The sequence below is a fragment of the Tenacibaculum aiptasiae genome (assembly GCF_008806755.1).
Classification (GTDB): Bacteria; Bacteroidota; Bacteroidia; order Flavobacteriales; family Flavobacteriaceae; genus Polaribacter; species Polaribacter aiptasiae.
In genome coordinates this window covers 151,400-266,742 of sequence record NZ_WAAU01000024.1, presented here as the reverse complement: position 1 = coordinate 266,742, position 115,343 = coordinate 151,400, and the positions used below count along the sequence as shown (strand labels likewise).

At 30.7% G+C, this 115,343-nt stretch carries 111 protein-coding genes and 1 tRNA gene (1 of these 112 cut by a window edge); 69 read left to right on the top strand and 43 right to left on the bottom strand.

Annotated elements, in window-relative coordinates; genetic code table 11:
• Positions 1–1,477, bottom strand: partial view of a DNA topoisomerase (ATP-hydrolyzing) subunit B gene (gyrB, locus tag F7018_RS12920; protein ID WP_150900478.1) — the 5' portion only. It extends 461 nt beyond the left edge of the window; only the first 1,477 of its 1,938 coding nucleotides appear in the window; the start codon lies at positions 1,475–1,477; the stop codon falls past the left edge of the window.
• Between the two features lie 519 nt (positions 1,478–1,996).
• On the opposite strand from gyrB, the gene F7018_RS12915 reads away from it, so the two are divergent.
• A complete protein-coding gene (locus tag F7018_RS12915) occupies positions 1,997–3,163 on the top strand; it encodes a DUF3103 family protein (RefSeq protein ID WP_150900477.1) in 1,167 nt (388 codons plus the stop codon).
• A 144-nt stretch (positions 3,164–3,307) separates the two neighbouring features.
• Here the strand turns inward: F7018_RS12915 and F7018_RS12910 are convergent, their stop codons facing one another.
• A complete protein-coding gene (locus F7018_RS12910; RefSeq protein WP_150900476.1) occupies positions 3,308–3,973 on the bottom strand; it encodes a hypothetical protein in 666 nt (221 codons plus the stop codon).
• A gap of 115 nt (positions 3,974–4,088) precedes the next feature.
• Between F7018_RS12910 and F7018_RS12905 the strand changes: the two genes are divergently transcribed.
• Positions 4,089–5,057 (top strand): helix-turn-helix domain-containing protein, encoded by a 969-nt coding sequence (locus F7018_RS12905; protein ID WP_150900475.1) that lies wholly within the window; start codon positions 4,089–4,091, stop codon positions 5,055–5,057.
• Between the two features lie 52 nt (positions 5,058–5,109).
• On the opposite strand, the gene asnB is transcribed toward F7018_RS12905, so the two are convergent.
• The gene (asnB, locus tag F7018_RS12900) at positions 5,110–6,771 is read right to left on the bottom strand and encodes an asparagine synthase B (protein ID WP_150900474.1); all 1,662 of its coding nucleotides are present in this window, start codon (positions 6,769–6,771) and stop codon (positions 5,110–5,112) included.
• A 409-nt stretch (positions 6,772–7,180) separates the two neighbouring features.
• Here asnB and F7018_RS12895 point away from each other — a divergent pair, with 409 nt between their 5' ends.
• The 11 genes from F7018_RS12895 (at position 7,181) to F7018_RS12845 (ending at position 20,022) form a co-directional block, all read left to right on the top strand.
• Positions 7,181–8,572, top strand: a complete 1,392-nt coding sequence (locus F7018_RS12895) for an anthranilate synthase component I family protein (RefSeq protein ID WP_150900473.1) — start codon at positions 7,181–7,183, stop codon at positions 8,570–8,572.
• Position 8,573: 1 nt separating this feature from the next.
• Positions 8,574–8,870: a barstar family protein gene (locus F7018_RS12890; protein ID WP_150900472.1), complete on the top strand. Its 297-nt coding sequence runs from the start codon at positions 8,574–8,576 to the stop codon at positions 8,868–8,870.
• Positions 8,871–8,926: 56 nt separating this feature from the next.
• On the top strand, positions 8,927–9,520 hold the full coding sequence (locus tag F7018_RS12885) for an anthranilate synthase component II (protein WP_150900471.1): 594 nt from the start codon (positions 8,927–8,929) through the stop codon (positions 9,518–9,520).
• A 10-nt stretch (positions 9,521–9,530) separates the two neighbouring features.
• On the top strand, positions 9,531–10,517 hold the full coding sequence (gene trpD, locus F7018_RS12880) for an anthranilate phosphoribosyltransferase (protein WP_150900470.1): 987 nt from the start codon (positions 9,531–9,533) through the stop codon (positions 10,515–10,517).
• Position 10,518: 1 nt separating this feature from the next.
• A complete protein-coding gene (gene trpC / locus F7018_RS12875; RefSeq protein WP_150900469.1) occupies positions 10,519–11,307 on the top strand; it encodes an indole-3-glycerol phosphate synthase TrpC in 789 nt (262 codons plus the stop codon).
• Between the two features lie 3 nt (positions 11,308–11,310).
• The gene (locus F7018_RS12870; RefSeq protein WP_246175176.1) at positions 11,311–11,934 is read left to right on the top strand and encodes a phosphoribosylanthranilate isomerase; all 624 of its coding nucleotides are present in this window, start codon (positions 11,311–11,313) and stop codon (positions 11,932–11,934) included.
• On the top strand, positions 11,915–13,093 hold the full coding sequence (gene trpB / locus F7018_RS12865; protein ID WP_150900468.1) for a tryptophan synthase subunit beta: 1,179 nt from the start codon (positions 11,915–11,917) through the stop codon (positions 13,091–13,093). Before F7018_RS12870 ends, trpB begins: the two co-directional genes overlap by 20 nt.
• Before the next feature lie 2 nt (positions 13,094–13,095).
• Complete coding sequence (trpA, locus tag F7018_RS12860) at positions 13,096–13,863, top strand: tryptophan synthase subunit alpha (RefSeq protein WP_150900467.1); 768 nt, start codon at positions 13,096–13,098, stop codon at positions 13,861–13,863.
• A 74-nt stretch (positions 13,864–13,937) separates the two neighbouring features.
• Positions 13,938–17,108: a S41 family peptidase gene (locus tag F7018_RS12855; protein WP_150900466.1), complete on the top strand. Its 3,171-nt coding sequence runs from the start codon at positions 13,938–13,940 to the stop codon at positions 17,106–17,108.
• A 76-nt stretch (positions 17,109–17,184) separates the two neighbouring features.
• Positions 17,185–19,296 carry a DNA helicase RecQ gene (gene recQ / locus F7018_RS12850; RefSeq protein WP_394350033.1) on the top strand — a complete coding sequence of 704 codons (2,112 nt, stop codon included), beginning with the start codon at positions 17,185–17,187 and terminating at the stop codon, positions 19,294–19,296.
• A 12-nt stretch (positions 19,297–19,308) separates the two neighbouring features.
• Positions 19,309–20,022 carry a hypothetical protein gene (locus F7018_RS12845; RefSeq protein WP_150900465.1) on the top strand — a complete coding sequence of 238 codons (714 nt, stop codon included), beginning with the start codon at positions 19,309–19,311 and terminating at the stop codon, positions 20,020–20,022.
• 39 nt (positions 20,023–20,061) lie between these two features.
• On the opposite strand, the gene F7018_RS12840 is transcribed toward F7018_RS12845, so the two are convergent.
• Both F7018_RS12840 and F7018_RS12835 read right to left on the bottom strand, forming a co-directional pair.
• Positions 20,062–20,682 (bottom strand): hypothetical protein, encoded by a 621-nt coding sequence (locus F7018_RS12840; RefSeq protein WP_150900464.1) that lies wholly within the window; start codon positions 20,680–20,682, stop codon positions 20,062–20,064.
• On the bottom strand, positions 20,666–21,148 hold the full coding sequence (locus F7018_RS12835; protein WP_150900463.1) for an RNA polymerase sigma factor: 483 nt from the start codon (positions 21,146–21,148) through the stop codon (positions 20,666–20,668). The genes F7018_RS12840 and F7018_RS12835 overlap by 17 nt, the downstream gene beginning before the upstream one ends.
• 121 nt (positions 21,149–21,269) lie before the next feature.
• Here F7018_RS12835 and F7018_RS12830 point away from each other — a divergent pair, with 121 nt between their 5' ends.
• Genes F7018_RS12830 through F7018_RS12795 form a run of 8 tightly spaced genes read left to right on the top strand, consistent with a single transcriptional unit; the run spans position 21,270 to position 25,468 of the window.
• A complete protein-coding gene (locus tag F7018_RS12830; RefSeq protein WP_150900462.1) occupies positions 21,270–21,776 on the top strand; it encodes a GbsR/MarR family transcriptional regulator in 507 nt (168 codons plus the stop codon).
• Between the two features lie 38 nt (positions 21,777–21,814).
• On the top strand, positions 21,815–22,156 hold the full coding sequence (locus F7018_RS12825; RefSeq protein WP_150900461.1) for a hypothetical protein: 342 nt from the start codon (positions 21,815–21,817) through the stop codon (positions 22,154–22,156).
• On the top strand, positions 22,153–22,497 hold the full coding sequence (locus F7018_RS12820; protein ID WP_150900460.1) for a hypothetical protein: 345 nt from the start codon (positions 22,153–22,155) through the stop codon (positions 22,495–22,497). Before F7018_RS12825 ends, F7018_RS12820 begins: the two co-directional genes overlap by 4 nt.
• Position 22,498: 1 nt before the next feature.
• The gene (locus F7018_RS12815; protein WP_150900459.1) at positions 22,499–22,990 is read left to right on the top strand and encodes a pyridoxamine 5'-phosphate oxidase family protein; all 492 of its coding nucleotides are present in this window, start codon (positions 22,499–22,501) and stop codon (positions 22,988–22,990) included.
• A gap of 18 nt (positions 22,991–23,008) precedes the next feature.
• Positions 23,009–23,389 (top strand): hypothetical protein, encoded by a 381-nt coding sequence (locus tag F7018_RS12810; protein ID WP_150900458.1) that lies wholly within the window; start codon positions 23,009–23,011, stop codon positions 23,387–23,389.
• Positions 23,386–24,279, top strand: coding sequence for a TIGR01777 family oxidoreductase (locus F7018_RS12805; RefSeq protein WP_150900457.1), 894 nt, complete (start codon positions 23,386–23,388; stop codon positions 24,277–24,279). Before F7018_RS12810 ends, F7018_RS12805 begins: the two co-directional genes overlap by 4 nt.
• Positions 24,280–24,282: 3 nt before the next feature.
• Complete coding sequence (locus tag F7018_RS12800) at positions 24,283–24,759, top strand: SRPBCC family protein (RefSeq protein WP_150900456.1); 477 nt, start codon at positions 24,283–24,285, stop codon at positions 24,757–24,759.
• Positions 24,760–24,763: 4 nt separating this feature from the next.
• Positions 24,764–25,468 carry a YqjF family protein gene (locus F7018_RS12795; protein ID WP_150900455.1) on the top strand — a complete coding sequence of 235 codons (705 nt, stop codon included), beginning with the start codon at positions 24,764–24,766 and terminating at the stop codon, positions 25,466–25,468.
• 52 nt (positions 25,469–25,520) lie between these two features.
• On the opposite strand, the gene F7018_RS12790 is transcribed toward F7018_RS12795, so the two are convergent.
• From F7018_RS12790 to F7018_RS12775, 4 genes are all read right to left on the bottom strand, one after another.
• Positions 25,521–25,775 carry a hypothetical protein gene (locus tag F7018_RS12790; protein WP_150900454.1) on the bottom strand — a complete coding sequence of 85 codons (255 nt, stop codon included), beginning with the start codon at positions 25,773–25,775 and terminating at the stop codon, positions 25,521–25,523.
• A gap of 3 nt (positions 25,776–25,778) precedes the next feature.
• Positions 25,779–26,189, bottom strand: a complete 411-nt coding sequence (locus F7018_RS12785; RefSeq protein ID WP_150900453.1) for a hypothetical protein — start codon at positions 26,187–26,189, stop codon at positions 25,779–25,781.
• Positions 26,186–26,728: an RNA polymerase sigma factor gene (locus tag F7018_RS12780; protein WP_150900452.1), complete on the bottom strand. Its 543-nt coding sequence runs from the start codon at positions 26,726–26,728 to the stop codon at positions 26,186–26,188. The genes F7018_RS12785 and F7018_RS12780 overlap by 4 nt, the downstream gene beginning before the upstream one ends.
• 209 nt (positions 26,729–26,937) lie before the next feature.
• Positions 26,938–30,369: a methylmalonyl-CoA mutase family protein gene (locus tag F7018_RS12775; protein WP_150900451.1), complete on the bottom strand. Its 3,432-nt coding sequence runs from the start codon at positions 30,367–30,369 to the stop codon at positions 26,938–26,940.
• Positions 30,370–30,602: 233 nt separating this feature from the next.
• On the opposite strand from F7018_RS12775, the gene F7018_RS12770 reads away from it, so the two are divergent.
• The 6 genes from F7018_RS12770 (at position 30,603) to F7018_RS12745 (ending at position 37,659) form a co-directional block, all read left to right on the top strand.
• A complete protein-coding gene (locus F7018_RS12770; RefSeq protein WP_150900450.1) occupies positions 30,603–31,712 on the top strand; it encodes a helix-turn-helix domain-containing protein in 1,110 nt (369 codons plus the stop codon).
• Positions 31,713–31,892: 180 nt separating this feature from the next.
• Entirely contained in the window at positions 31,893–33,020 is a 1,128-nt protein-coding gene (locus F7018_RS12765) for a helix-turn-helix domain-containing protein (RefSeq protein WP_150900449.1), read from the top strand.
• 116 nt (positions 33,021–33,136) lie between these two features.
• Positions 33,137–33,511, top strand: a complete 375-nt coding sequence (locus F7018_RS12760) for a hypothetical protein (protein WP_150900448.1) — start codon at positions 33,137–33,139, stop codon at positions 33,509–33,511.
• A gap of 163 nt (positions 33,512–33,674) precedes the next feature.
• Positions 33,675–34,523 carry a sterol desaturase family protein gene (locus F7018_RS12755; RefSeq protein ID WP_150900447.1) on the top strand — a complete coding sequence of 283 codons (849 nt, stop codon included), beginning with the start codon at positions 33,675–33,677 and terminating at the stop codon, positions 34,521–34,523.
• 7 nt (positions 34,524–34,530) lie between these two features.
• Positions 34,531–37,038: a DUF5686 and carboxypeptidase-like regulatory domain-containing protein gene (locus tag F7018_RS12750; protein ID WP_150900446.1), complete on the top strand. Its 2,508-nt coding sequence runs from the start codon at positions 34,531–34,533 to the stop codon at positions 37,036–37,038.
• A gap of 3 nt (positions 37,039–37,041) precedes the next feature.
• Complete coding sequence (locus F7018_RS12745; protein ID WP_150900445.1) at positions 37,042–37,659, top strand: DUF6134 family protein; 618 nt, start codon at positions 37,042–37,044, stop codon at positions 37,657–37,659.
• Here the strand turns inward: F7018_RS12745 and F7018_RS12740 are convergent.
• Complete coding sequence (locus tag F7018_RS12740; protein ID WP_317132389.1) at positions 37,654–37,908, bottom strand: hypothetical protein; 255 nt, start codon at positions 37,906–37,908, stop codon at positions 37,654–37,656. The genes F7018_RS12745 and F7018_RS12740 overlap by 6 nt on opposite strands.
• Before the next feature lie 128 nt (positions 37,909–38,036).
• On the bottom strand, positions 38,037–38,921 hold the full coding sequence (locus F7018_RS12735) for a LysR family transcriptional regulator (protein ID WP_150900443.1): 885 nt from the start codon (positions 38,919–38,921) through the stop codon (positions 38,037–38,039).
• Between the two features lie 78 nt (positions 38,922–38,999).
• On the opposite strand from F7018_RS12735, the gene hutH reads away from it, so the two are divergent.
• From hutH to F7018_RS12710, 5 genes are all read left to right on the top strand, one after another.
• Positions 39,000–40,487 carry a histidine ammonia-lyase gene (gene hutH / locus F7018_RS12730; protein WP_150900549.1) on the top strand — a complete coding sequence of 496 codons (1,488 nt, stop codon included), beginning with the start codon at positions 39,000–39,002 and terminating at the stop codon, positions 40,485–40,487.
• A gap of 12 nt (positions 40,488–40,499) precedes the next feature.
• Positions 40,500–42,494, top strand: a complete 1,995-nt coding sequence (locus tag F7018_RS12725) for a urocanate hydratase (protein ID WP_150900442.1) — start codon at positions 40,500–40,502, stop codon at positions 42,492–42,494.
• Between the two features lie 11 nt (positions 42,495–42,505).
• The gene (locus F7018_RS12720; protein WP_150900441.1) at positions 42,506–43,054 is read left to right on the top strand and encodes a DUF4136 domain-containing protein; all 549 of its coding nucleotides are present in this window, start codon (positions 42,506–42,508) and stop codon (positions 43,052–43,054) included.
• Positions 43,055–43,193: 139 nt separating this feature from the next.
• Complete coding sequence (locus F7018_RS12715; protein ID WP_150900440.1) at positions 43,194–44,081, top strand: ABC transporter ATP-binding protein; 888 nt, start codon at positions 43,194–43,196, stop codon at positions 44,079–44,081.
• Positions 44,082–44,103: 22 nt separating this feature from the next.
• Positions 44,104–47,757, top strand: a complete 3,654-nt coding sequence (locus F7018_RS12710) for an ABC transporter permease/M1 family aminopeptidase (RefSeq protein WP_150900439.1) — start codon at positions 44,104–44,106, stop codon at positions 47,755–47,757.
• Positions 47,758–47,833: 76 nt separating this feature from the next.
• Here F7018_RS12710 and F7018_RS12705 read toward each other — a convergent pair whose 3' ends face one another.
• A complete protein-coding gene (locus F7018_RS12705) occupies positions 47,834–48,460 on the bottom strand; it encodes a hypothetical protein (RefSeq protein WP_150900438.1) in 627 nt (208 codons plus the stop codon).
• A gap of 103 nt (positions 48,461–48,563) precedes the next feature.
• Here F7018_RS12705 and F7018_RS18520 point away from each other — a divergent pair, with 103 nt between their 5' ends.
• Together F7018_RS18520 and F7018_RS12700 are read left to right on the top strand one after the other, a co-directional pair.
• On the top strand, positions 48,564–48,728 hold the full coding sequence (locus F7018_RS18520; RefSeq protein ID WP_175578729.1) for a DUF5522 domain-containing protein: 165 nt from the start codon (positions 48,564–48,566) through the stop codon (positions 48,726–48,728).
• A 49-nt stretch (positions 48,729–48,777) separates the two neighbouring features.
• A complete protein-coding gene (locus F7018_RS12700) occupies positions 48,778–49,485 on the top strand; it encodes a DUF4197 domain-containing protein (protein WP_150900437.1) in 708 nt (235 codons plus the stop codon).
• Positions 49,486–49,847: 362 nt separating this feature from the next.
• Here the strand turns inward: F7018_RS12700 and F7018_RS12690 are convergent, their stop codons facing one another.
• Positions 49,848–50,639 carry an ABC transporter substrate-binding protein gene (locus F7018_RS12690; RefSeq protein ID WP_150900435.1) on the bottom strand — a complete coding sequence of 264 codons (792 nt, stop codon included), beginning with the start codon at positions 50,637–50,639 and terminating at the stop codon, positions 49,848–49,850.
• Between the two features lie 3 nt (positions 50,640–50,642).
• Positions 50,643–51,455, bottom strand: a complete 813-nt coding sequence (gene pyrF, locus F7018_RS12685; RefSeq protein WP_150900434.1) for an orotidine-5'-phosphate decarboxylase — start codon at positions 51,453–51,455, stop codon at positions 50,643–50,645.
• Positions 51,456–51,518: 63 nt separating this feature from the next.
• On the opposite strand from pyrF, the gene F7018_RS12680 reads away from it, so the two are divergent.
• The 7 genes from F7018_RS12680 (at position 51,519) to F7018_RS12650 (ending at position 55,893) form a co-directional block, all read left to right on the top strand.
• Positions 51,519–52,595, top strand: a complete 1,077-nt coding sequence (locus F7018_RS12680) for an ABC transporter permease (protein WP_150900433.1) — start codon at positions 51,519–51,521, stop codon at positions 52,593–52,595.
• 2 nt (positions 52,596–52,597) lie between these two features.
• Complete coding sequence (locus F7018_RS12675; RefSeq protein ID WP_150900432.1) at positions 52,598–53,080, top strand: TlpA family protein disulfide reductase; 483 nt, start codon at positions 52,598–52,600, stop codon at positions 53,078–53,080.
• A 3-nt stretch (positions 53,081–53,083) separates the two neighbouring features.
• Positions 53,084–53,572: a TlpA family protein disulfide reductase gene (locus tag F7018_RS12670; RefSeq protein WP_150900431.1), complete on the top strand. Its 489-nt coding sequence runs from the start codon at positions 53,084–53,086 to the stop codon at positions 53,570–53,572.
• A 177-nt stretch (positions 53,573–53,749) separates the two neighbouring features.
• Positions 53,750–54,505, top strand: coding sequence for a triose-phosphate isomerase (gene tpiA, locus F7018_RS12665; protein ID WP_150900430.1), 756 nt, complete (start codon positions 53,750–53,752; stop codon positions 54,503–54,505).
• Positions 54,505–55,338: a 50S ribosomal protein L11 methyltransferase gene (gene prmA / locus F7018_RS12660; protein ID WP_150900429.1), complete on the top strand. Its 834-nt coding sequence runs from the start codon at positions 54,505–54,507 to the stop codon at positions 55,336–55,338. The genes tpiA and prmA overlap by 1 nt, the downstream gene beginning before the upstream one ends.
• Before the next feature lie 5 nt (positions 55,339–55,343).
• Positions 55,344–55,619, top strand: a complete 276-nt coding sequence (locus tag F7018_RS12655; protein WP_150900428.1) for an ATP-dependent Clp protease adaptor ClpS — start codon at positions 55,344–55,346, stop codon at positions 55,617–55,619.
• Between the two features lies 1 nt (position 55,620).
• Entirely contained in the window at positions 55,621–55,893 is a 273-nt protein-coding gene (locus F7018_RS12650) for a hypothetical protein (RefSeq protein ID WP_150900427.1), read from the top strand.
• A 349-nt stretch (positions 55,894–56,242) separates the two neighbouring features.
• On the opposite strand, the gene F7018_RS12645 is transcribed toward F7018_RS12650, so the two are convergent.
• The 3 genes from F7018_RS12645 to F7018_RS12635 are packed head-to-tail and all read right to left on the bottom strand — an operon-like array spanning position 56,243 to position 59,774.
• Positions 56,243–57,652 carry a DUF3526 domain-containing protein gene (locus tag F7018_RS12645; protein ID WP_150900426.1) on the bottom strand — a complete coding sequence of 470 codons (1,410 nt, stop codon included), beginning with the start codon at positions 57,650–57,652 and terminating at the stop codon, positions 56,243–56,245.
• A gap of 3 nt (positions 57,653–57,655) precedes the next feature.
• The gene (locus tag F7018_RS12640) at positions 57,656–59,059 is read right to left on the bottom strand and encodes a DUF3526 domain-containing protein (RefSeq protein ID WP_150900425.1); all 1,404 of its coding nucleotides are present in this window, start codon (positions 59,057–59,059) and stop codon (positions 57,656–57,658) included.
• A 1-nt stretch (position 59,060) separates the two neighbouring features.
• Positions 59,061–59,774: an ABC transporter ATP-binding protein gene (locus tag F7018_RS12635; RefSeq protein WP_150900424.1), complete on the bottom strand. Its 714-nt coding sequence runs from the start codon at positions 59,772–59,774 to the stop codon at positions 59,061–59,063.
• 106 nt (positions 59,775–59,880) lie between these two features.
• Between F7018_RS12635 and F7018_RS12630 the strand changes: the two genes are divergently transcribed.
• Positions 59,881–60,258 carry a Fur family transcriptional regulator gene (locus F7018_RS12630; RefSeq protein WP_150900423.1) on the top strand — a complete coding sequence of 126 codons (378 nt, stop codon included), beginning with the start codon at positions 59,881–59,883 and terminating at the stop codon, positions 60,256–60,258.
• 202 nt (positions 60,259–60,460) lie between these two features.
• Here F7018_RS12630 and F7018_RS12625 read toward each other — a convergent pair whose 3' ends face one another.
• Positions 60,461–60,826, bottom strand: a complete 366-nt coding sequence (locus F7018_RS12625; protein ID WP_150900422.1) for a DUF983 domain-containing protein — start codon at positions 60,824–60,826, stop codon at positions 60,461–60,463.
• Positions 60,827–60,912: 86 nt separating this feature from the next.
• Between F7018_RS12625 and F7018_RS12620 the strand changes: the two genes are divergently transcribed.
• The gene (locus F7018_RS12620) at positions 60,913–61,785 is read left to right on the top strand and encodes an AraC family transcriptional regulator (protein ID WP_150900421.1); all 873 of its coding nucleotides are present in this window, start codon (positions 60,913–60,915) and stop codon (positions 61,783–61,785) included.
• 9 nt (positions 61,786–61,794) lie between these two features.
• Here F7018_RS12620 and F7018_RS12615 read toward each other — a convergent pair whose 3' ends face one another.
• From F7018_RS12615 to F7018_RS12590, 6 genes are all read right to left on the bottom strand, one after another.
• Entirely contained in the window at positions 61,795–62,637 is an 843-nt protein-coding gene (locus F7018_RS12615; protein WP_150900420.1) for a YitT family protein, read from the bottom strand.
• A gap of 185 nt (positions 62,638–62,822) precedes the next feature.
• Complete coding sequence (locus F7018_RS12610; protein WP_150900419.1) at positions 62,823–63,308, bottom strand: hypothetical protein; 486 nt, start codon at positions 63,306–63,308, stop codon at positions 62,823–62,825.
• A gap of 874 nt (positions 63,309–64,182) precedes the next feature.
• Entirely contained in the window at positions 64,183–66,342 is a 2,160-nt protein-coding gene (locus tag F7018_RS12605; RefSeq protein WP_150900418.1) for a DNA/RNA non-specific endonuclease, read from the bottom strand.
• 127 nt (positions 66,343–66,469) lie between these two features.
• Positions 66,470–67,261 (bottom strand): hypothetical protein, encoded by a 792-nt coding sequence (locus F7018_RS12600; RefSeq protein WP_150900417.1) that lies wholly within the window; start codon positions 67,259–67,261, stop codon positions 66,470–66,472.
• Positions 67,262–67,484: 223 nt separating this feature from the next.
• Positions 67,485–67,865, bottom strand: coding sequence for a hypothetical protein (locus F7018_RS12595; RefSeq protein WP_150900416.1), 381 nt, complete (start codon positions 67,863–67,865; stop codon positions 67,485–67,487).
• Between the two features lie 711 nt (positions 67,866–68,576).
• The gene (locus F7018_RS12590; RefSeq protein WP_246175175.1) at positions 68,577–68,762 is read right to left on the bottom strand and encodes a SymE family type I addiction module toxin; all 186 of its coding nucleotides are present in this window, start codon (positions 68,760–68,762) and stop codon (positions 68,577–68,579) included.
• Between the two features lie 113 nt (positions 68,763–68,875).
• On the opposite strand from F7018_RS12590, the gene F7018_RS12585 reads away from it, so the two are divergent.
• Together F7018_RS12585 and F7018_RS12580 are read left to right on the top strand one after the other, a co-directional pair.
• A complete protein-coding gene (locus tag F7018_RS12585) occupies positions 68,876–69,094 on the top strand; it encodes a helix-turn-helix domain-containing protein (protein WP_150900414.1) in 219 nt (72 codons plus the stop codon).
• Positions 69,095–69,144: 50 nt separating this feature from the next.
• Entirely contained in the window at positions 69,145–69,369 is a 225-nt protein-coding gene (locus tag F7018_RS12580; RefSeq protein ID WP_150900413.1) for a helix-turn-helix domain-containing protein, read from the top strand.
• Between the two features lie 104 nt (positions 69,370–69,473).
• Here the strand turns inward: F7018_RS12580 and F7018_RS12575 are convergent, their stop codons facing one another.
• The 10 genes from F7018_RS12575 to F7018_RS12530 form a co-directional block, all read right to left on the bottom strand.
• A complete protein-coding gene (locus F7018_RS12575; RefSeq protein ID WP_150900412.1) occupies positions 69,474–70,229 on the bottom strand; it encodes a hypothetical protein in 756 nt (251 codons plus the stop codon).
• A 187-nt stretch (positions 70,230–70,416) separates the two neighbouring features.
• On the bottom strand, positions 70,417–73,710 hold the full coding sequence (locus F7018_RS12570; protein ID WP_150900411.1) for a type I restriction endonuclease subunit R: 3,294 nt from the start codon (positions 73,708–73,710) through the stop codon (positions 70,417–70,419).
• An 88-nt stretch (positions 73,711–73,798) separates the two neighbouring features.
• Complete coding sequence (locus tag F7018_RS12565; protein WP_150900410.1) at positions 73,799–77,134, bottom strand: sacsin N-terminal ATP-binding-like domain-containing protein; 3,336 nt, start codon at positions 77,132–77,134, stop codon at positions 73,799–73,801.
• Positions 77,135–77,138: 4 nt separating this feature from the next.
• Complete coding sequence (locus F7018_RS12560) at positions 77,139–78,275, bottom strand: restriction endonuclease subunit S (protein ID WP_150900409.1); 1,137 nt, start codon at positions 78,273–78,275, stop codon at positions 77,139–77,141.
• Positions 78,262–79,857 (bottom strand): class I SAM-dependent DNA methyltransferase, encoded by a 1,596-nt coding sequence (locus F7018_RS12555; protein WP_150900408.1) that lies wholly within the window; start codon positions 79,855–79,857, stop codon positions 78,262–78,264. Before F7018_RS12555 ends, F7018_RS12560 begins: the two co-directional genes overlap by 14 nt.
• A 4-nt stretch (positions 79,858–79,861) precedes the next feature.
• Entirely contained in the window at positions 79,862–80,062 is a 201-nt protein-coding gene (locus F7018_RS12550) for a helix-turn-helix domain-containing protein (protein WP_150900407.1), read from the bottom strand.
• A 907-nt stretch (positions 80,063–80,969) separates the two neighbouring features.
• On the bottom strand, positions 80,970–82,235 hold the full coding sequence (locus F7018_RS12545; protein ID WP_150900406.1) for a site-specific integrase: 1,266 nt from the start codon (positions 82,233–82,235) through the stop codon (positions 80,970–80,972).
• 225 nt (positions 82,236–82,460) lie between these two features.
• Positions 82,461–82,534: transfer RNA gene (locus tag F7018_RS12540), tRNA-Arg, on the bottom strand.
• Positions 82,535–82,612: 78 nt separating this feature from the next.
• Positions 82,613–82,840: a putative signal transducing protein gene (locus F7018_RS12535; RefSeq protein WP_150900405.1), complete on the bottom strand. Its 228-nt coding sequence runs from the start codon at positions 82,838–82,840 to the stop codon at positions 82,613–82,615.
• 13 nt (positions 82,841–82,853) lie between these two features.
• A complete protein-coding gene (locus F7018_RS12530; protein ID WP_150900404.1) occupies positions 82,854–83,006 on the bottom strand; it encodes an SsrA-binding protein in 153 nt (50 codons plus the stop codon).
• 950 nt (positions 83,007–83,956) lie between these two features.
• Between F7018_RS12530 and F7018_RS12525 the strand changes: the two genes are divergently transcribed.
• Entirely contained in the window at positions 83,957–84,898 is a 942-nt protein-coding gene (locus tag F7018_RS12525) for a calcium/sodium antiporter (protein WP_150900403.1), read from the top strand.
• A gap of 55 nt (positions 84,899–84,953) precedes the next feature.
• Here F7018_RS12525 and F7018_RS12520 read toward each other — a convergent pair whose 3' ends face one another.
• The gene (locus tag F7018_RS12520; RefSeq protein ID WP_150900402.1) at positions 84,954–85,964 is read right to left on the bottom strand and encodes a glutamine synthetase beta-grasp domain-containing protein; all 1,011 of its coding nucleotides are present in this window, start codon (positions 85,962–85,964) and stop codon (positions 84,954–84,956) included.
• Positions 85,965–86,148: 184 nt separating this feature from the next.
• On the opposite strand from F7018_RS12520, the gene F7018_RS12515 reads away from it, so the two are divergent.
• From F7018_RS12515 to F7018_RS12480, 8 genes are all read left to right on the top strand, one after another.
• Complete coding sequence (locus F7018_RS12515) at positions 86,149–88,335, top strand: glutamine synthetase III family protein (RefSeq protein WP_150900401.1); 2,187 nt, start codon at positions 86,149–86,151, stop codon at positions 88,333–88,335.
• A 414-nt stretch (positions 88,336–88,749) separates the two neighbouring features.
• Positions 88,750–89,754, top strand: a complete 1,005-nt coding sequence (locus F7018_RS12510) for a hypothetical protein (protein WP_150900400.1) — start codon at positions 88,750–88,752, stop codon at positions 89,752–89,754.
• 65 nt (positions 89,755–89,819) lie between these two features.
• A complete protein-coding gene (locus F7018_RS12505; protein ID WP_150900399.1) occupies positions 89,820–90,260 on the top strand; it encodes a hypothetical protein in 441 nt (146 codons plus the stop codon).
• 25 nt (positions 90,261–90,285) lie between these two features.
• Entirely contained in the window at positions 90,286–91,014 is a 729-nt protein-coding gene (locus F7018_RS12500; protein WP_150900398.1) for a CsgE family curli-type amyloid fiber assembly protein, read from the top strand.
• 18 nt (positions 91,015–91,032) lie between these two features.
• Positions 91,033–91,440 (top strand): curli assembly protein CsgF, encoded by a 408-nt coding sequence (locus F7018_RS12495; protein ID WP_150900397.1) that lies wholly within the window; start codon positions 91,033–91,035, stop codon positions 91,438–91,440.
• Between the two features lie 35 nt (positions 91,441–91,475).
• The gene (locus F7018_RS12490; protein ID WP_246175174.1) at positions 91,476–92,789 is read left to right on the top strand and encodes a CsgG/HfaB family protein; all 1,314 of its coding nucleotides are present in this window, start codon (positions 91,476–91,478) and stop codon (positions 92,787–92,789) included.
• Between the two features lie 11 nt (positions 92,790–92,800).
• A complete protein-coding gene (locus F7018_RS12485; protein ID WP_150900395.1) occupies positions 92,801–94,312 on the top strand; it encodes a carboxypeptidase regulatory-like domain-containing protein in 1,512 nt (503 codons plus the stop codon).
• Between the two features lie 107 nt (positions 94,313–94,419).
• The gene (locus tag F7018_RS12480; protein WP_150900548.1) at positions 94,420–95,598 is read left to right on the top strand and encodes an AIR synthase related protein; all 1,179 of its coding nucleotides are present in this window, start codon (positions 94,420–94,422) and stop codon (positions 95,596–95,598) included.
• 95 nt (positions 95,599–95,693) lie between these two features.
• Here F7018_RS12480 and F7018_RS12475 read toward each other — a convergent pair whose 3' ends face one another.
• Positions 95,694–96,140, bottom strand: coding sequence for a hypothetical protein (locus tag F7018_RS12475; RefSeq protein ID WP_150900394.1), 447 nt, complete (start codon positions 96,138–96,140; stop codon positions 95,694–95,696).
• Positions 96,141–96,198: 58 nt separating this feature from the next.
• Here F7018_RS12475 and prfA point away from each other — a divergent pair, with 58 nt between their 5' ends.
• The 3 genes from prfA (at position 96,199) to F7018_RS12460 (ending at position 98,381) form a co-directional block, all read left to right on the top strand.
• The gene (prfA, locus tag F7018_RS12470) at positions 96,199–97,275 is read left to right on the top strand and encodes a peptide chain release factor 1 (protein ID WP_150900393.1); all 1,077 of its coding nucleotides are present in this window, start codon (positions 96,199–96,201) and stop codon (positions 97,273–97,275) included.
• A 276-nt stretch (positions 97,276–97,551) separates the two neighbouring features.
• Positions 97,552–97,740, top strand: a complete 189-nt coding sequence (rpsU, locus tag F7018_RS12465; protein ID WP_150900392.1) for a 30S ribosomal protein S21 — start codon at positions 97,552–97,554, stop codon at positions 97,738–97,740.
• Between the two features lie 80 nt (positions 97,741–97,820).
• Positions 97,821–98,381, top strand: a complete 561-nt coding sequence (locus F7018_RS12460) for a Crp/Fnr family transcriptional regulator (RefSeq protein WP_150900391.1) — start codon at positions 97,821–97,823, stop codon at positions 98,379–98,381.
• A 52-nt stretch (positions 98,382–98,433) separates the two neighbouring features.
• Here the strand turns inward: F7018_RS12460 and F7018_RS12455 are convergent, their stop codons facing one another.
• The 6 genes from F7018_RS12455 to F7018_RS12430 are packed head-to-tail and all read right to left on the bottom strand — an operon-like array spanning position 98,434 to position 102,116.
• Complete coding sequence (locus F7018_RS12455) at positions 98,434–99,306, bottom strand: DUF5777 family beta-barrel protein (RefSeq protein ID WP_150900390.1); 873 nt, start codon at positions 99,304–99,306, stop codon at positions 98,434–98,436.
• On the bottom strand, positions 99,291–99,674 hold the full coding sequence (locus F7018_RS12450) for a hypothetical protein (protein ID WP_150900389.1): 384 nt from the start codon (positions 99,672–99,674) through the stop codon (positions 99,291–99,293). The genes F7018_RS12455 and F7018_RS12450 overlap by 16 nt, the downstream gene beginning before the upstream one ends.
• The gene (locus F7018_RS12445) at positions 99,652–100,194 is read right to left on the bottom strand and encodes a YceI family protein (RefSeq protein WP_150900388.1); all 543 of its coding nucleotides are present in this window, start codon (positions 100,192–100,194) and stop codon (positions 99,652–99,654) included. Before F7018_RS12445 ends, F7018_RS12450 begins: the two co-directional genes overlap by 23 nt.
• A gap of 33 nt (positions 100,195–100,227) precedes the next feature.
• Positions 100,228–100,560 (bottom strand): hypothetical protein, encoded by a 333-nt coding sequence (locus tag F7018_RS12440; RefSeq protein WP_150900387.1) that lies wholly within the window; start codon positions 100,558–100,560, stop codon positions 100,228–100,230.
• A 4-nt stretch (positions 100,561–100,564) separates the two neighbouring features.
• Positions 100,565–101,722, bottom strand: a complete 1,158-nt coding sequence (locus F7018_RS12435; protein WP_150900386.1) for a hypothetical protein — start codon at positions 101,720–101,722, stop codon at positions 100,565–100,567.
• Between the two features lie 13 nt (positions 101,723–101,735).
• Entirely contained in the window at positions 101,736–102,116 is a 381-nt protein-coding gene (locus F7018_RS12430; RefSeq protein ID WP_150900385.1) for a DUF2147 domain-containing protein, read from the bottom strand.
• Positions 102,117–102,266: 150 nt separating this feature from the next.
• Between F7018_RS12430 and F7018_RS12425 the strand changes: the two genes are divergently transcribed.
• The 11 genes from F7018_RS12425 to F7018_RS12375 all read left to right on the top strand — a co-directional run bounded on the left by F7018_RS12425 (position 102,267) and on the right by F7018_RS12375 (position 109,380).
• On the top strand, positions 102,267–102,560 hold the full coding sequence (locus F7018_RS12425) for a DUF6787 family protein (protein WP_150900384.1): 294 nt from the start codon (positions 102,267–102,269) through the stop codon (positions 102,558–102,560).
• Between the two features lie 22 nt (positions 102,561–102,582).
• Positions 102,583–102,846 (top strand): hypothetical protein, encoded by a 264-nt coding sequence (locus tag F7018_RS12420; RefSeq protein WP_150900383.1) that lies wholly within the window; start codon positions 102,583–102,585, stop codon positions 102,844–102,846.
• 2 nt (positions 102,847–102,848) lie between these two features.
• Positions 102,849–103,694 (top strand): ABC transporter six-transmembrane domain-containing protein, encoded by an 846-nt coding sequence (locus F7018_RS12415; RefSeq protein ID WP_150900382.1) that lies wholly within the window; start codon positions 102,849–102,851, stop codon positions 103,692–103,694.
• A 3-nt stretch (positions 103,695–103,697) separates the two neighbouring features.
• Positions 103,698–104,777 (top strand): adenylate/guanylate cyclase domain-containing protein, encoded by a 1,080-nt coding sequence (locus F7018_RS12410; RefSeq protein ID WP_150900381.1) that lies wholly within the window; start codon positions 103,698–103,700, stop codon positions 104,775–104,777.
• On the top strand, positions 104,774–105,016 hold the full coding sequence (locus tag F7018_RS12405) for a hypothetical protein (RefSeq protein ID WP_150900380.1): 243 nt from the start codon (positions 104,774–104,776) through the stop codon (positions 105,014–105,016). The genes F7018_RS12410 and F7018_RS12405 overlap by 4 nt, the downstream gene beginning before the upstream one ends.
• Before the next feature lie 52 nt (positions 105,017–105,068).
• A complete protein-coding gene (locus F7018_RS12400) occupies positions 105,069–106,061 on the top strand; it encodes a sterol desaturase family protein (RefSeq protein ID WP_150900379.1) in 993 nt (330 codons plus the stop codon).
• Positions 106,062–106,073: 12 nt separating this feature from the next.
• Entirely contained in the window at positions 106,074–106,298 is a 225-nt protein-coding gene (locus F7018_RS12395) for a hypothetical protein (protein ID WP_150900378.1), read from the top strand.
• A gap of 11 nt (positions 106,299–106,309) precedes the next feature.
• Positions 106,310–106,699, top strand: coding sequence for a DUF2147 domain-containing protein (locus F7018_RS12390; RefSeq protein WP_150900377.1), 390 nt, complete (start codon positions 106,310–106,312; stop codon positions 106,697–106,699).
• Positions 106,700–106,770: 71 nt separating this feature from the next.
• Positions 106,771–107,997 (top strand): aromatic ring-hydroxylating oxygenase subunit alpha, encoded by a 1,227-nt coding sequence (locus F7018_RS12385; protein ID WP_217701378.1) that lies wholly within the window; start codon positions 106,771–106,773, stop codon positions 107,995–107,997.
• Between the two features lie 13 nt (positions 107,998–108,010).
• A complete protein-coding gene (locus F7018_RS12380) occupies positions 108,011–108,307 on the top strand; it encodes a hypothetical protein (RefSeq protein WP_150900376.1) in 297 nt (98 codons plus the stop codon).
• Positions 108,307–109,380, top strand: a complete 1,074-nt coding sequence (locus F7018_RS12375) for a ferredoxin--NADP reductase (protein ID WP_175578728.1) — start codon at positions 108,307–108,309, stop codon at positions 109,378–109,380. The genes F7018_RS12380 and F7018_RS12375 overlap by 1 nt, the downstream gene beginning before the upstream one ends.
• A 652-nt stretch (positions 109,381–110,032) precedes the next feature.
• Here the strand turns inward: F7018_RS12375 and F7018_RS12370 are convergent.
• A complete protein-coding gene (locus F7018_RS12370; RefSeq protein WP_150900374.1) occupies positions 110,033–111,616 on the bottom strand; it encodes a phage tail sheath family protein in 1,584 nt (527 codons plus the stop codon).
• A gap of 365 nt (positions 111,617–111,981) precedes the next feature.
• Between F7018_RS12370 and F7018_RS12365 the strand changes: the two genes are divergently transcribed.
• A partial coding sequence (locus F7018_RS12365) for a beta strand repeat-containing protein (protein WP_150900373.1) occupies positions 111,982–115,343 on the top strand: 3,362 nt, incomplete at its 3' end.

Here is a 115,343-nt window from a genome sequence, read left to right as displayed (position 1 = left end):
GGTCTTCTTCTGTTCCAATTGTAATACCCAGTGCAGTAAACATGTTTTTGATTTCTTCATTTTCAAAAACTTTATGTTGCATTGCTTTCTCAACATTTAAGATTTTACCTCTTAAAGGAAGAATTGCTTGGAAATTACGATCACGTCCTTGTTTTGCAGTACCACCTGCCGAATCTCCCTCGACAAGGAAAATTTCACATTGTGCAGGATCTGTTTCAGAACAGTCAGATAATTTACCAGGTAAACCACCAATACTCATTACAGTTTTACGTTGCACCATTTCACGAGCTTTTCTAGCTGCATGACGTGCTTGAGCTGCTAAAATTACTTTTTGAACAATAGTTTTAGCGTCGTTAGGATTTTCTTCTAAGTAGTCAGTTAGCATTTCTGAAACTGCTTGAGAAACAGCAGAAGTAACCTCCCTGTTTCCTAACTTAGTTTTAGTTTGTCCTTCGAATTGAGGTTCGCCTACTTTTACAGAAATAATAGCGGTAAGTCCTTCGCGAAAATCATCTCCCGAGATATCAAACTTTACATTTTTTAATAATCCAGATTCATCAGCATACTTTTTTAAAGTATGAGTTAATCCACGACGAAAACCAGATAAATGTGTTCCTCCTTCATGAGTGTTAATATTGTTTACATAAGAATGTAAGTTTTCAGAATAAGAAGTATTATATACCATAGCTACTTCAACAGGAATTCCGTTTTTCTCACCTTCCATTGCAATAACACTAGCTGTTAATTGCTCACGGGTAGAGTCTAAATATTTTACAAATTCAGATAAACCTTCTGTAGAGTGGAATGTTTCAGCTATGAAGTTTCCTTCATCGTCCTTGTTACGCTTATCAGTTAAGGTAATTGTTATTCCTTTATTTAAATAAGCTAGCTCACGCATACGAGTAGCTAATGTATCGTAATTGTACTCTGTAGTTTGCTGAAAAATAGATCTGTCTGGTAAGAAAGTAACAATAGTTCCAGTAAAATCAGTTTCACCAATAGTTTTTACTGGGTATAATGTTTTACCTCTTTCGTATTCTTGTTGCCAAATTTTTCCTTCTTTATGTACTGTGGCAGTTAAGTGGTCTGAAAGTGCGTTAACACAAGATACACCAACACCGTGTAAACCACCAGAAACTTTATATGAATCCTTGTCAAATTTACCACCAGCACCAATTTTAGTCATTACAACTTGTAGTGCAGAAACTCCTTCTTTTTTATGTATTCCTACAGGAATACCACGTCCATTATCACGAACGGTGATAGAATTATCTTCATTAATGTCTACTGAAATAGTATCACAATGACCAGCTAAAGCTTCATCAATAGAGTTATCAACTACCTCATAAACTAAATGATGTAAACCACGAACACCAACATCTCCAATATACATCGATGGACGCATTCTTACGTGCTCCATCCCCTCTAGTGCTTGAATACTATCGGCTGAATAATTATGCTTTTTTTCTTCGCTCATTTCTTAGAGTTAAAAATTAATTTGTTTTCTGAATGTTATTCTTTGAAATTCCTAACTGATTAAAATCGTATGAGAAACAATATTCAATAACATAAAAAATAACCGCGTTTTGCGATTATTTATCCTTACAAATCTACAGTTTTTAAACTTGATAATAAAGTTTTTAAGCTGTTTTGTTTGAGAAATTGTCAAAAATATATTTTATTAGAAAGTCTGTTAAATGGCTTAAAAACGTGCTTAAAATTGAAGGTTGTTTTTTTTATTTAATTCTGAAAATCGAAAACACGAAAAAACTCTTAAAAAGAAGGTTTTAGCTTAGTGAATACAGGTGAGGTAATTTAAAAATAGTCAAATTAAGAGAAATTAACTAAAATTCATTAAATAGTTGTGTTTTGGTAAAGATTAGTTAGTGTTTGTTGATTTAAGATTAATTAATTGTAAAAATTTAACATTTTTAACATAATATAATGTAATTTTTGTATGTTTGACCTCGATATTAATAAATTAAATTTTTAAAAAATGAGAATCCCCCGATTTTTAGTAAAAGCCTTCTTGGCTTCAATGTTATTAGTGAGTTGTACTAATTCAAATGAATTAGATACCCCAAATCAACAAACAGAGTTAGATGATGTGAATAAGAAAGAAGTAGCTTTCAAATTCATTGATTTAATGAAGAATCAAGATTTTATGAACAAAACAATTAGTATGTTGGAAGCTCAACAGCCTAGTGTTGCGTTATCTAAAATTTTAGATGAAACAAAAAGTATTGTAGGTACTGAAGAAGCTTATAAAAGTTTAGCTACTCAAACAACTACTTTAGAAGAGAGAGCAAGTGCTGATTTTGCTCCAGAAAAAATTGAAATTTTAGAAGTTTGGATGCATAATCCTAAGAAGAAACTTGATTTTTCAAAAGTGTTATTCTCTTTTGCGCCTGAAGGAGAAGAAAAAAACTGGTCGACAGTAGAAGCTTATACTATGGATAAGGAATTAGTCCTTTTAGATGCTAAAAAAGCTCCAGAGCAAGCAGTTATTGTAATTGAGACTAATGGTTTTGAGACTTTGAAAAAGGAAGTGGCTTATATGAATAAGTATCTTCAAGAAGAAGGTGTGCAAAATGAAAGACTAACTAAATCTAATATGGATTTTAGCCCAGTATCGCCAAGAAATTCAGGATTAGAGACTACGAAGTTAGACAAGATTAGATTGAATAACGATGAGGAGCCATGGATAAGTGGTGCTGCTGAAGTGTATGCTATTACTTCTGGAATTAAAGACGCTGCAAATAAACCAGAAATAAAAGTAATTCCAATGTACTATTTAGATCACGATGGTACCGATTATTATCCAAATCAAATATTATTATTCTGGGATGATTATAAGTATCAAGCTGCAAATATCCAGTTGTTTGAAAAAGATGATAATGTAAATTATAAAAGTTTAGTTTCTACTATTGTTAGTGGAGTTTTTCAAATAATAGGAACAGTAGCAACGCAGCCTTGGGTAAATGTTTTAGGGCAAGTTGCTGGAGCAATTATCCAAGCTATGCCAGATCAATGGTATACTAATAATGATGATTATGTTGATTCTTTCTACACTATTGAAAAAAATAAAAATTATAACAACCATTATGGTGCAAGAGGAAATGCAAAGGTGAATTTATCTCCTTTCTTTGTTGCATCTAATTAATTGTGTAATTATGCATAAAGAAGAGCATCCTATATTAGGATGCTTTTTTTGTTTTAAAAATAAAGAATAACTGGTTTTTTGAGTTCTAAATTAATGTAGTTGGTGGCGAATGATTGTATTTTTCTTATGGTTTTGCTAATGAGGTTAAAATGTGAATAAGATTTTTGGAATGATACCGAAAGTTCCTATGTCTTCTCTTAAGGCGCCTTCTACTTTATAAGGGGAGTATTGAAGGTTTAAACCAAAAGTGATTTTTGTTTTGGTGTTAAATTGATGATGCCAATTAATTCCAGGACTGATTAATAAGGAGGAAACCATTTCGTATTTTTCTTCATCTTTTCTTCCAGTGTATGAGGGGTTTCTGGCGTCAGTTCTTATTGTAGAACCACCAATTCCTAATGATATATCTATTGTAGAATTATGTTTACTATATAATTTCTTTTTTAGGTTGATAAAAAGATTAATCATCATTTTGCTTTTAACTTGCAGGGTGTCAATAGTTCTTAAGTACAAGAAGTTTTGTTTTTGATTAGGAATCACGAATTGAAGTGCTAGTTCTATAGATTTTTCTTCTTTAATAGGAAAATTTGCGTTTAATTCAATAAGAGGAGCTACCCCAAAATAAGTATTTAAATTTCCTTGTGGAATAAACAAACCACCACCTACTTTGAATACAATTCTTTCTAGGTAATTAGGAGAATCTTTATTTAATGATTTTGAATCTAATCTAGTTGTTAAAGAGTCTTTTTTCGATTGACTTATACATGAAATTGTAATAAGCAAGGATGTTATTAAAAGTATTTGTTTCATAGGTTCTGGGTTTTAGTATGTTTCAAAATTATTGTGATTAACACACTTTTAATTGTTTGTAAAACAAATTTTAGTATTTTTATTTGTGATTATCACAAATAAAAAATGTTGTTATATGTTTCAAGAAATATTATTACAGAAGATTAAAGAAGGGTTAGCGGAACGTGATTCTCTTAATAGTGAAATAGCTACAGCATTAGATATTAGTTACGATGCCGCGCATAGACGTACGAGCTTGAAGAGTAAGTTTACTTTAGAAGAAAGTGTTTTATTAGCTCGTTATTTTAATTTGTCGTTAGATAGTTTGTTTGGTATGTCAAAGAAAAATTTTGTCTCAGTACAAAAAACAAAACAAATAACTAATGAAAAAGAGTTGCAGTATTATTTTGAGAGTTCATATCAATCATTGTTACCTTTGTTGAATGTAGATAAAAGTGAAGTGTATTATTCGGCAAAAGATATACCCATTTTTTATACACTAACTTCTAGTGTGTTGAGTAGTTTTAAGTTTTATGTATGGTTAAAACTTCTCGATAAAAGTTTTAGAAATAAAAGTTTTGATAGCTATCATCCGAGTTTATCTACGTTACAATCGGCAAAAAGACTGGGGGATTTATATCGTGATTTATCTATTACAGAGATTTGGGATACAACTACAATAAATAGTACGTTAAAGCAAATCCATTTTTATTATAAAGCAGGTCAGCTTTCGGGAGAAACAGCAATTAAAATTTGTAAGGATTTAAAACAATTATTAAACGATATTTCATTAAAAGTTGTTTCAAAAAAGAAGTCTTTTAAGTTGTATTATAATGAGTTGTTATTAATGAATAACAATGTGTTAGTTACAACACCTAAACAGCAAAAGTTGTTTGTTCCTAGTTCAATGCTTTCCTATTTTTCAACAAGTGATAAACAAACCTGTTTAGAAGCAAAAAAATATTTTAATAAGCAATTGTATCATTCAAAATTATTAAATACAGCGGGGGAAAAAGAGCAAAATGTGTTTTATTATAAAATGATGGAGAAAGTAAATGCATTACAAAAGTTAATTGAAGCAGAAAATGTTTTAGATTTTGAATAAAAAAATCCCACCAGATGGTAGGATTTTTTCGATTGTAAATTTTAAAATATATTTAATAAGCATCTTCATGCACGGCTTTAATTGCACGGCCTGAAGGTTCGTTTATGTTTTGAAAACTGGCATCCCAAGCTAATGCAGTAGGTGTGCTACATGCTATTGATGGAACAGAAGGAACTGTTAAAGCTGCCGTTTCACTTGAAAAGTGCTCTTCAAATATTGAACGATAATAGTATTCTTCTTTAGCTCTAGGTGTTTGAGTAGGGAAACGATGTTGTGCATTTTTCATCATTTCATCAGTTACTGCGGTTTCAACTAATTCTTTTAAAGTGTCAATCCAGCTGTATCCAACTCCGTCAGAAAATTGTTCTTTTTGTCTCCAAGCAACTTCTTCAGGTAAATAACTTTCAAAGGCTTTACGTAATACCCATTTTTCCATACGTTCTCCGTTAATCATTTTATCTTCAGGGTTAATACGCATTGCTACATCCATAAATTCTTTATCTAAGAAAGGAACACGTCCTTCAATTCCCCAAGCCATTAAGCTTTTGTTAGCGCGAAGGCAATCATATTGATATAATTTATCAAGTTTGCGAACAGTTTCTTTGTGGAATTCTTCAGCATTAGGTGCTTTATGGAAATATAAATATCCTCCAAAAATTTCATCAGCTCCTTCGCCAGATAATACCATTTTAATTCCCATAGATTTTATAACACGAGCCATTAAATACATTGGAGTAGAGGCGCGGATGGTAGTAATATCGTAGGTTTCTAAGTTGTAAATTACATCACGAATAGCATCTAAACCTTCTTGAATAGTGAAGGTAATTTCATGGTGAATTGTACCAATATGATCAGATACTTTTTTTGCAGCAGCTAAATCTGGCGATCCTTCTAATCCAATAGAAAATGAGTGTAATTGAGGATACCAAGCGTCTTTAGTATCGCCACTTTCTATACGCTTAGCAGCATACTTTTTAGCAATGGCAGAAGTGATAGAAGAGTCTAATCCACCAGAAAGTAAAACTCCGTAAGGAACATCGCTCATTAATTGACGGTGAACAGCAGCTTCTAAAGCATCACGTAGTTCATCAATAGATGTTTGGTTGTCTTTAACAGCTTCGTACTCCATCCAGTCTCTAGAGTACCAACGTTGTAAACCGTCTTCACGAGTGTAGTAGTGACCCGGAGGAAATACTTCAATTTTGTTACAAACTCCTTCTAAAGCTTTTAGTTCAGAAGCTACATAAAAAGTTCCTTTTTTATCCCATCCCATGTATAATGGAATAATTCCCATATGGTCACGAGCAATTAAGTATTCGTCAGTAATAGAATCGTAGATTGCAAAACCAAAAATACCATTTAATTCATCTAAAAACTCAACACCTTTTTGTTTGTAAAGAGCAATAATAACCTCACAATCAGACTGTGTTAAAAATGTGTGTTTTCCGTTAAATTGTGGGCGTAACTCTTTGTGGTTGTATATTTCTCCATTAGCAGCTAAGACAAAACGACGATCTTCACTAAATAAAGGTTGTTGTCCAGAAGCAGGATCTACAATAGCCAAACGTTCATGAGCCATAATAGCTTTTTCGTCGCTATAAATACCGCTCCAGTCTGGACCTCGATGTCTAATTTTCTTTGACATTTCTAAGATTTGAGGTCTTAGTTGTTCAGTTTTTTCTTTTAAATCAAATGCACATACAATTCCACACATAGTTTTATATTTTTAATTAGTATCTCGAAATAGAATCAAGAAACATATTTTGTTTTTTCATTTATTATTTCGATACAAATAACCGAATGATGTTTTTTTTTGAAAACAATATTTGTTATTTGAGTTATAAATTAAAACTTATAATTTGTTATTTGTGTTAATGTGTAATCGTTTTTCAGTTGTTTTGCTTTTTAAACTTACTTTTTTTGATTTTTTAGAAATAAACTGAAATAAAAATTTGGATTTTTAAAAATCTGTTATACATTTGCTTCATAATGATGAAACAATTATTAAATAACTGGTGGTGGAGAACTCATAACTTACGTTAGTGAGACCATACCGTTATATCCATAATACAACGAAAAGGCTTATCTCATGATAAGCCTTTTTTTTTATAATAAAATTAAAAATGAATAAAATAAAGTTTACAACAATATCTAAACAACAATTAGCAGATACAATTACTCCTGTAAGTTTGTATTTAAAAACAAGAGATAAATATGCAAATAGTTTATTGTTAGAAAGTTCAGATTATCATAGTAAAGAGAATAGTTACTCATTTTTATGTATTGAGCCTTTAATAACAATTAAAGCAGAAGGAAATGATATTTCATTTTCATATCAAAAAAAGGAGTTAGAAAGAAAGGCTATAGACCGTAATTTTTATGATTATTTTGATAATTTTAGTGGTTTGATAGATGTTGATTGTACTGAAGAAGTCAAATCGTTTAATGGCTTATATGGATATACAACTTTTGATGCTGTTCAATATTTTGAAACTATAAAATTGAATTCAAAAAAAGCACCATCAGAAATACCTATGTTGCAGTATAGTTTCTTTCGATTTATAATTGCAATTAATCATTTTAAAAATGAAATGATTTTAATAGAGAATATTCCCGAAGGAGAAGAATCTCGATTATCAGAAATCTCGAATTTGGCTAATTCACAATCCTTTGCAAAGTATCAATTCAATTTTGAAGGAAGTGAAACTTCTAATATTACAGATGAAGACTTTAAAAATAGTGTAACCAAAGCCAAAGAGCATTGTAAAAGAGGAGATGTGTTTCAATTGGTATTATCACGTCAGTTTCAACAAAAATTTAAAGGAGATGAGTTCAATGTATATAGAGCACTGCGATCTATAAATCCATCACCGTATTTGTTTTATTTCGATTATGGAAGTTTTAAATTGATGGGTTCATCGCCTGAAGCTCAGATAAAGATTAATGCAAAAGAAGCTATTATAAATCCAATTGCAGGAACATTTAGAAGAACGGGAGATGATGCAAAAGATACTGAGTTGGCAAAAGAATTAGCAAACGATCCTAAGGAAAATGCAGAACATGTAATGTTGGTAGATTTAGCTAGAAACGATTTAAGTAAGCACGCTACAAATGTTACAGTAGAAACCTATAAAGAAGTACAGTATTTTAGTCATGTAATTCATTTGGTATCTACGGTTACTGGGAAAATTACTGGAAATCCAATAGAAATTGTAGGAGATACTTTTCCCGCTGGAACTCTAAGTGGTGCTCCAAAATACAAAGCAATGGAATTGATAGATACATATGAAAATCAAACACGTGGATTTTATGGAGGTTGTGTTGGATTTATTGGACTGAATGGAGATGTAAATCAGGCCATTGCAATACGTTCGTTTGTAAGTAAAAACAATACGTTGTTTTATCAAGCTGGAGCAGGAATAGTTATCAATTCAAAAGAAGAAAATGAGTTGCAGGAAGTAAATAATAAATTGGCGGCCTTAAAGAAGGCTTTGGTGTTAGCGGAAGAAATATAAAATGAAGAAAATAAATGTCAATTTAGCGGATGTGTTAGATAAAGAGAGTTTTCATAATGTTTTTGCATTAGCATTTAGTTTTCCAAATTATTATGGGAAAAACATGGATGCTTGGATAGATTCTGTTGATGATTATTGTAGTGAATACAAAATGGTTGTATTAGAATTAAAGAACAGTGAAATATTAAAAAAAACGAATAGAAAAATTTTAAACGATTTATTGGAGTGTTCGGCTTTTGTCAATTATAGAAGATTAAAAAGAGGAGATAATCCATCGTTAATCATTTCAATGAATTAATAAGTGAGTCTATCCAAAAATAACGATATGTACTCGTCATTCAATACTTAAAAAAAATGAAAATATTAATATTAGATAATTACGATTCGTTTACCTATAACTTGGTACACTATGTTGAAGATATAACTGGAGAATTACCTGACGTCTATCGTAATGATGAAATTTCAATTGATGAAATTAAAAATTACGATGCTATTATTTTATCGCCAGGTCCTGGAATTCCAGATGAGGCAGGTATTTTAAAAGAAACGATTAAAACTTACGCGGGAAAGATTCCAATTTTTGGAGTGTGTTTAGGTTTACAGGCAATCACAGAAGTTTTTGGTGGTGAATTAGAAAACTTAAATGATGTATTTCATGGAGTAGCTACAGAGATGAAAGTTTTAAAGGATGATTGTATTACTTTTAAAGATATTCCAGAAACATTTGAAGCAGCACGATACCATTCATGGATTGCTTCGCGTACAAATTTTCCAGAAGAATTAGAAATAACAGCTATTGATGATAATGAAAGTATAATGGCATTGCGTCACAAAATACATCATTTAGAAGCTGTGCAATTTCACCCAGAAAGTATCTTAACACCAGAAGGGAAAAAGATGATTCAAAATTTTATTAATTCAGTTGAAAGTCTAAAGCTTCAAGCTTAAAGCCATTGAAATGAAAAAAATATTAAATACGCTTTTCGAACAAAAACGATTGACTAAAGAACAATCGAAAGAAGTACTTATAAATATAGCTCAAGAAAAATATAATGCGTCTCAAATAGCTGCATTTATTACAGTATTTTTGATGCGTCCAGTTTCTGTAGATGAATTATCTGGGTTTAGAGAAGCTTTATTGGAATTAGCCATAAAAATTGATTTGTCAGATTTTAATACTATTGATTTATGTGGTACAGGAGGAGATGGGAAAAATACATTTAACATTTCAACTTTAACTTCATTTATTGTTGCAGGAACAGGAAACAAAGTGGCCAAGCATGGTAATTATGGAGTATCGTCTGCTTCTGGATCATCAAATATGTTGGAGTTTTTAGGATACCAATTTACTAATGATGAATCGGTATTAAAACGACAGTTAGAAGAAGCAAATATTTGCTTTTTACATGCTCCATTATTCCATCCGGCAATGAAGGTAGTAGCTCCAATACGAAGAGAGTTGGGAGTAAAAACGTTTTTTAATATGTTAGGTCCTTTAGTAAATCCGAGTGCGCCACAAAATCAATTAGTAGGGGTGTTCAATTTAGAGGTTGCTAGAGTATATAATTATATGTTGCAACAGTCTAGTGTAAATTACGGAGTGGTACATGCATTAGATGGTTATGATGAGATTTCGTTAACGGGTGATTTCAAATTGTTTACTAAAGAGGCAGAACAACAAATTTCGCCATCAGATTTAGGTCAAAAACAAATATTACAATCAGATATTTTTGGAGGAGACACAGTAGCAGAAGCAGCGAAAATATTTGTAGATATTATTAACGGAAAAGGAACAGAACAACAGAATAATGTAGTGCTAACAAATACGGCATTTGCATTAAAAACATTTGATAAAAATAAAAGTTTTGAAGTTGCTTTTGAAGAAGCAAAAGATTCATTGTTTGGATTAAAAGCAAAAAAATCATTAGAAAAACTAGTAAGTTAAAATGACAATTTTAGATAAAATAATAGCGTTTAAAAAAACAGAAGTAGCAAAAATAAAAGCTGAAGTTCCTGTTAAGAAGTTGGTAGAGAGTCCAAACTTTAAAAATTCATCATTTTCATTAAAAAAATCTTTATTACAAGTTGGTTCAACAGGAATCATTGCTGAGTTTAAACGTCAATCGCCGTCAAAAGGAATTATAAACGATAAGGCTACAGTTGTAGAAGTTACTGAAGGGTATTTAGATGCCAATGTAGCAGCGCAATCTATTTTAACTGACACTTCTTTTTTTGGAGGTTCTATGGCGGATTTATTAGAAGCTAGAACAGTAAATCAAGTAAAACCAATTTTAAGAAAAGATTTTATTGTAGATGGTTTTCAAATTGTAGAGGCTAAAGCTATTGGAGCAGATGTAGTATTGTTGATAGCTGCTTGTTTAACCAAACAAGAATTGAAAAACTATGGACAGTTAGCATCAGATTTAGGTTTGGAAGTTTTATATGAGGTGCATACACAAGAAGATTTAGATAAAATAAATGATTTAGATAATAAGATTATTGGTATTAACAATCGAAATCTTAAAACTTTCGAAGTTGATTTAGAACATTCGATAAAGTTAGCAGGTCAAATTCCAGATACAGCTCTAAAAGTTTCAGAAAGTGGAATTTCAGATCCAAGAATTATTACAGGATTAAAAGAGCATGGGTTTCAAGGTTTCTTAATAGGAGAAAACTTCATGAAAACAGAAAACCCAGGTGAGGCGTGTAAAGAGTTTATCAGCCAAATTAGATAAGGTATGAAACTGAAAGTATGTGGAATGAAATATGTAGAAAATATACAACAAGTAGCAGGTTTACAGCCAGACTATTTAGGATTCATTTTTTACGATAAATCAAAAAGAAATTTTGAAGGAATTATTCCACAATTACCTAAAGATATTAAGAAAACTGGGGTTTTTGTAAACGAGTATTTAGAAATAGTAATTTCTCTTGTTGAAGAATATAAGCTAGAAGCAGTTCAGTTACATGGAGATGAATCAGTAACTTATATTGAAAGTTTAAAAGAGCATTTACCTAAAGTTGAGCTTATTAAAGTTTTTGGAATTAAAGACGAATTTGACTTTGAAATACTTAAATCATACGAGGCAGTTGTTGATTATTTCTTGTTTGATACTAAAGGAAAAGAAAGAGGAGGTAATGGAGTTACATTTGATTGGTCGGTCTTAAAAAATTACAATTCAACAAAACCATTTTTTTTAAGTGGAGGTATTGGATTGGAAGAAATAAAAGAAGTACAAAACATTATTAAAACAGATTTACCAATTTATGCACTAGACGTAAATAGTAAGTTTGAAAAAGAAGCTGGTTTAAAATCGGTAAAAAAAATAAAGAAATTTAAAAATGAAATTTCAACCAACTAAAGAAGGATATTACGGACAGTTTGGAGGAGCATTTATTCCAGAATTATTACATCCAAACGTAAAAGAGTTAGAAGATAATTATTTGAAGATTCTTAGTTCAGAGGCTTTTCAAAAAGAATATAAAGATTTGTTACAACATTACGTTGGAAGACCAAGTCCATTATATTTAGCAAAACGATTGTCTGAAAAATATGGAGCTACTATTTATTTAAAACGCGAAGATTTAAACCACACTGGAGCTCATAAAGTGAATAATACTATAGGGCAAATTTTGGTAGCAAAGCACTTAGGGAAAACTAAAATTATAGCTGAAACTGGTGCAGGACAGCATGGTGTTGCAACAGCTACAGTATGTGCTTTGATGGATTTAGAATGTGTGGTTTTTATGGGAGAAACCGATATTAAGCGCCAAGCTCCGAATGTAGCTCGTATGAAAATGTTAGGAGCAAAAGTAGTTCCAGCTACTAGTGGTAGTAAAACATTAAAAGATGCAACCAATGAAGCAATTCGTTATTGGATTCAAAACCCAGAAACGTATTATTTAATAGGATCTGTAGTTGGTCCGCACCCATATCCAGATATGGTAGCACGTTTGCAAGCGGTGATTTCAGAAGAAATGAAAGCCCAATTAAAAGAACAAACAGGAAAAGAAAATCCAGATACAGTAATAGCTTGTGTTGGAGGAGGGTCAAATGCAGCTGGAGCTTTTTATCATTATTTAGATGATGAAGAAGTGGAACTAATAGCGGTAGAAGCAGCAGGACTAGGAGTTAATTCAGGAGAAAGTGCAGCAACTTCACAATTAGGAGAGGTAGGAGTAATACATGGAAGTAAAACAATTTTGATGCAAGACGAGTATGGTCAAATAGTGGAGCCTTATTCTATTTCAGCAGGATTAGATTATCCTGGAGTTGGTCCTTTGCATGCATATTTACATGAAACAAGTAGGGCTAAGTTTATGAATGCAACCGATAAAGAAGCGTTAGAAGCAGCTTATGAGTTAACAAAAATTGAAGGAATAATTCCTGCATTAGAAAGTGCACATGCTTTAGCTGTTTTACCTAAAATGGATTTGAAAAAAGAACAAACCATTATTATTAATTTATCAGGTAGAGGAGATAAAGATTTAGAAACTTATATTAAGCATTTAGAGGAGTAATCATGAATTCAGTAAAAAATATATTTCAAGAGAAAAGCCAAGATCTATTATCTATTTTCTTTACAGCGGGTTTCCCAAAGCTAGATGATACAACTAAAATAATAGCCGAGTTAGGTTCAAGTGGTGTCGATTTTATAGAAGTAGGTTTGCCATATTCAGACCCATTAGCCGACGGACCAACCATACAACATAGTAGTTCAGTAGCATTGAATAATGGAATGAACTTGGATGTGATATTTGAGCAATTAATGGCTATTAAAGATACTAATAAGACACCGTTAGTTTTAATGGGGTATTTGAATCAAATTATAAAATATGGGGAACATGAATTTTGTCAGAAGGTAAAAGAATGCGGTATAGATACTGTGATTATTCCAGATTTACCAATGATTGAATATGAGAATCATTACAATGAATTATTTGATAGTTACGGGATTACCAATGTATTTTTAATAACCCCACATACATCAGAAGAAAGAATTCGTAAGATAGATTCTCTAACAAATGCATTTATTTATGTAGTAGCATCAGCTTCAATTACTGGAGCAAAGGGAGAAATTTCTCAACAACAAATAGATTATTTTAATCGAATAAATGCCATGAATTTACAAAGTAAGTTAATTGTTGGTTTTGGAATTTCTGATAATAAAACATTTACTACAGCTTGTACGCATATGAATGGAGCAATTATAGGTTCGGCATTTATAAAAGAGTTGGGAAAAAACGGAGTTGATAATATTTCAACATTTATTTCAGGAATTAAAAATTAACTGTTAAGAAAAACTTAAAGTTCTTAAAGGCATTATTGAATGTTATAAATTAGTGGTTTATAACACAAACAATAATGTCTAAGAAACCTTTTTCCATACTAGCAGCATTTTTATGCTCCAGCTTTTTAGTAGCACAAAACACTTTTATTCGAAAACCAGAAATAAGTCCAGATGCATCTCAAATGGCATTTTCATACCAAGGAGACATTTGGACTTATAATTTTGGAAACCAACAACAAACAAGACTTACTATTCATAAGGCTTATGAAAGTAATCCTGTTTGGAATACAAGTGGAACTGAAATTGCTTTTTCTTCAAATAGAAAAGGTAATGATAACATTTTTACAACTTCAATAAACGGAGGTTTACCTAAGCAATTAACATATTACCCAACAGCCAATATTCCAACTGATTGGACTAAAGATGGGGATGTGTTATTTAATACAAGGAGAGTTTATAGAGGTCCAGAATGGGACGGACAAATGTATTCTGTTAATCAACAAGGAGGAACTCCAAGTAGATTGTTAACAGCGTATGGTGAAGATGCTCAATTATCACCAAATGGTAAGTTTATAGCTTTTGTAAAAGGAGCTTGTCGAATTGCTCGTGAGGACTATTCAGGTTCTGCACAAAGAGATATTTGGATTTATAATGTACAAACAAAACAGTACAACCAAATAACTACAAGTAATAAAAATGATCATTCACCAGCTTGGGATGCTGCAGGAAATTTATATTATATAGGAGCTAAAAGCGGTCGCTATAATATTTATAAGCAATCAATTACAGCAAACGGAACTGTAAATGGCTCAGCTACACAATTAACATCACATAAAAAAGATGGAGTCCGTACATTTTCAGTAAGTAACAATGGAACAATTGTTTACTTAAGTGGAATGAATATTTTTAAATTAGAAAACGGAAAAGCTCAAAAAGTTAATTTAAGAATTTATTCGGATAATCGTTTTGAACAAGAAGTAACTAAAACAGTATCTAATAAAATATCTGGTTATGCTGTATCTCCTGATGGTGAAAAAGTAGCATTGGAGATTGACGGAGAAATTTTTGTTAAAGAAAATAATAAAGAAAAGAAGCGTTCTAACAATGTAAGTAAACACCCTTTTAGAGATCGTAGTCCACAATGGTTAGATGATAAAACGGTTGTTTTTATATCAGATAGAGATGGACATTATGAATTATATAGTGTAGTTTCGAAGGATACTTTAGTAGGATTACAAAGAAGTTTAAAAACGGAAGTAACTAAATTAACATCAAGTAAAGAAGATGTTGATAATCCAATAGTATCACCTAATGGAAAAAAAATAGCTTATCAAGTAGGAAGAGGTACTTTAATGATTGCTGATATCAAAGATGGAAAAGTTGTAAAACCACAAGTTTTTTCAGATTCATGGGCACCAACTGAAGATTTTTCTTGGAGTCCAGATAGTAAGTATATTGCATATTCTCAAGAAGATTTAGATTTTGATAGTGAAATATTTATCCAATCTGTAGCAGATAAAAACAAGAAAATGAATGTTTCTATGCACCCTCGTAGTGATAGAAGTCCTGTTTGGAGTGCTGATGGAAAGAAATTAGCTTTTATTTCTAATAGAAATGGAATTAATTATGATGTATGGATGGTATGGTTGCAAAAAGAAGATTGGGAAAAATCAAAAGTAGATCATAAAGAAGGAGCATATTACCCAGAAAAGAAAGAAGATAAAAAATCTGGTAAAAAAGGAAAGAAAGGTAAAAAGAAGAAAAAAGTAAACGTAAAGATAGATTCTGATAGAATTTTTGATCGTTTAGTACAAGTAACTTCTTTACAAGATAATGAGTTCGGACCAATGTTTAGTGCCGATAGTGAGTTTATCTATTTTTCAGCAACAAACCCAGCAACTAAAAAAAGAGGTTTGTATAAGATTAAGTGGGATGGAACTAAGTCTAAAGCAATAAAAGGAGTATCAAGAGCAGGAGGTTTCACCTTAAATAACAAGAAAGCTTACTTTGTTTCAGGGGGAAGATTAAAACAAATGAATACTAAATCTGATAAAGTAACAGGTTTACCACATTCAGCTATGTATACTGTAAATAAAGAAAAAGAGCATGTTCAAGTTTTTGATGAAGGAATAAGAGCTTTAACAGCAGGTTTCTATGATCCAGAATTTCACGGATATGATTGGAAAGGTTTAGTTAAAAAGTATAGACCTTGGGTATTATCAGCATCAACATATCAAGATTATGCATATATGTATAACTTGTTATTAGGGCAATTAAATGCAAGTCATATGGGGTATTTTGCAAGAAATACACCTAAAAATAAAAGTGAAAAAATTGGATTACTAGGTTTAGAAGTAGAAAATACTAAAGACGGAGCTCGTGTAAAGTATGTTTTAAACAATACCGTGGCTAGTAAGTCGAAAAGTAAATTAAACATTGGAGATATAATTACTCACGTAAATGGACAAAAAGTTCAAAAGAACACAAACTTTTATAGTTTATTAAAGAATACTCAAGGAAATGAAGTCTTATTAACTTTAAAAGGAGGTAAAGAAATAGTTATTCGTCCACAAAGTTCAATTAGAAGAGCACAATATGAGGCTTGGATTGAGTCTAGAAAAAAGCTAGTAGATCAATACTCAAATGGACAATTAGGATATATCCATATTCAAGGGATGAATACTCCAAGTTTTGAACGTTTTGAAAGAGAATTAAAAGCAAGTGGGTATGGTAAAAAAGGAATTGTAATTGATGTTCGCTATAACGGAGGTGGATGGACTACAGACCGATTAATGGCAGTGTTAAATGTAGATCAACATGCATATACAATACCAAGAGGAGCAGCAAAAAGCTTAAAGAATAATAAAAAGTTTACAAAAAACTATCCTTTTAACGAGCGTGCAATTTTATCAGTAAATACAAAGCCAGTTGTAGCTTTATGTAATGAGAACAGTTATTCAAATGCAGAAATCTTTTCACATGCATTTAAGAACTTAGGATTAGGAAAGTTAGTTGGGCAACCAACATTTGGAGCTGTAATTTCTACAGGAGGAAAAGGCTTACAAAACGGATTTATTCGTATGCCATTTAGAGCTTGGTTTGTAAAGAAATCAGGAAAGAATATGGAGAATGAAGCACCAGCTGTACCAGATTATTTAGTAAAGAATGCACCAGGATGGAAAGAAAGAAATGAGGATGCACAATTAAAGAAAGCAGTTGAGGTGTTACTAAAAGATTTGAAATAAACGAAGTAAGTTTAAAGTAAATAAAATGAAGCGTAGAATTTAAATTCTACGCTTTTTTTATGACTATTTTTGCCTTATGATGGAGATAACGGAAAAAGATTTATTAGAAAAGTTAAAGTCAAATTTTGGATATGATAGTTTTCGATTAGAGCAACAAAAAATCATCGAAAACATATTAAATAAAAGAGATACGTTGGTTATTATGCCAACAGGTGGAGGAAAATCTATTTGTTATCAATTACCAGCATTATTCTTCAAAGGTATTACCTTGGTTATTTCACCATTAATAGCATTAATGAAAGATCAGGTCGATAGTTTAAAAGCTAACGGAATACCTGCAACATATTATAACAGTAGTCAATCAGTAGAAGAGCAACAAAAAGTGTTTGATGCTATTGTAAATAAAACTGTAAAATTGATATATGTAGCTCCAGAAAGTTTACCATTATTACAAAATGTATTAAACCAAGCTTATATTAGTTGTATAGCCATAGATGAAGCACATTGTATATCGGCTTGGGGACATGACTTTAGACCTTCATATAAGCAACTATCATTTTTAAAAAAGTCACTACCAGAAGTGCCAATTGTTGCATTAACAGCAACAGCTGATAAAGCTACTCAAGAAGATATTTTAGAGCAATTGGCCGTACCTAATGCGACTAAATATGTAAGTTCATTTAATAGAAAGAATATAAGTTTAGAAGTGCGTCCGGCAAATGATAGGATTAAACAAATTATTCAATTTATCAATCGACGTCCCAAAGAATCGGGTATTGTTTACTGTTTAAGTAGGAAAGCAACAGAACAATTAGCCTCAAAACTTAAACAGAATAATATAGATGCAAAGGCATATCATGCAGGGTTAACTTTTGAAGAAAGAGCAAAAACACAGGAAGATTTTATAAAGGATGATGTTACTATTATTTGTGCAACAATAGCATTTGGTATGGGAATAGATAAGTCCAATGTACGTTGGGTAATACATTATAACATGCCCAAAAACATAGAAGGCTATTATCAAGAAATTGGACGTTCTGGACGTGATGGTTTAGCTGCAAATGCGTTGTTGTTTCATAGTTATGCAGATGTAATTCAATTACGACAATTTATAGCTAATACAGGGAATAAAGAAGTACAAGAAGCTAAGTTAGATCGAATGAAGCAGTTTGCAGAAGCAACTGTTTGTAGACGAAAAATTTTACTGAGTTATTTTGGAGAGTTGATAGAAGAAAACTGTGGAAATTGTGATGTTTGTAAAAATCCACCAAAGTTTTTTGACGGAACCATCATAGCACAAAAGGCATTATCGGCTATATATCGATTACAGCAAAAAGAAGCCATGGGTACAGTAATTGATGTACTTAGAGGAGCAAAAAATGCAACGATTTTAGATAAAAACTATCAAACATTAAAAACATATGGAGTAGGTAATGATATATCTTGGAAAGACTGGCAACATTATATAATTCAATTAATAAATCAAGGATATTGTCAAATAGCATTTCACTTAAATAATACACTACAGTTAACAGAGTTTTCAAAAAAAATACTTTTTAACGGAGAGAAAATCCAGTTAACAATACCGAAAGAAATTAACAAAGAAGAAAAATTAGTAAGAACTAAAGCTAGACGAACAACTAAGGTGGTTCGAGATACATTATTTGAACGCTTAAGAAAACTCCGATACAAGATAGCACAAGAGGAAGATATAGCTGCCTATTTGGTGTTTAGTGACGCTACGTTAAGAGAACTAGAAAATGAAAGACCACAAACTGATAGTGAGTTTTTAGCTATAAGTGGGGTAGGTCAGCGAAAATTAGAAGTATATGGTGGTGAGTTTATGGAAGAGATAAGAACTTTTTTACAAGAAAAAAAGCGAGGTAGAAAGGACACAACATTAGAAACATATAATTTATATAAAGAAGGCTTTTCAATTGAAGAAATTGCAGAGAAAAGAGGTTTAAAGTCACCAACAGTATTTTCCCACTTATCTAAATTATACTTAGAAGGAAAAGATGTAAGTTTAGATGAGTTTATATCAGCAGATGAATTAAAGTTAATAGCCAATGCAAAAAAAGTGCTGAGAAATGAAACAGCGTTAAAACCTTATTTTGAGTTTTTAGGAGAGAAAATTCCTTATGAACAAATAAGAGTTGGACTTACCATTTTACAAAAGAGAAGATAATTTTTAAAAGCAATGGAAGATTCTCAATTACCAATAGATTTTACAAGTAATGAAGCTTTAAAACTAAAAGAGCAAATACTTAATTTACAAAAGGAAATAAAAAAAGTTAGAGAAAAATTATTGCCTTTTGAACAATTATTGCGAAATGCCATAGCTGATTTAATTATAGAAGAAAGAGAATTGGTAATTCTATACAAAAAACAGAAAAAAGCAAAAAAAGAAAAACGATTAGAACAAAAGCGTAGAGGAAAAAATTATAAAGAACCAAAAGGATTAAAAGTATTACAAAAAGAAAAAGTTAGCATAGTTAAAGAAGATATAAAGGAGAAAAAAAGATTGTATAAAGAAGCGATGTTATACGTACATCCAGATAAGTTTTCAATGAATGGAGAAGAAGAAACATTGGCAACAGATATTACAACTAAACTAATAGAAATCTACCAAACTGGAACTTTAGAAGAATTAAAAGAGTATCATTCATATATATTTAGTGGGAATTTAGGAGTTAAAATACCAAAAGGCATTATACCTAAGTCAGAAACGAATAGTAATAACTATTTAAAAAGTGAACTTGTACGTTTAGAAAAAGAGTTAGATAAATTATTAAATAGCTATACAAACAAAGTTCTAAATGAATATGACAAACCTATGTTGTTTGTAGATGAATTAAAGGCATATTATAAAGACAGGATTTTTAAGCTAAAAAAGAGAACTCGAACAAAATAAAACGACATCCAATTATTTAAGATGCCGTTTAAATAGTTTTTATTCAGTTTTCAATTGATCCATTTCTTTAATAAGGTCATCTAATTTAGAAATTTGAGTAGCGTATAAAATTTTAGTAGAAATATTATAAACTACAAAGCCTATAACTGATACACAAACAGCGATTAGAAAACCAACACTAATCATTTTTAATAAAGAAGTATCGCTAGAAATGAACTTTGAAAGAAAACTCTTTTCTTTAAGGTTATAAGCAAGAATAAATATTGATAAAACAGCCACAGGAATTGCAAAAACAAAAAGTTTTTTAGTCGATTTCATAATAATATTAATAATGTATCTGTATTGTTTTAGATAAGACAAGTTATCAGATTTAACATCAATATCTTTAAATTTTTTCAATTGGTTACTGTTAAAAAAGTACAAGCATAAAATTAAAAAAGCAGCATATAAACCAATGATGACTTCAGAAAGTAATGTCATTCCTATTACAACAATTATGGCCATTGGAATAAGCCCTTTGTTGTCAATTTCATAAGTGCGTTTAATCTTATTGATAATAGATTTTGATTTTTGATTGTACAAATTATTTATTTTAGGAGCAATTAACGATTGTTCATTAATAAAAGCTTCAGTCCATATTTTCTCAATTGATTTTTCCATCTAATAATATTTTTAATTGTTTTTTAATTCTGTTAATACGTACACCAATATTGTTAGCGCTAGTTCCAATAATTGCTGCAATTTCTTTGTTAGGATTTTCTTCTAAATAAAGCAGGATTATCGCTCTATCTAATTCCGACAATTTTTTAATAGCATCATATAACAAATTCAAATTTTCATCTTCAAAAGCAGCGTTTTTATCAGTTTCTTCATGAAAAACTTCAATCCTATTAGCTCTTCTTTTGTTTTTTTTAGAAAGGGTCAAACAAACGTTTAAAGTAATTCTGTATATCCAAGTAGACCATTTTGATTTATTTTGAAAAGCATCTCTACTTTTCCAAATTTGTAAGCAAGCTTCTTGATAAAAATCTTCGAAGTCTTCTTCAGAGTCAGTATAAGCCCTACATATTTTAATAATAATACCTGCATGAGGCAAAATAGATGTTATATAAAAGTCGTTACTCAAAATTGTTTTTTGTTGATTAGTAAATCGAGAATTTAAATTATTACAAGAATAAAGAAAAAAATAAAAATATTTTATTTTCAGAAATTATTGAAAGTTAAGAAAAAAGATATATATTTGTCGCATGAATTTAGAAGACGCGAAATTAAAATACATCCATACTTGGGGTAGCTTGGCTACAAACTGGGGAATTAATAAAACCATGGCACAGGTGCATGCGTTGTTATTAGTATCTACCAAGCCATTATCTGCCGATGAGATTATGGATACTTTAAAAATATCTCGTGGAAATGTAAACATGAATGTAAGAGCGTTGATTGATTGGGGAATTGTAAGCAAAGAATTAGTAGTAGGAGAACGCAAAGAGTTTTTTGTTGCGGGAAAAGATATCTGGGAGTTATTTAAGCAAGTAACAAAAGAGCGCAAGAAAAGGGAAATAGAACCTGTATTAAAGGTTTTAGACGATTTGAAAAATGGAGTAGAAGAAAACTCAGAAGATGCAGAAGAATTTAAAAAGCTAATGAATGATCTTTCATCAGTAACAACAACAGTAAATGGTATTTTAGATAAAGCAATTAAAGCTGATGAGCATTGGTTGTTATCTAATTTTACTAAAATGATAAAAAAGTAAAAAAATTTACAAACAAACTTTCAATAATTTCTGAAAATATGAAATATATAGGAATTTTAATACATGTTAATCGAGTAATTGTATGGGCTACTTTAATATTATATGCTACTATTTTCTTAGGGTTATGTGCTCAAATAGTATTAGGGTGTTCACAAGTTTTAACAGGAATAGTTTTATTGTATTTTATAAAAAACTTCTCGAAAAAAAATCAGAAAAGGCTAAAATTTTATTGGGGTTTTGTAATTACTTATGGGATTCTTTGGATTACAGATTTTATAAATTTTTATGATGATTTTGTAATTATTGCTATGATTATTTTGCCTTTAAGCATTGCAGGTTATTTCACTTTCATTTTAGAATCAATAAAAAAAGAGCTATGAATCAAGTAACCTATATAATTTATGTTTTGCTATCAATTCTTATTGTAATTAAGGTTGGAAATGAATGTTATAGTAATGGTAAAATTTACATCTTAAATTATTTTCCAAAGGATGTGAATTTTGGTAATGGAATCAATAAGTTGCTAAGAATAGCTTATTATTTATTAAACATTGGTTTGGTTATATGGAGCTTAAATTCAATGAAAGAAATCACCGCTTCGATAGGTGTTATAAAAGAGATTACTAATAGATTAAGCTATGTATTCTTAATAGTAGGCTCTCTTCATTTCATCAATATTTATACAGTCTATTTAATTCATAAACATTTAAAGAAAAAGTAATATGGAAATTCAACTAAAAGAAAACTGGAAGAAAATTAAAGAACATTTTAGAAAAAGCAGACAAGAGAATATGTATGTATCTATAGCATCAGTTAATGCTAATAATGAGCCTACAGTAACTCCAATAGGTTCTTTGTTTTTAAACGATAATCAAACAGGTTTTTATTTTGAAAAATTTGCAACCAAGTTAAAAGAGAATAAAAAGACAAATAAAAACATATGTGTACTAGCGGTAAATACCAATAAATGGTTTTGGTTAAAATCATTGTTTTTAGGCAAGTTTTTAGAATATCCAGGAGTAAAGTTATATGGTGAGTTAGGAATTAAAAGAGATGCAAACGAAGCGGAATTCCGAGCAATGCAGCGTAGGGTTAGGAAAGCAAAACTATTAAAAGGATATACATATTTATGGAAAGACATGAGTATGGTAAGAGAAATAAAATTTACAAAGGCAGAGAAAATAAATCTCGCAAGAATGACAAGAAAATTATAAATCACTAAAAATAATAATATGAACACTTCATTAGAATTAATAGCTTACATCATTTATTTACCTATTAGTATAGGACTTACAACATTTGTATCACAACATTTATTTAAAAATAGCAAAATATTTATGTTGGATATTTTTCATCAAAAAGTAGAAATCGCAATGGCTACAAATAAACTTTTTAAAATAGGTTTCTATTTATTAAACATAGGTTTTGCTTTGCGAATTATAGAAATATACAGCTTAACAGGTTATAAAGATTTAGTAGAAACACTAAGTTCAAAAATTGGAGGTTTTTCAATTTACTTAGGACTTGTGATGATCTTCTTTATTTTATTTTTCTTAAAAGGAAGAAAAGCTAGTAAAGAAGGTAATTTAAAAATTGAAAAAGAAAAGTTATGAAAATAGTAATCGCTGGAGGAACTGGATATTTGGGAAATTTGCTTATTGAATATTATAAAAAAGAAAAAGAAAATCAAATTTACATTTTAACTAGAAAACAAAAGATAAATGTAGATAATGTTAATTACGTACAATGGGATGGAGTTTCTAAAGGTTATTGGACAGTTTTGTTAAACAACACAGATGTGTTAATTAATTTGGCAGGAAAATCAGTCAATTGTAGATATCATCAAAAAAATAAAGACGAAATTTATAATAGCAGATTAAACAGCACTGCTTTACTCTGTGAGGTAGTCCAAGAATTAGAATTTCCACCAAAAGTATTTATTCAGTCTTCTTCAGCGACTATTTATGAGCATTCAGAAAATAAATTGATGACAGAAGAAAAAGGAAAAATTGGAGCAGATTTTTCAATGGATGTATGCAAGAAATGGGAAGAAGTATTTAATAGTTATAAGTTGAAACAAACTAAAAAAATTATTACAAGAACCTCTATAGTTTTAGGTCAAAAAGGTGGTGCTTTTCCTATAATGAAAAAAATGGTGGAATTAGGTTTTGGAGGAAGACAAGGGAAAGGAAATCAGTATATAAGTTGGATTACAGAGAAAGATTATGTAAAAGCTATTAACTTTTTAATACATGAAAAAGAAGGAGTTTACAATGTTTGCGCTCCTAATCCAATACAAAATTGTGATTTTCAGAATTTATTGAAGCGAAAGTTAAACATGTCATTAGGTTTACATGTTCCAGAAAGCTTACTTAAAATAGGAGCAAAAATTATAGGAACAGAATCAGAATTATTACTGAAAAGTAGAAATGTATACCCTGAAAAACTATTAGAGTTAGGTTTTAATTTTACTACCAAAACTTTTAAGGAATTTAAAATATAATTTATGGCAGTTATAGTATTATTAACAAAGATAGAAGCAGTTAAGAAAATAGTATTTGATCTTTCTCGTAGCATAGAACTTCATAAAATAGCAGCCACACATACAAATGAGAAAGTTATTGCTGGAAAAATGGAAGGACTTATAGTGTTAAATGAAACTGTTACTTGGAGAGCAAAACATTTAGGAGTATACCAAAATTTTACCTCAAAAGTAATAGGGTGTAAAGAATCAGAATATTTTGCTGATGAAATGATTTCAGGAGCTTTTAAAAGTTTTAAGCACGAACATTATTTTTGTACTAATGAAAGTGATTCAACAATATTAATTGATGTTTTAGAGTTTAAATCACCTTTCGGTTTTCTAGGTAAATTAGTAGATGCTATTTTCTTAAAAAGGTATATGACTAATTTTTTGAAAATTAGAAATAAAACAATAAAAGAGTTTGCTGAAACGAATAAATGGAAAGAAATATTAAATTAAAATTATGAGTTTTTTAAAAGCAGAATGGAGAAAATTATTGATGGTAAACTACCAAATAAACCCTGAAGTTTTAAAATCATTTGTACCTAATGGAACAGAATTAGATTCGTATAATGATAAATGCTATATAAGTCTAATTGGTTTTATGTTTAAGAACACAAAACTATTGGGGTTTAAAATACCATTTCATATAAATTTTGAAGAAGTAAATCTACGCTTTTATGTGAAAAGAAAAGAGAATGGAGTTTATAAAAGAGGAGTGGTCTTTATTAAAGAGATAGTACCAAAACCAGCCATAACTTTTGTAGCAAATACAATTTATAATGAGAATTACGAAACCTTACCAATGAAGCATGAATGGAATGAAAAAGATGGGGATTTAAATATTTCTTACCAATGGAAAACTGGTGAAAAATGGAATCTAATTGAAGCAGTAGTTAAAAATGAACAGCTTGAAATGAAAGATAATTCTGAAATAGAGTTTATTTCAGAACATTATTGGGGGTATGCCAAAAATAAAGTTCAAACAACAGAATATGAAGTAAAGCATCCTAAATGGAAATATTACCCTTTAAAGAGCTACAATATCAATGTAGATTTCTTAGCTAGTTATGGAAAAGATTTCGAATTTTTAAATGAATTACAACCAGCTTCTGTTTTTTTATTAGAAGGTTCAGAAATATCCGTAGAAAACAAAACAATACTATGAGTATATAATACAGAGGTTGTAAATAACCTCTGTATTTTAATAGTAAATTCGTTTAATAAACTAAAATCTTATCAGTTTTAATAACAGCTTTATCAGGTAAAATCTCTATTTGGAAATTTTGAGATTTAATTAAATCAATGATATCTTCCTCAAGTAAATTCTCAGATCCTTCAATCCGAAGTACATTATCAATATCCTCAATGTCAATAGACCATTTAAAAATATAAGGATGCTTATTAAGTATAGATTCTAAAGATTGAACTTTTTTTTCTGAATCAATATTGGTTTGAAAAATTAGTGGTTCCATAGTTTATTCTATTTCAGCTTTAGATGAGCTACCTTGTTCTGGATTCATTTTTCGTTCAAGATATTCACTGTAATATTTATCGCCTTCTTCTTTCCAAAATTTGTCATAGTGTTTCCACTTAGAAAAATCTGTTTTACCGTTCTTTTCACATTTACATTTATGATGAGATTTTTTGCCGCTACCGCCACCACAGCCTCCAATTAAAATTCTTAAAAGGATAAATAAACCAACAGCTTGCCAATAAGTAAGGTGACTAAGTCCAAAAATTTCAGGCATTAACCAGTTCCATAACCACATTATAACAAAGCCAAATAAAATAGCCAAACCTGTAATGAATATACCTCCAAAGATGATGATAGCTGCAATTTCTACGGGCGATTTTTTTCTAAACTTATGAGTGAAAAAATTTGTCATGATTCAATAATTTTATGTTTTTGTATTTCTTGTTCTATTTTTTTATATAAAATTCCAATGGCTCTGTGCCTTCTAGACATTAGTGTTCCAATAGGAATTCCAGTTTCAGTTGATATTTCTTTATATGTATAACCTTCAAAATCTACTGCGATAATAATATCCTTATAAGCAGGTTTTAAATGTTCAATACACTGTTTTAAAATTGATATCATTTGATCTGAATTGTAATAATTCTCAGATTGATTAAATGCATCAACAAGGTTTAATAAGCTTTCATCAGAATCTAGTTTGTCAGATTTTTTAGGAGCCCTCATTGTATCAATAATTTTATTTTTTATTGATCGATATACAAAACTAGCTACGTTATTTATAGGACCATATCTGTCAGCACCAGCAAATAGTTTTAAAGCTACATCTTGAATAATATCTTCGGCATTTCGATTAATCGTATCACTTATTCGGGTATTGATATACCTTTTAAGTGATAGATATTCTCTACCAAAAAAATCCTTAAGCTTTTTTGTATTCTCTGATTCCAAATTATTTAAAAACCTTTTATGAAGAGTCTTCGTTTTAAAAGACGATGTTTTTCTAATTTATTGCATTTAAGACTATAAATTTTATAAAAAAATAAAAAACAGCTATAAATCATTTATTGTCAGTGGTTATAGGAAGCTGTTTTAAACATAAATAAAAAAGCCTCACATTAATTTGTGAGGCTTTTGTTGTTATTGTAAATATTAGAATATTACATGTTTCTTCTATATTGTCCACCAACTTTAAATAAAGCTTGTGTAATTTGTCCTAAAGAACAATACTTAGTAGCTTCCATTAACTTATCAAATAAGTTTTGGTTTTGAATAGCAGCTTCCTGTAAAATAGCTAATTGTTCTTGAACTTTTTCTTCATTAGCCTTATTTAATAATTCTTTAGTTTGAATTTGGAATTGTTTTTCTTCCTCAGTTGCACGAATAACTTCTGCTGGTTGTACAGTAGGAGATCCTTTAGAACTTAAGAAAGTATTTACACCAATAATTGGGAATTCACCGGTATGTTTTAAAGTTTCGTAATACAAACTTTCTTCTTGAATTTTAGAACGTTGGTACATTGTTTCCATAGCTCCTAAAACTCCACCACGTTCGGTAATTCTATCAAATTCTTCTAATACAGCAGCTTCTACTAAATCTGTCAATTCTTCAATAATAAAAGAACCTTGAATTGGATTTTCATTCTTAGCCAATCCTAATTCTTTATTAATAATTAACTGAATTGCCATAGCTCTTCTTACCGATTCTTCTGTAGGGGTTGTTATAGCCTCATCATAAGCATTTGTATGTAAAGAGTTACAGTTATCGTAAATAGCGTATAAAGCTTGTAAGGTAGTACGAATATCATTAAAATCAATTTCCTGTGCATGTAATGAACGCCCAGAAGTTTGAATATGATACTTTAACATTTGAGCTCTTGGGTTAGCATTATATTTATATTTTAATGCTTTTGCCCAAATTTTACGAGCTACACGACCAATTACAGAATATTCAGGGTCAATACCATTAGAGAAAAAGAATGATAAGTTTGGTCCAAACTTATTAATATCCATTCCACGAGATAAATAATATTCTACATATGTAAATCCGTTAGCTAAAGTTAAAGCTAATTGAGTTATAGGGTTTGCACCAGCTTCTGCAATATGATATCCAGAAATAGAAACTGAATAGAAATTACGAACTTGTTTTTCAATAAAGTATTCTTGAACATCACCCATCAAACGTAGGGCAAATTCAGTAGAGAATATACAAGTGTTTTGAGCTTGATCTTCTTTTAAAATATCTGCCTGAACAGTTCCTCTTACTTGTGCTAATGTTGCAGCTTTAATTTCAGCATAAACATCAGCAGGTAAAACCATGTCTCCAGTTAAACCTAAAAGCATAAGTCCTAGACCATCGTTACCTTCTGGTAAATCACCTTGGTATTTTGGTCTCTCTAAACCTTTAGAGTCATAAACTTCTTTAAACTTAGCTTCAACTTGTTTTTCTAACTTATTTTCTTTGATGTATTTCTCACAATTCTGATCGATTGCAGCATTCATAAAGAAACCTAATAACATAGGAGCTGGACCATTAATAGTCATCGAAACAGATGTCATTGCGTGACTTAAGTCGAAACCTGAATATAATTTTTTAGCATCATCTAAGCAGCAAATAGAAACTCCAGCATTACCAATTTTACCATAAATATCTGGTCTGTGCCCAGGATCGTTTCCATATAAAGTAACAGAATCAAAAGCGGTAGATAAACGTTTAGCAGGCATTCCTAAACTTACATAGTGGAAACGTCTGTTTGTACGTTCTGGTCCACCTTCTCCAGCAAACATTCTTGTTGGGTCTTCTCCAGTTCTTTTAAAAGGATATAATCCAGAAGCATATGGGAATTCACCAGGAACATTTTCTTGTAAGTTCCAACGTAATAAATCGCCCCAAGCTTGATATTTAGGTAATGCTACTTTAGGAATTTGTGAATGAGAAAGCGACTCAGTATGAGTTGCGATTTTTATTTCCTTATCACGTACTTTAAATGTATAAATAGGGTCTTTATATTTCTGAACTTTTTCCTGCCAGTTTAATATAATTTCCCAGTTATGTGGATCAAGATTTAATTTTACTTTATCGAATTGTGCTATTAAAAGTTTGATAAAGTCTTGTTCGTCACTTTGAGTTTGCTTTAAAATTTCATCTTCGTTCAATCCTGTTTTTATAATTTCAACAGAAGTATTGATGATAGATTCAATTGTTTGGTGAATACCATATAATTTTTGAGCAACTGTTACTTGAACATCAACTTTTTTATCATAAGCTCTATTATTTTCTGATATTTCAGATAAATAACGAACTCTACTAGGTGGAATTACAAATATCTTTTCAGACATTTCCTTAGTAATTTCCATGCTAGATTTTAAATCAGCACCAGTTTTTTCAACTAACTTATCCATAATACGCTTATATAAGGTATTCATACCAGGATCGTTAAATTGAGAAGCAATTGTACCAAACACAGGCATGTCGTCCATATGAACATCCCATAAGTTGTTGTTACGCATATATTGCTTTTTAACATCACGTATAGCATCTAAGGCACCACGTTTGTCAAATTTGTTTATGGCAACTAAATCAGCAAAATCAAGCATGTCAATTTTTTCTAACTGAGTTGCAGCTCCAAATTCAGGAGTCATTACATATAAAGAAGTATCTGAGTGCTCAATAATTTCAGTATCAGATTGTCCAATACCAGAAGTTTCTAAAATGATTAAATCAAATTCAGCAGCTTTTAAAACTTCAACAGCTTCATTTACATATTTAGATAAAGCTAAATTAGATTGACGTGTAGCTAATGAACGCATATATACACGTTCATCATTAATAGCATTCATACGAATACGGTCTCCTAATAAAGCACCACCTGTTTTACGTTTTGATGGGTCAACAGAAATTAATCCAATTGTTTTATTTGGAAAATCAATTAAAAAACGACGTACTAATTCGTCTACTAAAGAAGATTTTCCAGCCCCACCAGTACCAGTAATTCCTAAAACTGGTGTTTTTGAATTTTTATTTTTTTCATGAATAGCTTCTAACGTTTTTTTAGCTACTTCAGGAAAGTTTTCAGCTGAAGAAATAATACGCGCAATGCTTCCAATTTCTTTATCGGCTAAGTTGTTTATTTCTCCATTTAATTTATCTCCAATGGCAAAATCAGATGTTTCTACCAAATCATTAATCATTCCTTGTAAACCTAATTCACGTCCATCGTCTGGAGAATATATACGAGTAATCCCATAATCCATTAGTTCTTTAATTTCCTCTGGAAGAATTACACCTCCACCGCCACCAAAAATTTTGATATGGCCAGCACCTCTTTCTTTAAGTAAATCGTACATATATTTGAAGTATTCTGTATGACCTCCTTGATAAGATGTCATTGCAATAGCATTTGCATCTTCTTGAATTGCACAGTTTACAACTTCTTCAACACTTCTATCATGACCTAAATGAATTACCTCTACACCAGTAGATTGTATAATTCTACGCATAATATTTATGGCAGCATCGTGTCCATCAAATAATGAAGCAGCAGTTACAATTCTAACTTTATGTTTGGGTTTATATGGTGCTATTTGTTCCATTCGTAAATTAACTTAAATTTTGGGTACGCAATTTACGGAAATATTAAAAAATAAAAGGATTTACTAAGAATAATAAAAGTTAATGTTATTAGGGAATTAAACTAAATGATTGTTAAAGTTTATATAAAGTTAAAAATGAGCATACTTTTTAAAAGTATTGTTCATTGTAAGAGGTAATTTTTTGTAACAAAACCAAGGTTAGAGCAACTTACTATAAGAAAAAAAGCAATTGAATGGAAATTTTAAACCAGTTATCATTATTTAGTTATCTATTAGCATCTTTTTCAGCTATTATGATAGGTTTTTTATTTTTAACCTTGAAGATAAGAAAACAAAAAGGAAATGTTTTTTTAGTATTGTTTTTATGGGCTTTAGGATTTAATATAATAAGCGACTTTCTTAACGACGAAGAATTAGCGAATGTTTTTAATCATATTTCAATAGAAATTAATAGTTACTTATTTATTATTCCGTCGCTATTTATCTACATTATAATTGTTACGAAAGAAAAAGGAGGTTTTTGGTGGTTGTTTTTGTATTTACCAGGTATCTTTTTGAATTTGATTTCTTTTAAAGACCCTGAGCTAGGAGAGGTTTTACATGAACTGATGTTTCTTTTTATGAATATCCCGTTGTTAGTAATTGCTTTTTACTTTTTGAAAAGATATAGATTGAAGTTAGAAAATTATTATTCATATGTAGAAAATAAAACACTTTCATGGATTAAAGTAATTATGCTTACCATAGTTGGATTACATATTTTTATGTTTTTAAGTGGAATTTTATTGATAAACGATGACAGTGAATTGGTAGAAGTACAAATCGAATTTATCATAAGCTTAGTTACCTTTTTTATTGTGTATTGGATTGGTTATAATGGATTTCAGCAAGTAGCCTATATAAACGATGTTTCTGATAAAATAGCTAAAGTAGAAGTGGAAAAAGAAGAAGTAGTAGAAGAAACTGTAAAGAATAACAAAGAGATTAACACTCTGAAGTTTAAAGAGCTTTATACTAAAATAGAAAAAGAGAAATATTACAGAAACCCTAACTTAACCGTAAAACTTTTATCAGAGTTATTAACTGTAAAAGAGAGAGAATTATCTAATTTGATAAATGTATGCGCAAAAAAGAATTTTCATCACTTTATAAACCAACTAAGAGTACTAGAGTTTAAAAGATTGATAGAATCTGATAAAGCAATGCAATATTCAATTTTAGGACTAGCAAAAGATGCAGGCTTCTCTTCAAAATCAACTTTCTACAAAGTATTCAAACAAATAGAAGGAATGACGCCTAGTGAATACAAGAGTAAATTGAAGTGTTCTGAAAAGCTTGTTTAAGAGTTGTTTGGTTGAATACTCTCCTAATTTAATAGAAATTTCTAGTTTTTTAAAAGTAAGTCTTGTATGTTGCGCAGAAGTTTTAGAGCTTGGAAGTAATAAAAACTAGATAAAGCTCGTTTTTGTAACCAAAGAATCAGTGTTGGGTAGACTGATTTATAACTTAAAATATCAATTTCATTGAAGAACTTTGAACTTATATCACTGTTATTTGATTTGTTAACAGCCTTTTCGGGTATAACTATTGGAATTCTTTTTATTACACTAAAAATAAAAAACCAAAAAGGAAATATTTACTTAGCGCTTTTTGTATTGAGTTTATCATTGGGTTTTATAGAAGATCTTTTTGAAGATGAGAATTTAGGAATACTATCGGATAATATAAGAATAGTGATAGAAACCGATTTTTTTATCATGCCTTCTATATTTCTTTATGCTTTAACTGTGGCAAGGAAAAATATATCATATGTTTGGTTACTACTCTATTTACCTGGAGTTTTAATGAATATTATTGGTTTTTCAGATTCTGAAGGAGAGGAAATTATTCAGGGCTTAGCATTTGTGTTGTTAAACTTTTCATTATTGTTTTTTTCTTTTAGAGTATTAAACAGATTTAAAAAGAAACTGAAAAGTTATTATTCTTATATAGAAGATAAAAGTATTTCATGGGTCAAAACAATAGTAATAACTACTTTAATAATACATTTTTATATTCTTTTTGAAGGTGTTTTAATAATGGTATTTGATAACCGTTATTTAGAGGTATTCTTAGAATTAATTTTAAGCATGCTCACATTCTTTGCGGTGTATTGGGTTGGATATAATGGATTTCAACAAATAGGTTACATTAATGATGTTTCGGAAGCGGTTGCCTTAGTAGAAATTCCTGAGACAGATAATCAAGACAATAATAATTCACAACTCAAAAGTGTAGACGATGTAAATTTAGAGAAGTTTAAACGCTGCTGTGAACAAATTCTAAAGGAGAAATATTTTACTAATCCAGATTTAACTTTAAAACTACTTTCAGGTTTTTTATTCATAAAGGAAAGAGAGTTGTCTGAACTTATAAATTCATGTGCAAAAAGTAATTTTCATGGCTTTATTAATAAGTTTAGAGTAGAAGAATTCAAGAAACTAATAAGCTCGGATAAAGTTGTGCATTATTCAATATTAGGACTAGCGAAAGATGCTGGTTTTTCTTCAAAATCAACGTTTTACAAGGTGTTTAAAGAGGTTGAGGGAGTTACTCCAAGTGAGTATAAAAACAGGTTAAGAAGTCCGAATACGTGTTCTAGGACTTGTTAAAAAGAATTTTTTTAATCGTGTAACGTTTCTTTGCTGACAGGTAATTGTAACGTTATTTATTGAAGGGATAAAGTTACTTTTTAGAAGTACATGTCTAATTTTAAAAACAAATCACGATGAAGAAAATAATAGTAACCATAATTATACTTTGGTTGGGACACGTTCCAGCACAATGTCAAGAGATTTCTAAACAAATTTTTGGGAAATGGGAATTAAAGCAGGTAGAAGCAATGGGACAAAAAGGAAGTCCTATGGAAGTTTTTGGAGTTGCCGAAGCCTATCAAGAGTACCAAAAACCTAATAAGTTTACAGGTTTTTTAGGAGAAAAAGTAAGCGGAAGTTTTATTATTGATGATAAATCCAAAACAATTACTGTAAAAGCAGGAGAAGATGACGCTGTTTTTAAAGTAAAAGGCTTTACCGCTAATAAAATGGTGCTAGATATAGCCACCGAAGAGGGAATTCTGACCCTACATTATCAGAAGAAATAACTATTGTTTAAAGTTTAATAAATCTAATATTTAACTCTATTAATTAGAGTAAAATTATCATTAGTCTTACGTCATGTTTATGTTTTAAGTATGATGTAGGATAGGATAACTATAGCCATCAACCAACCAAATTAACGTTATAGTCACTTAAAAAAAATCCACTATGTCTCTATTTTATGAAAACCCATTGGTTTTACAATTAATTGTTTATGCTTTTATCATTTTTTTCTTTTGGGGATTAGAATTAGTACTATTCTCTCAGCAGATAAAACAAAAAGCACTTCATTCATTATTAAATGCAAAGTTTATAATATTTGTGTTGCCGGTTCAAATTGGGCTTTCTACCATAGTATTTATGGTAGCAAATTGGACAGTTAAAGAAAAATGGGGTTTACTATACCAATTACCTTTAGAAGAGTTTTCAATATTACACTTTATTGTAGCTTTTATATGTATTGATTTTTTTGATTATTGGTACCATGTAATGATGCATAGAGTTCCACTTTTTTGGAGGTTTCATCAAATACATCATAGCGATATGGATGTAGATATTTCAACAACAGTTAGAGAGCATCCTGGAGAAACTACTGTAAGAGTAAGTTTTTTAATAGCTATAGTTTTCGTTTTAGGAGTTCCAGTAGAGTTCTTATTAATCAAACAATTTATTCAAAGTTTTATCAATTTAACTTCGCATTCAAAGGCAAAATTGCCAGAAAAGGTAAACAATATTGTATCGCTTTTATTTGTAACACCAAATACACATCACATACACCATCATTATGTATTACCGCAAACTGATAGTAATTATGGAGATATATTTTCTATTTGGGATCGATTGTTTTCAACATTCAGTAAAATGAAACAATCAGACATTGTACATGGAATAGATACCAATATGGATGTAGATGAAAATAAAGATTTTAAAAATTTAATTACTCGTCCTTTTGATGAAAATAGAGAGCATTCAACTAATCCTATTTATAAAAAGGTAAAGTTAAAAACGGTAAAGTAGTTTTAGGATGAAGATGAGGTTAGTAGTAGTGTTTATTTTCATATACACTACATTGAGTGCACAGACAAAAGTTAGTGGTAAAATTTTAGATGAGAATAATGAACCTTTACCATATGTAAATGTTTTTTTTAAAGGAACTACCATAGGTACAGTAAGTGATGAAAAAGGAGAGTTTTATATACAAAGTGCTAAAAAGCAATCAGTAATATCAATTGTTTTTCTAGGTTTTCAAACTCAAGAAATTGAATTGAAAGATAGGATAATGAATGGGTTGAAGGTAACATTAAAAGAAGATAATACTACTTTAGAAGAAGTTGTAATCGTTAAGCGACCAAAAAAGAGAGTTAAGAAAGAAGAAAACCCAGCGTATCGAATATTAAAAGAAATCTGGAAAAAGAAGAAAAAAAATGGACTTTCCTTGGTTAGATCGTATCAATATGATCAGTACAATTCAAGAGAGCTAGGTTTTGGAAACATGGATAGTGCTTTTGTTCGTAAAGTTTTACGTAAAAAGTTTCAGGACTTAAAAGATAATGTGCAAAAAAACTATGACAATGATACCTACTATTTGCCAGTAGAGTTTATAGAAAAAAGTGAAAAAGTTTATGGAAATAATTTATTGCACAAAGAAAGAAGAGATGTTGAAGGAGAACGAAAAATAGGAATACATCAACTAGGGAAATATGTAGATAGAGCTGCTACTATTTTTCAAGAGATAGATGTGTATAATGATAATGTATTTATTTTAGATAAAACCTTTATTAGTCCAATTTCTACAACAGGGTTTGGAAGTTATGATTATGTATTATCAGATAGTTCAATTGTAAATAATAGAAAAGAATATACCATTCATTTTTTTCCTCGACAAAAAGGAGATTTGGTATTCAAAGGTCACATGAAAGTTGCCGATAAAAGCTTTGCTTTAACTTCTATTGATATGGAAATTTTAAAAGATGTAAATCTGAATTTTGTTAGAGACTTATCAATAGAAAAAACATTTTTATTAAAAAACGATAGTATTTATTTGCCGAAAACAAATAAATATAAGGGAGAATTCACTTTTTTGACAAAGAATAATAAGGAAAAAGGTATTTATCTAGTAAAAAAAGAAAAGTTCTCAAAATATGTTTTTGATAGAGAAAAATCGGCAGCTTTTTATGATGTGAAAATAGTTCAAAATTCAGCTAATCAATTTAAAAAGTCTGATACTTACTGGAACATAAAGCAAGATGAAACAGCAAAGAATACATTTAAACTTGTAGATAAAGTAAAATCTAGTAGTAAAGTAAAAAAAATAACGGGTACCATATATACGTTATCTGATGGTTATTTTACACCTATTACGGGAATTCAGTTAGGAAATATATTTACTACAACTGCAAGAAATGATGTCGAGGGAATTAGGTTAAGATTAGGTTTTAGAACCTTTAGGACTAATAATGACCGAATGAAGTTATTAGGTTATGGAGCTTATGGATTCAAAGATAAAAAGTTTAAATATGGTCTAGAGGGTAGGTATTTGGTTTCATTAAAACCAAGAATAACTATTGGAGCAGCTTATATGGATGATGTTGAACAAATGGGGTTTACCAGATTTAATGAAAGAGATTTAATACCACAGCCAGACAAAGGTCCGAAAGCAGTTTTTGTAAGAGGAGATAATTATTTTTTAGCGAAAGTGAAAAAGAAAATGTTCCGATTTGATGTAGAAATAGCTAAAAACTTTAACATGGGAATTAAGTTGGCTCATGAAAAAATATCATCGGCAGATCCAAAACGTTTTTCTATGGCATTTTTTGATAAGAAAAAGAATAAAACAATAAACGTAACCAAAGATGTGTATTCTGATTTTTATTTAAGTTATCAACCAGGAAGAATTACAGAAGGTTTTGGGGTTGATAGACAGTTAGGAACAAAGTTGCACCCCAAATTGCTAGTAAATTATAAAAAGGCATATAAAGGAATTTTTGGAGGTAATGTAGATTATGAAAAGTTATCAATTCTATATAATCATCCAATACCAGTAGGGAAATTTGGAGTATTCGACCCAACTATTATAGCTGCAAAAACATTCGGGAAAACACCTTTATCGGTGTTAACAGCTGTACCTTCAAATCAAACTTATTTCTTAACACCTAATACATTTGCCTTGTTAGATTATTATGATTTTGTAGCAGATAGTTCAATTGAAGGTCATTTTGAACAGCATTTTAATGGTTTGATATTTAACCGTATTCCTTTAATTAAAAAATTAGGGTTGAGAAGTTTACTGACTTTTAGAGCAGTTTATGGAAGTATTTCCGATAAAAATAAAAAGATAAATAGATCAACGATAAAATATGCAGCACCAAATAGGAAACCATATTTCGAATATGGTTTTGGAATAGAAAATATAGGTTATGGGAATTTGAGACCCTTACGTGTTGATTTTATTTGGAGAGGAGATTTTAAAAATGTAAACGGACCAGTAAGCCCAGGTTTTGGGATACGAGTTGGTTTTAAAACATCATTTTAACTTATGAAGACAAAAATTGAACTAATAATTATAGTACTGTTTTTAGCAAGCGCTACATTGTACGGACAAGAATACATTTATGATGTAAAGGTTTTTGGAAAAAAAATAGGAACAGTTACAGCAAATAGAATTCAAAAAGGAACTAAAACAGTTTATAAAACTAGTTCCTTTTCATCAATTCGCTTTTTTGGAAAAAAAGAAATTTCAACATTTATGGAAACTGTGTATGAAAACGATGTTTTACAAAGGAGTTTTTATGAAGTGAAAAAAAATAAGAAAACTAGAGAAAAAGCAGTTTTAGAATATAAGAAGGATAAATATTTTATTATAACCGATGGTAAAGAAACATATCATGATAAACCCATATTTATGAGTACTATAATGTTAACTTATCATAGACCGGAAAATAACGAAAGAGTCTTTGAAGAGGTAGGAGGTTTTTATAAAACCATGATGAAAATAAGTGAAAATAAGTTTGATTTAATTAACCCAAATAGCAGGCACAAAGATACTTATATATATAATGAAGAAGGGGTTTTGAAAAAGTGTATAGTTCGAAAAACCTTATTCAATTTTGAAATGATTTTAAAAACGGAAAAAAAGCAATTAGGAAAATTATAAATAATGGATAAAGCTCCAAAATTTTCTTTTTTCTAAATAATATAGATTCGTTTCGTTTAAATAAGCTTCTCGTTCAAAGCTTAAGTTTTTATAAGCTAAATGACGGTTTTTATAAATAATCAACTTAACTAGCCATTCAATAATGTAAAACAAGAAAAAGAAAATAATAAGTAATTCCTGTTGTTGTCTTAAATGAATTTTTTCATGATTAATTAACTCGTAGTTATACCTTAAATCTTTTCTTTTCAAAAAAATAAAAGGATATAAGGTTAGCCCAATGAACCCTTTCGGGATGATATGTTTAGAGATAAAAATCATGATAAGATTATGGTGTAAAAATAACCATTTTATATTTTATAAGAATGAAAAGAGTGTTTTTAAGTAGTAATCTTTTCTATAAGAGAAGCCACAATAGGGTTTCTATTATTCTTATCCCATACAACCGAAAGTGTTGTTCGTTGAGGTATTTTATGGAGCTCAATAAACTTTACGTTCATGTTGTATCCTTTTTGAAGTGACTTAGGAACAATAGATAAACCAAAATTGTTTTCAACTAATTTATAAATAGAAGCAGCATGAATTGTATTATGAGAAACAATGGGAGTAAAACCACTTTCATCAAATATTTGCATTATTTTTTCATAATAAGACGGACTATAAGAAGGGTCAAATAAAATAAAAGATTCATCTTTTAATTCTTGTAAACCTTTAAAGTTAGAAGTATTTATTGGATGGTTTTTGGGTAATACTAAGCAGAAAGATTCTTTTAAAATAGGTTTAATATTTAAACCTCTCGGAACTCTATCTAAACGTACAAAACCAACGTCAATGTCATGAGAAAGTAAACTTTCAATTTGCTTCTGATTGTCCATTTCTTTTAACCCAAATTGTACATTAGGATGCTCTTTTTTAAATTGAATTAATAAATTAGGGATAATATCTTGCATCGCAGAACCAACATAACCAAATTCTAACTTACCTTGTTTGCCATCTTGAAGAAGCTTCGCATAGTCTAAAATGTTATCTAAGTTTTTCAGATTTCTTGTAAGCTCATTTTTAAGATATAAACCCGCAGAAGTCAACTCAACTTTTCTGTTATGTCTCACAAATAATTCGACACCTAAATCGTCTTCCATTTGTTTAATTTGTCTACTTAAACCTGGCTGTGAAATAAAAAGACGTTCAGCCGCTTTTCTAAAGTGTAAGTCTTCAGCAACAGCCAAAAAATATCTAAAGTGTCTTAACTCTATTTGATAACTCATAGTTATTAATTGATGATTTAATTGATATTGTTGGTTATCAAAATTAAAAATAACTTTGTGAAAAATGAAATAATAGACATGTTTAAATACGGAATAGATCACTTAACGGTAGACAAAGTAATTGCAATTGCCGAAGGAACTTTAAAAGCAGAAATAACATCTGAAGCTAAAGATAAAGTAAATGTATGTAGAGGGAAGGTTGATAAAATGGCAAATTCTGATGCCGCTATTTATGGTATAAATACAGGTTTTGGTCCATTATGTGACGTGCAAATTACACCAGAAGAGACAAGTAAGTTACAAGAAAACTTATTAATCACACATGCGGTTGGAGTAGGGAATCCTATAAATAAAAAGTTATCTAAAATCATGATGATATGTAAAGTACATGCATTATGTCAAGGATTTTCAGGAGTACGTTTAGAAATGATAGAACGTATAGTATATTTTATTGAAAATGATTTATTGCCAGTAGTTCCAGAGCAAGGTTCAGTAGGGGCTTCTGGAGATTTAGCACCACTATCTCACCTATTTTTACCATTGTTAGGAGAAGGAGAATTTTGGGTTGGAGATAGTATAGAATCAGCAAAAAAAGTATTAAAAGATAATGGTTTAGAGCCTTTAATATTACAAGCTAAAGAAGGTTTGGGGTTAATAAACGGAACACAGTTTATATTAGCACATGCTATCCTTGGTTTGAAAAAAATGGAGTACCTATTAGATTTGGCTGATGTTGCTGGAGCTATGACTTTAGAAGGCTATTCAGGTAATGTATCACCATTTAAAGAAGAGTTACATAAAATACGTCCATTTGAAGGAAATTTAAAAGTAGCGGAACGTATGAGAATGCTTTTAAAAGATTCTCAAAATGTAGAAGATACTAGTTTCCCAAGAGTACAAGATCCATATTCTATTCGTTGTATGCCACAAGTGCATGGAGCATCAAGAAATGCTTACAATCATTTAAATGAAATGGCTGAAATAGAAATGAATTCTGTAACAGATAACCCAATTGTATTAAGTGAAACAGAAGCAATATCAGGAGGGAACTTCCATGGACAACCTTTAGCAATGGTGTTAGATTATGCATCAATTGCAGTTGCTGAGTTAGGTAATATTTCAGATAGACGTTCATATTTGTTATTAGAAGGAAAATACGGTTTACCTAGATTATTAACTACAGCTGGCGGATTGAATTCAGGATTTATGATTCCTCAATATACTACAGCAGCTTTAGTAACAGAAAATAAATCATTGTGTTTTCCACCGTCGGCAGATAGTGTGCCTACTTCATTAGGTCAGGAAGACCATGTTTCTATGGGAAGTATTTCAGGAAGAAAATTCAATCAAATTTTAGGGAATTTAGATAAAATATTAGCTATAGAGTTTATGTATGCTGCACAGGCAATGGACTTTAGAAGACCAAATAAGTTTTCATCAATCATAGAAGAAAACTTTAAACTAATTAGAAATAAAGTGGCTAAATTAGAGGAGGATAGAGTATTAAAAGATGATATTAATGCTTTGGTAGTAATGGTTAAAAATCAAGAATTTAAAGTAGCGTAAAAAGAAATTATTATGACATTTAAAGAACAAATACAACAAGGAATTCCAAATGAATTACCAGAAATTCCAGTATACGATTCATCAATAAACAGAGCGCCTAAGCGTAAAGAAATTTTAACCACAGAGGAGAAAAAATTAGCGCTAAGAAACGCATTACGTTATTTTGATAAAGAACATCATGAGGTATTATTACCAGAATTTGCTGAAGAGTTAGAAAAGTATGGACGTATTTATATGTACCGTTTCCGTCCTACTTACAAAATGCATGCACGTGATATTGAAGAATACCCAGGGAAATCGTTACAAGCGAAAGCTATTATGTTGATGATTCAGAATAATTTAGATTATGCGGTAGCGCAACACCCACATGAGTTAATTACTTATGGAGGAAATGGAGCAGTATTTTCTAACTGGGCTCAATATTTACTAACAATGAAGTATTTATCTGAAATGACAGATGAACAAACTTTAGTAATGTACTCAGGACATCCAATGGGATTATTTCCATCTCATAAAGATGCACCAAGAGTTGTAGTTACAAATGGAATGATGATACCTAATTATTCAAAACCAGATGATTGGGAAAAATTCAATGCTTTAGGAGTTACCCAATATGGGCAAATGACAGCAGGAAGTTACATGTATATAGGTCCACAAGGAATTGTACATGGAACAACAATTACAGTATTGAATGGGTTTAGAAAGATAGGAAAATCGCCAAAAGGAAGTTTATTTGTTACTGCTGGTTTAGGAGGAATGAGTGGAGCACAGCCAAAAGCTGGAAATATAGCAGGATGTATTACCGTTTGTGCAGAAGTAAACCCTAAGATTACACAAATACGTTTAGATCAAGGTTGGATAGATGAAAAAATTACCGATTTAGATGAATTAGTTAAGAGAGTTAAAGAAGCTAAAACAAATGAAGAAGTAGTTTCAATAGCTTATTTAGGAAATATAGTTGAGGTTTGGGAGAAGTTTGCAGAAGAGAATGTGCATATTGATTTAGGATCTGACCAAACATCATTGCATAATCCATGGGCAGGAGGATATTATCCAGTTGATCAGTCATTTGAAGAATCAAATGATATGATGGCAAATAATCCAGAGTTATTTAAGGAAAAAGTACAAGAAACACTACGTCGTCATGCAGCAGCTATTAATAAGCACACAGTTAAAGGTACCTATTTCTTTGATTATGGAAATGCATTTTTATTAGAAGCGAGTAGAGCAGGAGCAGATGTAATGAATCCAAATCCTACATTAGGAAGAGAGTTTAAATATCCAAGTTATGTACAGGATATTATGGGGCCTATGTGTTTTGATTATGGTTTTGGACCATTCCGTTGGGTATGTGCTTCAGGAAAACCAGAAGATTTAGCAAAAACAGATGAAATTGCTTGTAGCGTATTAGAAGAAATAAGAAAGAATTCGCCAGAAGAAATTCAGCAACAAATGGCTGACAATATTCAGTGGATTAAAGGAGCTCAGGAAAACAAATTAGTAGTAGGGTCTCAGGCACGAATTTTATATGCAGATGCAGAAGGAAGAATGAAAATAGCACAAGCGTTTAATGAAGCTATTGAAAGAGGTGAAATAGATCCAGTTGTTTTAGGTCGTGATCATCATGATGTATCAGGAACAGATTCTCCATACCGAGAAACTTCAAATATTTACGATGGTTCTCGTTATACCGCAGATATGGCTATTCACAACGTAATTGGAGATAGTTTTAGAGGAGCTACATGGGTCTCAATTCACAACGGAGGTGGAGTAGGATGGGGAGAAGTTATGAACGGAGGATTTGGCATGCTTCTTGATGGTAGTTTAGATGCATCAAGACGCTTAAAATCAATGCTTTTTTGGGATGTAAATAACGGAATAGCACGTCGTAGTTGGGCAAGAAATGAAGAAGCAGTTTTTGCTATTAAACGTGCCATGAACGTTGAACCTAACTTAAAAGTAACTTTACCAAACTTAGTGGATGATGCATTATTAGAAAATGTATAAACCCTAAGAAAATGAAGATATCGAAATTACTTTTTTTACCAATGATTACTTTGTTTATTGTTTCATGTAGTAGTGTGAAAGTAGCTACAGATTACGATACTAAAGTAAATTTTAATGACTATAAAACATTTGCGTTTTATAAAACAGGAATTGATAAAGCACCTATCTCTGACTTAGATAAGAAGAGAATTATGCGTGCAGTTGAAGCTGAATTAGTAGCAAAAGGTATGACCAAGTCATCTAATCCAGATGTATTAGTTAGTTTATTTACCAAATCTAGAGAACGAATCAATATTAATGATGTTAACTACGGCTGGGGCTGGGGTTATGGTTGGGGCTGGAATCCATGGATGTGGGGAGGTGCCAATCGTTTAAATGTAAACCAGTATACTGAAGGAACATTGTTTTTGGATATTATTGATGCAAAAAATAAAGAGTTAGTTTGGCAGGGAATTGGAACTGGAGCATTAAAAATTACCAATATGGAGAAAAAAGAGGCCAGAATTAGAGAGTTTGTAAAAGAAATTATGGCTAAGTATCCTCCTGGGAGTAAGAAGTAATTAAATAAAAATTAAAAAACAAAAAGCATCAAATAGAATATTTGATGCTTTTTTTGTTAAAAAAAGTTAAAAAAAATGTAACAAACTATTAATCAAGTCTACTGATATGTAAATCATTAAAATTACAAAACCAAAAAGTATGAAGTTAGTTATAGAGAATTTGACAAAAACCTATAAGAATGGTGTAAAAGCTATTGATGGTTTAAATTTAGAAATCGGAACAGGAATGTTTGGATTATTAGGGCCAAATGGAGCAGGGAAGTCTTCATTAATGCGTACTATTTCTACATTACAAAGTCCAGATTCTGGAACTATTACTTTTGGAGATATTAATGTTTTAGAAGATAAAATGGCATTGCGAAAAGTACTGGGGTATTTACCACAATCATTTGGAGTGTACCCAAAAATGTCAGCAGAAGATTTATTAGATTATTTCGCAACATTAAAAGGAATTGCTTCAAAATCAGATCGTGAAAAATTGGTGAGAGAAGTATTAGAGATTACCAATTTATATGAAGTACGTAAAAAATATGTAGCAGGATATTCAGGAGGTATGAAACAACGTTTTGGAATAGCGCAATTATTATTGAATAATCCAAAACTAATTATAGTAGATGAACCAACAGCAGGATTAGATCCAGCAGAGCGTCACCGATTTTTAAATGTGTTAAGAGAAGTAGGAACTAATTGTACAGTTATTTTTTCAACGCATATTGTGGAAGATGTTAAAGAGTTATGTAAAGAAATGGCGATTCTAAATGGAGGACGTATTTTAAAACATACAACGCCAACTGAGGCTACAAAAGAAATTGAAGGACAAATTTGGACTAAAATTATTGATAGAGAAGCGTTAGAGCAAACGGAAGCTACTTACAATGTGCTATCTTCAAACTACAATCAAGACAATACATTAAATGTACGTGTGTTTTCAGAAACAAAACCAGCTGAAGACTTTAAAGAGGCTACACCACAGTTAGATGATGTGTACTTTTTAGCATTAAAAGGAGATCAACCAGTAGCAGTTTAATCAATTTCTAAACTAAAAACACATGTTTTATACAATATTTAAACACGAGTTAAATTACTGGTTAAAGAAGCCAGTAACATATATTTTTACGGCTATTTTATTCTTGATAGCTATTTTTTTATCATCTAGTTCTGCTGGTATTTTTGATTTTTTAACAGTAACAACTGGTTCTTCAATCATTGTAAACTCACCATCAGGAATTAATGGGTTGTTTAATGGAATGGCAACTTTTTTATTCTTCTTATTTCCATCAATAATAGGAATTTCGGTATATAGGGATTATAAAAGTGAAATGCATTCAATTTTGTATTCTTATCCATTTAGTAAAGCGAATTATTTATCGGCTAAGTTTTTAAGTTCTTTTGTAGTTGTGCTCTTAATTATTCTAGTAGCAGGTATAGGATTGTTCTTAGGTTTTAGATTACCTGGAACAAATCAAGAGATAGTTGGAGCTTTTAATTTTTCAGCATATACACATTCTTATTTAATATACATTATACCAAATGTATTATTATTTGGAGCTATTGTATTTGGAGTAGTTACATTCACTAGAAACATTGCTGCAGGTTTTATAACAGTAGTTTTATTAATGTTTGTTCAGGGTGTAGCGGAAAGCTTTTTGTCAAATCCTGATAATCGTTTTTGGTCAGCTTTATTTGATCCTTTCGGATCACAAGCGGCAAGTTATTATACACGTTATTGGACTGTTGCAGAACAAAATGAATTAATGCTGCCTTTTAAAGGAGTCATCATTTATAACCGATTATTATGGTTGGGGATAGCGAGTGTTATACTAGCAGGAGTTTATAAGTTGTTTTCATTTACTCAGAGTGCATTTACATTTAGTTTTAAAAAGAGTAAAGGAGAACGTATTATAAAGCATAACTTTGGAGGGATTACTCGTATAGAATTACCTAAAGTTACTTATGATTATTCATTTATAAATGATTTAAAAACTACTTGGAAATTATCAAATGTAGATTTTAAATATATCTTCAAGAGTTGGCCATTTATAGCCATTTTATTAGTTGGTTTGATATCATTATTAGTGTTTGCTCAAACAGCAGGAGAATTGTTTGGAACTAAAACATATCCTACTACTTGGCAAATGTTATTATTACCAGGAACTGTATTTACCTTCTTTATAAATTTATTAACTTTTCTATATGCAGGAATGTTAATACGAAGAGGAGAAATAGCAAAAACCAACCATTTAATAGATGTAACTCCGGTAAAAAACTGGACACTTTTAGTGTCTAAATTTATTGCTATTATAAAAATGCAAATTGTATTATTAGGAGTAATTGTTGTGGCTGGAGTGTTATTTCAGATATATAAAGGGTATTATAATTTTGAATTAGGACACTATTTTTATGAGGTATATGTACTAATGTTTATCCATTTTGTTATTTGGGCCTTCTTAGCAATGTTGACTCAAACGTTAATTAAAAACCAATATTTAGGATTATTTGTACTGTTAGTTTTTTTAATAGGGTTACCATTATTATCATTAGCGGGAATAGAACAGTCAGTATTTAAGTATAATCAAGGTTCTAATTATCAGTATTCTGATATGAATGAATATGGAGCTTCATTTAATAGATATTTTGCTTATAAGATTTATTGGTTTATCGGTGGTTTGATTCTATTGATTTTAGCAAAGTTATTTTGGATGAGAGGAATAACATTCTCTTTTGCAGAAAGATTAAAAATCGCCAAAGAGCGTCTAAATTACAAAGTAATTGCAGTTTTATCTGTTTTAACTCTTTTGTTTTTCGGTTTAGGAGGAAGAATTTATTACGAAAACAATGTGTTGAATACACGTTTATCATCGAAAGAAAGAGAACAATTAAGAGTTGATTGGGAGAAGAATTATAAAAAGTATGAAGGAAAAGCCCAACCTAGAATTGTGGCTGTAAATGTAGATATGAATATTTTCCCGAAGATAAGAGATTTTAAATCTTCTGGAATTTATAAAATGATAAATAAAACTAGCGAAGCTATTGATAGTGTTTTCTTAAATCATAATGACTATCCAAGTACATTTGAGTTTAATAAACCAAATACGTTAGTGTTGGAAGATACAGTTCAGAATTTTGATATTTATAAATTCAAAACACCAATACAACCAGGAGATAGTTTAGAATTAAAATTTACAGTTCATAATAAGCCAAATACATTTTTACGAAACCATTCACCAGTATTAGAAAATGGTACATTTATAAATAGTGGAATTTATCCATCATTAGGCTATGCTTCAGGAGGAGAATTAAGAGATGATGAGACTAGAAAGAAGTTTGGTTTACCAAAGAATGAATTAAGACCACATCCAACAGATAGCACAGCTTTAGGAGATACTTATATTTCTAAAGATTCAGATTGGATTGATTTTGAAGCAACTGTTTCAACATCAGAAGATCAAATAGCTATTGCACCTGGATATTTACAAAAGGAATGGACAAAAGATGGACGTCGTTATTTCCATTATAAAATGGATAGTAAGATTCTAAATTTCTATGCGTTTAACTCAGCTAAATACGAGGTCAAAAAAGATAAGTGGAATGATGTAAATCTTGAAATCTATTATCAAAAAGGGCATGAATATAACTTAGATAGAATGTTTAAAGGAATAAAAGCATCGTTAGATTATAATTCAAAAAACTTCAGTCCATATCAGCATAGACAGGTTAGAATTATTGAATTCCCAAGAACAGAAGGAAGCTTTGCACAATCATTCCCAAATACGATTCCATTCTCAGAAGCAGTTGGTTTTATTGCTGATGTAGATGATACAGATGAAGGAGGAGTTGATTACCCATTTGCAATTACGGTTCACGAATTAGCGCATCAATGGTGGGCACACCAAGTAATTGGAGCAGATGTTTTAGGAGCAACTATGTTATCGGAAAGTTTATCAGAATACGTGTCGTTAAAAGTATTAGAACACGAATATGGGAAAACGAAGATGCGTAAGTTCTTAAAGAAAAGCTTAGACGATTATTTACAGCAACGTACTTTTGAGCGTAAACGAGAAAAAGCATTAATGTATAACGACGGACAAGGGTATATCCGTTATCAAAAAGGGTCTTTAGTATTTTATGCTTTAAGCGATTATATTGGAGAAGATAAGTTGAACAATGCTTTAAAAGAATATGTAGAAAAGGTTAAGTTTCAAGATGCGCCATATACTACATCAATTGAAATGGTTGATTATATAAAGAAAGCAACACCAGATAGTTTACAGTACGTAATTAAAGATATGTTTGAAACGATTACTTTGTATAAAAATAGAGTAACTAAAGTAGAATCTAAAGAGTTAGAGAACGGAAAATACCAAGTTGATATAGAGTTTGAAGTATCTAAATATCGTAATGACGAAAAAGGAAAACGTTTTTATGGTGAGCAAGCAGGAGATACTTTAACATATAAAACTGAAAAAATGAAAAAGCCAGTATTATCTGTTAAGTTAGCTGACTATGTAGATATCGGTATTTTTGGTGAAGAAGAAGTAGATGGAAAGAAAAAAGAGATTGAGTTATATTTGAAAAAACATAAAATAACGCAGATAAATAATAAAGTTTCGATAATTGTAAATAAAAAGCCTGTTGAAGTAGGAGTAGATCCTTATAACAAGTTAATAGATACAAAGTCTGATGACAATAGAAGAAAACTTTAAAATACTACTTACGTAAAAAAGAAAGCGCCTTGTTATTATAACAAGGCGCTTTTTATTTTAAAAGGTATCTAAATTATTAATCAATTATAATTTTACTGTCATGTGGAAACTCTTTCTCTAATTTCTCTTTTCCTTTATTGTACATTTTTTCAAGCTCTTCTTCGTCAATTTCTCTTTCTTGATATTTGATTTCAAGGTCAATTATAAATTCAAGTTCTTTCAATAAAAACTTGTAAGTATCAATAGAGCTATAGTTTGCTATTTTTCTCAAATTGATTAAACTACTAAAAATGAAATTATGACTATACTCAGAGATGTTTTTAGAAACAACTTCGTTAGAAATAATATTTTCCATTAAATCAGGATAAGGAATAGGGTTGTCTAATTTTAGTTTATTAATAAGGTTAGGGGTGTAACTAGAATCTTTTTTAATAGTATCAATATAAGTTCCTAATCCTTTTGTGTAATCAAAAGTATTATCAATAATGTTTTTAGCAGATTTTAAAAGTTTAACAGTATCAGCTTTCTCTTTTTTAAGGTTTTCTTTATTTGATAAATTAACGGCTAAAAGAACACCGAAAAGAGTAGCTAGAAGAGTTGAAACAAAAGATAGCGTTTCTGATTTTTGTTGTTTCTTTTTTAATAGAATTAAAAAGCCTATGCTTATTAAGCTAATAATGATTAAAATGAATGTATATCCCATAGAGTTTGTAAAATGTATTCAATAGTACTATATATAGGTGTATTTAACAAGCTTTTTGTTACATGGAGTTATATTAATAATAAAAACAATTATTTTTGCATTCATGCATAATAGAAGAGTAGCTCTTACTGAAGAAGATTATTACCTAAATGAACAAGGGTATAGAGTATTTACAGAAAAATATCATTTAAAAAGAGGTTATTGTTGTAAAAACGGTTGTAAGCATTGTCCTTATGGATACGATAAAAAAACAGATAGCTTTAAATAAAGTGACATTTATAGAATAATTGTTTCTAAAAAATATAAATTAAAGAGAAATGAAAAAAATTATAGCAGTAGCATTCGTTGTTTTATTAACAGGATGTGCAGAGTTGCAAAAGGTAGTAAATCAATTACCACAAGGAGGAGTATTATCTCAAGAACAGATAGGAAATGGTTTACGTCAAGCATTAGATAATGGAATAAAAAACCAAGTAAAAAAACTAACAGCAAAAGATGGTTTTTATAGAAACAAATTAGTGAAAATTGTTTTGCCAAAAGAATTGCAAGTAGTAGATAAAGGGTTACGTAAAATAGGTTTAAGTAATTTGGCAGATGAAGGGCTGAAAGCGATTAATAGAACAGCAGAAGATGCAGTAAAAACAGCAACACCAATATTTGTAAATGCAGTGAAAGAAATAACTTTTAATGATGCGAAAAATATTTTATTAGGAGAGAAAAATGCTGCTACAGTTTATTTAGCAGGAAAAACAAATAGAGCATTATATAGTGAGTTTAATCCGGTAATTAAAAACTCTTTTGCTAAAGTAGGTGCTGATAAAATTTGGGCAAACTTAATTTCAAAATACAATAGTATACCGTTTGTAAAAAAAGTAAATCCAGATTTAACAGATTATGTTACTACACAAGCTCTAAATGGAGTTTTTACAATGATAGAAGTAGAAGAAAAAGGAATACGAGAAAAAGTAGGTTTACGTAATACAGCATTATTACGTCAAGTATTTGCTTTACAAGATAAAAGATAAAATAATATATATTGTTTCTTAAGAGCCTATTATGAAATTTCATAATAGGCTCCTTTTTTTGTAATAAGGTTAAATCGTATAAAAAGCATAGGGAAAACACTAAGAATTAAATACGATTGCTTTTATGTTGTTGTAAATCAAATATTTGTGTATATTTATAGTCCTAGTTAATCAATTACAAAATGTCAAGAGTTAATCAATTACAAAGGTATAGAGAGCATCTAGAAAATAGGTACCGTAAATTGGTTGAGAGAGCTAATGATTACAAGTATGAGGATGAATGTAAAAGTGATCGCTCTGCTTTTAAGGCAATGAAAGTTTTAGAGAAGCTTAATAGAATTAAATATTTAGATAAGGACCTCTCAAGTTCTGTTGTGTAAATCTATAAAATAGTCAAAGGCTTTTAACAACCTGGTTCCATACCAAGAAAACATTTCACCATCAACAAAAATTATTTTTGCGTGGTTTGTATGTTCTCTTAATTCCTCCTTGTGCTTATTTTTAAAAGGATAAGGTTCGGATGAGAGCAATATAAATTCAGGATTTCCATCAGAAATAATGTTTGTTAATTTTACTTCTGGATAACGACTTTTAGAACTATAAATATTTTTAAATTTATTTAGTTCTAAAAGGTGGTTAATAAAGGTAGTGTTTCCAGCAACCATCCATGGATCTCTCCAAATAAAATAAGCTACTTTTTTTTCACCCTTATTTTTAATGAATTGTGCAAAGTGGTGTAATTTACGATCTAATTCAGAATTAATTTCCAAAGCTTTTTGTTCACAAGAAAAAATTGAACCATATTGGGTTATTAACTCTTTAGAATCATTAAGGGTGAAAATTTCAGAAACATGAGTTGGAGCAATACGTTCACAAGCCTCAACAATTTCTTTCGTGTTTTCTTCCTTGTTGCAAAGAATAATATCGGGATTTAAACTTTTTATTTTATCAAGCTTAATAGTTTTAGTACCACCAACAGTAGTTTTTTCTTTTCTTAAATGGGTTGGATGTACACAAAACTTGGTAACTCCAACAATACTCTCTTCCAATCCCAAGTCAAAAAGCAATTCTGTTTGACTTGGAACTAAAGAGATAATTCGTTTTGGAGTTTTGTTTAATTCAAAAACTCTGTTTATTTGGTCTTTGAACTTCATAAACTAGTTTAAAATATCCTTCATTTGAGTTTGTAATTCTTCGGCTTTTTTAGCAGCAGCTTCAGCAAAGTCTTTTTCATTAGAAGCATAAATAATACCACGTGAAGAATTAATAAGTAACCCAACAGTGTCATTCATACCATATTTACAAACATCTTGTAAATTTCCTCCTTGTGCTCCAACACCAGGAACTAATAAAAATGAATTAGGAATAATAGTTCTGATGTCTGCTAAAAACTCTGCTTTAGTAGCGCCAACAACATACATCAGGTTTTCAGCATTATTCCAAGATTTAGAAGTTTCTAAAACTTGTTTATATAATTCAATACCATCAACGTTTTTAGTTTGAAAGTCGAAAGCTCCCTGATTAGAAGTTAAAGCTAGCATTATAGTGTGTTTATCTTCAAAAGCTAAAAAAGGCTCAACAGAGTCTTTTCCCATATAAGGAGCTACTGTAACGCTATCAAAAGCTAAATCATTAAAAAAAGCTTTCGCATACATGGTAGAAGTATTTCCAATATCACCACGTTTAGCATCGGCAATGGTAAAAATTTCAGGATGCTTATCATTAATGTATTGTATGGTTTTTTCTAAAGCTTGCCAACCTTTAATACCATAAGCTTCATAAAAAGCAGTATTGGGTTTGTAAGCCACACATAAATGGTGTGTCGCATCAATGATTGCTTTGTTGAAGGCAAAAATAGGATCTTCTTCTTTTAATAAATGAGATGGAATTTTATCTAAATCTACATCTAATCCAATGCATAAAAACGAGTTTTTTCGTTTGATTTCAGATACAAGTTGTTGTGTTGTCATGAGTTGTTGTAAAAGTTGTACAAAAGTACACTTTTTTGCCACTTTCTGTTATCTTTGTTATAGATGTTTCAATATATTACAAACAAAATACTTTACGGCTTTTTAACGCTCTTTGGGGTGGTTACAGTAATATTTTTACTGTTTAATATTTTACCTGGAGATCCAGCTCGTATGATGTTAGATCAAAGAGAGGATACAGAGCAATTAAATAATATTAGAAAAAAATATGGTTTTGATAAGCCAGCATTTACACAGTACCTCTATTATTTAAATGATGTTTCTCCACTTTCAATTCACAGTAATAATAAAGAAGATTATACTTATTTAGCAGAAAAAAAGTATAATGCTCAAAAACTGTTTTCTGTTGGAGAATCAACAATAGTTTTAAAATATCCATATTTAAGAGAATCATTTCAGAAAAACGAAAAGGAAGTATCTGAGATTATAGCAGAAACTTTGCCTAATACAGCGATATTAGCAGTGTCGGCAATTGTAATAGCTTTGGTATTAGGTATATTTTTAGGGATTATTTCAGCGCTTTATAAAGATTCTATTTTCGATAGAGTTATAGCTGTGATAAGTACTTTTGGAATGAGTGTGCCTTCGTTTTTTTCAGCAATTTTATTTGCTTGGTTTTTTGGATTTGTATTACATAAATACACTAATTTAGAAATGACAGGAAGTTTGTATGAAGTTGACGATTTTGGAGAAGGAAGTTATATTCAATTAAAAAATTTAATATTACCAGCAATAGTTTTAGGAATACGTCCGTTAGCAGTAGTAATACAGTTAATGAGAAATTCATTACTTGAAACACTAAGTCAAGATTATATACGAACAGCAAAAGCAAAAGGGTTAACTATGGTTCAAGTCGTAAAAAAACATGCCCTGAAAAATTCTTTGAATCCTGTAATAACGGCAATTTCAGGTTGGTTTGCTTCGATGTTAGCAGGAGCGGTTTTTGTAGAGTATATTTTTAACTGGAATGGATTAGGAAAAGAGATTGTAAATTCATTAAATACACTTGATTTACCAGTAATAATGGGAGCGGTACTCGTAGTAGCAACTTTATTTATAGTCATCAATATTTTGGTAGACGTTCTTTATAGCTGGTTAGATCCGAGGATTAGATTAAATTAAATATGAGACTTTTTTTATTAATAATAGTTTTTTCAATTTTAGGAAGTTGTGCAGTTTTTCAGCCAAAAGAGTTTAATACAGAAGCTTTAGAAGAAAAATTAGTTACAGTAAATAGAGATAGTATAACTTTAAAAGAAATTATAAAAAAGAATACATCAGAAAAACAGTTTGTACAGGTGTTTGCTACCTATTGTCCGGTAAGTCAGGATAGTTTTGAAGATGTTATAGCTTTTCAAAAAGAAAACCCATCAATTGATTATATTTTTTTGTCAGTAGATCATTCTTATCATGATTGGAAAAGAGGACTTGAGAATATAAAGGTAAAAGGAGAGCATTATTATATACCAAAAAAAGGAAAAGGAAAATTAGGACAGTTTTTAAAACTTAAAACAATACCTAGATTTATGGTGTTGGATAATGAAGGTAATATTATACTTTATAAAACATCAAATCTATCAGAAAGACTTAAAAGTAAAATTAAATAGTATATGGTCAAAAAAGTAATGTTGTTATTGTTAGTAGGATTGGTTAGTTGCACACTGGAAAGTCCAACAACATTTTCCAAAAAGGCATTAGAGGATGTGTTTATTACTTTAAACAATGAAGAAGTTACTTTCGATGAAATTCTAACTAAGAATAAAGGAAAAAAGATATTAATAGATGTTTGGGCTTCTTGGTGTATAGATTGTTTAGAGAATTTACCAAAAGTTAAAAAATTACAAGAAGAGAATCCAGATGTAGTGTATTTGTTTTTATCATTAGATAGAGATTTACAATCATGGAGAAATAGTATAGAGAGATTAGAAATAAAAGGACAACATTACTATATGAAATCTGGTTGGGAAGGAAAGTTTGGAGATTTTTTAGGTTTGAGTTGGATTCCCCGTTATGTACTGATAAATGAAACAGGGGGAATTGAAGTTTTTAACGCTACAAAAGCAACAGATAATTTAATTATAGAGGGCTTAAAAAAATAATGTATTTTAGCTGTTTAATAGCTAAGTAACTTGTTGAAAAAGTTTTTAAAATCTATTTTTTACAAGTTAGAACAATCTTCAGCTTTAAGAGAAATCATTAATATTTTTAGTGTTTGAAAGTATAATATTGATACAAAGATTTCTAAAAAATAATATTTAATATAAATAAGAAGAATAGTGAGACAAAAGATAGTTGCAGGTAACTGGAAGATGAATAAAAACCTTGAAGAAGCAAAACAACTAATCAAGGGTATTAAGAAAGAAGTAAAGAATTCTGAAACAGAAGCAAGAGTAATAATAGCACCTAGCTTTGTGAATTTAAATACTGCAATAAAAAGAACGAGAAAATCTAAGGTAGAAGTATCAGCACAAAATATGCATCAAGCAAGCAGTGGTGCTTTTACAGGAGAAGTATCAGCAAATATGTTAACCAACTTAGGAGTTAATATTGTAATCTTAGGACATTCAGAGCGTAGAGAATACTTTAATGAAACAAATGATTTATTGGCAAAAAAAGTAGATGCAGCTTTAGAGAATGAATTGGAAGTTATTTTTTGCTTTGGAGAACAGTTAGAAGAAAGAAAATCAGGAAATCACTTCAAGGTTGTCGAAACACAATTAAAAGAAGGATTATTTCACTTAGGAAAAGAAAGTTTTTCTAAAATAGTTTTAGCTTATGAGCCAGTATGGGCTATTGGAACAGGAGAAACAGCATCGCCTGAGCAAGCGCAAGAAATGCACGCTTTCATTAGAGAAATTATGGAGAAAACATATGGAGCTGAGGTAGCCAACGATGTTTCTATTTTATATGGAGGGAGTGTTAAGCCAGGGAATGCAAAAGAAATATTCTCAAAACCAGATGTAGATGGAGGTTTAATAGGAGGAGCTTCATTGAAACCTGAAGATTTTGTAGCCATAGTAAATGCAATCTAATGGATAATATTTATATAGAATATACATTTGAAGTAACTCCTAAAGAACCAGCTACTGAAATTTTAATTGCAGAGTTAGGAATGGTAGGTTTCGAAAGCTTTGTTGAAAACGATAATGGAGTAGTTGCTTACGTTCAAAAGGAGGAATGGAAGGAAGATATATTATCGGAAGTGTTTATTTTAAAGTCTGAAGAGTTTACAATAAATTATAATCACAAAGAAATAGAACAAACCAATTGGAATGCAGAATGGGAAAAGAATTTTAACCCAATTCAGGTAGAAGATTTGGTAAGTATACGAGCGCCTTTTCATGAAAATCCTAACTTACAATACGATATTGTAATAGAGCCAAAAATGAGTTTTGGTACTGGACATCATGAAACAACACATATGATGGTGCAACATTTAATAGATTTAGATGTTGAGAATAAAAAAACATTAGATATGGGATGCGGAACTGGAATTTTAGCAATTTTTGCTGAAATGAAAGGAGCAAAACCTATTGATGCAATAGATATTGATACTTGGTGTTATGAAAACTCTATAGAAAATGCAGAAAGAAATGGTTGCAAACATATTTCTGTTTATGAAGGTGAAGCATCGCTTTTAGAAGGAAAAAAGTATGATTTAATAATAGCAAATATTAATCGTAATATCCTGTTAAATGACATGAAAACATACACCGATTGCTTAAATGAAAAAGGAATTTTATTATTAAGCGGGTTTTATAGTGAAGATATTCCAATTATTGATGCTGAGGTGTCTAAGTACGCTTTAACATTAAAAAAGACCATAGAAAGAAATAATTGGGTAGCTTTGCAATATCAAAAATAAAGCAAATGAGTACGATAGAAAAGATACAGGAAGAGCTGGATGTTTTAATTCAAGAAACAAAAAAGCACGAAATTATTTTGCATAATGATGATGTAAATACTTTTGACCATGTTATTGACTGTTTAGTAGATGTATGCGAACATACATTAGAGCAGGCAGAACAGTGTGCTGTTTTAGTACATTACAAAGGTAAATGCGCGGTAAAAACAGGAGAATACAAAGATTTAGAAGCAAGATGTTCTAAATTATTACAATTAGGTTTATCTGCGGAGATCGTTTAGTATGGAAAATGTTTTTAGGTATTATGAGTTCTCAGAATTTATAACAGATAATTCAGGGGCTTTTTCAGGAAATGAAATATGTTTTTCAATATTAAATGAACAACATTTTTTAATTTTTGAAAAAAATAATGAAGCCTACAATTTGTATGTTTCTAAATACGACTCAAAAAAAGATATAGGTGTTAAACCTCCGGAAATACTGGAAAGTTTGATAAAAAACTACGATAAGTCTGTGCCAGAACATCGGGTAGTTCTTAGAAAATATTTATATTAAAAAAACTCAAAAAAACTTTTTTTGAGTTTTTTTTTGTTTTTATGTGACTCTTCAAAAAAAACTGTGTCATAATAGTGTAAATAAGTAATTAACTCTTTTAGAGAGCTAACCCTTAAAGTGAATAAACCCTTAAATTAAAACCTTCTCCGAGTAAACAATTATGTTGAAAGGAGAAGATTCCTCTAAAAGAAACAATATAAATAATAGTAGTAGTTAGTTTTTATACTAAGTTTGGTTAGACGAAAGGCCTTGGATGTAAATTCAAGGTCTTTTTCATTGTAGAATGGATTATGAAAAAAGAAAAACTCATCTAAAAGATGAGTTTTTTGTATTCTTATTTTCCTAAATACTATTGTTCTTTTTTTCTTTTAACTAAGGTTAAAGTGAAAATTAACCCACTTAAAAGAAAAGTGATTAATAAATTAGTCCAAACATTATTTGAAAGATTATTTTTATAAGTGAACTTAGGTAAGTTTTCGTAATCTTTTAAAGTGAATTTTTGCTCTTTAAATAACATTGGAACTAGATAGTTTCTCCATTCATTAGAGAATTCGAAAACTTGTTTCTTGTATTCGTTATAATGTTTTTCAGAAGTTCCTGCGATACTGTTTAATGATTGTTGCATTAATATTGCAGGAGAGAAAAATTTAAAAGAATTTACTAGGTTTTGCTGTTTTTGTAATTGAGAATCATATTCAGCAAGTAAAGGCTTCGTTTTTTCTTCCATAACTTTTTCGGAAGCAAAGTAATTATGCCAAAAACCAAATTTATCCTTATTAGTTTCTTTTGCAAGTTCTGGATGACTTCGTAAATAATCACTCATAATTTTATCTTGCTTTTTCTCGTTCTCCTTTTTTATTTGCCGAATCTCATTAATCATTTTTAAACGAGAAGGGGTAGGGAATAGTGAGTTTCCTATTTGATTTATTGTAGCAGGTAGTACTAAAACAATTAATAGCCAAATTCCAATAAGAGTTAAAGCATTTTTAGAAGAGTTATTGATTTTTATATTCACAGTATAAGCGATTATAAACCAGAATAAGCTGTATCCTGCTATCATTAAAAGTACTTCGATTAAATTACTAAAACTATTAAGTGTATTAGTGGAGAAGATGGTAATAGTAATAATTAAAATAATAAGAGTGATTAAAGTAAAGATAACATACCTAATAGCCATTTTTTGTAATAACCATCTAGTAATAGAAATGGGTTGTGCATTTAAAAGTTGTAAGGTACCTAACTCTTTTTCTTTAGATAAAACATTAAAAGAAAAACCAATTATTAAGAGAGGAAGTATATAGATGATAACAAATGCCAAATCGAAATTCCCTAGTAATAATTGAACGGGATTTACCATGTCTGAATAATCTAAGGCAAAGTTATTTCCATAAGCTTTAGGGCTTTTAAAATGCGTGTACATATCACTTTGTCCGGTAGCTAAAAAAGAAAAGGAACTAGGTTTCATTATAGCTAAACGAGGGTGACGATATCCTATAGTCATTGGTTCTGAAGGAAGTTGCCAACGAGGAAGACTTACTTTTTCTCCTTTTTCAATTTTAGACAGGTTAAGTAGCATTAAGCTATCTTTTTTGTGCAAATCTTGTTGCATTTTAGCAATGTCGCTTTTTCTTTTAGTTACATTTTTTGTTCCATTATATGTGGCAAAAGCAAATAAAAGTGAAATACTAATTAGAAGTAAAATTAGCCAGTTACTTCTGTTTAATAATTTTATCTCGTAACGTAAATTATTAGTAAACATAATTTATATTTTTTTTGAATAGATAATTAATCCTATTATTGGAAGCACTAACCATAAAACTAAAAACAATATGTTTTTTGTGTTTTCTTTTAATATTAATGATAGTGTAGGTGGAGTAAAGTTGAATTTAGGAAGTTTTTTAAACGTTTCAGCTTTCATTTTATAGCTCCAATCCCCAGTTTTAGAATTGTCTTTAAAATCATAGTTTAAAAACTTTTGAGTTTCTATTCTATATTTTTCTGCGGCTTTGGTGAATTTCCAGTGTAAATTATCGCTTGTATTGGTGATATCCATAGATAAAAAACGCAAAGCAATAAATGGAGAAATGAATGATAGGTTTTGATAAACACTATTTTGTCCCTTTGCAGTATTGTGTAAAATATTATAATGCTTTTCATAAATTTTAGCTTCATGCTCTTCGCCTTTTTGCATTCGGTAGGCATCATAATTAAAAGGTAATTGACTTAGGCTGTCAACTCCATACTCTTTTAGGGTTTTTTGCTCTAGTTCTTTAGCAGCTTTATTCCATGGATTGTGACCGTCTAATCCATTTTTTCTGTCATTACTAATACGAGCATTAAATTCGGACTTAGAAGGGTAAGGGTGGTTAGTGTTGGCAAAGTTTGTAGCTATTTTAGGAGTTACAAAACTAAATAGAATCCAGATAACTAAAGAACTAACTAATGAAATCCCAGAAGATTTACTTCTTACAGAAATAAGTAAAGTAATAGAGGTGATAATTAAATAATATATCAAATAAGAAATATAAAGAGTAAGTAGGCTAGTCCAACTAAAAAAACTTAAGCTATCTAGGTTTGATAAAACAATACCAATTATAAGAAATATACAAGAAGTTAAAATGAGAATAGGAATGTATATGGCTAACCATTTTCCTATTACAAGTTTTGTAGGGTGAATACCTTGGCTTTTTAATAAAGAAAGTGTTTGATGTTCAATTTCTTTAGTATGTGAGTTATATCCAATTAGAATAATAATAAGAGGAAATAAGTATATTAAAACAAAGTTGATGGATAACGTACCAAAACGAGTTAAACTAGTTTGATCACTTGCTTCGCTAAAAGAAGCTTCATTTCTATTATGAGCTTCTAAAAAAATGGAATTCCCTGTATATTTAGTTACACCATAGTCAAATAGAGATAAAGCAAATTTAGGTTTAAAAGCATAAGTACCATAGTGTGCGGCAGAATGCGGATTTTTTTCATCTTGACTTTCCCAAATACTACGTTCTTTATTAGTAGACTCTACATATTGCTGATTACTTTTATTGTATTGATTAATACTAGTAATAGTTGCGATAATTAGTAAAACAGAAGAAATACCTAGAGTAATTTTAAAACGTCCATCCCTTAATAGTTCTTTAAGTTCTTTAAAAATTATATGTCTCATGTTAATCCATATTTTTAAAGTTCATAATATCTAGATAAATAGTTTCTAGCTCTTTTAAAGAAAATTCAGAAGAGTTTGAATAATTTTGTAATATTCCAGAACGCATTATGCCTATATGTGTACTAACTTCTTTAGCTCTAAATAAATCATGGGTGGCCATTAAAATAGCTACATCATCATTTTTCATTTTGGTTAGGAGTTCCATAAATTCATTGCTAGATTTTGGGTCTAAACCAGAAGTAGGTTCATCTAATAAAAGTACTTTAGATTCTTTTGCTATTGCTAAAGCAATTCCAACTTTTTGACGCATTCCTTTAGAAAAAGTTTTTACATGTTTTTCATGAGCTTCTTCTTGTAGCCCGGCTTCAGATAAGTACAGTTTTAGTTCTTGTGTGTCAAAGTTTTTTCCAGAAAGTTTAGTAAAATAGTCTAAATTTTCCACAGCAGTTAGTGTAGGATAAAGCATTAAATTTTCAGGAATATAAGTAAGGAAGCTTTTGGTTTTAATTGAGTTTTGAGTTACGTCTAATCCATTAATTTTTGCTTCGCCAGATGTTGGTTGAGTAAAATTTAATAACATATTAATTGTAGTGGATTTGCCTGCACCATTGGCTCCTAAAAGGCATAAAATTTCACCTTCTTTTACTTCAAGGTTTAGATTTTGAACAGCTTTGAAGTCACCATAGCTTTTGGTTAAGTTGTTTGTAAGTATCATTATATATTTTGATAAGATTAATTCGATAAAAAATGTTAATGCAACTAAGTTGTAAAATTAAATAAAAGATTTGTAAGTGCAACTTAATTGCGTTAAATTTGTAGTTATGGGTATAGTTAGAAAAACAGCATCGGTAAAGTTTGTCTTAAGTATTTTTGAAGAAAGAGAGAAAGCTGTTTCTGTAGTAGCTTTGGTGAAGCTTTTAAAAGAGAAAATGAATAAGACTACAGTATACAGGATTTTAGATAGATTGGAGCAAGATGGAATTATTCATTCCTTTTTAGGAAAAGATGGCTTAAGATGGTATGCTAAATGTCAAGGGTGTTCAGCAGATCATCATTTAGACGTGCATCCACATTTTCAATGTAAAGACTGTGGTGATGTTGAATGTTTACCTGTAGACGTGGTTATACCTTCTGTTGAAAATAAACAAGTAGACTCAGCAGAAATTATGTTGGTTGGTAAGTGTAGTAATTGTCTCTAAAAATTAAAAAAAAAAATCAATAAAAAATATAAGATGTAGAAAATTTTATAATTCTTATTAAAAAGAATTGATTTTAAATTTATTTATATTATATTGTATATGTCTTACAAGACGTTGTAAGACTTCTTTTTCATAGCAATTTCCCATTCAATTCTTTTGAATGGGTTTTTTTATTTTTTGAAGTTTTTTTGTTAAAATAGGTTTATGAAGACTTGACTTTTTTGTCAGAGTAAAACATATAAATCCAAATTAAACGCGATAGTTTATAATTTACACCTATTAATGCTAGTGATATTAAAATAATTAAGCCAAAACTGATAAACCAATCGATATTTAAAATTAATCTAGAAATTATAAAAATAGCTACGCTTTCTGCTACAATTAAACCATAACTAACATACATTGCTCCAAAGAAAAAACCTGGTTCTTTCTCGTAAATAAAGTTACAATGAGAGCAATTTTCTTCCATTTTCCCAATTTTAAATAGATTAAGAGCTGAGTTTTTAAAAACCTTTCCTTTACTGCATTTAGGACATTTGTTTGAAATTAAAGAGATAATTGATTTCATTATTATTTTTTTGCAAAATTATACATATATAACTTGTTAGTTATTATATATAAGTTGCTTAAATTTGTATAATTAAGACATTTGTTGTGATTTCTATTTTAAATATTGAGAATTTTAATTTATCAGAAGAGGTTGATAATTACTTTTATAGTAACGATTTGGAGGTGCATCTAAAAAAAAATGAACATCACTTTAGTACTCCTCATAGACATGACTTTTATTTGTGTGTGTTAATTATAGAAGGAGAAGGAAAGCATGAAATAGATTTTACTACATATGATGTAAAGCCAGGTCGTGTGTTTTTTTTAAAACCAGGACAATCTCATTTTTGGAGTTTTACTTCTTTAGTGAAGGGCTATATATTTTTTCATACTCATGAATTTTTTATGTTAAGCATGAGTGAGTTAAATTTAAATGAATTCCCGTTTTATTCTTTAAATGAATCCTTCATAGATTTGCCTAAGGGGAAAATAGATTTTTTTACTCAGGCTTTTATGAATATTAATAATGCTTATTATAGTAATCAAATTTTTAAAAGGGCTTATTTATTAAGTATGGTAAATCTAATTTATATCGATTTTTTAAGGCTTTTTGAAGAAAATAGTGAGCCAAAGCTTAGGCAATCTGTCAATAATTTGATTCTAGTTTCTAAATTAGAGAGCTTAATCGATTCAAATTTTAGAGAACATAAAAAAGCTACATTCTATGCTGAAAAACTTCATCTAACTGTAAGGCATTTGAACAGGGTTGCTAAGGAGGTTTTAGATAAGACAATTACAGAAATATTGTATAGTAAAGTAGTTTTAGAAGCAAAAAGACTTTTGGTTCATTCGGACGAACAGTTGTCTGAAATAGCTTATGATTTGGGTTTTGATGACTATTCGCATTTTTCTAAGTTTTTTAAACTTAAAACAGGAGAAAGTCCATCATCATTTAGAAAGAGGTATTTTAAAACCTAATCAATATTGTTAGTTAATAAATTTTGTTCCTAAAACTTGAGATGCATCCATAACAATCATATTGGCAGTGTTGTCATAATCTTTTACTATTTGTTTTAAAGAGTTTAGTCTGTTAACAGGTACAGTAACAACTATCATAAAATTAGATTGTGTTAAACTCAGGTTATCCCCTTTAAAAATAGTGCCGCTAACTCCAATTTTGTCATTAATTAACTTACCTAATTGATGTACATCTTTTTTAGATGTAATATGTACAACCCTACCATTTGGTCTACCAGTTAATACTACATCAATCATTTTTGTAGTAACATAAATGCTTATTATACTCCATAAAGCAAGTTCTATACTATTAAAAACTATAGCTGTTGCCATCACAACAAATGAATCTAATATAAGAATAACTGTTCCGGTTTTGAGAGAAGTTTTAGTAGTAATAATGCGTGCAATGATAGTGCCGCCACCAGCAGATCCACCTCCTTTAAATATTAATCCAATACCAGTTCCTACTGAAATACCACCATATAAAGTTGCTAGCAAAGTTTCTTGACTTAAAGCGGGTATTTTAAAAAAATGAGTAAAAATATCTATAAAAAAACTGATAATTATAATAGCTATAGTGCTCTTTATTGCAAAATATTTGCCTAAATATCTAGTGCTAATAATTAGTAAAGGAATATTTATTATGGCAAATAATAAACCTATAGAAACATTAAAGAGTTTATTTAGAATAATAGATAATCCTCCAGTTCCACCCATAGCAACATTATTTGGGCTTAAAAAAGCAACAACGCCGAAAGCCATTAGAGCTGAACCAAGAATAATGAAAATGTAGTTAGTAATCTCTTTTTTCATGTTACTTCAAAATAAGTTCACAAAATTAAAATAATAACCTATTAGAAGTAGAAAAAAATAAAACTTAACGATAAATTTAAAAATGTGAATATTTAAACTCTGATGGAATAACTTCATTTAAATTTCCTCAAAAAGGTGTGAAAAAATAACATCCATACTGATATTAGTATGGATGTTATTTTTATCTATTCAACGACATTTAAGTAAAAAGTATTTGTTTGTGGTATATATATCATTTGTTGTTGACAAATTGTAGCGCAACCACCTTCATTTAAGCATTTAGCTATTAATTTTGCGCAAGACCATTTCCCATTACAGGTTTTACTCCAATTATTACTACCATCGCCACCTCTATCACAATCAACTTGATAACCGCCTTCTTCTATTCTAGAGGCGATATTATCCTCACTTTCTAATTCTAAAATAAAAAAATCTGGTTCTTTTTCTTTGGAATTTAGATATTCAATTGTCTCTTTAGTTGCATCCCATTTATAATTTATATAAATCACATTTTCTTCACTAGTTTTAAGTTTCATATTAGAAACCTTTTTAAAAAAATCCTCGTAATGAAGTGATTGGTTTTCTAAAGAGTCTAAGTTTTCTTCGAGATTACAAGAAAGCGCTAATATTGTTAATAACAGAGTAATTGTGGTTTTTAATAAATTTTTCATAGTTAAAGTATTTAGTTAATAAAATTTTTATTGAACCGTTTTAATTTTTTTGCGAAGATGTTATCTTAATATGTTTATTATAAGATTCTTTATCACAATTGTTAGATAAGATGTTGATGTTAGTCTGTTATCGCTAATTCTATAGAGATTGTTATTATAATGTTTTTTATGTTAAAAGTTTCAATGTATTGGCGATAACAGAGTAGCTTTTATTTCTATCAAAATGTTTAACGGTTTTCTATGTTTTGTATATGATTTTTTCCAGTTCAGTTGCTTTTTCGTCTTTGCCTCAGTAAAAAAAACAAGTATTACTGTGATTAAATACATGTTTTTCTTAACTAATAAATTTAAAGCAATATTCTAGCCTTAATTTTTACTTAATTCTAAATTTGATCTAAATAGATCAAGTGCTATTTTCTTTTGAGTGAAGATTTAGCAAAGGTATTTGCTAAATGAGATATGTGCTTATATAATAGTTTAAAGGTGTGTTAACTATTACTTTGCTCTGCAATATACAATTTTTTTATTAATAATATTTAATTTTATATAGTGAATTATGAATTTAAAGCGTTGTATTACAGTGTTTAATGTTTTGTTTTTGTATCAAATTAAATGAACTTCTAAAAACGTGAAAACCACATAAATCATAAGACTTATGTGGTTTTTTTGAGAGTTTTGATACTCTTTTTGTGACCTCGACAGGATTCAAACCCTATGCCGATAACCCTAGTAAAAACGGGGCTTTATATTTTCCTTGCGTTAATGATAACCGATTTGCGAACCTAAGAAATGATGTAAAATGTATAGTTTTCAGCAATCAATTCTAAGGTAAATATACACATTAATTGGTTATTTCGTTTCAGTCATAAAATTATTAGACTTTAATCATTTCAATTAAATGATTTTCATCTTTAATTTCTATTGTCTTTTTATTCCCTTTATAAGTATCGAACTCTTTAATATCTTCGAAATCTATATTAGTTAATTTTTGTAGTTCCGAAAGACTACATTGATATTCTTTGAATTTAACATCTTGGTCTATTCCTAAATCTTCGAAATCAATATTACCAACTAAATCTGCTTGAGATAATTTAAAAGCGGTAGCTTTTATTTCATCATTATCTGAAAGCCAAATAACTATCTTGAAGTATTCCATTGGAATTTTAACACCTTTATATATTGGGTCTGTGTTTTTAAATATAGGACCATTAAACACGGATATTTTACCTGTTTTTCCGTTTTCTTTTTTTGCTCCGTATTCTAAGACAAGTTTTTCTAATTTCCCCCAAATTCCACCTCTATTACTTCTATTCAATTCAGGTACTTGTGGACAAGCGTTTGTGTGCACACAAGTTAGGTCAGCATTTCTTTTAGCTTCACTTGGTGTTTCACCCCAATTTGCATCTTCTCTTCTGCTCATATGACCTCTGTCAAATCCACTTTTAGTATAAAATTTGTTATCTAATTGACAATCAAAATCTATTCTGTTATCTCTTATCCATCTATCATATCTATCTGTGAAATCTTTTCTTTTATCTTCATCTCCATCAACATTAATACAACTAATTAATGGCATTTTATTTAAAGCATTGAAAATGACGCTAAATTTGTAATACTTTAAAATATAAGCGTTTGTTCCTGAAATTTTTGCTATTTGATTTTTAATAGTTTTTAAAGGTTTAGGAATAGCTACTCTAAAGTTACTTCCTAAAAAATCGGAACGATAACCTCTACAATTAACATAAGACGTTTCTCTTTCTAACTTGTAATTTTCTTCTTCGATTAAAGATGTTGGTGTTGTTGAATGAGATTGAACACTTGCTGTAGATGCTTGTTGTAAAAAATCTTTAGTAGTTATATTCACGTTAATCGTGTCCTTTTTTTCTAGAATTTCTGATGGGATAGATATGTTAATAGAGTTTTCCATTTTTTTAGGTATTTGATTTTGAGACTGAGTATCTAGGATAGGTGTTTTATCATTATTAAGAATAGGTTGGTTAGGCTGATTGTTATTAGGTTGATTAAAAATCTTAAATATTAATGGAGTGTTTGGAAATACTGATTGTAAATGTTTCCGAATGACACTAATTCTTATTCCTTCGTTGGCAATCCAATGAACTTTCGATACATCAATTTCATTATCTATTACAGGAATTATTTGGTTGTTTTTATCTAAATATTCGCCATTCTCATTTTTTTTAGCAACTCCCATATGATGTAATGCTACTACTTGCCATTGATCGTTAAATACAGGGCCTCCGCTACTTCCTTGGGCAGTATCAGATTCATACCAAAGAGAAGTTGACATAATTCTTTTGAATTTATTCTCTCTTATAGATAATTGCTTGTAGTCTCCATTAGGATGATGAATAATATTAAGAGATTCTTCATCTTCATTTCCTAATTTTCCTAAAGTTGGATCTAAAAAAATATACCCTATACCAGACAAGTCGTGACTCCCTGTTACATCGGACTTTTCTACAGCTACAATACAGTAATCCAAATCTTCGAAACTATAATAAAATGTAGATGCGGAAAGATTAAATGTTATACTGGAAGTTGGGTTACCATTAGTATCTAATTCATAATTGAATTGTACTACGCTATCGCCTACAGATTCCTTCGTTTTAAAAACATGCCAATTAGTTAACAATAAATTATCAGATATTAAAAAACCTGTAGCATAGCCATTAATTTCGTTAAACTCTTTTACTACAATTCTTCCTACTTTCTTTTTGACTTCCAGAATTAGTTCAACAAAATTGCTATAAACAGAATCGTTTTTTCCTATTGCTCTTTCGTAAGCAAAGTTAAGTGGTTCGTATTTTGAAGACGAAAGCATTTCTTTTCTTTTTAAAAGATTCTTCTTGTCTCCAATTATATTACCCTGAACTATTTCTTGTGGTATAGAGCTTGAAACGTTCGATAAAAATTCGCTGGCATCAATTTCAGTAATAGTAGGTCTAATTTTCTCTTTTTTGTATTTATTATATCTAACCTCTGATTTAATAAGTTGATCTAAAGAAACTTTCATATACACTCATTTTTTTCATTAAATGTAAATAAAAAAGATGTAAAAACACTAATAGTCAGATATCTAGATGCTAAATATAATTTTAAATTAACATTCTTTTTTGTGTTGCCTTGGAAATTAAAACTTGTTATTTTAGATTGAAAACAAAATCAAAAAAACTAATTTCATCTGAATTAAAGAAGTCAACGTCATTGTAATTTTGGGCAATATAATCTCTAATCACATTATCTTTTAAGCGACTTTTGTTTTTAGAATTTCCATTTTTTATTGAATTAAATTGAGATTGGATTTTTTCAATTGAAGTAATTTTCTGGTATTTATCTATGTCCATTAATATTGAAAAACTACCTTTTTTTAATTTACCTAGTAACCAAAGTAAATTATCTAATTTTTCAAAATCACAAATATTTGTAGCTTCATTTAATTGTATTATGTTTTCAAAATAGTTGTTTTGTTTCATTCTTTTTCCTGTTAATAGCGGATAAGATTCTGACGCAAGATTATCATAAATTGGAAAGTTGTAATGATTTAAGAAGTATATATATTTAGATAGTAGAGAAGTAGCTTTACCAGAACTATTACCTTCTTTGTTTATTCCGTAGGAACTATACAATAATTTAAATAGCTTAGTGTCGGTTTTTGGTGCGTTAAGAAAAGGTGTAATTTCATTTCTTAGTTCCTCATCAGTAAATGAAGAGATAGCTTCTGCTATTTGCTCTATACCGTAAAGTCGTTTATTCATTTGTGTAGAATAATAACTGTCTATTATAGTTAAACGATATTTAACTTGTTCTAATTTATTATTAGATAATGTGTTTTTGAATAATGACGAAATTAATTGTTTATTCGATTTGTACTGAGTTTTTTCATTTAAGATTCGATGTGCAATATTTGCGTATTTACAAAAATCATGTCTCATTTATTGGCTATTATATTTTGCATAGTGAGACTAGAGTTTTCTTATCTGAATTTAATAACTTATAGTACACTATAACTAATTCTTTTTTGCTTTTTCTGAAGACTAAATGTAAAACTATATTAATTGTTTTAAATATGGGTTACCATATTTTAAAATAAAAAACAGAAAAGAACTAAGTTTAGCTCTTTCCTGTTGCTTATACAAAATTTCTATAACCCTTGCTTTATGGACTTATTTTAACATACCTATCATAGCACCCTTCATCACATTGATTAGGATAAGGAGCTAATATTAATCCATTATCACCAATTCCATAACGGTATTTAATTGCCATGTTTTTAAATTTTGGTAAATCAATTTCAATAAGAGTATCATTTATACTAAAAGTACCAGTATATGATAAAGCATTTGAATAACTTTTATCTCTACCAAAAATCATTAAATATTCATGCGCAGGTGGTTGAAATGGTTTTAAGGAGCCTCCATCAAAACGTTCTACCATTTTCCAAGTTCCATAAATTGATTTGTCCAGTTTTGCTACTTCTTCATCTTTACACCCTGTAAAAAGAATAAGCACTGTAATAATTAAATACATGTTTTTCATAATTATAAATTTTAAAGTAATGTTCTGACTTTAATTTTTACTTAATTCAAAATTTGATCTCAATAGATCAAATGCTATTTTCTTTAGAGTGAAGATTTAGCAAAGAAACTTGCTAAATGAGATATGTACTTATGTAATAGCTTAAAGGAATATTAACTATTACTTTGTTCTGCAATATATGAATTTTTCATTAATGATATTCAATTTTACATTACAAGATAAAAATGTAAGATTCTGTTATATAGGGGTTAATAGTCTGTTTTGTAAATAAATTAAAGGAAATACTTTCCTTAAGTATTACTAAAATCTCCGACTTTGGAGGGGATTTAAAAACCTCGTAGAGCAAGTGGTAATGTGAGGCACAAAATGCATTTTGGGGCACTCATTACACAACTTGCTCTGTTCTTATGAACAGTATACACCGGAGCTGTTTTTGTATTATAAAAGAGTGTGATTTTTTTTAGAAATCAGAGTGATTTGAAACACACTTAAAGAAGCTTAAAATAGGAACTATACAGAGAATGAAAGGACGTGTTTTTTCAAAAGTATATTTAATGCTTATGTAAGCATGCGCATACATACGTATCTACCTATGTATGTGCGTTGGTATGTACGGACTTATGTTTAAATAAGTAGACGTATAAATAGGTGTACGCACGCACATACAGCCGTATAAGCGATTATATGTCTTTACGTAAATACATCTGTATGCTACAAAATGTCATTTTCTTTGTCTTCAATTAACGTAATCGTTAATTTGTTTTTTTCTTGTTCTACAGATATTTCTTTACTTATTTCAAATCCAAATTCGGTTAACCATTTTCCTGAAAGACGAATTTCAGGTACAATATAGTTTCTCCTCCATCTGCGATTACGGAACTTGTAATAAACTTTCAAGATTCTATTTTTCTTCATTTGTCGTATTTCTATATGACAAATGTAATGAGTTAAATCTGTTTGTCAAACTTTTATATGACAATTTTGTCGTATAATTAATTGACATTTGTTATGTGGATAAGGAACAGCTTAAAAAGAAAATCGGTCAACGCATTGTTGAATTAAGAAGTAAAAAGAATTGGAGTCAGTCTGATTTAGCACGTGCTTGCAATAAAGATAGACAAGCACTTGAAAAGTTAGAAAATGGAAAAGTTAACCCAACTGTTTATTCACTTTTAGAAATTGCAAAGGCTTTAGAAGTTCCTTTAAAAGAGTTGGTCAATTTTTCATAGTTCCATTTTTTGTTTTCTAAATTAATCTGAAATTAAAGTTTTTCGGTATAGTGAACACGAAAGATTTAAAATATTTCCAAAAGTTAGGAGCTAGAATTAAGCAGTTAAGAGAAGAAAAAGGCATAGATCAAAAGTCTTTTGCCTTCGATTGTGAAATTGGTAGAACTCAATTGTATATGATTGAAAACGGAAAAACCAATCCACGTTTACTTACCTTAATGAAGATTGCTGATGGATTGGAGATGTCTGTTAGTGAGCTTTTGAGTACCGATTAGTTTTCTTTTGTGTAGAGAAGATAATTTTGGACAGGCTGAAATGATGACTTTTCGAGTTACTACTCAAAAAAGCTAAGCGAGTTTGCTTGGCTTTCTTTTAGTTTTTAACGCATCCAACCTTCTATAACATAATTTTTTTCATACAGTTTTTTACTTTCGTTTCCGTTGTCAGGATTGAACCAAACCTCGAACCTTGCGCCATAGGGTTTTCCCCAATCTCCTTCATAAATACTAAAGTGGTCGTTTGTTCCGAATTTTTTAAATTCTCCATTTGTTTCTTTTACTCTAATACTTGAGCGCTCTTTTAGTCTTGGTACAGATAATTCAATTTCTTGAGTTATTTCAAACGCTTTTAGAAATATTGTTCCGCTTTCATTAGATTTTATCCATAGGTCATATTCATATAATCCTGGTTGAAACGAATTATAAATTTGAAATGAAATTTCTTTTTTGGTTTGTTTTTGAATACTATCAGGTCTAATTCCTTCAAAATTATCTCCCATTCTTAAATCAATTGGGTATTCTAATTTTACGTTTTTTGGTAGTTCTAAATTGTCCGCAAATGTATCTGTATCTGGTCCAAACAGTGATATTAAAGTTATTACAAATATCAATCCTGCAAAACCAATAAATAGAACACTTAATTGTAGTAATCCTATATACCATTTTCCTTTAATTAGTTGCCAAATTCCGGCAATTAGCAAAAGAATAATAGTGAATAGAAAGAAATAGTCCGATAAACTTAAAAGGTTGTTATCCGTTGAAGGTATCAGTATCAAATATATTAAAGATGATAGAATGAACAAAAGCAATGGCAACCACCATTTTTGTAAAATATATCTTTTTAGTAACTCGATCATTTTTTAATTGGTTACAACGTGTTTGTCTAAGATGCAGTAGCCATCCCATAGGGTGAGTATGCATTTTATACCTTGTTGCATGCCGTTTTTATTTTATTCATTTCGTTTTTAGCGTTGGCGTGAAAGCTCTTTTAAATTGTGAGGCACAAACAAACTTTAAATGTGCTTGAACTTGCGTTGGCTTATTCTATTTGTTTTTAAAATTTTCCACTTGTTCCATTACTTGGTCGAACACCTCATCGTTATGTTTCGGTGGGTAACCATTTTTTACTAAACAGAAGAATATTTTTTGATTCAAGTCTGCTCTCACATTACTATTATTTAGCCAATCAGTAAACGAAGATTGTATATCAATGAGCTCTTTAATTTTCTGAGCCAAGAGTTTACATTTTTCGTTTATAATTAAGCTACCCACTTTTTTATCCTTTCCAAACTCAAAGTTATACTTGTCTCGCAGGTGCATAAGAATATCGTAAAAAGCTTTTTCCTCAAAAGTCAATCCAAGTTTTCTAAAGCTGTCTTTATCCTCTCCTAATTTAGACATTAAATCTAATGCCTGTTGGGTAGCATTTCGGATGATTGAATCTACAGCTTCTGCTTGTGTCGAAGACGCTTCATCAGCAGACAAACTTGCTCTTCTATTATGATATTCCTCAAGTGTTTTGTTTAGTAACTCTTCGTATTTTTCTGCTGCTATTTTATTCGTGTCTTTGTATTCTTGTATTGACTTACGAAGCATCTTAATTAATACTTCAAGTTTGGTAGCTGGAAGTTTTATGTTGTCTAGTTGCTCCACAAATTCAGGACTAAATATATTCTCTTCCACATCTGTATCAAGAATATCTACTACCGAATTACACTTTAAGGCCTCTCCAACCATTTTCTCAACCACACGGTTCATACTTTCAGCATCGTGTTTATCACCTGATGTTTTTCTGATATACGAAGCTACTGCCATAAAGCATTGCGATAAAGAAAGTTGTTCATCTGTAAGCACATTTGATGGTTGGCAAATGTCATAAGCCGTCCTTAATCGTCTAACATGAGCCATAAAAAATGTCTTTACGCTAACTTTTTTGGGTTTATCTTTTCCGTTGCTAAGATTTAGTAGTTCAGTAAGTGTTATTATGTAGTCTGCTGCAGAAGACAAACATTCTAATCGTTCTAATGGTGTTGTGTTAGCATCGGTAAATGGTGTTATATCAAAATCAGTAAATACATCGCTAATAATTTTCAACTCAATAATTAGAGCCTCCAAAGCCTGTTTTACATCATCTTCACTCGGACCAAAAGATTTACCTCCAAACCTACGCATTGCTTTCATCATATTTTCACGAATACCTATGTAGTCAATAACATGTCCGTACTCTTTGCCTTCGTATTTTCGATTTACACGACTAATAGTTTGAATAAGCGTCTGTTTTTGAAGTGGTTTATCATTGTATAAATAGGTCAAACAAGGAACATCAAAACCAGTAATCCACATATCTACAACTATCACAATGCGGAAATTTGAATTTTCCATTTTAAAAGCATCATCTAAGCTTTTTATACGAGCTTTATTACCAATATATTCATACATATCCTTTGAGTCGTTTGAACCACGAGTAGCCACCATTGCTATAGTAGGCATTTTTGGAAGTTTCTTAAGCTCTTCCTTTGTTAACTTGCTATCGTCTGGTGATTTCTTCTCTTCAAACCATTCAGGATTTTGTGCTCTAAACTTTTGTAACAAACGGTAAGCAATTCTACGTTTACTACATACAATCATTGCTTTTTGCACAACATCAACTTTGTTTTCGCAAGCATTGGTGTAATGTGTTGTAATATCTTTGGCTAAACGGTCTAAACGTTCGTCATCACCAAGAATTACCTCCATTGCACTCATTGCTTTTTTACTAGCTGCTACATCATCTTCGGTAGCACCTTCATCAGCACACTGTTTATAATAGGCGTCTATCTCTTTTGCTTTTTCACTATCTAGGGTAACATTTGCTATACGAGGAATATATTTAAGTTCAGCAGTAATATCATCGTCAGCGGATTGTTGCATTGTATAGCTATCTACAATCTCACCAAAAACTTGGATTGTTTCTTCTATTGGTGTTCCTGTGAAGCCTACAAAAGTAGCCTTAGGAAATGCAATCCGTAAATGCTCCGCATAAGGCTTTGTTACAAATGCTCCTAAAGGAGTCTCCTTATTGTCTTTACTATTGGCTTTTTTATCCTTTATTTTTAGTTGCTTATTTAATTTTACCTGTGTACGATGTGCCTCATCAGAAAAGCAGATAATATTTTTTCGCGTATTTAGTTCGCCTATCTCTTCACAAAATTTCTGAATTGTGCAGATAAAGAATCCACCAGATTTTCTAATGGACATTTCAGTTTTTAGGTCTTCTCTGTCTTTAATTATTTTAGCTGCTCCTAACGATAAAAATTCTTCTGAACGTAAAAACAATTTACCTGCCTGTGTCTGTAAATCATCTCTATCTACAATCATTACTATAGTTGGTGAACCAAGTTCTTTGCAACGTAAAGATAATTGACGTGCCAAAAACATCATTGTATAGGTTTTACCACAGCCTGTTGCACCAAAGTAAGTTCCTCCTTTACGACTATTTTCTGAATGTGCTTTTAACACACTTTCTTTTAACAAACGAGTTGCAAAAAACTGAGGATAACGACATACTATCTCTTCAATTTTATCTGATTTTTTATCAGGAAAGTAAACGTAGTCACGAATAATCTCTAAAAAGCGATTAGGTTCATATACACCAGCCACTATAGTTTTTATTTGGTCTATTCCTTTTTTTGCTGATTCATCTTCATTATTTACTTTTTTCCAAGCATAATAGTGGTTATATGGTGTGTAGGTAGTACCTAATTTGGTATTATTGACTGTTGCATCGCTAATACAAGATAATGGGCAGTAACGTAAAAGGTGCGGAATATCTCTTTTGTATCTTTCGTGAATTTGCTCGTAAGCACTGGCAATAGTTGCTCTAGCATCGGTTGGGTTTTTTAGTTCAAAAATGCAAAGCGGAATACCATTGATAAAAAGTAACACATCTGGTATACGGATATCTGCTTTTAAACCATAACCAACTTCAAATTGATTGACACAACTATAGATATTATTGGTGTTGCCAAATTCAAAATCTAGATATTCAATATCGAATATTTTACCATCACTACTACGCGTATAACGGTAGCCATCACGAATAAGGTGAAATGTGTTACGAAGCAACTCAAAGTGGGTTTGACCACTGGTGTAACGCAAGTGGTTCGTAATCTCTTCAATATCGGCATCGTTTAATTCACTATATCTCTTTTTGAGATAAGTGTTTAAGTCATCTGAAATTAAAACCTCATTATTTTTTTCGCGAGCAATATTGCCACCATAAGTATAGATCCAACCTTGTTGCTCTAATAAATCAATAAGCGCTTCTTCGTAGTCACTTTCGAAAAACTTTCCTTTCATCGTGTTTAAATTACTTGTAATGTGTTATTGTTTTAATTTTTAAAGTGATTTATTTAATAGATATGACTTCTTTTAATCTAGTATTTTTTTAATCTAGAGTTCGAATATTTGAGGTTATGTATTGTTTAAGGTTGTCAACAAATTTTTCAAAATTCGCTCCGTGAATTCCTATAATTTTTTGTGACACCAACACTTGATATCCTCCTGCAATACGAACCTTTTTATCTTCATTATTTTCAACTGCATCTTTTAAACGTTCGTTAAGTACACCTATATTTTCTATGACTTTTATTCGTTTTAAAATTTCTTGTATATCTGTTGGGTATTGATGTTGTTTGGCTAACTCACGATCATAATCAGACATGTCAACAGCACAAAGTGCATAGTGCTCTTTCTGTTCGTATGAGGTTTGATGTTGTAAAGTACTCATTAATACACTTCTGTCATTATGCCAACGTGATTTAACTTCGATATAATAAATCGGTTGATTATTTAGCGAAACAATTAAATCTTGCCCACCTTGAATATCTGCTACTTTTACTTCTAGAGAATGATTGGTTAAAACCTCCTGTAGTTGAAACAATAGAAAATCTTCAACATATTCTCCTAACTTTTTCTTAAACTCAAAGTCGTTTTTTTCTTGAACCTCAATATCGAGTGCACTTTTACCCAATTCGATAATGCGTTCAAGATTATCCAATTTACTTAATTCTGCAATAGCATTCAATTTACTTTCATCTTGTACTTTCATTATTTGAAAAATACTGTCACGTTTCTGTGGGCTATTGATAACACTAAGCATCAGTTGTGCTTTTATATTATTTATTGTGTCAAATAATCTTCGCCAAATTGATCCTTCGTTCTTGTCGTTTAACCGCTCAATTATCTCAACAATAAGTTTCTGATGTTGATTATTCGCTATTGTACGTACTTCTTCCAAAGCAAAAGGTTTTTGGATTTCATCTGCCAAGGTTGAGCCATTAAGTTCCCCTGCCTCAACAAAAAAGTTCTCATACTCCTTTGCCACTAATTCGTGGCGAATGCTTTTTGATTTATCTTTATCTGTTACACCTCGACAAATAGTATCATAGAGTTCTTTCAAGCGAATAGGCATTGTTCGTTCTCTTTTTAACTCGCTTGCGTAACAATATTTCCCCATTTGATTGGGATATATCAAATAATTACGTAAAAAGCTGTTTGCTTCTTTAAAATTATATAGCACTTCCACCATTTGTAAATTCCAAGTACTCCAAGTACTCTTATCTTCCAATAGTGTGAATTTATATAAGGCATCATTTAATAATGCAGTGTAGCAAGTGCGAATATCAAACAGTTCTTTATCTAAACGCTCAACAGCAGAAGGTGTATATTCATAAAATTGGGACAGCAAATTAAATGCTTTTGTCGTAAATCCATCACCATCTAATGGTAGCAACATTTTGTAAATATCCAATATAGCATTAATCTGTGCTGGATTAAGATAGACATTTTCATACTCCTCTTTTTGCCAACTTACGTTAGCTAAAATGGCATTTTTAAGTGCCGCACTTTTGCTATCTAAGCTTGTAAGATAGACGGTGATTGCATTTTTTGCATCATCAAAACCATATTCCTTAGCATCGTCTAAAACTATATAGAAACTCTTGTGTATAAATTTCCCTACCTCTTGTGGCGCAAGCGTTTGCAGCGCTGTTCGATACGTTTTATTAAAATTTGTTGGCTTTACCAACTCTGCTTGCGATAACTTTAAATGCTCGTTAGGTATCAATTTTATCAAGTCAATACCAGAGTGAGGATGAGCTTTGAGATATGAACATAATTTTAATAACCATACTATATCTTCATCTTCGATGGGCGTATTCTCTACAATTTGGCAAATTTTTGATAAAGTAATTACATAAGGATTCTCACTACCTCTGTACCATTCATCGGTGCAGCGACTCCAATAAATTAAATCAGATTTTTCCGGTAATGTTAGGTTATGTTTCTCTTTTGAAAGTATTGTATAAAAGGCATCCAGTAAATCAGAATCTGTTTCACAGGCTTCATATAGTTCTTTATCTAATACCTTGATGGCGCTAACAGCTATATACTCATCTTCTTTTTTTACCAATGGTTGGCTTTCAAAATAAGTAACCCACTCAGCTTGTAATTGGGTGAAATACGTTTTCAATTTCTCACTACCATCGGCTAAGAAATTTATACGTCCAAAATGCTTTCTATCGGAATAGTTAGCAAGTTGGTGTGTTAAAAAATCTTTTATAATTCCACCTGCCAATTGGATTAATTGTTTGTTACTCTCGGCTTGATCATCATTATTCTGTCCGTTTCCAACAAATAATAAAGAGTCTCGTGTATCTTTATCGCAGGTAAATGAAGGAGCGTGTACAATAAAGTTCCAACCCCAATTTTCTGTTCCTAAAAGTGGAAGATATAGATATAGTTGTGGCTTATCATCGGAGAGCTGAATTACGTTTTCAACACCATCAATAGAGACGCAAGGAAGAATAACTGTAACTTTACTTTCACTAGTATTTTCTGTTAACTGACTCTTACTTTTTAATAGCAAAAGTTGAATAGTAGATTCCGTACCGTCACAATCTCTACGAATAGTAACTTGCTCCATCTGCGTATTGCCAAAATCAGCTTTTTGAACAGTAGAAATATGCTCATAAACATCTATTGTATTTTCTAACTCATCTCTAAATGTAATACTTTGTAAAAGTGGATTTAGCGATAAAACATAAGGAACTAATGAGACAGACTTTTTAAAAGCCTCAGCAACATTATCTTTTTCTATTTGATGATTGTGTTTGTAAGTAAAAACCGTATTCTCCAAAGAATCTGAACTCCATTGATTAGCAACAGTACCCCATTTTTGCGAAATATCTATAGCCTCTTTAATAGCCTTACTAAGTACAGTTTTATCCTTAGAACTTCGATTAATAACAAATTCTTTTTCACCACCGAAGTTATAAAAATAGTTGCCGTGCTTTAAATCTAAAGAGCTTTGCAAATGAAACTGCAGCCCAAATTTGTGGGTAGTTAAAAAACCTGTTCCATATTGACCCACTTGCACTATATCATTACGCACTTTGCTACTGGTTTGCAATATCAAAGATTGCATTGATTTTCTGTCAAATGGTTGCCCATTGTGTTGGAAAATAAATTCGTTTGGTCTGCGGGTAAAAAGCACTTTTGCACGCTCCTCTACTTTTGACACATCACGTGCATTTTGCACTAACTCCCAAATAGCACGATTGGAAGGTACATTACTATTGTTGGCAATGCCTGTAATAATATCGTTGGCAGGCTTTCCCCACATCGTTTCCGCCAACTGATCTTCAGCCTCTTTTTTAATAGTTTCTTCTAGTGATACCGTAGTTTGTTGTGTTTCTTCTGATGAAGTTTCTTCGTGTATCATATTTCTATCCGTTTATAGCTTTTTGCACTAATGCTGGGCAAAGTGTTTTCATTTTTTCACGTGCTTCGTTTGCTATTTTTTTAGCCTCCTCGGCACAGTTGTATAGGTTAATTATAGCTTGTTGCACTTCTGGTGGTGGAAGTGGAATTTTCATTCCACACATTTCAGTCCAAGAAAACACCTCTGTTGAACTACCTAAAGAACGAAAACAAGCCTCTCTATCCCATTCCTCTCTACAAAAAAGCAGATATAAATATTCAGGTATAATAGATACATCAAGTTTTGCGTCTTGGACTTTGAAAGAGATATTATTCCAACTTATCATTACTATTTTCTCTTCATTATTAAACCCCAAACCAATTTTTTTGCCGTGAGTCCTTGGATTATAAACAAATTCACGAGGTTTAACAATTAAGAATTTTGATAAGTCTGTATTTCTAACATCTGCTTTTGTTGGTATAATCTGTTTTGTTATGGTCATACCAACAACATCATTGACGCCATAAAGTAATTCCGAATTTCGATTTTCTGTCTGTTCTATATATTCCCCAAGTTCAACTTCAGTGTATTTCTTTTTGCAATCCACAATATAGGCTTGACAAGCTTGGGTTAGTGGTTCTATCAAAGCTTCGTTCTGCTCTACTAATGCTTTTAGTCCGTTGTAGGTATCTACTAGTTCTTGTTGAGTGTCGATATGGGGAAGTGGGATTTGTATATTGCAAAACACATCCCAATCAAGATTAGAGCGAACACTACCATCACTTAGAAACCATCCATACCTATCCATCTGGAAACGGTTAAACTGAATGAATAGATATTCTGGCAATAGTTCTAACTTATCTTTTACAATAAATGTAGTATAGGCTGGTGATATTAATATGGAATCATCCTTATCGTACAAAGCTAAACGAATACAAACATCACGACCCGTTTGCATACCACTAAATACGAAAACATCTTTTTCAGCAATTTTATATTTAGATTTATCGAGCCCATTAGTATTTGCAACTGTCGGCATAAAGGTTTTGTCCTTATTTATGCCGAAAAATGGAAGGTCAATATTCTTGGTGTTTTTTAATTCGTAAGGCTCAATATAATCCCCAAGTCTAACCATTGTAGTCTGCACTTTACTCACAATCATATCCCAACTGTTTTAGTGCATTACGAAGTGTTTTGTCATTCTTTTCTTGACGACTTAGCAAGTCAGAAACAGTAGAGGCTGTTTCGGTCAATACTTCGTGATAGTTGATTTTATTATCACGGTCTACAAATTCAATATATCGGCTTGGTACAAGTGAGTAGTTCTTTTCTTTTAATTCTTTTAAACCAACTGAGCGATATAGTTCTGGTTCGGCATAGTTTGTTCCATCTGTACCTTCACTTTGCCAGTTAAAGTAAATTTCGGTAGCTCGCTTTATTTGGTCGGCTTTTAGTTCAATTTTCTTTTTCTGTTCTTTTTTTATCGGGTTATCATTCCACGAGCGTAAATCCATTAATAGAATTTCATTTTCTCTATTACGCTGTTTACGGTCGTGCCAAGTTCCACCTTTTTTGTTTTCATTTAGAATCCACAAGGTTACTGATATATCAGTAGTATAGAACAACTCACGAGGTAATACCACAATAGCTTCTATTTTGTCATTTTCAATCAGTTTTTGACGAATTGCAATAGCATCATCATCACCCAAAGCTCCATTGGCTAATAAGAAACCTGCTATACCTTTGCCTGCTTTTAATTTAGACAACATATGCAATATCCAAGCATAGTTTGCATTACCTGCAGGTGGTGTAGCATAATCTGCCCAACGAGGATCATTACTTAAATTTGGGTTGTACCATTTTTTAAGATTGAATGGCGGATTTGCCATTATAAAATCAAAACATAAGCCTTTATGCAGGTCGTTTGATAATGTATCGGCATTTTGCTCACCAAGATGGTGTGAGATACCACGCATAGCTAGGTTCATTTTTGCAAGACGATAAGTTGCTGGGTCTCGTTCTTGCCCATACACATTTACTTTTTCTATATCACCCTGTTTTGCTTCTACATACTTTGCACACTGAATAAACATACCACCCGAACCACAACAAGGGTCGTAAAGTGTACCATCATAAGGCTCAATAAAAGCAGCGATTAGCTCAACTATATCGTGTGGCGTGTAAAACTCGCCCTCTTCTTTGGTTGCATTCACCGCAAACGATTTTAGGAAATATTCATACACACGACCAATTAAATCTTTCTCCTCTCCAAAAGTTTTGTGAGAGATTTTGTTTACTTCGTCAACAACTTTTTTAATTACATTAGCACTAAGATTGATTGAAGTAAACAAACCTATACGAATACAGCCTTTTAACTCATCACCACTATTCTCAAGTTCTTGTATGGCATCATCTAAAGCGGCGTTTAATTTTGTACCTGGCTGTTCCATAATTTTAGACCAACGCGCATCTTCAGGAACATAGGCTATCCCTTTATATCTGCTCGGGCTATTAAGGAAAGATTTTATTACTTCTTCATCTGTAATTCCGTTATCAATACATTCCTGCCTCATTTCATTTTGAGTGTTTTCAAACTTCTCACCAATGAAGCGCATAAAAACAAGCGTTAATAGTAAATCTCTTTTATCGTTTAGAGATGCATTACTTCGTAAATACTCTCTGCAATTAAATAGTATTGATTCTAGGTTATTAGTATCTGTAGTTTTTTGCTTTTTTTTAGCCATATTTTTATTTACTATTTGTATTTGATATTAGAAGCTCTGAAATGTCAACTTTCAAGATTTCAGCAATCTTGTATAGGTCTTCCAAACTTGGTTGTCTTTTGTTTTGGGCGTAAGAGTGGACCATATTGTAACTCTTTCCAAGCTGTTCAGCCAACCAGATTTGTTTTATTCCTTTCTGTTCTAAAACTTCTTTTATACGGTTCATTTTGAATTTTTTTAATTCAGTTCACTAATGTAAATAAGATATTTCATATACTCACTAAATGAGTATTAAAATTATCATTCAATAGTAATGAGCGTAGGGGAAAGGCAAGCTCTTTTTATTTTGTGAGGCACGAGCAAAATGAAATGTGCTTGAACGTGTGGTGGATTTTTTTTCAGCTTGCACCTAACTTGTTTATATACGGAACTTTATTCCTCGTAGTTGTCTAATTTGGTTGGCTATGAGGAACTTTTTAGGTTATACTAGTCAACTTATTTATTATATGTTTTTTGCTAAATGTACTAAATCTATGTTGGTATTCCAAGGTTCTTTTAGATAGAATTCTAACAAAAACAGAGTGCAAAAAAAGAATTAATTACTGTTCGTAATAAACATATAGTGAAGTGGTGTCGTTTTTGTTTCTGTTTTAGATATGTGATTGAAGCTTTTCGACATTTTTTTTGCGTTCAAAGTGTCGGCGTATGTGATTTTGTTTCAGATGTATTAAAAGGTTGTGTGTAGAACGAACATGTTTTTGAGCACAAATACAACCCGAAGTATGAGGGTGGAGATTTTTGGTCAAACCGTAGGCCTGAACATGGTCGGTTCGTTAAACACAAATTTACCTTTGCATCCGAAACAAAATCATATGTTGTTACTTTCCGTATAGAATGAACAGGAGAAAAGCTTTGAAATCGCATATCTAAAACACAGGATGGTTAAAATAATAATGAATACATTCATTCAAAAAGGTGTTCAACAATCATTGCGTTAGTAGGATTGATGAACTTCTTTTTAAAAATAAGTCAAAGGTTTTTTTGCTTTACAAGATTTAGAAATTGGATAGTAATTGAACTGCAAAAATACCGACGACTTAAAAAAATGGTTATCTAACTCTTTTGTTTTGAAATTATTGATAGTTGATATTTAGGTTTCTGTGTTTCTTCGTTTTTAAATCATTAAGCTTCAATTTTAATAAGTTAATGTCTTCACTCACTTTGCGTTCAATAACCCGAGCATAAATTTGTGTAGTAGCAATTTTTGTATGACCTAATAACTTTGAAACAGTTTCAATAGGTACACCATTACTTAGTGTTACAGTAGTTGCAAAAGTATGACGTGCCATATGAAAAGTAAGATTCTTCGTTATACCACAAGCATGAGCAACTTCTTTTAAATATAGGTTTAACTTTTCATTGGTAATTACAGGAAGTAAAGTTTTAGTTACTTGAGTAATCGGGTGATTAAAATATTTATTGATAATGTATTGAGCTTTCTCAAGAATGGGTATTTTAATTGGTGTTTTTGTTTTTTGACGTTTGGTAACTATCCAGTTATTACCATCTATGCCTTTTTGAATATTTTCTTTAGTAAGTCCCATAATATCTACATAGCTAATACCAGTATAACAGCTAAACACAAATAAATCACGAACACGGTCTAAACGATCAATAGGGAAGAAATAGTTTTCTAAATTATATAATTCGTTTTCCGATAAAAATTGACGCTCTCTTTTTTCATAAGTTGGTTTCCAGCGTAAAAAAGGGTCTCTGTCTAACCATTCTAAATGATAAGATAACGTTACAATTTTACGTAATCTTTGTAGGTGTTTCATTACAGTATTTTGACTCATCGCTTTTGGGTGTCCTTTTGGCCAAAATTCATGTAGGTAGGTTTCAAAATCGCAAATGAATTTATAGTCAAGTTGTTTCAGATAAACATCAGAAGTTTTTAATTTGGTGTTTAGAAACCGATTAATATAGCTTTCGGTTACTCCAAAATTTCTAATCGTTCCTTTAGCTAAAGTTGTTTCAATTTTTCTTCTGTGATAATCCAAAAGATTCTGAAGAGTTTTTGCTTGTTCGCCTTCGTTTAAGAAAAGGGCTTTAATGAGTTGAGCGGTAATTAACTTGTCCTGAAGTTTTAAATCCTGATAAGATTGGAAAATCTTAGAGTGAGCTTGGTCTAAAGTTCGATTTACGGTTTTGGCTTCTTGAGTAAAACCTTTTACTCGTTGTTTTTTAGCATCCCATTTAGTAATGTCTGCTTTAATTTTTAAGCTAATATTTACTCGTTTACCATTTACGGTTACACGAGTATAAATACCAGCTTTGTTGTTTACCGCTCTTTTAGAATATATCCAAAAGAAGATAGAAAATGTTGAAGTTGCACGCATGGTTGATAGTTTTATGTTAAACATTTCGTCTTACATGAAAGCCAAATCAACTATACATCATTTGTTCAAAGTGTCAACAGTGTTGACAGTTGTGTCTAAATGTTGACACTTTGCAAACATATCAAATCAAATTGTGTCAAATCTTATGTGGGTCTCAAAACCAAGAAAACCTTGCTAATCGTAGATTAAGCAAGGTTTTTTGCTCTGTTTTAGAGCTTTAAATAGTGACCTCGACAGGATTCAAACCTGTAACCTCTTGAGCCGTAATCAAGTGCGCTATTCAGTTGCGCCACGAGGCCGTTTTGCGGGTGCAAATATATGAATGTTTTTTAATTCTAAAAAATAAAAAAACAGTTTTTTTTGATTTTTTATTTGACCTATGAATTTACTTCTTCGTTAAAGTCATGAATTATTTTTTGGGCATCCTCAAAATCAGATTTATAGATAAATAAATCGCTTGAAGCTCCAGTAGTTCCAAAACCAGCAAGTCTTCCAGATTCTTTATCGTCTTTTATTAAAGTTGCTATTTTAGCTTGGTCAAGTAAGTAAGCAAGTCTGTTAATTAAGATAGAAGTTCCTGTGTAAACCTTTATATGTTCTTTCATAATAATAAAAATTTTAATCCAACGAGTTTATTGTAACAAAGGCACGCCATCCGATAATTGCTAATTGAAATTTTGATGCCTTAGAAATATCCAGTTCTTTTTTAGTAAAAGAAGGTAAAAGAGCTTTGTTAAGTTTGGCTAAAAATTTAAATATTAGTTTTTTCATTGTAAGTTGATTGTGTATCAAAAATACTGAAAAAAAATTAGTTTTATTCTAGGGAATGAATCAATTCATTCCCTAGGAATTGTTAGGTAGTTGTTTTACTTTTTCTTTTTTATCAATTTTTAGTAATGCACCTAATAGGTGTTAAGTATTCAAATAAATTACTAATGTTCTTTTTTGGTTAGACTGGTAATCCCCACAATAGTTTTATAATCCTATTAATCCCTATTTTATGGGGGTAAACCAGTGCTAATTAACTTTTTCTTTTCATAACAGTTCCAATTTCTTTTTCAATAACAAATGTTCATAGCATTTAAAATCTTTTCATAGACAAGTTTTTACTTTTTCTTCATGTTTTTAGCAGTTTTTATGGTTTATATAAAATACTTTAAAATCGGTTTGTAATTTTTCTTCTTTATTTATTACTGAACTTAAACTCCCTAAAAAATAATATTGTGGTTTTAAGTTTTGATTAAAAGAATAAATGAGTAATCAGAGTAACAATTTTTATAGCAATAATAATTAGTTTTAAAGTGATAACAATCATTAGTTTTTTGTGTTTTTTTGGTTAGTTTAATTAGTTGATTTCTTAATTGTTTTTCGAATATATGAGAAAGGAAACTATAGCACCAAAGCTTTTAAAAAGAAATAATCAAATTGAATTTTAAATTAAAGTTTAAAAAGTTATTTTGATTTAAGTTTGAAATTTGTTTTTCTTTATTTTAGTTTTGATTTGTAATTTTAATATTTATTTATTGTTTCAAATTGTAATAAAATAAAGGGCTTTTTTTTCTTGTTTTAAAAAAGTAAAGGAAAATGTAGATTGAAAAGAGGCTGTTTTTTAGGTTTTGATTTTTTGAGGGTTTAAAAAGTATAAAAAAGGTAGTGCTGTCAAGGAGGGTTTAGGGCTTGTGTATTTTCGAGTCAAAGCGCTATCTTCGCAAAAAAAATATATGAGTTTAGTTTATATAATCTTAGGATTACTATTGTTGGTACTTGGAGGAAATTGGTTGTTAAAAGCAGCAGTAGGTTTGTCATTAAAGCTAAACATACCAAAAATAGTTATTGGTATGACTGTTGTTTCTTTTGCGACTTCAGCACCAGAGTTAATAGTAAGCGTAAAATCAGCTTTGGAAGGTGCTACTGGATTGGCAGTTGGAAATGTAATAGGTTCCAATATTGCAAATATAGGTTTGGTATTAGGAATTACAGTTATTTTGTCAACAATTGAAGTTGAAAGAAGTTTCTATAAAACGGATTGGCCAGTAATGATGATTGCTTCTGTATTATTGTATTTTTTTATAGCTTTTGATAATATAATTCAGCAATATGAAGGGATAATCTTATTTTCTATGCTAATTGTATTTTTAATTTACTTATTGCGTTTTCAAAAGACAGCAGTAGTAGATGAAATGCCAGAAGATGATGAAGAGTTACCATTATATAAAATAGTACTATTCTTAGTAATTGGAGGTTTAGGATTATGGGGTGGATCAGAACTTTTAATAGATGGTTCGGTAAGTTTAGCAAAGAATATGGGGGTTAGTGATGCAGTAATTGGTGTAACTGTAGTTTCAGTAGGAACTAGTGTACCAGAGTTAGCGGCTTCTATAATTGCAGTTATAAAAAAGGAAAAAGCAATTTCATTAGGTAATTTAATAGGGTCTAATGTGTTTAATATTTTGGCAGTATTGGGAATTACAGCAATGATAACTCCTGTTGAAGTAAAACCAGACGCTTTAAGTTTAATAAACAATGATATCTATTGGATGTTAGCTATTTCATTTATAGTTTTACCATTGGTGTTTTTTCCAAAGAAATTACGTTTGAATTGGAAAGACGGGATCATTTTACTAGGAGCTTATATTTTCTTTGTATATCAAACATTAGCATAAAAATAAAATCCCGCATTTGCGGGATTTTTTATGAATTCAAAAACTAAAAATCTAATTAGATTTTTGCGCTTTTTACAGTATCGATAATTCTACCAGCTACTTTGTATGGATCAGCATTAGAAGCAGGTCTTCTATCTTCTAACCAACCTTTCCAGCCTTGCTCAACGGTAATAATTGGAATTCTAATTGAAGCTCCACGGTCAGATACACCATAACTGAAATCGTTAATAGAAGCAGTTTCGTGTAAACCAGTTAAACGTTGATCGTTATATTCTCCATAAACCTCGATATGTTCTTTAGCAACAGGTCTAAAAGCTTCACAAACTTTTTCATAAGTTTCCTTGCTTCCACAAGTTCTTAATAAAGTGTTTGAAAAGTTAGCATGCATACCAGAACCATTCCAGTCACCTTTTACAGGTTTAGGGTGATATTCAATGTAGTATCCATACTTTTCAGTTAATCTGTCTAATAAATAACGAGCTACCCATATTTCATCACCAGCTTTTTTAGCTCCTTTAGCGAATAATTGGAACTCCCATTGTCCTGAAGCTACCTCTTGATTAATTCCTTCAAATACTAAACCAGCAGCAATACATAAATCAGCATGCTCTTCTACGAAATCACGTCCGTGTGTGTTTTTTCCACCAACAGAACAGTAGTACATTCCTTGAGGTCCAGGGTATCCTCCAATAGGAAATCCTAAAGGTAATTGAGTATGAGTATCCATAATAAAATACTCTTGTTCAAAACCAAACCAAAAATCATTATCGTCGTCATCAATTTTAGCACGAGCATTAGATACGTGTGGAGTTCCGTCAGCATTTAATACTTCAGTCATTACTAAAAATCCATTCTCACGAGCTGGGTCAGGATAAATAGCTACAGGCTTTAATAAACAATCAGAGTCTCCTCCTTCAGCTTGTCTTGTAGATGAACCGTCAAAAGACCAAATTGGGCAGTCTTCTAATTTCCCACTAAAATCTTCAACAACTTTAGTTTTACTACGCATGTTTTGAGTTGGATAATATCCATCTAACCAAATGTATTCTAGTTTAGATCTAGTCATGATTTTTGTTTTGTTATTGTTTTTGAATTAATTACAATGCAAATATGTGTTATTTTTTTTATACCCTAAAATTTTTAGGGGTGTTTTTAAAAATGTTAACCTTAATTTAAATTTACCCCTCAAAAAAATAGGGTTAAATATATTTTTAATATTTTTGAAGTGATTTAATGGTAAAAAAAGAAAAATGTCTACTATCCGATTTAGAGCTTTAGAACAAACATTACATAGAAAACCAATTTTGGTTGAAGAAAAAGGAAGAAGATCAGAGTTATTTGCGCAAAATGTTTTTAATGAGCAAGCTATGCGTAAGCACATGACAAAAGAAGCCTATAACGCAGTTCAAAATGCAATTGAACTAGGAGCTAAAATAGATAGAGGAATTGCAGATCAGATTGCGCTTAGTATGAAAGAATGGGCGTTGTCAAAAGGAGCCACACATTATACACACTGGTTTCAACCATTAACAGGAGCCACCGCAGAAAAACATGACGCCTTTTTTGAACCTATAGATGGAGGAGGAGCTATGGAGCGTTTTGATGGAGGACAATTAGTACAACAAGAACCAGATGCTTCTAGTTTTCCACATGGAGGAATTAGAAATACATTTGAAGCACGTGGTTATACAGCTTGGGATCCAACTTCGCCAGCTTTTATTTATGGTACAGCTTTATGTATTCCAACTGTTTTTGTAGCATATACAGGAGAGGCGTTAGATTATAAAACTCCATTATTAAGAGCGTTACATGAAGTAGATAAAGCTGCTACAGCAGTAGCAAAGTATTTTGATAAAAATGTAAATAAAGTAAACGCTACTTTAGGTTGGGAACAAGAGTATTTCTTAATAGATATGGCTTTGGCAAAATCACGACCAGATATTAGTTTAACCGGGCGAACATTGCTAGGGCATTCATCAGCAAAAGGACAGCAACTAGATGATCATTATTTTGGAACTATTCCAACACGTGTCTTGAATTTTATGCGTGATTTAGAACAAGAGAGTCTAGTGTTAGGTATTCCTGTAAAAACACGTCATAATGAGGTAGCTCCAAATCAATTTGAATTAGCTCCTATTTTTGAAGAAGCAAATTTAGCAGTAGATCATAATTCTTTATTAATGGATGTAATGAAAAAAGTAGCGGAGAGACATTCTTTCAAGGTCCTTTTTCATGAAAAACCATTTGACGGGGTAAATGGTTCAGGAAAGCATAATAATTGGTCTTTAGCTACAAATACAGGAGTAAATCTATTAAGTCCAGGAAAAACACCAATGCGTAATTTGGAGTTTTTAACTTTTTTTATCAATACAATAAAGGCGGTAAATGATTATGAAGAGTTATTGAGAGCTTCTATTGCAAGTGCTAGTAATGATCATCGTTTAGGAGCAAATGAAGCACCACCAGCAATTATATCTGTTTTTATAGGTTCTCAATTATCTTCCGTATTGGATGAATTAGAAAATGTAACTAAAGGTAAAATTTCCCCTAAAGAAATGACTGATTTAAAGTTGAATGTAGTAGGGAAAATTCCAGAAATATTATTAGATAATACAGATAGAAATAGAACATCACCTTTTGCGTTTACAGGAAATAAATTTGAATTCAGAGCAGTAGGGTCAACAGCAAATTGTGCTAATGCAATGACTGTATTGAATACTATTGTAGCAAAACAATTAATCGAGTTTAAAAAAGAGGTAGATGCTTATATAGATAAGCATTCAGTAAAAAAAGATGATGCCATTTTTAATGTTTTAAGAGAATACATAAAAGCATCAAAAAATATACGTTTTGAAGGGAATGGTTATGGAAAAGAATGGGAAACGGAAGCAAAAAAGAGAAAGTTAAGTAATCACAAAACTACCCCAGAAGCATTACAGGCTAAGATATCAAAGCCTACAATTCAGCTATATGAAGAAATGGGTATAATGAATGAGGTAGAATGTAAGGCTCGTTATGAAATAGAGATTGAAGAGTATAGTTTACGTTTACAAATAGAATCTAGAGTATTGGCTGATATATCTAGAAACCATGTAGTCCCAACAGCAATTAAGTACCAAAATATTCTAGTAGATAATGTGAAAGGTTTAAAAGAAATTTATGGAACTTCTTTTAAAACAATAGCAAAGGAACAAATGACTCTTATTGAGTCAATTTCAGAGCATATTGAAAAAATAAATCATTTAGTAAGTTTAATGATTGAAGAAAGAAAAAAAGGAAATGCGATGAGTAATTCAGATAAAAAAGCATTCCATTACTGTAATAAAGTAAAACCTTACTTTGATAAAGTACGTTATCATTGTGATAAATTAGAGCTAATGGTAGATGATAATTTATGGCCCTTGGCTAAATATAGAGAATTACTTTTTACAAGATAAATACGATGGTATTTATAGAAATATCTTGTTTAAAAAAGGGGGAAAACCCCTTTTTTTTATGCTAATTATAAAATAAAAATTCTCTTTCTTTCCCCTATAATTCCTTGTTTTTTTAATTTTTTGAAAAACGAAAAACAAAGCTATGTTGTTGATTACTATTTTAATAAAAGGTTAAAATTTGTATCTTAGCTATGTTTAAACACGCAAACTATATATAGTTTTTAGTACTACCTTTATAACATTATAATAGGTTGATGAAAATGAAAAGATGACACACCTCAGTCATATCATTTTACCCTAGTAATTTTATTCTACCCCAATTTTAATAGCACCCCATAATCGTTATAAGCTTATTTGTAGCGGATAAATATGGTGTGTTAAAAATTTAACTAACGTATTTTAAAATTATTAATTATGAAAAAATTATTAATAGTAGCTTTATGTTTAGCTACAGGTATGGCATTTTCGCAGGCTCGAAATGTTCAAACAAGTCAAGGAAATGAAGGAGCTATAGCTAAAAAGGCTGGAGTGTCAGAGCATGCAATGGAGAGACCTTTACAAGAAAGGCCAACATGTCCAGAATGTGAAGTAGTGCAAGCAGATTGTGCTCCAGATGGCTTTATTCCAGCAGATAAGAATAAGGTTAGTATTCAGCAAGTAGGTGATAATAATGAGGCAAAAGCAACTCAAAGTGGTCACCGTAATATGTCGTTAATAAGACAAAATAATACTGCTGGTAGTGTTGCGCCACCAACAGGTAATTTAGCTTCAACAGATCAAGGAGGTCAAAGAAACGGAGCAAATATTAAGCAATACGGTGATGACAATACATCTCGTATTTTCCAAAGAGGTAATGATAACTATGCTAAAGTAGATATAGGAGTTGGGCATGCAGAAGGAAACTTAACATATGCCTTGCAAGTAGGAGATGGGAATAAGGCTTCTCAAAAACAGCGATATGATAATAATAAAGCTGCTTTATACCAATGGGGTAACAACAATTCGGTTGTTCAAGACCAGTCTAGTGGACCAAATGGGTCTAGCGGTAGTGAGGCGTTTGCTAATCAAGTAGGAGATGGTAACTCTATAGAGCAAAATCAAACAGGTTCGCATAACTATGCGTCTGCTTATCAAACAGGTAATAATAATGAGTCTGAAGAAACTCAGGTAACAATTACTGATGATCCAACAGTTTGTAATATCTCTACTGTTAACCAAGTAGGAGATGATAACAAATCATGTGTTGATCAAGATTCACAAGGAGGAAATAACTGTAGTTTAGTAAATCAGTTAGGTAATCAAAACCGTTCTCAAGTAAATCAAACTGCTTTACAAGGAGGTAGTAATGCTTCATGTGTATTGCAAAAAGGTAATATGAATACAGCTCAGGTTACTCAAACTGGACCAGGAGGTATATAAGATTTTTATATGGGGTGAGATTATTTTCTCACTCCATATTTTATATAATTTATAAAAAAAGAAAAATGTTAACATTTAAGAGAGTAGTTTTTGCTTTTATGTTTATGATTCTTGCTACTGCTGTTCAAGGGCAAGATGAGAAACTACCAAGTTATTTTTCGAATGAAGAGTTACAATTAAATAATTTAAATATAGTTGGTGATTTCTCCTATGATTTTAAAACAAAGTCAAAAGAAGTAATAAGTACAATTTCGTTGAAGCAAATAGGTGATGAAAATATAGCAAAAATAGACGATAGAGCTTCATTAGGGAAACACAAGGTTTATCAAATAGGTGATAGGAATAATTACCAGTTTATAAATTATAGAAATACCATGTCTATAGACTTAGGAATTTTGCAAACGGGAAATGAAAATTCGTTGAGGATTCAAGGAACAAATTCAATATTTAAAAACCTAAAAATAGCACAGTTTGGAGGTGCAAGAATGAGTGTAATTAATTATTAGTGTTTAATAAATAAGTTGAAAGGAGATGAAAAGGAAAAATTTGTTTTTAGTTTTAATTAGTTGTTTTTGTTTGTCTTATGTGTATTCTCAAGAATTCGGTAAACGAAATGTAAAAGGAAAAATAAATTTAATTAAAGTAGACGATTTTTTAACATTAAGAGCTCTGGTAGTAAATGAAGAAGCGTTTTTTATAGATAAGCTTAATTACAATTTTGTAGCTCTAAAAAAAGGGATTTCTGGGAATTATTCTAAAAGTAATCAAACAGAAGATTTTTCTTTGAAACCGAGGGAAGAAAAACAGTTGTCTACTATAAAAATAAATATGAAAAAAGGAGAGGAGTTGAGAGTGTATTTATTCATTAAGTATGAAGATAAATTAATACATCGAGATACATTGTTTTTAGGGCAAAAAATTAAAACTGTAAAAAGAAAACAAAAAGTTAGTGAACAACAATACCTAATTAGGGGAATTGTAATTGATGAAGCAATTACAAGAATAGGTAAAGATTATCATGATTTTTTTTATAAAGAGTATTTAGTAACAGGTAAAAATTACCCCTTTATTATAAAGATAGTTGAAAAACCAGCGCTTGGTCGAAGTAGTATGATATCGGTAGAGGTAGATGGAAAGAAGGTGCATGAGTTTTTCGCAAGACCTACAGAAGATTATTTAAAGTCTAATGTAGTGTATGCAATGAGGAAACTAAGAAGATATAACCAAACAAGGAAAACAACTTTCCAAAATAAAATTTAACCCAATTAAAATATTATTATGAAGAAAAAATTACTGTTTATTTTGTTTTTTATAACAAGTTTTGTGTATTCACAAGATTTAGTTTACCGCCCAATAAGTCCTTTTTTTGGAGGAGATACTTTTAATTATCAGCAAATTATAGCATCGGTAACAGCACAAAACGATTTTACCGAGGAGGATGATAATCAAAGAGATGTGCCAACTAATTTAGAAAATTTCACTAATAGTTTAAATAATAGACTGTTGAGTTCTTTATCGCAAAGTTTGTTTCAACAACAATTAGGGAATACGAATTTAACAGTAGGTACCTACACTTTTGGAGACTTGGTGGTAGAAATTACACCAGGTACTAATGGTTTAAATGTAAGTATACTTAATGTTACTACAGGTGAACAGACGCAAATTACAATCCCTAACGGTAACTAAAAATAACTATGAAAAAATGTATAAGTATAATTTACATGTTAATATTATGTGTATTAACAAGCTGCGGAACTTATTTTAATCAACCATTAGTACAAACTAAAGCAAGAATAGGAGAAAATACATCTCCAGAAGCCTTAGCTAAAAGTTTTTTACCAGCGAATAAAATTATTGTAGGAGTTTATAAATTTCGAGATCAAACAGGGCAATACAAGCCTGTACAAAATGGATCTACATTCAGTACTGCAGTAACACAAGGAGGTACAACAATTTTATTAAAATCATTGGAAGAGTCGGGTTGGTTTAGACCTATAGAAAGAGAAAATATAGGGAACCTTTTAAATGAGCGTCAAATAATTAGAAATACAAGGCAAGAGTATGCAAATGGAAAGAAGGTAACTATGCCACCATTACTCTTTGCAGGTACAATTATAGAAGGTGGGGTTGTTTCGTATGATTCTAATATAATAACAGGAGGCTCTGGTCTGCGTTATTTTGGTGTAGGTGCATCAAATCAATATCGTCAGGATCGAATAACTGTTTATTTAAGAATTGTTTCTACTTCAACAGGAGAAATTTTAAAGAATGTTTATGTTTCGAAAACAATACTTTCTCAAGGAATATCAGCAAACTTATATCGCTATGTTTCCTTAAGAAGACTATTGGAAGCTGAAACTGGAGTAACAAAAAATGAACCTTCTCAGTTAGCGGTAAAAGAAGCAATAGATAAGGCAGTTGATTTATTAATAGTAGAAGGAATAGTAGATGGGATATGGCAGCCTAAAGGAGGAAAGCCGGCTATAAATTATATAAAGGAAGTTTATAAAAAAGAAAAAGAAGAGGCTCAAAATACAAAGCTGTTTAATAGAAAAGAAGAAAAAAGAAGAGAGAAATTTGCAGTAGGAGCAAGTTTGGGCGCTTCAAGAATCAGTGGAGATTACGCTAGTCCAACTTATCAGTTTGGATTCGATTTAAAATTTAAATATATGTTTGAAGATCCCAAATTTAATTTTTGGGTAACCTTAGGGAGGTTTGAATTAGATAATAAGAGAACTTTTCATGAAACATTTATAACTTCAGGACTTAATTTTGAATATACAATCTTGCCTTATGAAAGATTTACACCTTATATCTATGGTGGAATAGGGTCCATATCAAGAGAAAATTTAGAAGATACTTTTTTTAAATTCCAGGGAGGACTTGGAGTAGAATATTTAATTACAAACAAGGTTGGACTTTTTGTAAATGGAGAATACAACATGTTGCTAAGTGATAACTTAGATAGACAAATAGTTGGTGAGAAAAACGATTTAGTATGGCGTTTTGGTGCAGGTATTAATGTCTATTTTTAAAAGAAATTTAGATGAGAAAAGTAATAAAAATAATAAGCTTGCTATTAATAACACTTGTTTTTATTCAGTGTGGAGAAGATGGTACTATAGGATTGATAGAGTATGGAGATTTAACAGGGAAAGTTGTAAAAAAGGATGGTTTTGTGCCTTTAGAAAATGTGAAAATAACCTTGTCGCCTACAAATAATACAACGTTTACAGATGCGGAAGGGAATTTTAAATTTGAAAGAATAGAAGTACAAGAGTATTCAGTGCAAGCAACTAAAGAAGGATATTTAGATAAGTTTGAAGGAGCTACAGTAACTGTGGAAGCTGTAGTTAATGTAGTGTTAGAGTTAGAAATATCAACAGCGTTAAATAAGCCACCAACAAAACCAGAATTATTAACGCCTACTGATGGAGCAGAAGATTTACCAAACGAAGTAGAGTTAACATGGGAATCGACAGATCCTGAGGAAGATGAGTTAACTTATGTGTTAGAACTTAGAAATGATTTTAATAACGATGTAACCAGAATTACAGATATAAAAGAGAAAAAATATCTATTGTCAAATTTGAAATATGGAGGAAAGTATTTTTGGAGTATAGAAGTAACGGATGGAATAAATGCAGAAGTAGTAAGTAGTATTCGGTCGTTTACGGTAAAAGAAGATCCAGGAAATCGATATTTTTATGTGAAAAATGAAGGTGGAAATAATGTAATTTATTCATCAAGTTTTAATGAAACCAACAATGAAGTTTCAAATACGGTTCAATTAACCGATCCTAATTTGAATTCATGGAGACCAAGAAAAAGTAACGTAGCGAATTTGATAGCTTTTTTAAGGATAGATAATAATGAAGCACATATTTATACAATGAAAACCAATGGAAATGATGTTCAAAAAGTAACGTCAACAGTCCCAGTAGCTGGTTTTAATTTAAACGAAATGGATTTTTCATGGTCGCCAGATGGAAGTAAATTGGTATATTCTAATTTTGATAAATTATATTCAATAAATAAAGATGGTAGCGGCTTACAAAGTATTTATGAAACGACAGATGGAAGTTTAATAACGGAGTGCGATTGGAGTAGTGATGGAACTAAAATAGCTATAAAAACCAATAATGCAAATGGATATGATGGAGCAATACTGATTATTGATATGAATGGGAATGTGTTGAATACTGTAATATCAGGAGTTGTTGGAGCTATGGGAGGAATCAATTTGTCAGCATCAGGAAATAAATTATTGTTTACAAGAGATATTTCAAATCATCAGGCTACAAATTACAGGCAATTAGATACCAGATTGTTTATTTACGATTTTACAGATATGAGTTTTACAGATATTTCAAATGTTGAAAAGGAAAGTGGAACAAATGATTTGGATCCACGATTTTCACCAAATGAAGCAGAAGTTATTTTTGTAAATACATCTAACGATGGAATTTCACAAAAAAATATTATGAGAACTAACTTAGTAGGAAATATAGAACGTAGAATGGTGTTTGCAAATGCTATAATGCCAGATTGGGAATAATGTTATATAACTAACTCAAAATTAAAAAGCGAACGTTAAAAAACGTTCGCTTTTTTCTTGATATGAAATTAAGAAAAACTAACTTTGCAGTAACAACAACACAACAAATGAGTAACGAAATATCTAAACGCTACGCACAACGCGGAGTATCGGCATCTAAAGAAGATGTTCATAATGCTATTAAGAATATTGATAAAGGATTGTTCCCAAAGGCATTTTGTAAAATTGTTCCAGATTATTTAACGAACGACGATGATTACTGCTTAATTATGCATGCAGATGGAGCAGGAACAAAATCGTCATTAGCATATATGTATTGGAAAGAAACAGGAGATATTTCTGTTTGGAAAGGAATTGCACAAGATGCATTAATAATGAATATTGACGATTTATTATGTGTAGGAGCAACTGACAATATCATGTTATCTTCTACAATAGGACGTAATAAAAGTAATATTCCAGGAGAAGTTTTATCGGCAATAATCAACGGGACAGAAGAATTAATTTCTGAACTAAAAGATTTTGGAGTAACAATTCACTCAACAGGAGGAGAAACCGCAGATGTAGGAGATTTAGTTCGTACAATTATTGTTGATTCTACTGTAACGGCAAGAATGAAACGTGCCGATGTAATTGATAATGCCAATATAAAAGCAGGAGATGTTATTGTAGGTTTGGAATCTTTTGGACAAGCAACTTATGAAAAAGAATATAATGGTGGAATGGGGTCTAATGGACTAACATCAGCTCGTCATGATGTATTTCATAAATATTTAGCTGAGAAATATCCAGAAAGTTTTGATGCTTCGGTACCAGAAGAATTAGTGTATTCAGGAAACACAAAGCTTACCGATGAGGTTGAGAACTCGCCAATAGATGCTGGGAAATTAGTTTTGTCACCTACAAGAACTTATGCGCCAATAATAAAAGAAATATTATCAAAGTTTTCTTCAGATAAAGTACATGGAATGATACATTGTTCAGGAGGAGCGCAAACTAAAATTTTACATTTTGTAGATGAGTTGCATATAGTAAAAGACAATATGTTTCCAATACCACCATTGTTTAAGTTGATTCAAGAACAATCAAAGACAGACTGGAAAGAAATGTATCAGGTGTTTAACTGTGGGCATAGAATGGAATTGTATGTGTCTGAAGAAGTCGCAGAAGAAATTATAGCAATTTCAAAATCATACAATGTAAATGCGCAAATAGTTGGAAAGGTAGAGGCTTCAGATAAAAAGAAGCTAACTATCAAAAGCGAATACGGAACATTTGAATATTAAAATAAAACAAATAAAAAAGCCTTAGAGAATTCTAAGGCTTTTTTATGCAATAAAACTAACACAGTTTTTCAATAGTGATATTGAATCTAGGTTGGTTATTCTATTTTATTGAATATAAAATCAATAGAAAATTCATCGTTGGAAATTTTACATTTCAATTGCTGACCGTCCATATAGTAATTAATTTTTTTAGGAAATTCATTTTGTTCATTTTCAGATATAAAAGAAGAATCAGTTTGTTGTGTAAATTTAAATAACGTAGGTTGCTCATTCACACCTACAATTTTTAAATGCAAGATATTTTGAATAGAAACAATGCTCATAGTTTCTTTAAAAACGGTATCGTTTTCTTGTAGCGTAAAACCAATTCCGGTTAGATCTTTATTCCAAAACTCAAAAGTTGTTTTGGTAGGTTTTTCGTTTAAACGTTGCCATTTTCCTTGTAGCCAATTAGGTTTTTGGGTTTCTTTTTGACAAGAAAAAAGTAGAATAGAAAAAAGTATAATTAGATAGTAACGCATATTTTTGCTCTTAAAAGACATAAAGATAGAGATAAAATTCGATAAAAAATCGTAAATTCGCACCCCAAGAAAAGATACAATGCTAGATAAATTACAGATAGTTAAGCAACGTTTTGATGAGGTTTCAGATTTAATCATTCAACCAGATGTTATTTCTGATCAGAAGCGTTATGTGCAATTAAATAAAGAATACAAAGACTTAGGAAAGGTTGTTAAAAAAGCAGATGAGTACAAAGGTCTTTTAGATACCATAGAAGAAGCTAAAGAAATTATTTCTGATGGAAGTGATGCAGAAATGGTAGAAATGGCTAAAATGGAAATGGATGATGCAAAAGTTAGAATTCCACAATTGGAAGAAGAAATTAAGTTTTTGCTAATACCAAAAGATCCAGAAGATGGTAAAAATGCTGTAGTAGAATTACGTGCAGGTACAGGAGGAGATGAAGCAAGTATTTTTGCTGGAGATTTATTTAGAATGTATACGAAGTACTGTGAAGGTAAAGGTTGGAAAGTATCTACAGTAGATTTTTCTGAAGGAACCAATGGAGGGTTTAAAGAAATCCAATTTGAAGTTTCAGGAGAAGATGTATATGGAACTTTAAAGTTTGAAGCAGGAGTACACCGTGTACAACGTGTACCACAAACAGAAACACAAGGACGTGTGCATACTTCGGCAGCAACTTGTATGGTTTTCCCAGAAGCAGAAGAGTTTGATGTTGAAATTAATCCAAAAGATGTTCGTATTGATTATTTCTGTTCTTCAGGACCAGGAGGTCAGTCAGTAAATACAACTTACTCGGCGGTACGTTTAACACACATACCTACAGGATTAGTAGCGCAGTGTCAAGACCAAAAGTCGCAACATAAAAATAAAGAAAAAGCATTTAAAGTATTACGTTCTCGTTTATACGATTTAGAGTTAGCAAAGAAACAAGAGGCTGATGCAGCTAAACGTGGTTCTATGGTAACATCGGGAGACCGTTCAGCAAAAATTAGAACATACAATTATCCACAAGGTCGTGTAACCGATCATAGAATTGGATTAACGTTATATGATTTATCTAATATTGTTAATGGAGATATTCAGAAAATTATAGACGAATTAATGCTAGCAGAAAATACTTCCAAACTTAAAGAGTTAGGAGAAACTATCTAATAAAAAGACCAATCAACGATTGGTCTTTTTTATTTTGTTATTCCTTGTAAAACAGGAGAATAAATAGTATCTTGTAGAGATATTAATATTCTATCCGTAATAAGGAGAAAATCTACACATCTATAATACTATTTTTCTGAAGCCCCTCAGGTATTCATAGTTTTCTTTAAGTAAAGCATTTTTATTAGAATTTTTAATTAAGAGAGTAAGTCATTATATCAATAGCCCTAAACTGATAAGGTTATTGGAGTATTAACCCATAAATAAATTAGATATATGTTAAAAATAATAGTAAAAGAAGGCGAGAATATTGATAGAGCTTTAAAACGATATAAACGTAAATTTAGAAATGTAAAAATTTTACAAGAATTAAGAGAGCGTAAACAGTTTACGAAGCCATCAGTAGCAAGAAGAGCACAAATACAAAAAGCAGCCTACAGAGAAAAATTATTAAAACAAGAATAGTTAGAAGTATTTGATTAGTTTAGAATGTTTGTAAATACATAAATGGGAGTATTTTACGAAGTATTTCTTAATTTTGTTTCATGCAGAGTTTTATTGATTTTATTAAACAACACATTTTTATTTCAGAAGAAATTGAAGCGGCAATAAAAAGTGTTGCCGTGGAAAAAGAGTACCTTAAAAATGATTTATTGGTCGAAGAAGGAAAGACTTGTAAATATTTATATTTTTTAACTGAAGGAACAGTAAGAGCTTATTTGTATTTAAAAGGAAAAGACATAACGAATTGGGTTTATCCAGAAAATTCAATGTTTACTTCTTGGCATAGTTATATTTTAAGAAAACCTTCTTCAGAATATATTGAAGTTACTAATGATGCTAAGGTAATAGCTATTTCTTATGATGATTGGCAGGAGTTATATCAGAAATACCCTAAGTTAGAACGTTTTGGACGTTTAATAATGGAAGAACAAATCGGGTTAATTGACGATTTTTATAAAGGGTATTATTTCTTAACAGCAAAAGAAAAGTATGAGTTATTAATTAAAGCATACCCTAAGATAATTCAAATAGCTAATTTAGGACATATAGCTTCAATGTTAGGAATTAGTCAAGAAACATTAAGTAGAATTCGTGGAAAATAAAATAGGCTTCCTTATTTAAAAGAAAGCCTAACAAGAGCTGAGTTCTATGAGATTAAAAAACTCTTACAACATTAAACCCAAAAGAAATATCCCCTTTGGTCCAATCCCCTTCAGCCTTTGTTAAGAAAGCGCTGTCGTTGCTTGCCCTTGCGTTGGAAAATAATAGTTGAAAAACATGACCCCCTGTTTCAATATCAATTCCCAATGTTAAAGGATTTTTATAAATAGAATTTTTGTTTCTACTAAAATTGTGAGCATAATCTAAGTTAACACTCATACGTTTACTTACTTTTAATCGACCTCCAACACCCATTAAAAATTGATTGTGTGTATTACCACCAGTAACAGTGTGGTCTTGTAAGTTTTGACGAACAAACGAAGGAGCAATTTCGAGAGATAAGTTCTTAGAAACTCTTCGTGAAGCAAGTAATTGAAAAGTATAACTCATACGATCACCAAATTTTAAATTAGGATATTTTTCCTTTTTTAATTCAGAATTTATATCCGCACTAGCATACCCTACTAAGTTTAATGGAAACTTGCTTGATTGCTTTGTAAAACGAACTTTTGCAGTACCGGAATAAGTTTTTTCAAAACTATCTCTACTTAAACTTAATTGAACTCCTTCCCAAAAGCTATAAGCTAATTGAATTTTAGTGTTTGCTTGATCTAATCCAAAAAACTCATCAACACCATCTTTTAAAGAACCAAAACGATGAGCAACAATTAAGTATAAATCACCTTTGTCTGCAATTTTAGTAGATTGTAAGTTTCCAATTTGCATTGCTTTAAAAGCAGGTAGAGCAAATAGTTTTTCATTTTTAGTTTCATTGTCTAATTCATCTAATAAATCGTCTTGAGCAAAAGTTTTTATAGATGTAAAAACAATTAAAAAAGTTATGATGTATTTTATTTTAATATGCATTGTTCTAATTTTAATTCGTCTAATAAATCATCGTATCCTATAACACGACCTTTAATTTGTATGTTGTCATTTTCTTTTATGGAAAGTCTAGCATCAGTATTCTTTAACTGGCAGTAGATTTGATTTTCTAAGGAGATACCGTTTTCATCAATAGCAGTTACTTTGCCAGACAGTTGTACAACTTTTGTGTTCCATTCAGAAAAATTCTGACTTACTTTTTGTAAAAAAACTGTCGAGCTTCCTTCAAAATCTACATTTAGCTCTTCAATTGTTTTATGAGGTTTATAAGCGTACTTGTATGCTGAATATCCTCCTATAAGCAAAATGAAGAGTGCAACCAAAAACTTATTTCTTTTCAACCAATTCATAAGCTATAGAAATGTTTATTTGCTCAGCTATTTTCTTGCGAACAATACTTGGTATTTTAATACCAAAATCTTGAGGTTGTACAAAGAATTTAGAGCTTAACATAATTTTATTGTTTTTTAAAACAACCTTGGCAGTAGTGCTTACTTTTTTCTTTTTTCCACGAACCGTAATAGTTCCTTTTAACGGAAACTCTTTTGAACTTGATAAATTTTCTAAAGAAAACCCTTCTAATTTTCCTCTAAAAGTAGCTTTAGGGTATTGATCGCTGTCCATATAGTTTTCATTAAAATGCTCTTGCATTAAAGCAACTTTAAATTTAAAAGCAGTAATAAATAGTTGGGCAGCAATATCGCCAGTATTGGTTTTTAAAATAGCTGTAGAGCTATTATTAGTAGCTTCAACAGGTTCAAATGCTTCTACAGAAGCTTTAAAATGTGTGCTACCAGTTCTAGTAAAATATTTTTGAGCAGCAATTGATTGACTAAGCAATATAATTGCTAGGATAATTATTTTTTTCATGTAATTACGTTTTGTATTTTGAAACAAGTTGAATTATTCTAAAAAGCCATCAGCTTTCCATTTATCAATAAGCGCTCTTTTTTCAGCAGTAACAAGTCCACTTTGAGGCATTGGGCTTGCTGCATCGTTCATTCTGGCGATTAGAGTTCCAAACTGGGCAGAGTTTTTAACTTGCTCGTATGTTTCTAAGATTAATCCTTTTCTTGGGTTTACAGAACTGTGACAGGTCAAACAATTATTGTAAATAATAGGTTGTATATCTTTAGTGTAAGTTACTGTTCTGTCAATAACATTAGGTAATGGTATTTCTGCTTTTGTACAACTAACCATTAAAGCTACGATTGAGATATAAAATACTTTTTTCATCTTTTTAATTTTGAACATCAATATTGGTTACGTTTTCTGTTTTGTTTTCTAATGGTGCTACGGTAATTTTTTTACTAATGCTTAAAATATCACCTTGATTTGGAGCACCATCACCATTCTTATCAGCAATAACAGTTAAGTAATATTCTCCAGGATGTAGATAGGTAAATAAGAATGTGTCTTCTTTGTTTTCTAAGTTTGGAAAATGTAGTAAAGTATCAAAAGCGTCAGTGTTTGAAGTTAAATAACCATTATTGTCAGTTAATGGGTCTCTTGAGAGATATACCAATAAATTAGTATCAGTAATTTGATTGTTTCTAGTTAAATTAACAGTTAAAGTACCTAGTCTAGGATGGTCAGTAATTTGGTATGGATCTCCAGATTGAGGTGCTAATTCATAAACATCATTATTAGCTTGTTGTGCTAAAAATGTTGCAGATGTTGCGTTCTTTTCCCCTTGTTTTACATATAAATTTTCTGCTTTAAAACCATCAGCAAAATCTAACCCATCGTCAATAGCATTTTGAGGATAATTAGTAGCACTTGCAGCAGCTTGAGCTAATTCCATATGCATTTTCTTTCCTTTGAAAGTCATATGACGTGTTGGAATTCTACTTCCTAAATTACTTGTGTATGAGTTAAAGTATAAACTGTCATTTTTAAAACGTAGTTCAAATGACATAATGTTTTTATTACCAATGGCATCTACAAAACGATAATATTTACCTTCAGAATTTCTGTCTTCTACTTTGTCTAAAACAAAATAACTAGTTCTATAAATACCACTTAATAGTCCACCATTACGCCCCATGATAGTTCTTTTACCTTTGTAATTTGTTACAAAAAATGAAGTAAGTAGGTTTCCTAAAGAACCACCTTCATGAATACCGTGAATATGTGATTTTGAAATGGCTCTGTAATCCCATGCAAACCAAGCATAATCATCGGCAATAACTCTATTACTACCTACCCAATGACCTTGCATTTTTTCAAAAAAATCAAAACCATCAGTATTAATATCGGCAGGAATAACTTCTGCTACAGGTTGAGGATTAGGATTAGGTGTTGGAGTTGTTCCTCCTGTAATATCTCTAATTGCATCTTCACAACTTGCAAGAGCAAGTGTTATACATAACCCGAAAAGGATGTGTCTTTTTTTCATAATTTAGTTTTTGTTATTGTTTTCTTACCCAAATTTCAATTAGAGGCTTGTGCATGATATAGCTTGTAACTTCTAATGTGTCTTTGTGTTTAATTTTAATCTTAAGATTGTCAGAATTCGTTTGTGTAGCTCCTGAAATGGCATCAACAAAAGTGTCGTCCTTATAGGTTAAATTGTTTAAAAAGATGTCTTTATCGGTACCAGTTTCTCTAATAATTGTAGTGTCGTCGTTATAATAAATAACTTTACCAACAAGTTTGTTAGCTTGTTTCTCTATTTTATAAGTGGCCTTATAAAAAGAACTTTGAACATCCCAGATACCTAAAATTCGCTCATCTATTTGAGTAGAACACCCAATTAGAAAAATTAATAAACCAAATAAATATCTCTTCATTTTAATTCTGAATAATTACGGAGACAAAATTGAGAAGGTTTGTAAGAAAGATTTTTGACCTATGTCAAAATCATCATAAAGAGGTGTTTTTGATTTAAGTCAAACCAAAACCAAAGATGCCAGTGTAGATTTGAACAAAATTTATTTAGGATGAAAAAATTAATGTTACGTTGGAATATTGATAAACCAAGAGATTTAATTATAATATTTATAGTTTTTTCAATAACAGGTTCAACTTCGATAACTGTTGGGCGCCCAGTTTTAAAAGCAGTAGGAATAACCTTAGAAAATATGCATGCAGTTATTTACTATCCATTGTTTATACTATTAAGTTTTATATGCTATCAAGTTTTTTTAGTTTTGTATGGATGGCTTTTTGGACAATTTAATTTCTTTTGGAACATGGAGAAGAAGATGTTAAGAAGATTCGGTATTTCTATTTAAAATTTCTTTTTTATATTTAAGAATGAAGAAAACTATTAAATGGAGAACTCTAATTGCTCTAGTACTAATGTACATTGCTATATTTATGAATTGGGAATGGGCTTGGGGAGTTTTGTTTATGTTCTGGGTTATTCCCGACCTCTTTTCTGGGATAACTTACTTTATAGAGCCGATATCAAAAAAAGAAAATCCTAAAACATATTGGATAATTATTATTAGCTGGATTCTTATGGCGTTATTTTCTTTGTCAACTTTAGTAATAGATTATTCAGGATATACTTATTAGTTATGAGTGATTTTTCTATTGGTGCTATTTTTAAGAGATATAAGTGGAAAATTTCGTTTACTTTTTTACTACTAATTTTAGAAAATATATCTAAAGTACTACAACCTTTGGTTTTAGGTATTGCTATTAACGATTTAATTAATGGAAGTAACAAAGGGCTGTGGTTGTTTACAGGCTTGTATTTGATAGGTTTTGTTATTGGTACCATACGTAGGTATTACGATACTCGTGCCTATACTTTTATATATACAAATGTAGCTTCGGAAATTGCTGAAACACAAAATAAAAAGGGGATTGAAGTATCTGCTATAGCAGCAAGAAGTGCTTTGGTAAAAGAGTTAGTAGACTTTTTTGAACACGATGTTACTCAGGCATTCACATCGGCAATTAGTGTTGTGGGAGCTTTGATAATGTTAGCATTGTTTGATTTGTGGATTTTTGGTGGATGCTTGTTAACTATTATCATTATCATTTTAATTTATACCTTTAGCACCAAACGTATTTATAACTATAACATAGGTTTAAACGATGAATTAGAGCATCGAATAAATGTGTTAGAAACTCGTGAACGTACAGGTATTTTTAATCATTTTAAGAAAATAACAAAATGGTTGGTGAAAATGAGCGATTTAGAAACAGTTAATTTTTCAATCATCGAAATTGTATTGTTTATACTAGCAATTTATGCATTGTATGCTTCTGCAAGTGCTGTAAATGCTACAGCTGGTGGGATTTTTTCGGTGCTTACTTATGTTTTAGAGTTTTCAGGAGGTGTGTTTATGCTTCCTATTATATTTCAACAAATAATTCGTTTGCAAGAAATTAGTACAAGGCTAAAAAATATTTAAAAATTGAGCAGGAACTTAAGAACATACCTGAATTTATTAGGACAATCAGTATTTTATTGGACTATTACATACATGCTATTCATTACAATTCGCTTTTATGGAATAGGGGAAGATGAAGGATTACCTTTAATAGACAAAACAAATATTCCTTTTTATATAGCTTTACAGTATGCAGCATTTTTAGGGGCTTCTATAGGTGTTTTTTATTCATTAATTGAATTTGTATTTGATACCTACGTGTCAAAGCGAACAGCATTGTGGTTTCAAATTTTATCCAAAACATTTATCTATTTCATAGTTTTAATTATTTGTGTTTCCATAATTCGAAAGTATTATCAGTACGACAATAATTTAGAAATTCCAGTCATAAAAAAAGGTTGGTGGGTAAAGAGTAAAACATTTTGGGTAACAGTGTTATTTTTTGTTTGTTCATCATTGGTATTTTCTATTCTAAAAATGGCGACAGAAAAATTAGGTCCAGGTGTTTTCCTTAAAATGTTATTAGGTAAGTATAAAAGTCCACAAGAAGAAAAACGAATATTTATGTTCTTAGATTTGAAAAATTCTACACCTATAGCAGAAAAGTTAGGACACTTGAAATATAGTCAATTTATTCAAGATTGTTTTTACGACTTAAACGAATTAGTACCTAAATACGAAGCTGAGATTTATCAATATGTAGGAGATGAAGCAGTATTGAATTGGGAATATAAAAAGGGATTGGCGAATAACAATTGTGTGTCATTGTTCTTTGAATTTCAACAAAAATTACAGTCAAAAAAAGATTATTACAATCAAAAATATAATGAAGTTCCAGAGTTTAAAGCAGGTTTACATGGAGGTACTTTAATGGTGGCCGAGGTTGGGACTATAAAAAAAGAATTGGCATATCATGGAGACGTTATAAATACATCTGCTAGAATTCAGGCAGAGTGTAATACGTATAATGTACCAGTTTTAATCTCAGAAAATTTATTGTCCGATTTAAATGTTAAGAATCCTTATTTAACAAAAGTCTTAGGAGATATTTTATTGCGAGGTAAAAAGAGTAAAGTTAACTTGTATACAATATCAAAAGTATGAGAAAGTGGAAAACGATTATAGCATTGTTTTTATTGATTTTGGCAGTGCTTTTTGAGTGGAATTGGTTTTGGGCATTTTTTATTATTATGGGGCTGGTTAATGTGTTAAGTAGTAAAAAAATACATTTTGTAGAGGAAGTATCGTTAGAAGAATCGCCAAGATTGTATTGGACAATGGTTATTATATGGTCGTTTTTAGCGTTATTTTCTATTTTAAATTATTTGGATATTTTGACCTAAATCAAAAGGATTCAGTGTTGTTTTGTCCAATTTTGTAGTAAATTTAAACAACATGAAAAATTCAACATTATTAATCAGGAGTTTACTCGTTATAGCAATTATAACAGGTTTTGCTCATTACTTCTATTATAACTATAATATAGACGGAAGTTCGAGTGTTATATCATTTTTTTCAGATACTTTACAGTGGGAAAGTGTAGAATATTGGTTCTATGTTTTTAACGATTTAAGTTTGGTGTATATAATAGTTCCTTTCTTTTTAATAGAGCTTATTAGGTATGCTTTTTTAAGAAGATTAACTAAAGATTTAATATTAGATAGTGTTGCCAATGTACTAACCTTTGGAGGTTTCTTTTTAATAGAAATAATTTTAGGAATTTTAGCAATTACTAAGCTGTATTATTGGGTATATAATAATTTAAGTTTACCGCATTTAGATGTTAATTGGGCAACAATTATAGCTTGTGTGTTATTGGCCGATTTTGCTTATTACTGGGAGCATAGAACAATGCATAGAATAGGAATAGGTTGGGCTACACATACAGTACATCACAGTTCGCCACATTTTAATATGTCTGTAGCGTACAGATTTGGACCTTTAGATGCAATAATGCCTATTGTTTTTTCATTGCCAATTGTAATGCTTGGTTTCGATCCGATTTTAGTTTTGTTATCAGAAGTATTTGTACAAGTGTTTCAAACTTTGCTTCATACAGAAATAATTGGTAAATTAATAAAGCCTATAGAACTGATATTTAATACGCCTTCACATCATAGAGTTCATCATGGTTCAAATAAACAGTATTGGGACAAAAACTATGCAGGAATATTAATTATTTGGGACAGAATGTTAGGAACGTTTGAACCAGAAGAAGAAAAGGTAGTGTATGGTATTTCAGAGCCTTTAAATAGTGTTAATCCTATAAAAGTATTTTTTCATGGACTCACTAGATTAAATAGAAAGCTAGGAGAGGTAAAAGGATTCAAAAATAAAATGTTGGTATTTATTAAACCCCCAGATTGGATGCCAAAAGAGAATAATTAAAAAGAAGAAATTATGAAATTATTTTTAACACTAATAGTGTCCATTCTAACTTATTTTGGATTACAATATTATCAAACAGGTTCTTTTATAACGTGGGTAGTATTAATTGTTTTATGGACTGCAATAGACTATTTTACATATGATAACCCTTTTTCATGGAAAGATTATATTTTACTAGTCGTAATCTTATCTGTAGTTGAAATAGCTACTTTATATAATTATTTTGGAACACTATAAATTATTAAAAAATGAAACAGCTATTATTAACCTTTTTATGTTTGATTACATTGATTTCGTGTGCTCAAAATAATGACGAGATTGTTGGAACTTGGACAGTTAAGAATCAATATTATGAAGCAGAATATGAGGTTGTTGAATATAAAGGAAAGTTCTTTGGGAAAATCCATTACTACAATGATGGTAAAAATGAATACAAAGGAAATAATGAAAAAAAGGACTATTTTTTAACAGATGTAGAAAAGAAAGGAAAGAAATACATCAATGGAAAAATGTATTTACCAGGAGGTTCGTATTATGAAGTAATTTTTACATTAAAAAATAAAGATAAGCTAGAGGCATTAATGACTGTTGAAGGTCAGCCCTATAAGGAAACTTGGAAAAGAAAAAAGAAAAAGTAAACGGTTAGTTATGAAAGAGATTTTAGTAAAAAATGAATTTGTAGTATTAAATATTAAAAATTATTAGAAGTATGAGTTCAACATCAAAAAATAATAATTCAGCCACAGGAAATATGATGCATGCATTGCCAATAGAAGCATATACATCTCAAGAATGGTTTGATTTAGAAATGAAAACTTTATTTAGTACTACATGGCAATTTGCCGGATTGATAGAAGATGTGGCTAACCCAGGGGATTATATTTCTGTTCAAGCAGGACTCAATAATATTTTTATTGTAAAAGGTCGCGATCATCGGTTAAGAGCTTTTCACAATATGTGTCGTCATAGAGGAACACAATTATTAAGAGCCGTAGGAAAGGCACAAAAAGCAATTACATGTCCCTATCACGATTGGACCTATGATTTAGAAGGAAAGTTAATTAGTGTACCTAAAAAAGAAGAAGAGTTTCCTGATTTGTGTAGTAAAGAATTACACGATTGCGAATTGAATTTACACGAGGCTTCTGTAGATATTTTTAAAGGTATGTTATTTGTGCATCCAGAAAAGAATGCGCCTAGTATTATGGAGTTTTTTGGGGAAGTAGAACCTTATTTAGGTCCTCATATTCCTGAAGAGTTGGTAGAGTATCAAGAAAAAGAAGGGGAAGCATTTTATACCAAAGAGATCAAAGCAAACTGGAAAATTATTGTTGAAAATTATATAGATCATTATCACCTAGCACATTTGCATGAAGGAACATTAAATATGTACGATCATGCCAATGCAGAGTTTGGTTGGAAAGGGCCTCATTATTGGTTTTATGAGCCGTTGGTTCCAGATTATTTAGCAGATGTTGATAATGCATCGCCACAACCTTTAATAAGTAGTGTTCCAAGAGAAAAAATAGGTGCTTATGTGCCTTGGTTATTTCCTAATATTGGAATTACAGAAGGAGAGGCAGCGTGGAATACTTTTCATGCAATTCCTTTAGCAGCTGATAGGACTTTGGTAGTAATTCGTTCGAAAATGGAGAATGCAAGTGAATGGGAATTTACCAAACAGTATACAAAATCGTCTATGAGTAAGGTTTGGCTTCATTATGGTAATAAAGGGAAATATGAAGGAGATGCGAGTGATCCTATGGCATCAGGAGATTTTATGCAAGAAGATGTGTATGCTTGCGAGCAGCAACAAAAATCATTAAAATCACCTATGTTTAGTGTAGGAGCAAGGGCACAAAGAGGAGAGTATGCCGTTATGCGTTTTCAGGAAGAAGTAAAAAAATGGATGAAAAAGCACGGAGCTTTTGATTAAAAATACATACGAAATGAAAAAAATATACATACTGTTATTGGTGTTGCTTACTGCCTGTAGTTCGGTAAAAAAAGAAGAAGCATCTAAGTTACCGTTGCTTACTGTTACCAAAATTGAAAATGGTAAAGATGGGTATACAGCTACTTTAGAAGATAAAAAAGGAGGTTTGTATACATGTACTATTAGTATTCCAAATTTAGAAGATAATTATGTGCGTGTAGAGGTTGGAGAAAAGGTAAGGATTGAAGGAGAATATGCAGAGAGTTATCCAGTACAAATTTTTGCAAAAAGAATTTTCAAAGTTGAATGATGAATAAACCATATTCTTTAAAAGTTATTGATGTAAAGAACGAAACCAAAGAAGCAGTTTCGGTATCTTTTGATGTTCCATATGAATTGTATGAAATATTTAACTATAAGCCTGGTCAGTATATAACCTTACAGTTTAATTTAAAAGGAGAACAGGTTCGTCGATCTTATTCTTTATGTAGTTCACCAGCAAGGGAAGAGCCTTTACGAATAGGGGTGAAAAGAGTAAAAGATGGTTTAGTTTCTAATCATATTAATGATGAGGTTAAAGTAGGGGATTATATTGAAGTATTACCTCCCGATGGACGCTTTTATGCAGAGGTAAAAAAAGAAAATTATAAAACCTATTATTTATTTGCAGCAGGAAGTGGAATTACTCCAGTCTTATCTATTTTAAAAACAGTTTTATATACAGAAGAAAGAAGCTATGTGTATATGATTTATGGAAATAGGAGTCAGGAAACTATTATGTTTGAGGAAGAGTTAAAACAGCTTGAAGAAACATATAAAGATCGATTTTTTTTGGTTCAAACTTTAAGTAGACCTAAAAGTAGTTGGAGTGATTTATGGAAAACATCTAGTAATAAATTTAGAAAAGGAAGAATAGATGCAGCAAGTATAGAATGGTTTATAAACGAATATCCACCCTATGCTCAGAATGCAGAATATTATGTTTGCGGACCAGGAACAATGATTGATAATACAATTAAAGGTCTGGAAAATATAGATGTTCCTTTTGATCGAATTTTTGTAGAGAGTTTTGGAGGAGGAAGCGCTATTAATGAAATTGAAGCTGTAGAAAATGCTAGTTTGGTAACTTATTTGAAAGGTAAAAAGATAGAAAATACCATACCAAAAGGGAAAACCATTTTAAAAGCATTATTAAACGATAATCATGAGCCGCCTTATTCATGCGAGGGAGGAGTTTGTTCTACTTGTAAATGCAAGGTGAAAAAAGGAAAAGTCCATATGAAAAAGAACTTAGCATTAACCGATAAAGAAGTAAAAGAAGGATATGTACTAAGTTGTCAAAGTATTCCTTTAACAGATGAAGTAGAAGTCGTTTATGAATAATTACTTCAATTACCTATAAAATCCAATTGTAATCATTACGAATTTTACCGTTTATTACAAATATCTACCGTTTATTACTTAAAACGACCGTTGGTTACTTTTGAGTATGTAAATGCTATAGTCTTATTTAATTTAGCTCCAGATTAATTTAGAATACAGTGTTTGTTTATGATAATTTGTTGATTTTCTATTGTAAGATTTAAAGATTAGGACAAGCTTTTAAGTAAGTTATATAAACAACTCTGAATTAGTTTTAAATGTGAGGTAGATATATGAATTCAATATTGCTGTTTTTTGTTATACAATAAGTATTTCGGGTAGTACAATTTAAATCATATTATATGATAATAGCATTAAATTAAGGAAGGGTAGTAAATTGAAAAACTCCTTTATTTACCTCGTGGCTTCATTGCTACAAAAAAAAGGCTGCTAACCCCGTTTTATAGCAGCCTTTTTACTTATTTTTTGTAAGCTTTATATTTTAATGATTCCTATTTAAATTTATAGGTAAATTTTGTTTTTAATGAAGATAACACTTTGCTTATAAGGGAAATTAAATTTTTGCATATAACTAAAATGTTACTTGTCATTTAATTAAAATAATACTTTGCTTTCAGTAAAAATAAATTTTTGTTTTAATAAAAGTTCTTCTTTAAATAGAACTTGCCATTTTTTGTTGAAATGTAAATACAATAAATTCTGCAGGTCTTATTGGGGCAACGGTTATCGATACCTTCATAATTCCATTAAGAATATCTTCAGTAGTCATTGTGCTGCCTAAGCCGCATTCAACAGAAAAAGCTTCTTCAGGAGTTGCACCTTGCAATCCTCCTTGTTTCCAAATTCCATATAAAAAACTACTAATCATAGATTTTACAGATTCCCAAGTGCCATAATCGTTAGGCTCAAAAACATAAGCCATAGCAGCTACTTTACAAGATTGCTCTAAAAATATAACGGTTCTTCTTACCGATAGATATTTCCAGTCTGGGCTATTACCGTCTAATGTTTTAGCTCCCCAAACCAAAATTCCAGCTCTATTAAAAAAACGAATTGCATTAATAGATTTTCCAGAAACAATATCAACATTTAAAACTTCTTGTTGAGCATTAGTTAAGTTTATAGGTAAGTTAATAACATCGTTCATAGCAACATTTGCTGGAGCTTTCCATGGACCTAATTGATTGTCGGTTCTGGTAATTACTCCTGCCATTCCACCACTTGGAGGTAATAAATTAGCATCAGACAGTATATATGTCATAATAGTACTATAAATAGGACTTGCGGCTATTAATAAGCTGTTGTATTGATGTGCAGTTAGAGCATGTTCACTAGATGTAGTTTGAATAGTGTTAATGATAGCATTAACAGATTCGTTTGGATTATTTTCAGGGCTTAAAATCTCTTGTAATTTGTTCAAATCTCCACCAAATAAATTCGTGTAATTAATGTCGTTGGTTTTCTGAACAGTTGTTTCTACAAAAGGATAGTAAGCAGCTCCATAATCTAAACCAGTACTTCCAGTTGCATTTCTAAAAGCTGTAATATCTTCGATGTAAGTATTCGGATGAGGTGTTTTACCTCCAATAATATCAAAAATACAAATGGCAGTTTGCTTTTTTGAAGCTTGTGATAACATTTCTTGCATTAAAGTAGCATTGTTTTCTACAGAAAGCAATGTTGCTTCAGGGCAAATGTACATGGTTGGTTCTTGCTCTTTTTCCAATAAGGCTAACCCTTTAGTTAAATCGTCAATTTGAACATTGGGATTTACAATTTGATTGCCAATTTGAGCAGCCTTTCCAGAGGTTGCTCCATAAGAACCAACAGATACGATATAAGCATTGCTTCCACCATTATCAAAAAACAACTTAATACTATTGTATAAATAATAAATGGTGTTTGGATCAGGCACAATGGCATAATAGTCGTTAGCAATCATTATATGATTACTGGAGCTTGGTTGATTTTCTTGCTTTACTAAATAATATTGCGGATTGTATTGCTTAGCAGGATTCACCGAAGACGGTGGTGTTGGTAAACAAAAAATCGCTTGAAATTCAGCAAATGATGAAATTTTTGTCGGGACGTTGGTGTACGATTTCCCTTGATACATAGCTTGTGGAGTATATCCAATAAATGCTGGTACTGATGTAGCAACGGGTACTACAGAGCTAGGAATAGTATTTATTTCATTAATGTATACTCCTGGCGTTTTGATGGTTGATAGATTCATGAGGGACAATTGTTAATGTTGGTTAAAAGTGTTTTTCTATATTTTCATACGTAAAAATTTGTATTGATTGTTTAGTGTCTGAATCTAAAATAAAAAAACAAGAAGTACACATGAAAAACCTTTCAAAAAAAAGGGGGAAAATCCTGTTTTTAATAAAATAAGAAAGATTTATGGTGGCTTTCGATTAGAAAATTGAAGTTTTTTTAGTCTGATTCCTAGTTAGATATACTGATTTGTATGGAGTTGTAGTGAAATTAAAAAGAATAAGTTTTATTTCATGAAAACTTCTTTCCACAAAATAGGGTGTTTAGTTTTTTACTTGTACAATGTTTATAACCTATATAATATAAACACCTCTTAATACAATGAAAAAACTATTACTACTCCTACTATTATTAATTAGTTTTTATACCTATTCTCAAACTTTTACCGAACTCAATACTGCAAATTTAACTGGGCTTCGACTTAGCTCAGCTGTTTGGGGAGATTATGATAATGATGGCGATTTGGATATATTGATAACCGGTGGAGAATCAAATGTATCCAACAATACATTTTCTAAAATATATACCAATACCAACGGAGTTTTTACTGAGCTTACCTCTACCAATTTACCAGGTGCAGGTTCAGCAGCTTGGGGAGATTATGATAATGATGGCGATTTAGATATTTTATTAGCAGGTGGGTTATTTGCGATAACAAAAATCTATACAAATACTAATGGTACTTTTACGGAACATACCGCAGCCAATTTACCTGTAATTGGTAGAGGTTCAGTTGTTTGGGGCGATTATGATAACGATGGGGATTTAGATATTTTAATGACAGGAGGAATCTCAAAAATATACACGAATAATGATGGCGTATTTACGGAATTAACTACAGCAAATTTATTAGATCTTGATGACAGCTTTGCTGCCTGGGGAGATTATGATAATGATGGGGATTTGGATGTATTATTGACTGGTTATGATGGAAGTATCGATCATTCTATAATTTATACCAATAACAATGGCGTTTTTACAGAATTGGCTACGGCAAATTTAACAGCAGTATCCTATAGTTCTGCAGCCTGGGGCGATTATGACAATGATGGAGATTTGGATATTTTGTTAACAGGGCTTAACGGAAGTACTACTGTTTCTAAAATATATACGAATACAGCAGGTATTTTTACCGAACTTACTACTGCTAATTTACCTCGAATACAACATGGTTCTGTAGCTTGGGGAGATTATGATAATGATGGAGATTTAGATGTATTACTTTTTGGAGTAAGTGGTAGTACTCCTATTACTAAAGTTTATAACAATACTAATGGAGTTTTTACAGAATTAGCTACTTCAAATATGCAAGGAGGACAATATGGTTCTGTAGCTTGGGGTGATTACGATAATGATGGAGATTTAGATATTTTAGTGACAGGATCTCATACTGCAGATACAGTAACCTTTTCAAAAATATATACTAATAATACCGTTACAGCAAATACACCACCAACAGCACCAACCAATCCAACTGCTGTCGTAAACGGTAATGAAGTAACTCTAAACTGGACTGCCAGTACAGATGCAGAAACACCAAGCAGTGGATTAAGTTATAACGTATATATAAAAGAGAATCCAGTAGGAACTCCAGAATATATAACAACTCCTATGGCACAAGAAAATGATGGATGGCGTAAACTACCAGCTATGGGTAATGTAGGACAAGGTACCAGTTATACTTATAGTTTCTCAGAAGAGTGTACCAAAAATTACGTCTTTAAGGTGCAAGCCATTGATCATAGCTTTGCTGGATCTCCTTTTTCTACAGAAGGAAATTTTCGAATTGTTGATGTCGTAAATCCAATAACAGAAACCAAAAATATCACAGTATCATTAGATGCTACAGGATATGCAAATGTAACAGCAGCACAGGTAGATAATGGTTCGTCGGATAACTGTGGTATTCAGTCTATGTTATTAAGTCCCAATATATTTGATATTACTACTTTAGGAGATAATACCGTAACACTTACAGTAACCGATATCAACGGAAACTCTAATGCTAAAACAGCTAAGGTAACCGTACAACAGGTATTTACCGAACATACAACAGCAAATATAATTGATGTTTATCAAAGTGATTTAGCTTGGGGAGATTATGATAATGATGGAGATTTAGATTTATTAATAACAGGTAAAAAATCTATTGGTGTAGCTTTAGACCCAGTTTCAAAAATCTATACAAATAGTGGAGGTACTTTTACAGAATTGACTTCTGCTAATTTAGAAGGAGTACAATATGGGGCTTCAGCATGGGGCGATTATGATAATGATGGAGACTTAGATATACTCTTAACTGGTTTTGGTGTGGGGAATACCTATATAACAAAAATCTATACGAATAATGGAGGTGTTTTTACTGAACTAGCCACAGCTAATCTACAGGGAATTGTTGGAGATGTCGCTTGGGGAGATTATGATAATGATGGCGATTTAGATATATTGTTAGCTGGTGGTATTGGACGTTCGTCAATATCAAAAATATACACAAATGATGCAGGAACTTTTACAGAATTGACTACAGCCAATTTAATTGGGGTAAATAGTGGTGCTGTTGCCTGGGGAGATTATGATAATGATGGAGATTTAGATATATTACTTACCGGATATACAGGGAGCTTGGATATCTCTAAAATATATACTAACAATAATGGTACATTTACAGAACTTACTTCAGCCAATTTAATAGGGATATCTTACAGCTCTGTAGCTTGGGGCGATTATGATAACGATGGAGATTTAGATATATTAATGTCTGGGTTTACAGGAAGTGCCGATGTTACAAAAATATACACAAATAATGGTGGTAGTTTTACAGAGCTTCCAACTCCACATGTGAGGGGTCAACAGGAAGGTTCAGTGGCTTGGGGCGATTATGATAACGACGGAGATTTAGATGTATTACTAACAGGAAGTATAAATACTAAAATATATAATAATAACGCAGGTGTTTTCACTCAAGTAGCTGCTGCAGATAATCTAACTCAAATAGCAGTGAGTGATGGTGTTTGGGGCGATTATGATAATGATGGCGATTTAGATATAGTATTTTCAGGTGTTACTGCTACTTCTTTCATTTCAAAAATATATACGAATAATACGATTACTTCTAATACACCACCTACTGCACCAACAAATCCTACTGCCGTAGTAAATGGTAATGAAGTTACTATAAATTGGACAGCCAGTACAGATGCACAAACTCCAAGTAACGGATTAAGTTATAATGTATATATAAAGGAGAATCCAATAGGGGCTCCAGTCTATACCAAAACTCCTATGGCACAAGAAAATGATGGTTGGCGTAAATTGCCGGCTGTCGGTAATACAGGACAAGGTACTAGTTATACTTATAAATTTCCTGCAGCTTGTACTAAAAATTACACTTTTAAAATTCAAGCGATAGATCATAATTTTGCAGGGTCAGGATTTTCTGCTGAAGGAAGTTTTAGCACTGTAGATAACACTAACCCAACAGTAGTAACACAAAATATCACGGTTCAATTAGACGCAACAGGAAATGTAAGTATTACACCAGCACAAATAAATAATAGATCAACCGATAACTGTGGCATCCAATCAATTAGTTTAGATACAACTTCATTTGATTGTACAAACATTGGAGCCAATACAGTAACCTTAACAGTAACTGATGTTAATGGAAACATTAACACAAATAC

Coding starts and splice junctions, on each gene's coding strand:
- F7018_RS12885 (WP_150900471.1), top strand. CDS start 8,927: ATGAAAATATTAATATTAGATAATTACGATTCGTTTACCTATAACTTG.
- F7018_RS12370 (WP_150900374.1), bottom strand. CDS start 111,616: ATGAATCTATCAACCATCAAAACGCCAGGAGTATACATTAATGAAATA.
- F7018_RS12455 (WP_150900390.1), bottom strand. CDS start 99,306: ATGCATATTAAAATAAAATACATCATAACTTTTTTAATTGTTTTTACA.
- F7018_RS12840 (WP_150900464.1), bottom strand. CDS start 20,682: ATGGAAAAATCAATTGAGAAAATATGGACTGAAGCTTTTATTAATGAA.
- F7018_RS12710 (WP_150900439.1), top strand. CDS start 44,104: ATGTTTTATACAATATTTAAACACGAGTTAAATTACTGGTTAAAGAAG.
- F7018_RS12575 (WP_150900412.1), bottom strand. CDS start 70,229: ATGATCGAGTTACTAAAAAGATATATTTTACAAAAATGGTGGTTGCCA.
- F7018_RS12635 (WP_150900424.1), bottom strand. CDS start 59,774: ATGATACTTACAAACAACTTAACCAAAAGCTATGGTGACTTCAAAGCT.
- F7018_RS12725 (WP_150900442.1), top strand. CDS start 40,500: ATGACATTTAAAGAACAAATACAACAAGGAATTCCAAATGAATTACCA.
- F7018_RS12715 (WP_150900440.1), top strand. CDS start 43,194: ATGAAGTTAGTTATAGAGAATTTGACAAAAACCTATAAGAATGGTGTA.
- F7018_RS12650 (WP_150900427.1), top strand. CDS start 55,621: ATGGAAAATGTTTTTAGGTATTATGAGTTCTCAGAATTTATAACAGAT.
- prmA (WP_150900429.1), top strand. CDS start 54,505: ATGGATAATATTTATATAGAATATACATTTGAAGTAACTCCTAAAGAA.
- F7018_RS12815 (WP_150900459.1), top strand. CDS start 22,499: ATGGAAATTCAACTAAAAGAAAACTGGAAGAAAATTAAAGAACATTTT.
- F7018_RS12910 (WP_150900476.1), bottom strand. CDS start 3,973: ATGAAACAAATACTTTTAATAACATCCTTGCTTATTACAATTTCATGT.
- F7018_RS12445 (WP_150900388.1), bottom strand. CDS start 100,194: ATGAAAAAAATAATTATCCTAGCAATTATATTGCTTAGTCAATCAATT.
- F7018_RS12745 (WP_150900445.1), top strand. CDS start 37,042: ATGAAGACAAAAATTGAACTAATAATTATAGTACTGTTTTTAGCAAGC.
- F7018_RS12565 (WP_150900410.1), bottom strand. CDS start 77,134: ATGATACACGAAGAAACTTCATCAGAAGAAACACAACAAACTACGGTA.
- F7018_RS12520 (WP_150900402.1), bottom strand. CDS start 85,964: ATGACTAGATCTAAACTAGAATACATTTGGTTAGATGGATATTATCCA.
- hutH (WP_150900549.1), top strand. CDS start 39,000: ATGTTTAAATACGGAATAGATCACTTAACGGTAGACAAAGTAATTGCA.
- F7018_RS12870 (WP_246175176.1), top strand. CDS start 11,311: ATGAAACTGAAAGTATGTGGAATGAAATATGTAGAAAATATACAACAA.
- F7018_RS12415 (WP_150900382.1), top strand. CDS start 102,849: ATGAGTGATTTTTCTATTGGTGCTATTTTTAAGAGATATAAGTGGAAA.
- F7018_RS12395 (WP_150900378.1), top strand. CDS start 106,074: ATGAAATTATTTTTAACACTAATAGTGTCCATTCTAACTTATTTTGGA.
- prfA (WP_150900393.1), top strand. CDS start 96,199: ATGCTAGATAAATTACAGATAGTTAAGCAACGTTTTGATGAGGTTTCA.
- F7018_RS12830 (WP_150900462.1), top strand. CDS start 21,270: ATGAATTTAGAAGACGCGAAATTAAAATACATCCATACTTGGGGTAGC.
- F7018_RS12610 (WP_150900419.1), bottom strand. CDS start 63,308: ATGAAAAATTTATTAAAAACCACAATTACTCTGTTATTAACAATATTA.
- F7018_RS12560 (WP_150900409.1), bottom strand. CDS start 78,275: ATGATTGTGAGTAAAGTGCAGACTACAATGGTTAGACTTGGGGATTAT.
- F7018_RS12420 (WP_150900383.1), top strand. CDS start 102,583: ATGAAGAAAACTATTAAATGGAGAACTCTAATTGCTCTAGTACTAATG.
- trpB (WP_150900468.1), top strand. CDS start 11,915: ATGAAATTTCAACCAACTAAAGAAGGATATTACGGACAGTTTGGAGGA.
- F7018_RS12775 (WP_150900451.1), bottom strand. CDS start 30,369: ATGGAACAAATAGCACCATATAAACCCAAACATAAAGTTAGAATTGTA.
- F7018_RS12770 (WP_150900450.1), top strand. CDS start 30,603: ATGGAAATTTTAAACCAGTTATCATTATTTAGTTATCTATTAGCATCT.
- F7018_RS12735 (WP_150900443.1), bottom strand. CDS start 38,921: ATGAGTTATCAAATAGAGTTAAGACACTTTAGATATTTTTTGGCTGTT.
- F7018_RS12700 (WP_150900437.1), top strand. CDS start 48,778: ATGAAAAAAATTATAGCAGTAGCATTCGTTGTTTTATTAACAGGATGT.
- F7018_RS12535 (WP_150900405.1), bottom strand. CDS start 82,840: ATGAAAGAACATATAAAGGTTTACACAGGAACTTCTATCTTAATTAAC.
- F7018_RS12895 (WP_150900473.1), top strand. CDS start 7,181: ATGAATAAAATAAAGTTTACAACAATATCTAAACAACAATTAGCAGAT.
- asnB (WP_150900474.1), bottom strand. CDS start 6,771: ATGTGTGGAATTGTATGTGCATTTGATTTAAAAGAAAAAACTGAACAA.
- F7018_RS12545 (WP_150900406.1), bottom strand. CDS start 82,235: ATGCGTGCAACTTCAACATTTTCTATCTTCTTTTGGATATATTCTAAA.
- F7018_RS18520 (WP_175578729.1), top strand. CDS start 48,564: ATGCATAATAGAAGAGTAGCTCTTACTGAAGAAGATTATTACCTAAAT.
- F7018_RS12645 (WP_150900426.1), bottom strand. CDS start 57,652: ATGTTTACTAATAATTTACGTTACGAGATAAAATTATTAAACAGAAGT.
- F7018_RS12680 (WP_150900433.1), top strand. CDS start 51,519: ATGTTTCAATATATTACAAACAAAATACTTTACGGCTTTTTAACGCTC.
- F7018_RS12450 (WP_150900389.1), bottom strand. CDS start 99,674: ATGAATTGGTTGAAAAGAAATAAGTTTTTGGTTGCACTCTTCATTTTG.
- F7018_RS12750 (WP_150900446.1), top strand. CDS start 34,531: ATGAAGATGAGGTTAGTAGTAGTGTTTATTTTCATATACACTACATTG.
- F7018_RS12390 (WP_150900377.1), top strand. CDS start 106,310: ATGAAACAGCTATTATTAACCTTTTTATGTTTGATTACATTGATTTCG.
- F7018_RS12440 (WP_150900387.1), bottom strand. CDS start 100,560: ATGAAAAAAGTATTTTATATCTCAATCGTAGCTTTAATGGTTAGTTGT.
- F7018_RS12375 (WP_175578728.1), top strand. CDS start 108,307: ATGAATAAACCATATTCTTTAAAAGTTATTGATGTAAAGAACGAAACC.
- F7018_RS12915 (WP_150900477.1), top strand. CDS start 1,997: ATGAGAATCCCCCGATTTTTAGTAAAAGCCTTCTTGGCTTCAATGTTA.
- F7018_RS12825 (WP_150900461.1), top strand. CDS start 21,815: ATGAAATATATAGGAATTTTAATACATGTTAATCGAGTAATTGTATGG.
- F7018_RS12510 (WP_150900400.1), top strand. CDS start 88,750: ATGAAAAAATTATTAATAGTAGCTTTATGTTTAGCTACAGGTATGGCA.
- F7018_RS12640 (WP_150900425.1), bottom strand. CDS start 59,059: ATGAGACATATAATTTTTAAAGAACTTAAAGAACTATTAAGGGATGGA.
- F7018_RS12810 (WP_150900458.1), top strand. CDS start 23,009: ATGAACACTTCATTAGAATTAATAGCTTACATCATTTATTTACCTATT.
- F7018_RS12435 (WP_150900386.1), bottom strand. CDS start 101,722: ATGAAAAAAAGACACATCCTTTTCGGGTTATGTATAACACTTGCTCTT.
- F7018_RS12905 (WP_150900475.1), top strand. CDS start 4,089: ATGTTTCAAGAAATATTATTACAGAAGATTAAAGAAGGGTTAGCGGAA.
- F7018_RS12605 (WP_150900418.1), bottom strand. CDS start 66,342: ATGAAAGTTTCTTTAGATCAACTTATTAAATCAGAGGTTAGATATAAT.
- F7018_RS12795 (WP_150900455.1), top strand. CDS start 24,764: ATGAGTTTTTTAAAAGCAGAATGGAGAAAATTATTGATGGTAAACTAC.
- F7018_RS12625 (WP_150900422.1), bottom strand. CDS start 60,826: ATGAAATCAATTATCTCTTTAATTTCAAACAAATGTCCTAAATGCAGT.
- F7018_RS12490 (WP_246175174.1), top strand. CDS start 91,476: ATGTTAATATTATGTGTATTAACAAGCTGCGGAACTTATTTTAATCAA.
- F7018_RS12600 (WP_150900417.1), bottom strand. CDS start 67,261: ATGAGACATGATTTTTGTAAATACGCAAATATTGCACATCGAATCTTA.
- F7018_RS12675 (WP_150900432.1), top strand. CDS start 52,598: ATGAGACTTTTTTTATTAATAATAGTTTTTTCAATTTTAGGAAGTTGT.
- trpD (WP_150900470.1), top strand. CDS start 9,531: ATGAAAAAAATATTAAATACGCTTTTCGAACAAAAACGATTGACTAAA.
- pyrF (WP_150900434.1), bottom strand. CDS start 51,455: ATGACAACACAACAACTTGTATCTGAAATCAAACGAAAAAACTCGTTT.
- F7018_RS12800 (WP_150900456.1), top strand. CDS start 24,283: ATGGCAGTTATAGTATTATTAACAAAGATAGAAGCAGTTAAGAAAATA.
- F7018_RS12890 (WP_150900472.1), top strand. CDS start 8,574: ATGAAGAAAATAAATGTCAATTTAGCGGATGTGTTAGATAAAGAGAGT.
- F7018_RS12400 (WP_150900379.1), top strand. CDS start 105,069: ATGAAAAATTCAACATTATTAATCAGGAGTTTACTCGTTATAGCAATT.
- F7018_RS12720 (WP_150900441.1), top strand. CDS start 42,506: ATGAAGATATCGAAATTACTTTTTTTACCAATGATTACTTTGTTTATT.
- F7018_RS12460 (WP_150900391.1), top strand. CDS start 97,821: ATGCAGAGTTTTATTGATTTTATTAAACAACACATTTTTATTTCAGAA.
- F7018_RS12705 (WP_150900438.1), bottom strand. CDS start 48,460: ATGGGATATACATTCATTTTAATCATTATTAGCTTAATAAGCATAGGC.
- F7018_RS12430 (WP_150900385.1), bottom strand. CDS start 102,116: ATGAAGAGATATTTATTTGGTTTATTAATTTTTCTAATTGGGTGTTCT.
- F7018_RS12500 (WP_150900398.1), top strand. CDS start 90,286: ATGAAAAGGAAAAATTTGTTTTTAGTTTTAATTAGTTGTTTTTGTTTG.
- trpC (WP_150900469.1), top strand. CDS start 10,519: ATGACAATTTTAGATAAAATAATAGCGTTTAAAAAAACAGAAGTAGCA.
- F7018_RS12550 (WP_150900407.1), bottom strand. CDS start 80,062: ATGAACCGTATAAAAGAAGTTTTAGAACAGAAAGGAATAAAACAAATC.
- rpsU (WP_150900392.1), top strand. CDS start 97,552: ATGTTAAAAATAATAGTAAAAGAAGGCGAGAATATTGATAGAGCTTTA.
- F7018_RS12425 (WP_150900384.1), top strand. CDS start 102,267: ATGAAAAAATTAATGTTACGTTGGAATATTGATAAACCAAGAGATTTA.
- F7018_RS12855 (WP_150900466.1), top strand. CDS start 13,938: ATGTCTAAGAAACCTTTTTCCATACTAGCAGCATTTTTATGCTCCAGC.
- F7018_RS12785 (WP_150900453.1), bottom strand. CDS start 26,189: ATGACAAATTTTTTCACTCATAAGTTTAGAAAAAAATCGCCCGTAGAA.
- F7018_RS12485 (WP_150900395.1), top strand. CDS start 92,801: ATGAGAAAAGTAATAAAAATAATAAGCTTGCTATTAATAACACTTGTT.
- F7018_RS12555 (WP_150900408.1), bottom strand. CDS start 79,857: ATGGCTAAAAAAAAGCAAAAAACTACAGATACTAATAACCTAGAATCA.
- trpA (WP_150900467.1), top strand. CDS start 13,096: ATGAATTCAGTAAAAAATATATTTCAAGAGAAAAGCCAAGATCTATTA.
- F7018_RS12755 (WP_150900447.1), top strand. CDS start 33,675: ATGTCTCTATTTTATGAAAACCCATTGGTTTTACAATTAATTGTTTAT.
- F7018_RS12655 (WP_150900428.1), top strand. CDS start 55,344: ATGAGTACGATAGAAAAGATACAGGAAGAGCTGGATGTTTTAATTCAA.
- F7018_RS12760 (WP_150900448.1), top strand. CDS start 33,137: ATGAAGAAAATAATAGTAACCATAATTATACTTTGGTTGGGACACGTT.
- F7018_RS12515 (WP_150900401.1), top strand. CDS start 86,149: ATGTCTACTATCCGATTTAGAGCTTTAGAACAAACATTACATAGAAAA.
- F7018_RS12475 (WP_150900394.1), bottom strand. CDS start 96,140: ATGTCTTTTAAGAGCAAAAATATGCGTTACTATCTAATTATACTTTTT.
- F7018_RS12530 (WP_150900404.1), bottom strand. CDS start 83,006: ATGAAAAAACTAATATTTAAATTTTTAGCCAAACTTAACAAAGCTCTT.
- F7018_RS12690 (WP_150900435.1), bottom strand. CDS start 50,639: ATGAAGTTCAAAGACCAAATAAACAGAGTTTTTGAATTAAACAAAACT.
- recQ (WP_394350033.1), top strand. CDS start 17,185: ATGATGGAGATAACGGAAAAAGATTTATTAGAAAAGTTAAAGTCAAAT.
- F7018_RS12525 (WP_150900403.1), top strand. CDS start 83,957: ATGAGTTTAGTTTATATAATCTTAGGATTACTATTGTTGGTACTTGGA.
- F7018_RS12615 (WP_150900420.1), bottom strand. CDS start 62,637: ATGAAAAAAGAGATTACTAACTACATTTTCATTATTCTTGGTTCAGCT.
- F7018_RS12480 (WP_150900548.1), top strand. CDS start 94,420: ATGAGTAACGAAATATCTAAACGCTACGCACAACGCGGAGTATCGGCA.
- F7018_RS12505 (WP_150900399.1), top strand. CDS start 89,820: ATGTTAACATTTAAGAGAGTAGTTTTTGCTTTTATGTTTATGATTCTT.
- F7018_RS12820 (WP_150900460.1), top strand. CDS start 22,153: ATGAATCAAGTAACCTATATAATTTATGTTTTGCTATCAATTCTTATT.
- F7018_RS12845 (WP_150900465.1), top strand. CDS start 19,309: ATGGAAGATTCTCAATTACCAATAGATTTTACAAGTAATGAAGCTTTA.
- F7018_RS12790 (WP_150900454.1), bottom strand. CDS start 25,775: ATGGAACCACTAATTTTTCAAACCAATATTGATTCAGAAAAAAAAGTT.
- F7018_RS12595 (WP_150900416.1), bottom strand. CDS start 67,865: ATGAAAAACATGTATTTAATTATTACAGTGCTTATTCTTTTTACAGGG.
- F7018_RS12805 (WP_150900457.1), top strand. CDS start 23,386: ATGAAAATAGTAATCGCTGGAGGAACTGGATATTTGGGAAATTTGCTT.
- F7018_RS12670 (WP_150900431.1), top strand. CDS start 53,084: ATGGTCAAAAAAGTAATGTTGTTATTGTTAGTAGGATTGGTTAGTTGC.
- F7018_RS12630 (WP_150900423.1), top strand. CDS start 59,881: ATGGGTATAGTTAGAAAAACAGCATCGGTAAAGTTTGTCTTAAGTATT.
- F7018_RS12570 (WP_150900411.1), bottom strand. CDS start 73,710: ATGAAAGGAAAGTTTTTCGAAAGTGACTACGAAGAAGCGCTTATTGAT.
- F7018_RS12385 (WP_217701378.1), top strand. CDS start 106,771: ATGAGTTCAACATCAAAAAATAATAATTCAGCCACAGGAAATATGATG.
- F7018_RS12380 (WP_150900376.1), top strand. CDS start 108,011: ATGAAAAAAATATACATACTGTTATTGGTGTTGCTTACTGCCTGTAGT.
- F7018_RS12405 (WP_150900380.1), top strand. CDS start 104,774: ATGAGAAAGTGGAAAACGATTATAGCATTGTTTTTATTGATTTTGGCA.
- F7018_RS12495 (WP_150900397.1), top strand. CDS start 91,033: ATGAAGAAAAAATTACTGTTTATTTTGTTTTTTATAACAAGTTTTGTG.